The organism is Sulfidibacter corallicola, assembly GCF_017498545.1.
In the GTDB taxonomy this organism is placed as follows: domain Bacteria; phylum Acidobacteriota; class Holophagae; order Acanthopleuribacterales; family Acanthopleuribacteraceae; genus Sulfidibacter; species Sulfidibacter corallicola.
Map to the genome: position 1 here is coordinate 5,208,428 of NZ_CP071793.1, position 115,343 is coordinate 5,323,770.

General features: G+C 60.1%; 76 protein-coding genes (1 of these 76 cut by a window edge). 25 read left to right on the top strand and 51 right to left on the bottom strand.

From position 1 onward, the window contains the following. Positions 1-1,454: 1,454 nt before the first annotated feature. From J3U87_RS15615 to J3U87_RS15640, 6 genes are all read right to left on the bottom strand, one after another. Positions 1,455-2,141 (bottom strand): nucleoside monophosphate kinase, encoded by a 687-nt coding sequence (locus J3U87_RS15615; protein WP_237383983.1) that lies wholly within the window; start codon positions 2,139-2,141, stop codon positions 1,455-1,457. Positions 2,142-2,398: 257 nt separating this feature from the next. Continuing rightward, positions 2,399-3,877 carry an AAA family ATPase gene (locus J3U87_RS15620; protein ID WP_237383984.1) on the bottom strand — a complete coding sequence of 493 codons (1,479 nt, stop codon included), beginning with the start codon at positions 3,875-3,877 and terminating at the stop codon, positions 2,399-2,401. Positions 3,878-4,330: 453 nt separating this feature from the next. Further along, positions 4,331-5,704, bottom strand: coding sequence for a sigma-54-dependent transcriptional regulator (locus J3U87_RS15625; protein WP_237383985.1), 1,374 nt, complete (start codon positions 5,702-5,704; stop codon positions 4,331-4,333). A gap of 52 nt (positions 5,705-5,756) precedes the next feature. Continuing rightward, positions 5,757-7,004, bottom strand: coding sequence for a sensor histidine kinase (locus tag J3U87_RS15630; RefSeq protein WP_237383986.1), 1,248 nt, complete (start codon positions 7,002-7,004; stop codon positions 5,757-5,759). Positions 7,005-7,016: 12 nt separating this feature from the next. After that, positions 7,017-7,598: a hypothetical protein gene (locus tag J3U87_RS15635; protein ID WP_237383987.1), complete on the bottom strand. Its 582-nt coding sequence runs from the start codon at positions 7,596-7,598 to the stop codon at positions 7,017-7,019. Positions 7,599-7,732: 134 nt separating this feature from the next. Beyond that, entirely contained in the window at positions 7,733-9,166 is a 1,434-nt protein-coding gene (locus tag J3U87_RS15640) for a BamA/TamA family outer membrane protein (RefSeq protein WP_237383988.1), read from the bottom strand. Between the two features lie 563 nt (positions 9,167-9,729). Between J3U87_RS15640 and J3U87_RS15645 the strand changes: the two genes are divergently transcribed. The 4 genes from J3U87_RS15645 (at position 9,730) to J3U87_RS15660 (ending at position 13,366) form a co-directional block, all read left to right on the top strand. Beyond that, a complete protein-coding gene (locus tag J3U87_RS15645; protein ID WP_237383989.1) occupies positions 9,730-10,152 on the top strand; it encodes a hypothetical protein in 423 nt (140 codons plus the stop codon). Positions 10,153-10,495: 343 nt separating this feature from the next. Beyond that, positions 10,496-11,647 (top strand): Re/Si-specific NAD(P)(+) transhydrogenase subunit alpha, encoded by a 1,152-nt coding sequence (locus J3U87_RS15650; RefSeq protein ID WP_237383990.1) that lies wholly within the window; start codon positions 10,496-10,498, stop codon positions 11,645-11,647. Further along, positions 11,648-11,929 carry an NAD(P) transhydrogenase subunit alpha part 2 gene (locus J3U87_RS15655; protein ID WP_237383991.1) on the top strand — a complete coding sequence of 94 codons (282 nt, stop codon included), beginning with the start codon at positions 11,648-11,650 and terminating at the stop codon, positions 11,927-11,929. Between the two features lie 12 nt (positions 11,930-11,941). Further along, positions 11,942-13,366 (top strand): NAD(P)(+) transhydrogenase (Re/Si-specific) subunit beta, encoded by a 1,425-nt coding sequence (locus J3U87_RS15660; RefSeq protein ID WP_237383992.1) that lies wholly within the window; start codon positions 11,942-11,944, stop codon positions 13,364-13,366. 1,089 nt (positions 13,367-14,455) lie between these two features. Here the strand turns inward: J3U87_RS15660 and J3U87_RS15665 are convergent. From J3U87_RS15665 to J3U87_RS15695, 7 genes are all read right to left on the bottom strand, one after another. Then, positions 14,456-16,204, bottom strand: a complete 1,749-nt coding sequence (locus J3U87_RS15665; protein WP_237383993.1) for a DUF885 domain-containing protein — start codon at positions 16,202-16,204, stop codon at positions 14,456-14,458. 366 nt (positions 16,205-16,570) lie between these two features. After that, positions 16,571-17,458 (bottom strand): sulfurtransferase TusA family protein, encoded by an 888-nt coding sequence (locus J3U87_RS15670; RefSeq protein WP_237383994.1) that lies wholly within the window; start codon positions 17,456-17,458, stop codon positions 16,571-16,573. A gap of 1 nt (position 17,459) precedes the next feature. Next, entirely contained in the window at positions 17,460-18,263 is an 804-nt protein-coding gene (locus J3U87_RS15675) for a hypothetical protein (RefSeq protein ID WP_237383995.1), read from the bottom strand. Further along, on the bottom strand, positions 18,260-20,779 hold the full coding sequence (locus J3U87_RS15680) for a helicase C-terminal domain-containing protein (RefSeq protein WP_237383996.1): 2,520 nt from the start codon (positions 20,777-20,779) through the stop codon (positions 18,260-18,262). The genes J3U87_RS15675 and J3U87_RS15680 overlap by 4 nt, the downstream gene beginning before the upstream one ends. A gap of 990 nt (positions 20,780-21,769) precedes the next feature. Beyond that, positions 21,770-24,241, bottom strand: a complete 2,472-nt coding sequence (locus J3U87_RS15685; protein WP_237383997.1) for a glycogen/starch/alpha-glucan phosphorylase — start codon at positions 24,239-24,241, stop codon at positions 21,770-21,772. 798 nt (positions 24,242-25,039) lie between these two features. Then, a complete protein-coding gene (locus tag J3U87_RS15690) occupies positions 25,040-31,390 on the bottom strand; it encodes a BamA/TamA family outer membrane protein (protein WP_237383998.1) in 6,351 nt (2,116 codons plus the stop codon). 3 nt (positions 31,391-31,393) lie between these two features. Further along, entirely contained in the window at positions 31,394-32,038 is a 645-nt protein-coding gene (locus J3U87_RS15695) for a tetratricopeptide repeat protein (protein WP_237383999.1), read from the bottom strand. Between the two features lie 544 nt (positions 32,039-32,582). Here J3U87_RS15695 and J3U87_RS15700 point away from each other — a divergent pair. The 5 genes from J3U87_RS15700 to J3U87_RS15720 are packed head-to-tail and all read left to right on the top strand — an operon-like array spanning position 32,583 to position 45,672. Next, the gene (locus J3U87_RS15700) at positions 32,583-36,842 is read left to right on the top strand and encodes a hypothetical protein (protein ID WP_237384000.1); all 4,260 of its coding nucleotides are present in this window, start codon (positions 32,583-32,585) and stop codon (positions 36,840-36,842) included. A gap of 45 nt (positions 36,843-36,887) precedes the next feature. Next, the gene (locus J3U87_RS15705) at positions 36,888-39,554 is read left to right on the top strand and encodes an ATP-binding protein (protein WP_237384001.1); all 2,667 of its coding nucleotides are present in this window, start codon (positions 36,888-36,890) and stop codon (positions 39,552-39,554) included. Beyond that, entirely contained in the window at positions 39,524-39,916 is a 393-nt protein-coding gene (locus J3U87_RS15710; RefSeq protein ID WP_237384002.1) for a response regulator, read from the top strand. Before J3U87_RS15705 ends, J3U87_RS15710 begins: the two co-directional genes overlap by 31 nt. A gap of 12 nt (positions 39,917-39,928) precedes the next feature. Further along, positions 39,929-43,120, top strand: coding sequence for a poly-gamma-glutamate biosynthesis protein PgsC/CapC (locus tag J3U87_RS15715; protein ID WP_237384003.1), 3,192 nt, complete (start codon positions 39,929-39,931; stop codon positions 43,118-43,120). After that, positions 43,117-45,672 carry a hypothetical protein gene (locus J3U87_RS15720; protein ID WP_237384004.1) on the top strand — a complete coding sequence of 852 codons (2,556 nt, stop codon included), beginning with the start codon at positions 43,117-43,119 and terminating at the stop codon, positions 45,670-45,672. The genes J3U87_RS15715 and J3U87_RS15720 overlap by 4 nt, the downstream gene beginning before the upstream one ends. A 161-nt stretch (positions 45,673-45,833) precedes the next feature. Here J3U87_RS15720 and J3U87_RS15725 read toward each other — a convergent pair whose 3' ends face one another. After that, on the bottom strand, positions 45,834-48,293 hold the full coding sequence (locus tag J3U87_RS15725) for a CapA family protein (RefSeq protein WP_237384005.1): 2,460 nt from the start codon (positions 48,291-48,293) through the stop codon (positions 45,834-45,836). 337 nt (positions 48,294-48,630) lie between these two features. Here J3U87_RS15725 and J3U87_RS15730 point away from each other — a divergent pair, with 337 nt between their 5' ends. The 3 genes from J3U87_RS15730 (at position 48,631) to rimI (ending at position 56,113) form a co-directional block, all read left to right on the top strand. Then, entirely contained in the window at positions 48,631-54,030 is a 5,400-nt protein-coding gene (locus tag J3U87_RS15730) for a hypothetical protein (RefSeq protein ID WP_237384006.1), read from the top strand. Between the two features lie 383 nt (positions 54,031-54,413). Then, a complete protein-coding gene (locus tag J3U87_RS15735; RefSeq protein WP_237384007.1) occupies positions 54,414-55,700 on the top strand; it encodes a mechanosensitive ion channel family protein in 1,287 nt (428 codons plus the stop codon). After that, positions 55,697-56,113 carry a ribosomal protein S18-alanine N-acetyltransferase gene (gene rimI / locus J3U87_RS15740; protein ID WP_237384008.1) on the top strand — a complete coding sequence of 139 codons (417 nt, stop codon included), beginning with the start codon at positions 55,697-55,699 and terminating at the stop codon, positions 56,111-56,113. The genes J3U87_RS15735 and rimI overlap by 4 nt, the downstream gene beginning before the upstream one ends. Positions 56,114-56,318: 205 nt before the next feature. Here rimI and J3U87_RS15745 read toward each other — a convergent pair whose 3' ends face one another. The 4 genes from J3U87_RS15745 to J3U87_RS15760 all read right to left on the bottom strand — a co-directional run bounded on the left by J3U87_RS15745 (position 56,319) and on the right by J3U87_RS15760 (position 61,720). Further along, positions 56,319-57,719, bottom strand: a complete 1,401-nt coding sequence (locus tag J3U87_RS15745) for a hypothetical protein (RefSeq protein WP_237384009.1) — start codon at positions 57,717-57,719, stop codon at positions 56,319-56,321. A 418-nt stretch (positions 57,720-58,137) separates the two neighbouring features. Then, positions 58,138-58,596 (bottom strand): DUF4150 domain-containing protein, encoded by a 459-nt coding sequence (locus tag J3U87_RS15750; RefSeq protein ID WP_237384010.1) that lies wholly within the window; start codon positions 58,594-58,596, stop codon positions 58,138-58,140. Continuing rightward, positions 58,587-59,618, bottom strand: a complete 1,032-nt coding sequence (locus J3U87_RS15755) for a DUF2169 family type VI secretion system accessory protein (RefSeq protein ID WP_237384011.1) — start codon at positions 59,616-59,618, stop codon at positions 58,587-58,589. Before J3U87_RS15755 ends, J3U87_RS15750 begins: the two co-directional genes overlap by 10 nt. Before the next feature lie 77 nt (positions 59,619-59,695). After that, entirely contained in the window at positions 59,696-61,720 is a 2,025-nt protein-coding gene (locus J3U87_RS15760) for a type VI secretion system Vgr family protein (protein ID WP_272932495.1), read from the bottom strand. Between the two features lie 408 nt (positions 61,721-62,128). On the opposite strand from J3U87_RS15760, the gene J3U87_RS15765 reads away from it, so the two are divergent. The 3 genes from J3U87_RS15765 to J3U87_RS15775 all read left to right on the top strand — a co-directional run bounded on the left by J3U87_RS15765 (position 62,129) and on the right by J3U87_RS15775 (position 66,433). Then, positions 62,129-62,662, top strand: coding sequence for a DUF6484 domain-containing protein (locus tag J3U87_RS15765; protein WP_237384013.1), 534 nt, complete (start codon positions 62,129-62,131; stop codon positions 62,660-62,662). Positions 62,663-62,824: 162 nt separating this feature from the next. After that, positions 62,825-63,721, top strand: a complete 897-nt coding sequence (locus J3U87_RS15770; protein ID WP_237384014.1) for a hypothetical protein — start codon at positions 62,825-62,827, stop codon at positions 63,719-63,721. 411 nt (positions 63,722-64,132) lie between these two features. Continuing rightward, positions 64,133-66,433: a protein kinase domain-containing protein gene (locus J3U87_RS15775; RefSeq protein WP_237384015.1), complete on the top strand. Its 2,301-nt coding sequence runs from the start codon at positions 64,133-64,135 to the stop codon at positions 66,431-66,433. A 2-nt stretch (positions 66,434-66,435) separates the two neighbouring features. On the opposite strand, the gene J3U87_RS15780 is transcribed toward J3U87_RS15775, so the two are convergent. After that, complete coding sequence (locus J3U87_RS15780) at positions 66,436-67,689, bottom strand: hypothetical protein (protein WP_237384016.1); 1,254 nt, start codon at positions 67,687-67,689, stop codon at positions 66,436-66,438. A 5-nt stretch (positions 67,690-67,694) separates the two neighbouring features. Continuing rightward, positions 67,695-67,991 carry a hypothetical protein gene (locus tag J3U87_RS15785; protein ID WP_237384017.1) on the bottom strand — a complete coding sequence of 99 codons (297 nt, stop codon included), beginning with the start codon at positions 67,989-67,991 and terminating at the stop codon, positions 67,695-67,697. Between the two features lie 581 nt (positions 67,992-68,572). On the opposite strand from J3U87_RS15785, the gene J3U87_RS15790 reads away from it, so the two are divergent. Continuing rightward, a complete protein-coding gene (locus tag J3U87_RS15790; protein ID WP_237384018.1) occupies positions 68,573-69,832 on the top strand; it encodes an esterase/lipase family protein in 1,260 nt (419 codons plus the stop codon). 637 nt (positions 69,833-70,469) lie between these two features. On the opposite strand, the gene J3U87_RS15795 is transcribed toward J3U87_RS15790, so the two are convergent. From J3U87_RS15795 to J3U87_RS35280, 13 genes are all read right to left on the bottom strand, one after another. Continuing rightward, the gene (locus J3U87_RS15795) at positions 70,470-72,302 is read right to left on the bottom strand and encodes a motility associated factor glycosyltransferase family protein (RefSeq protein ID WP_237384019.1); all 1,833 of its coding nucleotides are present in this window, start codon (positions 72,300-72,302) and stop codon (positions 70,470-70,472) included. A 333-nt stretch (positions 72,303-72,635) separates the two neighbouring features. Beyond that, positions 72,636-72,995: a PilZ domain-containing protein gene (locus tag J3U87_RS15800; protein ID WP_237384020.1), complete on the bottom strand. Its 360-nt coding sequence runs from the start codon at positions 72,993-72,995 to the stop codon at positions 72,636-72,638. A gap of 183 nt (positions 72,996-73,178) precedes the next feature. After that, on the bottom strand, positions 73,179-73,673 hold the full coding sequence (gene rraA / locus J3U87_RS15805) for a ribonuclease E activity regulator RraA (protein ID WP_237384021.1): 495 nt from the start codon (positions 73,671-73,673) through the stop codon (positions 73,179-73,181). Positions 73,674-74,023: 350 nt separating this feature from the next. Beyond that, positions 74,024-75,985, bottom strand: coding sequence for a penicillin-binding transpeptidase domain-containing protein (locus J3U87_RS15810; RefSeq protein WP_237384022.1), 1,962 nt, complete (start codon positions 75,983-75,985; stop codon positions 74,024-74,026). 22 nt (positions 75,986-76,007) lie between these two features. After that, a complete protein-coding gene (locus J3U87_RS15815; protein ID WP_237384023.1) occupies positions 76,008-77,756 on the bottom strand; it encodes an FtsW/RodA/SpoVE family cell cycle protein in 1,749 nt (582 codons plus the stop codon). A gap of 215 nt (positions 77,757-77,971) precedes the next feature. Then, positions 77,972-79,429 (bottom strand): protein kinase domain-containing protein, encoded by a 1,458-nt coding sequence (locus J3U87_RS15820; protein WP_237384024.1) that lies wholly within the window; start codon positions 79,427-79,429, stop codon positions 77,972-77,974. A gap of 137 nt (positions 79,430-79,566) precedes the next feature. Beyond that, positions 79,567-80,235, bottom strand: coding sequence for a LysM peptidoglycan-binding domain-containing protein (locus J3U87_RS15825; RefSeq protein WP_237384025.1), 669 nt, complete (start codon positions 80,233-80,235; stop codon positions 79,567-79,569). A gap of 139 nt (positions 80,236-80,374) precedes the next feature. Then, positions 80,375-81,673, bottom strand: coding sequence for a 3-phosphoshikimate 1-carboxyvinyltransferase (aroA, locus tag J3U87_RS15830; protein ID WP_237384026.1), 1,299 nt, complete (start codon positions 81,671-81,673; stop codon positions 80,375-80,377). Positions 81,674-81,862: 189 nt separating this feature from the next. Next, positions 81,863-83,095 (bottom strand): beta-ketoacyl-ACP synthase II, encoded by a 1,233-nt coding sequence (fabF, locus tag J3U87_RS15835; protein WP_237384027.1) that lies wholly within the window; start codon positions 83,093-83,095, stop codon positions 81,863-81,865. Positions 83,096-83,404: 309 nt separating this feature from the next. Next, complete coding sequence (locus J3U87_RS15840; protein ID WP_237384028.1) at positions 83,405-83,641, bottom strand: acyl carrier protein; 237 nt, start codon at positions 83,639-83,641, stop codon at positions 83,405-83,407. A gap of 71 nt (positions 83,642-83,712) precedes the next feature. Next, a complete protein-coding gene (fabG, locus tag J3U87_RS15845; protein WP_237384029.1) occupies positions 83,713-84,447 on the bottom strand; it encodes a 3-oxoacyl-ACP reductase FabG in 735 nt (244 codons plus the stop codon). A 77-nt stretch (positions 84,448-84,524) separates the two neighbouring features. After that, the gene (rpmF, locus tag J3U87_RS35275) at positions 84,525-84,707 is read right to left on the bottom strand and encodes a 50S ribosomal protein L32 (protein ID WP_237384030.1); all 183 of its coding nucleotides are present in this window, start codon (positions 84,705-84,707) and stop codon (positions 84,525-84,527) included. Between the two features lie 170 nt (positions 84,708-84,877). Continuing rightward, the gene (locus J3U87_RS35280) at positions 84,878-85,369 is read right to left on the bottom strand and encodes a DUF177 domain-containing protein (protein WP_420038270.1); all 492 of its coding nucleotides are present in this window, start codon (positions 85,367-85,369) and stop codon (positions 84,878-84,880) included. Positions 85,370-86,391: 1,022 nt separating this feature from the next. Here J3U87_RS35280 and J3U87_RS15860 point away from each other — a divergent pair. Both J3U87_RS15860 and J3U87_RS15865 read left to right on the top strand, forming a co-directional pair. After that, positions 86,392-88,974: a BamA/TamA family outer membrane protein gene (locus tag J3U87_RS15860; protein WP_237384032.1), complete on the top strand. Its 2,583-nt coding sequence runs from the start codon at positions 86,392-86,394 to the stop codon at positions 88,972-88,974. A 271-nt stretch (positions 88,975-89,245) separates the two neighbouring features. Further along, positions 89,246-90,157: a hypothetical protein gene (locus J3U87_RS15865; protein ID WP_237384033.1), complete on the top strand. Its 912-nt coding sequence runs from the start codon at positions 89,246-89,248 to the stop codon at positions 90,155-90,157. Positions 90,158-90,419: 262 nt separating this feature from the next. On the opposite strand, the gene J3U87_RS15870 is transcribed toward J3U87_RS15865, so the two are convergent. The 3 genes from J3U87_RS15870 to vapB form a co-directional block, all read right to left on the bottom strand. Then, positions 90,420-91,205, bottom strand: a complete 786-nt coding sequence (locus J3U87_RS15870) for a cyclic nucleotide-binding domain-containing protein (RefSeq protein WP_237384034.1) — start codon at positions 91,203-91,205, stop codon at positions 90,420-90,422. Positions 91,206-91,473: 268 nt separating this feature from the next. Beyond that, positions 91,474-91,899 (bottom strand): type II toxin-antitoxin system VapC family toxin, encoded by a 426-nt coding sequence (locus J3U87_RS15875; RefSeq protein WP_237384035.1) that lies wholly within the window; start codon positions 91,897-91,899, stop codon positions 91,474-91,476. Further along, positions 91,896-92,123 carry a type II toxin-antitoxin system VapB family antitoxin gene (vapB, locus tag J3U87_RS15880; RefSeq protein ID WP_237384036.1) on the bottom strand — a complete coding sequence of 76 codons (228 nt, stop codon included), beginning with the start codon at positions 92,121-92,123 and terminating at the stop codon, positions 91,896-91,898. The genes J3U87_RS15875 and vapB overlap by 4 nt, the downstream gene beginning before the upstream one ends. 361 nt (positions 92,124-92,484) lie before the next feature. Here vapB and J3U87_RS15885 point away from each other — a divergent pair, with 361 nt between their 5' ends. Together J3U87_RS15885 and J3U87_RS15890 are read left to right on the top strand one after the other, a co-directional pair. Continuing rightward, positions 92,485-93,147 (top strand): cob(I)yrinic acid a,c-diamide adenosyltransferase, encoded by a 663-nt coding sequence (locus J3U87_RS15885; RefSeq protein ID WP_237384037.1) that lies wholly within the window; start codon positions 92,485-92,487, stop codon positions 93,145-93,147. Between the two features lie 454 nt (positions 93,148-93,601). Further along, positions 93,602-94,300: a hypothetical protein gene (locus tag J3U87_RS15890; protein ID WP_237384038.1), complete on the top strand. Its 699-nt coding sequence runs from the start codon at positions 93,602-93,604 to the stop codon at positions 94,298-94,300. A 41-nt stretch (positions 94,301-94,341) separates the two neighbouring features. On the opposite strand, the gene J3U87_RS15895 is transcribed toward J3U87_RS15890, so the two are convergent. Further along, positions 94,342-96,468 (bottom strand): PP2C family protein-serine/threonine phosphatase, encoded by a 2,127-nt coding sequence (locus tag J3U87_RS15895; protein WP_237384039.1) that lies wholly within the window; start codon positions 96,466-96,468, stop codon positions 94,342-94,344. 453 nt (positions 96,469-96,921) lie between these two features. Continuing rightward, positions 96,922-97,932 carry a serine/threonine protein kinase gene (locus J3U87_RS15900; protein WP_237384040.1) on the bottom strand — a complete coding sequence of 337 codons (1,011 nt, stop codon included), beginning with the start codon at positions 97,930-97,932 and terminating at the stop codon, positions 96,922-96,924. A gap of 520 nt (positions 97,933-98,452) precedes the next feature. On the opposite strand from J3U87_RS15900, the gene rpmB reads away from it, so the two are divergent. Further along, complete coding sequence (gene rpmB, locus J3U87_RS35285; protein ID WP_237384041.1) at positions 98,453-98,650, top strand: 50S ribosomal protein L28; 198 nt, start codon at positions 98,453-98,455, stop codon at positions 98,648-98,650. Between the two features lie 104 nt (positions 98,651-98,754). Here rpmB and J3U87_RS15910 read toward each other — a convergent pair whose 3' ends face one another. The 4 genes from J3U87_RS15910 to J3U87_RS15925 form a co-directional block, all read right to left on the bottom strand. Beyond that, positions 98,755-99,774 (bottom strand): glycosyltransferase family 9 protein, encoded by a 1,020-nt coding sequence (locus tag J3U87_RS15910; protein ID WP_237384042.1) that lies wholly within the window; start codon positions 99,772-99,774, stop codon positions 98,755-98,757. A 35-nt stretch (positions 99,775-99,809) separates the two neighbouring features. Continuing rightward, a complete protein-coding gene (gene maiA, locus J3U87_RS15915; RefSeq protein ID WP_237384043.1) occupies positions 99,810-100,472 on the bottom strand; it encodes a maleylacetoacetate isomerase in 663 nt (220 codons plus the stop codon). A gap of 105 nt (positions 100,473-100,577) precedes the next feature. Next, entirely contained in the window at positions 100,578-101,324 is a 747-nt protein-coding gene (locus J3U87_RS15920; RefSeq protein ID WP_237384044.1) for a nucleotidyltransferase domain-containing protein, read from the bottom strand. Between the two features lie 251 nt (positions 101,325-101,575). Next, the gene (locus J3U87_RS15925) at positions 101,576-102,529 is read right to left on the bottom strand and encodes a nucleotidyltransferase domain-containing protein (RefSeq protein ID WP_237384045.1); all 954 of its coding nucleotides are present in this window, start codon (positions 102,527-102,529) and stop codon (positions 101,576-101,578) included. Positions 102,530-102,804: 275 nt separating this feature from the next. On the opposite strand from J3U87_RS15925, the gene J3U87_RS15930 reads away from it, so the two are divergent. Further along, complete coding sequence (locus tag J3U87_RS15930) at positions 102,805-104,004, top strand: pyridoxal phosphate-dependent aminotransferase (RefSeq protein ID WP_237384046.1); 1,200 nt, start codon at positions 102,805-102,807, stop codon at positions 104,002-104,004. A gap of 39 nt (positions 104,005-104,043) precedes the next feature. Here the strand turns inward: J3U87_RS15930 and J3U87_RS15935 are convergent, their stop codons facing one another. The 7 genes from J3U87_RS15935 to J3U87_RS15965 form a co-directional block, all read right to left on the bottom strand. After that, positions 104,044-104,943: a flagellin N-terminal helical domain-containing protein gene (locus tag J3U87_RS15935; protein ID WP_237384047.1), complete on the bottom strand. Its 900-nt coding sequence runs from the start codon at positions 104,941-104,943 to the stop codon at positions 104,044-104,046. Between the two features lie 23 nt (positions 104,944-104,966). Further along, positions 104,967-106,466, bottom strand: a complete 1,500-nt coding sequence (gene flgK, locus J3U87_RS15940) for a flagellar hook-associated protein FlgK (RefSeq protein ID WP_237384048.1) — start codon at positions 106,464-106,466, stop codon at positions 104,967-104,969. 10 nt (positions 106,467-106,476) lie between these two features. Next, positions 106,477-106,977, bottom strand: a complete 501-nt coding sequence (gene flgN / locus J3U87_RS15945) for a flagellar export chaperone FlgN (protein WP_237384049.1) — start codon at positions 106,975-106,977, stop codon at positions 106,477-106,479. Positions 106,978-107,009: 32 nt separating this feature from the next. Further along, a complete protein-coding gene (locus tag J3U87_RS15950) occupies positions 107,010-107,333 on the bottom strand; it encodes a hypothetical protein (protein ID WP_237384050.1) in 324 nt (107 codons plus the stop codon). A gap of 29 nt (positions 107,334-107,362) precedes the next feature. Then, a complete protein-coding gene (locus J3U87_RS15955) occupies positions 107,363-107,650 on the bottom strand; it encodes a flagellar biosynthesis anti-sigma factor FlgM (RefSeq protein ID WP_237384051.1) in 288 nt (95 codons plus the stop codon). 78 nt (positions 107,651-107,728) lie between these two features. Further along, positions 107,729-108,166 (bottom strand): hypothetical protein, encoded by a 438-nt coding sequence (locus J3U87_RS15960; RefSeq protein WP_237384052.1) that lies wholly within the window; start codon positions 108,164-108,166, stop codon positions 107,729-107,731. A gap of 62 nt (positions 108,167-108,228) precedes the next feature. Further along, positions 108,229-109,422 (bottom strand): flagellar basal body P-ring protein FlgI, encoded by a 1,194-nt coding sequence (locus tag J3U87_RS15965; RefSeq protein WP_237384053.1) that lies wholly within the window; start codon positions 109,420-109,422, stop codon positions 108,229-108,231. Positions 109,423-109,694: 272 nt separating this feature from the next. Between J3U87_RS15965 and J3U87_RS15970 the strand changes: the two genes are divergently transcribed. Beyond that, positions 109,695-111,113: a hypothetical protein gene (locus tag J3U87_RS15970; RefSeq protein WP_237384054.1), complete on the top strand. Its 1,419-nt coding sequence runs from the start codon at positions 109,695-109,697 to the stop codon at positions 111,111-111,113. A gap of 2 nt (positions 111,114-111,115) precedes the next feature. On the opposite strand, the gene J3U87_RS15975 is transcribed toward J3U87_RS15970, so the two are convergent. Together J3U87_RS15975 and J3U87_RS15980 are read right to left on the bottom strand one after the other, a co-directional pair. Further along, positions 111,116-112,303 carry a peptidase U32 family protein gene (locus tag J3U87_RS15975; RefSeq protein ID WP_237384055.1) on the bottom strand — a complete coding sequence of 396 codons (1,188 nt, stop codon included), beginning with the start codon at positions 112,301-112,303 and terminating at the stop codon, positions 111,116-111,118. Beyond that, entirely contained in the window at positions 112,251-113,516 is a 1,266-nt protein-coding gene (locus tag J3U87_RS15980; protein WP_237384056.1) for a U32 family peptidase C-terminal domain-containing protein, read from the bottom strand. The genes J3U87_RS15975 and J3U87_RS15980 overlap by 53 nt, the downstream gene beginning before the upstream one ends. 327 nt (positions 113,517-113,843) lie before the next feature. Here J3U87_RS15980 and J3U87_RS15985 point away from each other — a divergent pair, with 327 nt between their 5' ends. Further along, complete coding sequence (locus tag J3U87_RS15985) at positions 113,844-114,812, top strand: NAD-dependent epimerase/dehydratase family protein (RefSeq protein ID WP_237384057.1); 969 nt, start codon at positions 113,844-113,846, stop codon at positions 114,810-114,812. Between the two features lie 139 nt (positions 114,813-114,951). Further along, positions 114,952-115,343: the 5' portion of an RrF2 family transcriptional regulator gene (locus tag J3U87_RS15990; protein WP_237384058.1), read on the top strand. Its footprint extends 61 nt past the window's final position; only the first 392 of its 453 coding nucleotides appear in the window; its start codon is at positions 114,952-114,954; its stop codon lies beyond the right edge, outside the window.

Below are 115,343 nucleotides of genomic sequence, written 5' to 3' on the forward strand. Positions count from 1 at the left end.
ATGAAATGAGAAGCCTTGAAAGGGATGGCAAGTCGGAAAACTTGTAAATCGTATAAACGACTGAATGTGCGGCGTTTAGATAGATCCGTGATAGTTGAATCCGCGTGCATGTCAATGTGGGTTCCTGGAAAAAAGCGATCGAGGGCGAAGCCTGTGAGGGGTGCATTCGCCGGGGAGAAGGCAATCCGGGGCACGGGATGGGACGGGACCGATCCGTGATTCCATATCGTGCACCATTTCAGAAAACCTCAACGCCTTGATCCGACCTGTCACAAATTCGCTATGGTTACCGATTTTTGGGAGTCAGTCAAGGCCGGAAGGAGTGGTGGTGATCCATTCCGCGATGCGGCGTGGAGCGGCGTGGCGCAACGGTTTGAATTGAATGAGGGCTCAATTTTGGGAGGGCGTCGCGTGCTCTGGTGAGCGATACCGGCGAGGTCCGAATCCGACGGACCCGATCGCGCCGAATGTTGGGACCCGTGTGAGCGGTCGTGGCGAGGTGTCAGGTGTCGTGGATGGTCGAGCGCGGTTCGGGGCCATTTGCATCAAACCCATGCTTGGATGGGGGTAGTCCCGGGCCAATCCCGGAGGGATGGCCAGATCCATGTTTGGACCACCATTGATTTAGAACGCGCGCCTCTGGCGCGCCACCAGCAGGCGTCCTGAAGGGACGACACAATACAGCGAAGGGTTAAGGAGCCGGAGGCGACGCAACCCTGGATCTCTGGAGTTCCCGCATCGAGCTCTGAAGGAGCGGGGCTATGAAGACTTCGCGGGGTTAACGTGGGATCGTATGGGCCCATCGCGTGGTTGACGTGGGATCGTATGGGCCCATCGCGGGGTTGACGTTAATTTCGGCAGGCCCTCCGCGGAGCCGCCCCTACAGGGCTGGAGTTCGGGAACCCCAAACAACCAGGGTTGCGTCGGCGCTGCCTCCTTAACCGGATCGCCGGACCGCCTTCGCTGTAATGTATCACCCCTCCGGGGTGCCCGCTGGTGGCGGGCCGTTGGCCCGCGTTTTTATCAATGGTGGTCCAAACATACGGTTGGCCATCCCTACAGGATTGGCCCGGGACCCACCCCATCCATATGGGGGTTTGATGCAGAGGCGCCATCCCTCCAGGATTGGCCGCGAACAATCACCATCCAAGCATCCGGTTGATCACGAACAACGATGATTCCATGCGGGGAAGCGAGAGTGCCCGTCGAACATCCGTCCATAGGAGCATGGGACGTCCGGTCGCACCTTCAGCGCGACCCGGGGCAGGTGCCCGTCCCATGTGGCGTCGTGTGCGGGTGTGGGTTCCGTGACGACATTCGTGCGTGTGAATCCTGTGACGTCCGGTCGCACCCTCGGTGCGATCCGGGCGGGTTCGTCCCGGCCCGGCGAAAAAAACGACGTCACCCGCGCGAGGCGGCAACACGCCCGGAAGCGGGACTTCCGGGCACGTCGGTCAGGCGTTCAATTTTGCCGCGATGGCGTCGCGGACCACGTCGATCGCGGATTCTCCGTCGACGCGAATGAATTTGGCGTTCGGGTTGGCTTCCGCCCAACGCGCCATTTCGTGGACCGATCCCAGCGTGCCGTTCTCTTCGTCGAAGTAAATGTCCAGGCGCTGGTCGATGGCCGCTTCGTCCACGTCGTCCTTGCGCACGCTCAACTTCGCACCGCATTTCCAACAGAAAAGGTCGTCACCCTCGCCTTTCGGGCGAATCGCCTCGATCGCCGTGTTGTTGGGGTGCCCCGCGGGACAGCTACGGCGGCCCATCAGGCGCTGTTTGGCGATGTCGCGCGCCAATTCGATCACCAACACCGCGTCCAGCGGCATGTCCTTCGCCTCGAGGCTCTCGGTCAAGGCCTTGGCTTGGGCCGGGTTGCGTGGAAACCCGTCCAGAATCCAACCGGACTCGCAATCGGGACGGCTCAAACGGTCCAGGATCATGGGGATCGTGATCGAATCGGGAACCAACTCGCCCCGATCGATGTATGCTTTGGCCTCTTTGCCCAGCTCCGTGCCGCCTTTGATGTTTTCGCGGAAAATACCGCCGGACTCCACGTGAGCAAGGCTGTACGTTTTGACCAGGATCGCGGATTGGGTTCCTTTTCCGCTCCCGTTGGGACCAAAGATCAAGACTCTCATTCTTCCTCCAGCATGTCACAACCTTCAAACCTTCGTGCGCACCGGCGTATCGGGGTGGGAGGCACACCGCGCCTCGACATCACCGAACCCGGTTGGCCGGGTAGGGCTCGGAGCGGTCTTGGTCTTGGTTGTCGCTCAAGCGTGCCCCATTCTATCAGGTCTGTGAGGGGGATCAATTCAAATTCGATTGGGGTGATGCAAGGCACGACACGCCAACTTGTTACGTAATTTTGACGACCCCTTGTCGCGCTCGGAGATCAGTTGGCGGGCACGGTGCGCTCCGCCGCCCAGTTGCGCAGCCAGGCGATCTTTTCGGCCATGACCACCGACAGCGGCCGCGTCTTGCGGATTTCCTCCACCAGCAACTCGGTGGTGGGGTCCACGCCGCGTGCCAGCGCCGTGTAGATCGACGCCACCACGGCCTGCTCGATTTCGGCGCCGGAGAAGCCGTCCGAATGACGGGCCAACGCCACCAGGTCGAAGTTTTGCGGGGTCATGTTGCGCCGGCTCAGTTGGATGCCAAAAATCAGGCCGCGCGTTTCCAGGTCGGGCAGGTCGACGAAGAAGATCTCGTCGAAGCGGCCCTTGCGCAACAGTTCCGGCGGGAGCTGGGTCACGTCGTTGGAGGTGGCCACCACGAAGACCGGTTTGGATTTCTCCGACATCCAGGTCAGCAGGGTACCCAGAATGCGGCGCGACACGCCGCCGTCGCCTTCGCCGCCGGCCAGGCCCTTTTCGATCTCGTCCACCCACAGGACACAGGGCGCCATGATCTCCGAGGTATCCAGCGATTCGCGCAAATTGCGTTCGGTCTCGCCGACGAACTTGTTGAAGAGCGCGCTGAAATCGAGGCGCAAGAGGGGCACGCTCCAAAGGCCGGCGATGGCCTTGGCGGCCAGGCTCTTGCCGCAGCCCTGGACGCCGAGCAGCATCACGCCCTTGGGGGCTTCCAGGCCGTAGGCCGCGCCGCCGCCGTGGAACACGGCCTTGCGGTGGGTCAGCCATTCCTTGAGGCGTTTCAGCCCGCCCACATCGCCCATACCGGCGGTATCGCATTCGAAGGAGAGCACCCCGGCCTGGCTGATCAACTGGTACTTGGCTTCCTGGACCATCTTCAGGTCCGAGGAGGTGATGGCCCCGTCGTCGTAAATGGCCTTGCGGGCCAAGCGTTCGGCATCGCTCGCCGTCAGGCCGACCAGGTTGCGGGCCAGCAGACCGATGGCCTTCTTGTCGGCGACCACTTTGCGACCGGCGTTTTGCTGCATCCATTCCATCGCCACGCGGCGAATGAGGGCCAGCAGTTTCGGCTCGTCCGGCAGGCTGAGGTTGAAGCGCGCCGTATGGCCCGCCAGATCCTGGGGGATCTCGATGCGGGGGCTGAGCAGGACCAGGTGGTTGGGCACCTTGTCGTGGGACTGGGCGATCTCGCGGATCAGGCGTACGTTGACGGGATCTTCCAGATAGGGATGAAAGTCCAGCAGCAGGAACACCGAGGGACGGTCGCTCCCGCGGATGTGGCGCAACAACTCGGCCGGCTCGGCCTTGTGGGGTTCCTCGCGCGGGGTTTGGCGGATGGTGCGCAGTCCGCCGGTGACCGACCAGAGCATCAGGGGCTGGCGCAGTTTGCGGGCCAGATCGCCGAAAAGATCGATGGCGCGCTTTTCTTCGAGGCTTTCGATGGCAATCAGCGGTGTCCGGGATTGGACCAACAACAAGAGATCGTTCAAGTCGCTCATGGCAAAGGCAAACTCCTTGGGATCCCAGGCGTGTTTCGGGTGGGCTTGGGGCATTGTAACGCAGTGCCCATCCAGAAACGAGCGCTCATCTGCGCGAGGGAGCCGTCGGCTGGATGGGCACGGTGTCAGGTGTCAGGTGTCAGGTGTCAGGCGTCAGGTGTCAGGAAAGCAGACTTTCAAAACCATACCGGAGATTCGGTGCTGGGGAGGTCCCGTAAGTCGAGAGAGTCATCGTGCCTGTAGGTGGAGCAGCTTGCTCCACCAATCGAAGCGACCCAGTATCGAAGAAAACTAACGTCAAAGGGCGAAGCCCATTGCGATGTTGAAGGGCTGCCGCTGAAATGCGCAGCTCCCCCAGTTCTCGACTATAGAATCGAGCCATGGCGTTCCCGCATCCTGGCAAGACCACCGCACCTTCCAGCCCCGACCGATCCCGCGCGACGGCGCTTCCGATCAGCTTCGGCCTTTCTTGCGCTGGATGCCCAGGCTGGTGATTTTCTGGTGCAGGTAGGAGCGGTTGATCTCCAGGTGCTGGGCCACCTTGACGTAGTTCCAATTGGTGCGAATCAACATCGTCTCCAGGAACTCCTTTTCGCACTGGTTCTTGAAGGCTTTCAACGACATTGGCTTCACCTCGGAGATGCGAATCAGGCCCGAGGCCTCCTTGTTCTCTTCGGCGAAGATGTGCGAGGGCAGGTCCTCGGTGCCGATGGGATCGCCGCCGAAAATGGTGAGTCGCTCGCACAGGTTCTTCAATTCGCGGATGTTGCCGGGCCAATTGTAGTACTGCAGGGCTTCCATGGCTTCGTCGCCCATGCGTTTGGGCCGGATCTGGTGCTCCTTGCAGAAGTGCGACACGTAGTAGGTCACCAACAGCGGGATGTCGGCCTTGCGCGACCGAAGCGGCGGCACCTCGATCGGCAGGCTCGCCAGTCGGTAATAGAGGTCCTCGCGAAACTTCTGCTCGTCGATCATCGCGCGCAGGTCCTGGTTGGTGGCCGCGATCACCCGCACGTCGACCTCGCGTTCGTGGGTGTCGCCGATGCGGCGAACCTTGCCGTCCTCCAATACCCGCAGCAGGCGGGCCTGGAGCTGGTAATCCATGTCGCCGATTTCGTCGAGGAAAAGCGTGCCCCCGTGGGATTCCTCGAACAGGCCCTTCTTGTTCTGACGCGCGTCGGTGAAGGCGCCCTTGACGTGGCCGAACAGCTCGTCCTCGATCAGGTGGACGGGAAAGGCGGCGCAGTTGATCTTGACGAAGGGTTTGCCGCGCCGTTGACTGAGGTGGTGGATGGTGGAGGCGACCAGTTCCTTGCCGGTTCCGCTTTCGCCGGTGATCAGGACCCGACCCTTGGTGGGCGCCACCTTCTGGATCTGGTGCATGACGGCGCGCATCGACGGCGATTCGCCCAACAGGGATTGGGATTGGCTGCGGTTGGCTTCCAATTGACGGATTTTTTCCTGCAGCTCGATTTTCTCGAGGCAGTTGCGCACGGAACACAGAAAGCGTTCGTCGGAGAACGGCTTCTCCACGAAGTCGTGGATGCCCATGCGCAGGGCTTCCAGCGCTTCGCTGATGGTGGCCTCGCCGGAAATGACGATGGTCGGCGGCATGGTGTGGCCCATGTCGCGAATCAGGTCCAGGCCGCTGATACCGCCCAGGCGGATGTCCAACAGGACCAGCCGGGGCGGTTCTCCGGCCAGCAGGTGGGGTCTGGCCTCTTCGGCGGAGTAGACCCCGTGCACGTCGTAGCCCTCGTCGCGCAGCAACGCGGTCATGTGGGCGTGGATCTTTTGGTTGTCTTCGACGACCAGGATTTTGGTCAAGGGATGCCTCCTCGATGTCAGGGGATGTCTTGGGGTCTTGGCGCCGGGCGCATCAATCGGTGTGGATCGCCGCGCTCTCTGGTGGGTTGGCGGGCGCCGCGGCCAGGGGGAAGGTCAGGCGGAAGGCGGTGCCCTCCGGTCCGGAACCCAACAGTTCCAGATCGCCGTCGTGGTCGAGCATGATCTTGCGCGAGATCGCGAGACCCAGGCCCATGCCTTCGCCCACGGGTTTGGTGGTGGTGTAGGGTTCGAAGAGCCGATCGCGGATGGATTCGGGAATGCCGGGTCCGTCGTCGCGGATTTCGAGAATGGCCGATTCGCGGTCGCGCCGGAGGTCGAAGGTCAGGGTTCCCGATGCGGCGTCCAACGCCTTGGCGCTGTTGTTGGCCAGGTTCACCAGGACCTGACGCGTCATGCGGCGGTCGATGTCGACGAGCAGCGTGTCGACCGCCAGGGTCGACGACAGCGTCAGGTTGGACCAGGCGGTGGCGTACAGGTCCTGGAACTCTCCCAAAAAGGCGGTCAGGTCCTCGCGTTTCCGCTTGGGGGCGCTGGTCTTGGCGAAGGATGAGAAGGCGTCGGTGAACTCGCTCAGGCGCGCCAGTTCTTCCGTGATGCTGCGCTCCTTGTGCTCGATGCGGTCGCGCATGTCGCCGTCGCTGGCGCCGTGCGCCAGCCGCACCAGTTGGCGCAGCTCCAAGCGAATCGCCGTCAAGGGCGTGCGCACCTCGTGGGCGATTCGGCGTGACGATTCGCGCCAACCCTCCAGGTTCTCCAGGTACTTGAGACGGCTGCGATCCTTGGCCATGAGCTGCGAAGCCTCTTCGATCATGCGGCCGATGCGGGTCACCAGGTCGCGTTTGGGCGCAACCGGTTCCAGATCGGTGGCGCCCACCGCCAGTTTCTCCAGGTTGTGTTGCAGGACCAGCATGCGCCGCCGAAGATTGCGTTGGCGCCACAGTTGGACGCCGGCGATCATGCACAACGAAAGGGCGAAAAGCACGAACAGCACCCGTTGATAGCGACGCGAGATGGCGCCGCGGTTGGCCAGCAGGACCTCGCGATGGGCCAGCAAACCCTGGGTTCGTTCGAATTGGGCGCGGTAGGTCGCTTCCCGCTCGGGTTCGTATTTGCTCAGCTTTTTCTGGTTCTGGATGGCGATCGAAAGGACCTCGTTGACCTCCGGATCCAGGGCGAGCTGAATCCATGGATCGGACAGGCCGCGTTGCGAGATCTGGAAAAACAAAAGGCAGGCGCCCATCATCAGGCTCAGGCTGACCAGGTGTTCTTTGAAGGCCATGCCGTCCTCCGATCAGGGTCGCTCGCGGCCGAACGTTTCCGTCCAGCGCCATTTGTAAGTGACCACCGACTGCCGTTCGATGCTGGTGGTCATCAGCACGCGGAAAATGCCGTTGCCGCCGTTTTCGGTGGACGTGGACTCGCGGTTCCGCGTCCGGCTGATCTGACCGCGTTGGGCGGCGTCGGGAACCTCGGCCAGGTTGGCGAACCAGGCTTGGGTCTGGTGCTGTTCCGCTTTGGAAAAGGGAATGACCCGGCAGGTGACCTTGACCGTGAGTACCCGGTTCAGGTGTTCGGCGGACAGCGCGTAAATGCGCAACGGCACGCGGTCGAACCACTGACGGAGCTCGTCCAGGTTGGCCAGGGAGACGTGGGACACGGTGCCGCCCGGCTCGAATTTGCGAACCAGCAGCAGCTCTTCCCACACGTCGTAACGGATTTCGATCAACGAGACGGCACTTTCCTTCGAGACACCGCGCAGTTCGGTCTCCAGCTCGATCGACGTGGTGAGGCCCGAGAAGAGTCGGCGCTTGAAATCGTCGTCGGCCAAGACCCCGGGGGGTACGTGCAACGTGATAAAGCGCTGATCTTCCATGATGAGGGCCGGTTTCTCCAAGGGCCGCCAGATCATGAGCAGAAGCAGGAACACATTCATGGTGTCGATAGATGAAATCCTCTCGCAAAGATAAATGATACAAGGTGCCGTGTCACCGCGATTCGGAGGCGGATTCAAGGTCTTTGGATGATTTTCTCCTCCGTCGCGTAGCGGGCCGAAAGGCGTACCAGTCCCCAGGCGTTGCGAAAGGCCAAAGCCAGCTCGGCGCGCGAGAAATGTTCCTCGCGCTGGATTGACGGTTCGGGATCGAATTTGCGGAGAACGTGGCCAAGGGTGCCTTCGAGGCGCAGGTCTCCGTATTTGCGGGTGTTGTTGCGTCCCCACAGATCCAATCCGGCGCCTACGTCCAGGCTGCCGGCCTTCTCGATGGGGAGGATGAACGGGGTACCGCTCTCGTCGGCGCGGTACAGGATTTCCAAGCGTTCCATGAAATTCCAGCGTTGGCGCCACAGGTGGTAGCGCGATACTTCGCTGCGCAGGAAGGTGCCGCGGGAGTCGAGGCCGCCCAGCGGATCGAAATTGGTGTCGAAGGTATTGGAGGTGCCGAACTCGTCCTCGAGGGTTCGGGAATCCGCCAACTCCTGAAAGGCGAAGTTGCTCTGGCTGCGGAGGTACTCGAGCTTGGTCTGGAAGCGGGTGCCCTGGGTCGGTAGGACCGAATCGTTGGTGGTGTCGTAGAGCCAACCGGCGGAAAGGGTGAGTCGCTTTTCTTCGATGCGGTCCGTGAAAAAGTCGGCCAGTTGGTGGAACTGGGATTCCTGGAAGCGATCGGCGTTCACCAGAATCCAGCTCTGGTTGCGCAGGGGCCAGGCCATGGCCAGGGTCACGGCTGGCTCGCGCCCGATCTCGGTGGTCAGGTTCTGGCGGGAAATGGGATCGAAATTGTGGACCTCGTGGTCCTGAACCCATTGCACGTTCAGGTTCAGGAACACGTTGCGACCGAAGAGGTTGTAGTGACTGAAGCCGAAATCAACCGGTTTGCCGGGGGCGAAATCCATGCCGTCGCCGCGGTTGGCGAGATGGAGGGTGGCGTAGACCAGGCCGAAACGGCCCACGAACCAGCGCCCACCGAAGGCCAGATCGTTGCGGTCGCGTTCGGTGCGGTCATCGACGGGAATGCTGGGGATCAGCGACGAATCGGCCGCTTCCGACGAGATGTCGTTCACCTGCTCCGGCTGATCGAACTCGAAGCGGTCGTAACTGAAAAAAACCGCCTTGCTCTCCCAGACGCGGATGACCAGGAGAAAGGTACCGTACCGGTCGCCCCGTTCCAGGGACAGTTCCACGTCGAGCACGAACGGGAGGCGCTTGATGCGCGATTCGGCGAAGCGAAGCCGGGATTCGGAATAGGCCTGAGTGGCTTGGAGCCCCGACTCCTTGATGAGCAGATCGGCGGACACCAAACGGTTGCCGCGTACCTCGATACCCGAGAGCTGAAAGCTGGGGCGCTCCTGGCGGAGCTGGGTCTCCTCCGCCCAAACGAGCGGGGCCACGCCCAGGAAAAGCAGGCTCAGCAGAAGGTGTCGAATCGATGCTCGGTGGTTCATTCGGACAAATCCTAGAGGAATCGTTTCATCATAACGCGATTGAAGGAGCAATACACGAGCCAATCGAGGCCTTGGCGACCACGCCGGTCCAAGCGTCGAATCTCGTTCGCCGGTCCGGACAACCTCAAATTTTTCAGACCTGTGCCGATTCCGATCGACGGCGGGCGTTCGATGGGTGTCGCGTCGCCCGAGTCGCGGTCCGTTCGGTTTTCCTAACGGCGCCAATGGCCCGTTTGCCAAAACCAACCAAAACCGGCCACGGGCAGGGGCGACCTTTTTGCGAAATCGCCTCCGCATCCCGCTGCAAACCTCGAATCGGGTTCGCTTCACGGAATCCTGGACCAAAAAGTCTCCCGCGCGAACGGGATCCTGTGGTGAAATGGTAGAGGTGGGTAGGTGGTCAAAAGGTGGTCGAGCGGGATGTGCGCACTCGTCCAATGGTTGGAGTGCAGGCTCCGGGACTGGAATCTGAAGTGTGCGATCGGGTTGGATGCGGGGCAATCGGCAACGCACCGCCGGGAATCGCGCCACTTTGGTGGAAAACCCCAGGGGTGAGGTGGATCATGATGCACATGCGCTTGCGGCTGCTTACGTTACTCTTTGTGGGACTGGCCGGTGTGGCGGTCGTCGCCCAGGAATCCGACGGTACCGATGGGTCGCAGGCGGTCACCCAGAGCGAAGACCTCGATGCGACCAAGAGACAAATCAAGAAGACCACGATTACCTTGCTGCGCGATCAGGTGGCCACGCGCGACAAGACGATCGGCGTCCTGGAAGATCATCTCGAATCCCACCGAGACATGATCAAGCAGCTCGAGGACGAGCTGACCCAGAAGGACAAGGAAATCGCACGCCTGGAGAAACTGCTCAAGTTTCAGAAGTCGCTGACCAAGTTCCAGGAAGGCCAGATCAACAAATTGCGCGAGATCGGCGACGAACAGCGAACCCAGATCGAACAGCTCAACGAACTGACCGGCACTCAGTGACGGAAGCCGTTGCCGCGATGCGGCTTGATCGGCGAATGTTTTTGTTTGTAATGCGTTGGGTGTTGTCTGCTATGATGTTTCCTGTTTCGTTCTTCCCTTTTCATATCGTCCCGCTCGCGTCACGCGAATGGGGGACGCCGTTCCTGTCGCTCGTCGACCGGGTCTCGCACCTTGGATTCGCGACCTAGGTCGGGTCTCCTCGCCATCGACTCCGCCGCCTCGATTCGGGCTCTTCGCGAGCCGGGGTCGCACTGCGGCATTTCGTGGTGCCGGGAGTGCCGACGCCGAGGACATGCAGACGCGACCGACGACGATCCACAAGATCTCAGGCGGAGCAACGCATATGGCGCAACTATTTTTTCCAAAAGAAATTCGCGATCTGGAGCATCGGATCGCGGCCACCCCCGAAACCGTCAAAAAACTCATTGCCGCCGGCTACCAGGTCAGCGTGGAGGCCGGCGCGGGCGAAGGCGCCTTCATCAGCGATGACAATTACACCCAGGCCGGCGCGACCGTCGGCGATGACCTGAAATCCCTCTACGAGGCGGCCGATATCGTCGTCAAAATCCAGGCACCCCAGCATCATCCGGGACTGGATGTCCACGAGGCCGAGCTGTTGCGCGAAGGCAGCACCCTGGTCGCCTCCATCGTGCCGCAAAACGCGTTGGACGCGGTTCGCATCATGATGGATCGCAAGGTCAGCGCTTTTTCGATGAACCTGATTCCCCGCATCACCATCGCCCAGAAGATGGATACGCTCAGTTCCCAGGCCAGTCTGGCAGGCTACAAGGCCGTGCTCCTGGCCGCCAACCAACTCGGCAAGTACTTTCCGCTGTTGATGACCGCTGCCGGCACCATCACGCCCTCCAAGGTCGTGATTCTCGGGGCGGGCGTGGCCGGGCTACAGGCCATCGCGACCGCACACCGGCTCGGCGCCAAGGTGGAAGCCTTCGACATTCGCGCCGTGGTCAAGGAACAGGTGGAGAGTCTCGGCGCCAAGTTCATCGACATTCCGGTCGAGGATGCCGAGGACGCCGGCGGCTACGCCAAGGAACAGAGCGAAGCGGCCCAGGAACGGCAGCGCAAGGAACTCACCAAGCGCCTCGCCAATGCCGACGTGGCCATCACGACCGCGCTGATTCCGGGACGACCGGCGCCGTTGCTGATCACTGAAGAGATGGTGGCGCAGATGCCCGCCGGCTCGGTGATCGTCGACATGGCGGTGGAACAGGGCGGCAACTGCGCCCTCAGCGAGCCTGGCAAAACCGTTGTAAAAGAGGGCGTTACCATTATCGGTGAGCTCAACATCCCCAGTTTGGTTCCAATCCACGCCAGCCAGCTCTATGCCCGCAATGTATTGAATTTTTTCACGCACCTGACTCACGAAAAAGAATTCCAAATCGATACCGAGGAGGCCATCACCGATGGGTCTTTGCTGACCCATGAGGGCGAGTGCCGCCACGAGCTGACTCGGTCGCTGCTGGAGGAGAACTAGATGTCTACCCTGCTGATCGGCATTTACGTCTTCGCGTTGGCCGTCTTCGTCGGCTTCGAAATCATCACCAAGATTCCACCCACCCTACACACGCCGCTGATGTCGGGTGCCAACGCCGTATCCGGCATCACCATCGTGGGCGCGCTTTCCTGTGCGGTCACGCTGGAAATATCCACCGCCAACCTGCTCGGGCTCGCCGCGATCGTCTTCGCGACCGTCAACGTCGTCGGCGGTTTCATGGTGACGGATCGCATGTTGAAAATGTTCAAGAGCAAGAAATAAAGGGGTTGTTCGGTGAATACGGTTGTCGCTCTCATCTATCTGCTATCTTCGATCATGTTCATCCTCGGCCTCAAGATGTTGACACGCGTGAAAACCGCGCGCCGAGGCAACATGCTGTCCTCCAGTGCCATGCTGCTCGCCGTGTTGGCGACGCTGCTCGACCTGGGCGAGGTCAACTACACCTTCATCATCGCCGGTCTGGCGATCGGTGGCGCGATCGGCGCCCTGATGGCGATTCGGGTCCAGATGACCGAAATGCCGGAGATGGTGGCGTTGTTCAACGGGTTCGGCGGCGGCGCCTCGGCCCTGGTCGCCTCGTCCTTCATGTTCGAGCGCGCCTTCGGCAAAGAGGGATCCCTGGTGGAACTGCTCGCGCTGGACACCACCATCACGTTGTTCATTTCGATCCTCATCGGGGCCGTGACCCTGTCGGGGAGTTTGGTGGCCTTCGGGAAGTTGAAGGGCCTGGTTTCGGGTCAGCCGATTCTGTTTCCGGGGAACAACCTGGTCAACCTGGTGTTGGTGGCCAGCATTCTGTTCATGGTGCTGTACCTGATTCTGTTTGCCACCAATCCCAATCAGATCCTGTTGATCAGCATGATGGTCATCGCTTTTTCGGGATTCCTGGGGGTCTTGTTGGTGACACCCATCGGCGGGGCCGACATGCCGGTCGTGATCTCGCTGTTGAACTCCTATTCGGGCCTGGCCGCGGCGGCGACCGGATTCGTGCTGGCCAACAACATGCTGATCATCTGCGGCGCCCTGGTCGGTGCTTCGGGTCTGATTTTGACCCAGATCATGTGTAAGGCCATGAACCGTTCGCTGGCCAACGTATTGTTCGGCGGCTTCGGCGTCGAAGACACCGCTTCCAGCGGTCCGGGCAAGGACGAGGCCTACCACAGCGTCAAGTCCTGCGGGGCGGAAGAGGCGGCCATGATCTTCGAATCCGCGCGCGACATCATCATCGTGCCCGGATACGGTTTGGCGGTGGCGCAAGCCCAGCACGTCACCAAGGAACTGGCCGACCTGTTGATCGCCAACGGCGGCAACGTGCGTTACGCGATCCACCCGGTGGCGGGCCGCATGCCCGGCCACATGAACGTGCTTCTGGCCGAGAGTAACGTGCCTCACGAGCAGTTGTTCGATTTGGATCACATCAACGACGATTTCCAAAATGCGGACATCGCCCTGATCCTGGGAGCCAACGACGTGGTCAACCCGGCCGCGACCAAGGACCCCAACAGCCCGATCGCCGGGATGCCGGTCCTCAAGGTCTGGGACGCCAAGACCGTGTTCGTGGTCAAGCGCAGTCTCAGCCCGGGTTTCGCCGCGATACCCAACGATTTGTTCAACTACGAGAACAACATGATGCTGTTCGGCGATGCCAAGAAGATCCTGACCGAACTGGTCCACGAGCTGAAAGAGATCACGGATTGAGATCCACGCCCCGCCCGTCCGGGTGGGGCGTGATCCTCCAAGGATCCACCACCGGTGGTGGCAAAGGTGTGATCGGACGTACGATGTCTCCCGCGAACGGATGTCGGCTGGGGACCTTCCCTGAAGCCGACGTCGCATGGGATGGATACCTGCCCTGGGCCGTGCTGGAGGTGCGACCAGACGTGCCATGTTCCTATGGACGGATATTCGACGGGCACCCTCGCTTGCCCGCATGGGTTGATCGATGTTCGTGATCAACCGGATGCTTTGATGGTGATTGTTCACGGCCAATCCTGGAGGGATGGCGCCTCTGCATCAAACCCCCATATGGAAGGGGTGGGTCCCGGGCCAATCCTGTAGGGATGGCCAACCGTTTGTTTGGACCACCATTGATAAAAACGCGGGCCAACGGCCCGCCACCAGCGGGCACCCCGGAGGGGTGATACAGTACAGCGAAGGGTTAAGGAGCCGGAGGCGACGCAACCCTGGTTGTTCGGGGTTCCCGGACCCCAGCCCTGGAGGGGCGGCTCCGGGAAGGGCCCACCGGAAGGGACGCCAATCCCGCGCTGGTTCCACCGGATGGTACGTCAATTCCGCGCTGGCTCCACCGGATGGTACGTCATTTCCCCGAAGGTCTTCGTAGCCCCGCTCCTTCAGAGCTCGATGCGGGAACTCCAAACAACCAGGGTTACGGCGCCGTTCCGGCACCTCACCCTTCGCTGTAATGTGTGACCCTTACAGGGTCCCTGCTGGTGGCGCACCGGAGGTGCGCGTTTTTATCAATGGTGGTCCAAAGATGGGGTTGGCCATCCCTTCAGGATAGGCCCGGGACGGCCCCCATCCACGCAGTCGTTCGATGGAGACCTGGCCATCCCTTCAGGATAGGCCCGGGACGGCGCCCATCCCCGCAGTCGTTCGATGGAGACCTGGCAATCCCTTCAGGATAGGCCCGGGACGGCGCCCATCCCGGCAGTCGTTTGATACAGACCAGGATAGGCCCGGGAGACCCCCATCCAAACATGGGACTGCGGCGCTTGCGGATGTCCCAAGCCTTGGTCGCGGCCCACCCTTGTGGACGGGCCGCCCACCCTACGGTGCCGTTTGGTTGGTTTTGTTGACCTCGATGAAACGATCGATTTCGCGCTCGAGGATCGGCATCGGCACGCAGCCGTTCGCCAACACCGCGTCGTGGAACTGGCGTCGATCGAAATGCACACCCAACTCGCGCTCGGCTTTCTCGCGCAGGGCCTTGATCTTCAACTCGCCGATCTTGTACGAAAGGGCTTGGCCCGGCCAGCAGATGTAGCGGTCGGTTTCGGTGGTGCACTCGTGGATCGAGAGCGCCGTGTGCTTGGCCAGGTAGTCGATCGACTGTTGACGGGTCCAACCCATGGCGTGAATGCCGGTGTCCACCACCAGGCGGCAAGCGCGCCACATCTCGTAGGTCAGCCGCCCGAAGTTGCTGTAGGGGTCCTGGTAGAACCCGGCCTCCAGGCCCAGCCACTCGCTGTACAGCGCCCAGCCCTCGCCGAACGCCGAGAGATAGAGGTTGCGGCGGAACGCCGGCAGTTCCGACAGCTCTTGGGATAGCGCCGATTGGAGGTGGTGACCCGGCACCGCTTCGTGCAGCGTCAGAGCCTCCAGCACGTACAGCGGCCGGCTCTCGAGGTTGTAGGTGTTGACCCAATAGGTACCCGGACGGGTGCTCTCGATCGAGGCGGGCACGTAGCGCCCGCCCGTATAGCCCGGCGCCAGGTAGTCGGGAACCGGCTCGACCCCGTAGGGTTGGCGCGGCAGGGTCTTGAACAGGCTGGGCAGCTTGCCGTCCATTTTCTTCGAGAGGTAGGCCGCCTCTTTCAACAGCTCCTCGGGCGTTTTGGCGTAGAAGCGGGGATCCGTGCGCAGGAAATTGAGGAACGCCGCGAAATCACCCTCGAACCCGGTTTGCTCGATGACTTTCAGCATCTCGGCTCGGATGCGCTTGACCTCGGCCAGACCCATCTCGTGCACGTCCTTGGGATCCAGGTCCAGCGTGGTGTAGCGGCGAATGACGTGGCGGTAGTAGTTCTTGCCGTCCTCCATCTGGGAGGCGCCGATGGTTTTGCGCGCGCCGGGGATGTAGGTCTCGTCCATGAATTTCAGGAAGGTGCGATAGGCCGGGATTACGTGCTTGCCAATGGCCGCCTTGCCCGCCTTGTCCAGGCGCGCGCGATCGGCTTCCGAGACCGTGGCCGGGAACGACTTGAACGGCGCGTAGAAGGCGCTCTCGGTGGGATCCTCGAGCACGTGGGCACTGATGGTTCCCGAATACTTCGACAGCGCCTCCTTGGGCAGGGTCCATCCGCGTTTCAATCCCATGCGCAGCAGGTCGATGTGCTCGCCGAAATACGCCGGCATCCGTTCAAGACGGGCCAGGTAGTTTTCGTAATCTTTGGTGTTGCGGAACGGCGCGATGTCGGGCAGGCCGACCATCTCGATGTGGAACCCGTAGTCCGACGTCAGCGTCAGGGCGTAGCCGCCCAGGTCGAAGTCGCGAATCTCGTCCTCGAGCAGGTCGCGAAAGATGTCGGCGCTGATGCGCTCCTGGTGGGTCAGTTCCGCGGCGGGAATGGCGTCGAGCCGGGTCAGGAAACCGTGTAGGTCGGCGGTGCGGCGTTTCAGGTCGGCCAGCTTCATCGAGGCCAACTTGTCGTTGTGATCGTGAATGCCCTGATGGGTGGCGAAAATCGGATACTCGCGGGCGCGCCAGTCGCGCACGTTGTCGAAAAGGCGATTGAGTTGCTCACCGGCCGGATCGGCGGCGGAAAGGACCAGGAACATGTACATCCATAGGTTCATCAGCGTAGCCTCACTTCGAATCGGTTGTTCTCGACCATCCTAACAGCCATCTGATATATCAGGGAAGCCCCAAAAGGGGCGATACCTTGATTCTCGCTAAAAAAGAATATGGCTGCTTCTTCAGCCAGCCCGTTTCTGAAGGGGCACCGGTTCGTGTCCATCCAGAAATGGACTTGTTGTGGCGCCCTAGGTGAATAGGCTGGATGGGCAGGGTATCAACTCTCAGCAAGGTACTTGGTTATAGGTGATTGGCTGATCCCTGATCCCTGATCCCTGATCCCTGATCCCTGATCCCAGTTTGGCATCGAGAACCTGCCGCTTCCGAGGAACCAATTCGAAAAACCGCGGTTTTTCGCGGGGGACACGCTAGATCCAGATGAGTTGGTAGTGGGCGGTGAGGCGCTGCAGGTCGGCGATTTGTGCCGTCTGGATGGGTGGTTTCACCTTGTCTTCGAGCTGGTAGTAGGCCAGCGAACGGCTACAGGCCCAGATGTGAAAGCGCTTTTCTTCCAGCAGTTTCAGGAAACGTCCCTGCTGGAAGGTCGGGTCGATGAGGCGGACGCCGCGGTGAACCAGGAACACCCCCTGGAAGCGGGCCAAATCCAAGGAATCGAGAAAATCGGAGAGCAGCTCGGTGCCCAGCCTGGCATCGCGATCACCGATTTGTTCGTGTTGCACCACCAGCCAGTTCAGGGTGGGCAGGTTGGGCCCGCCGTTGGATCCGGATGCGCCCGGTCGAGGGGCCTGCGGCCGTTCCGGTGTTTCCTTCCGTGCCCGTGTCGATGCGGCCGGCTCTCGGGGGGCGGTTGGCCTCTCCGTCCGGGTGCGGGTTTGGGGCGCCTCGTTGGTCGTCGGTCGGGATCCGGCGGACGTGGCCTGATCGACCGGGTCACCGGGGGCGTTGGTTCGGCGCTCGCGCCGTTCGCGGTCCCGTTGCCGGGCCGCACGTACCTCGCCGCGATCCACCGTCTTGGCGGGGAACGCGCTGATCTCGCGACGTACCCCGGAAGATGAATTGTTCGAGGGCGTCGGTTTGCGCGACTTCTTCCCCGTCTTGACGGTCACCACGAAACTGGCGCCCTTCCGTTCGAACCGGCATTGGTACCCCAGTTTGGCGATCGCGTTCGACAGGTTCAATTTGACCACTTCGCTGTCGGTGATCACCTCGAACTCGGTGTCTTCGGCGTCGTCCAGTGCCTGGCGCACGATGGCGATCGCTTGCGTGACCGTTTGTCCCCGAAGGTCTAGCTGCATCTTATTTCATCTTCTCCAAATCGTAGGGTGGGTAATAGACCTTGAATCGCTGCTGGAAACTTTCGCCCAACCGCCACTGAAGTTTGGGCGCCACCCGGTGTAGATAGTATAAAAAGTCGCGCAACTTCACCAAATCAAAACCCTTCTCGGATATTTTGTCGAGTGGGACCCGGCCTTCCAGATTGAACTCGAGGTTGGTGAAGGAAAAGTTGGTGATCGGGGTGACCAGGGTACAGGTGACCAGCTTGGGCATGTTGAAGCGCAGTTCCACCGCGTGCAGGTGTTGCCACGGCACGAAGATGGCGCGTCCGTTGGGCGCCACCAGGCTGACGCCCTCCTCGGTGAAGTCCAGGCGGCGCTTGCCGTGCCAGCGAATCATGAACAGGATGATGACCAGTAACGGGCTCAACACGGCGACACCCATCAACAGGGGCATCAAGGTGATGCGAAAGCTCTGGAAGGGATCTTGAAGGAACATCATGACCAGCAGGAAGGCGGCGCCGAAGAACAGGAGCATCATGAGCACCAGCCAGGGCAGCATGGAGAGCGTGGCGTAGTAGCGACCGTGTAAGTAGATGGAGAAGGTGTCGTAGGGAACGAACCGGGGGGAAGCGGCTTCCGCGATGAACTCCGCCGCATCGGTGTCGGATCCCGGAATCCCGCGCTCGGGATCGACAGGTCGCGGTGGTTCCGACCTGGGAGGGCCGATCGACGTCTCGTCGAGTCGCGTCAAACTGGATCCGGGCGCGCCGGACCGTGGATCGTCGGCCATGGAGTCGGGTGTCGGTCCCGGTAGACCCTTCATCCCCGACCTCTCACTTCCTGCTCACCGTGGAGCTGGGCCACCAATTGGGCCTGCGTCAGTTCCCAGCGCGGATACGCGTCGACCAGCGAAAGAAACCTCTTGCCGTAACCCTTGTTGAGAATGCGGTTGTCGGCGATGATCAGCACCCCGCGATCCTCCTTGGTGCGAATCAGCCGTCCGACGCCCTGTTTGAATTTCAGCAGCGCCAGCGGCAGGGAGTACTCACTGAAGGACGAGCGGCCGTCGGCCTCGATGGCCGTGCAGCGTGCCTCGAAGATCGGGTCGCGCATTTGCCGGAACGGCAATTTGGCGATGATGACCTTGGTCAAGGCATGGCCCGGCAGATCGATCCCTTCCCAAAACGAATCGGTTCCCAGCAACACACCGTGATTCTTTTTGATTTTTTCCACCAACACCGAGCGCTGCTCGCGACCTTGAACCAAGAGCGCGACACCCGCCTGGGCCAGAGGCTGTTCGAGGGTGCGGGCCACGATGTTCATTTGGGCGTAAGCGGTGAACAGGACCAGGGTTCCGCCCGGAAAGGGGCTCAGCGCAGTTTTCAGGATCAGCCCCGCCAGATCGTCCGCGAATGCCGGGTGGGTCGGCCCGGAGCTCATCCGGACCAGGCACAGGCCGGCCTGGCGGGCGTAGTCGAACGGTGACGCGAAGGACTGGGTGATCTGTTTCTTGTCCTCCAGCTTGGCCAGCCCGTTGCGGTTGGTGAAAAAGCGGAACTCGTCCTTGAGGTCCAAGGTGGCCGAGGTCATGACCACCGATTTGAAGGGCTGAAACAGGGCTTCGCGCAGGGTGCCGCTCACGTCGAGCGGCGAGACGCGGTATTCGAATTCCTCGAAACGCCGGGAAATTTTCAATTCCAGCCAGGGCACGTGGTTGGGATCCTGACGAATGGCGAAATACTTCAGGGTACTGAGCGTATCTTCCACCCGACTCATGCGAGCCGCCAGCTCGATGCAGATGCCCTGGTGTTGATCGAGGAAGGCCTCGGACTGGTTTTCCAGATGGGTACGGACGTTCTTGACGACCAGCATCAGGCGGTGCAGCAACTCCATGAGCCTGGCGGCTTCCGCCTTGGCTTCGTCCAGTTCGCCGCTGCCGAGGATCTCGTTGCGCAGCCACAGCAGGACGTTGCGCTTGCCCTCGGGATTGAATTGATTGTGCAAGGCGCGGCTGAGGGCGTGAATCTGTTGCACGACCTCGTCCTGAATGACGGTGTACTCGGGCAGCAATTCGTCGCCCAGCACGCGGGCAAGGTTGGCGGCGCCATCCACGGCCACGTTGAGCAGGCGGCTCAGCACGCCTTTACTGCCGCGGTTGTTGCTGAAGAATTTGGCGAGCAGGAATCGCAGGCCCAGCGACGAGACCTTGTTGCCGAAGTGATCGGTGGCGATGTCCTCCATGCTGTGGGCCTCGTCGAGGATCACGTGTCCGTAGGAGGGCATGACCGCCGCGGTCTTGTAATTGTCGGATTGTTGGCGCACGGCCAGATCGGCGAACAGCAGGGCCTGGTTGACGACCAGGATGCGCGATTGGGCGGCGCGCCGGCGCGATTCGTAGAAAGGAGCCCGCTGGAAAAAGGGACACTTGGCGCCAAGGCACATGTCCGCGTCGGATCGAATGAGGTCCCAGGATTCGCGCGAGGGCATGAACGGCAGATCGGCGAGATCGCCCTTGCCGGTTTCCTCGACCCAGGCGGCCAGGTCCTCCACTTCGCGCTGGATGTCGCGTTCCTCGTCGGTGAACAGCGCCATCTGGTGGGAGCGGACGTCGGCCATCTTGCGCAGGCAGACGTAGTTGCCGCGACCCTTGATCAGCGCGGCGCGGGGCGGATCGGGGATTACGCTCTGGGCCAGGGGGATGTCCTTGTTGACCAACTGCTCCTGGAGCGCGATGGTCTTGGTGGCGATGACGATGCGGTCGCGGTTGTGCTTGCTCCACAACATGGCGGGGATCAGATAGGCCAGGCTCTTGCCGGTTCCGGTGCCGGCCTCGACCGACAAAATGTGTTCCTCGTTGAGCGCCTTGGCCACGGACGTCGCCATGGCGACCTGGCCCTCGCGAGACTCGTAGTTCGGCAGCTTGCGGGAAAGCGCGCCTTCGGGACCCAGGATCGCGGCGACCTCGTCGGTGGCCACATCGACCTTCTTCTGGTCCGCGGCCGGTTCGGCGACCACGATGCAGTGGCTCACCTCGTTGTTGACGATCATCGAGCCGACGCCTTCCTCGCCGAAGAGGGTGGCCATCGCCATATCCGCCCGGGACGGCTGAAGCACGCCGCTGGGATGGTTGTGGACCGTCATGTCGCCGGCCTGGGTGCGGCTGATCAGGGCGGGAACCTCGGTGTGGGTGCCGCGGCACACGATGCTCACCTGGGTGAACTGTTGCTCGCCTTCGCCCCGGCGGAGCACGGCAAACAATTCGGCCCCTCGGTTCTCCTCGATTTCGCGACGAAGGGCCGCGATGACCTCCGTGGTCATGTAACGCGTGGTTTCGACCATATCCCGCTCGTTAGACATTGCGGAGACGCGGCATCCGCCGCGTCGCCATCCTGGCAGTATAGCACCCAAGCGGAGCGATTCGATCGGCAACAAGTGCGGTCTCGGATTCGGCTGGACCTTCGCCCAAAAGATCGTTTTCCATCCCACTCGGCGGTGACCGCTGATTTTCACCACGGAGCCGTTGCTCTGGCCTGGGGCCTGGGTTTCAGGTGGGTAACGAATCGAAGTGATTCGATTGGGAGTTCCCGCATTCACGAGCGGGGTGTCGCCGCTGTAGGTTGGCCCGCCGGGCCGACTCTTCGAAGTAACCAATCTCAAAGCTTCCGCATCTGGAGAGGGGTATAAGGCCTGTAGGTGGAGCAGCTTGCTCCACCAATCGAAGCGACCTAATACAGATCGAAATCGATTATCGAGAGAGCGAGAGGCCCGACTTATCTGCTTCGCTCTTTTATCGCTCTATCTGGCGAAGCCTGGGCAGCTTCGAAGTGTCGGCCGAGCCGGCTTACCGCCCCTGACCAACCTACTGCCGCGCCGACCCTCTCGGTTTGCGGGCACTCCTCGTGTGGGTCGGTTCGAAATGTCCCTCGAGCCGATGGACCTACCGGGCACGACGACCCTCTCGGGATGCGGGAACTCCTCGCATTGATTGCTTCGAAATGTCCATCGGGCCGATGGACCTACCGGGCACGACGACCCTCTCGGTTTGCGGGAACTCCTCGCATTGATTGCTTCGAAATGTCCATCGAGCCGATGGACCTACCGGGCACGACGACCCTCTCGGGATGCGGGAACTCCTCGCATTGATTGCTTCGAAATGTCCATCGGGCCGATGGACCTACCGGGCACGACGACCCTCTCGGGATGCGGGAACTCCTCGCATTGATTGCTTCGAAATGTTCATCCGGCGGGCTTACCGCCCCTGGTGCCCCTACCGGGGACGACGAATCTCTCGATGTTTGGGGACAGTGGTGCGAAACTCCTGGGCCTCGGTCAGTGGCCCTTGATGTTCCAGATTTCCTCGGCGTACTGCTTGATGGTGCGGTCGCTCGAGAACTTGCCGATCCGCGCCACGTTCAGGATCGCCTTGCGGGTCCAGAGATCCGGGCGCGCGTACTCGCGAGCCGCACGTCGATGGGCGTCGATGTAGGATTGCAGGTCGGCGAGATGGAAGTACTCGTCGCCCTGGTCGAGAATCGTCTGGAAGATCCAGCGGAACATGCCCGGTTCCTCGGCACAGAAGAGGTCGGTGTTGAAGCTCTCCATGACCCTGCGAATCCGGGTGTTGCGACGGAAGAAATCCCAGGGATCGTAACTCTGGGTGGCGCGCATGTGGTAAATCTCCTCGGCCTTGAGCCCGAAGATGATGATGTTTTCCTCGCCGACCTCCTCGCGAATCTCGATGTTGGCGCCGTCGAGGGTGCCGATGGTCAGGGCCCCGTTCATGGCGAACTTCATGTTGCCGGTCCCGGAAGCCTCTTTCCCGGCGGTGGAGATCTGTTCGCTGAGGTCGGCCGCCGGGATCATGACTTCGGCGAGGGACACGCGGTAGTTGGGCACGAAGACGACGCGAATCTGATCGCGGGTGCGCGGATCGTTGTTGATGACCTTGGCGATGTTGTTGATCAGTTTGATGTACTGCTTGGCGGCCCAGTACCCGGGCGCGGCCTTACCGGCGAAGATGTAGGTGCGCGGCACGACCAGGTCTTCGCCGTCCTCCACGATGCACAGGTACTGGTGGACGATGTGCATGATGTTGAGCAATTGGCGCTTGTACTCGTGGATGCGCTTGGCCTGAATGTCGAACAGCGATTCCGGATCGACCCGGTACCGGGTTGTGTCGTAGATGACCTGGGCCAGCTTCTCCTTGTTGCGCAGCTTGATCTTGCGGAATGCCGATTGAAAGTCCGGGTCCTCGGCGAACGGTTCCAGGTCCTTCAACTTGGTGGCGTCGACGATCCAGTCATCGCCGATCTTTTTCGTGATCAGATCGGCGAGCCCGGGATTCGCCTTCAGGAGCCAACGCCGCTGGGTGACCCCGTTCGTCTTGTTGTTGAACCGCTCGGGCCACATTTCGTGGAAGTCGGTCACCACCTTGGTTTTCAGCAATTTGGAGTGCAGCTCCGCGACGCCGTTGACCGAATGGCTGCCCACCATCGAGAGATGTGCCATGCGTACCTGTTTCTGCGGGCCCTCTTCGATGATCGACATGCGCGCCTGGCGATCGGGGTCGCCGGGCCAGATGGAAGCCACCTTTTTGAGGAAGCGGCGGTTGATCTCGAAGATGACCTGGAGATGGCGCGGCAGCACCCGTTCGAACAGGGGCACCGGCCATTTTTCCATGGCCTCGGGAAGCAGGGTGTGGTTGGTGAAGGCGAAGGTGCGTTGGGTGATGTGCCAGGCGCGTTCCCAGGTGAACTGCTTCTCGTCCACCAGAATGCGCATCAACTCGGCGATGGCCAGCGAGGGGTGGGTGTCGTTAAGTTGGATCGCGGTCTTTTCGTGGAAGTGATCGTAGGATTGGCCGCTGCGTTCGAAGGTACGCGTGATGTCGCGCAGGGCGCAAGCGGTGAAAAAGTACTCCTGGACGAGGCGCAATTCGCGGCCCGCTTCGAAGCTGTCCTTGGGGTACAGCACCTTGGAGATCGTTTCTGATTTGATCTTCTGTTCCACGGCTTTGAAGTAGTCGCCCTCGTTGAAGATCTCCATGTCGAAATCGCTGGAGGATTGGGCGGAGTAGAGGCGCAGGTAATTGACCGTCTTGGCGCCGTAGCCGACGATCGGCATGTCGTGGGGGATGCCCACCAAAATGTTCCAACCCATCCACATCGGGTTGTACTCGCCGGTGCGATCGGTGGCGTGTTCGATGTAGCCGTAGACGGGGATCAGACAGGCTTCGTCGGGGCGTTCGATCAGCCAGGGCGAACCGTCCTCCTGCCAGTGGTCCGGCTTTTCGGTTTGGTGCCCGTTGCTCATCTCCTGTTTGAACAGGCCGTATTCGTAGTTGATGCCGTACCCGTAACCCGGCATGCCCAGGGTCGCCAACGAATCCAGGAAGCAGGCCGCCAGCCGGCCCAGGCCGCCGTTGCCGAGCGCCGCGTCGACTTCGCTTTCGCGGACCTCCTCCAGGTCGGCGCCCAGGTTTTTCAGCATCTCCTGGGTCTGGTCGAAGATGCCCAGGTTGTGCAGGTTGTTCCCCAGCGAGCGCCCCATCAGGAATTCCATCGACAGGTAGCAGAGCCGTTTGGCGTTCGCATCTGCATAGCGCTTTTCGGTTTCCACCATGAGATCGATCATCCGGTCGCGGGTCATCTGCGACACGGCCAGATACTGATCGAGGGTGGTGACTTCCTGGCCGTTGAGGCCGAGCGAGTACTTGAGGTGGTGAAGAAACGATTGGGTGAGGCCCTCGATGGAGCTGTTCGAACGGAGCTTGGCCAAATCTTCGACTATGATCGTCGGCATGGGGAACTTCCGATATCAAGGGTGCGTCGCGCGAGGCACCGTAGTGAGCCGATTTCGCGGCAGGGAATGGTGGAGGAGAATGCCCCCATCATAGACCGAAATCGCGAGGGGTACCACCCCGCTTTGTCGCGGTGCGTCGACCGGGCTCCATTCAAGTGACGACGGCTTCGACCTGAATTTGTGTCGATGAGCGAAGCGCTCATCCCCGCCGTTCCCTTTCATCGCGGTACCCCCGCCCGGAGTTACCGCATCAACAGAGGTTCGGCGCGCCTGTAGATTGGCCCGCTGGGCCGACATTTCGAAGCACGTACCCCGGCAGATCCCGCATCCCAAAGTGTGGCGCAAGGCCTGTAGGTGGAGCAGCCTGCTCCACCAATCGAAGCAATTCAAGCGACGTCGGAGAATGACGCCAAAGAGCGAAGCGCGTGGTTGGCCAAGCACCCATGCCGAAGTAGGAAAGCAGGAAGTACCGAAACAGCGAGAGAGCCGTGATGCCTGTAAGTGGAGCAGGGCCGGTTAGGCAGCCTGCACTACCAAACGAAACAAGTCAAACGATATCAGCAAAATGCGCAAAAGTACGAACTGCATGCGTTTTGCCGGGTCTCCAATGGAAATACTATCGCATGCAAGATATCGTGTTTAATGGTGGGCGATCGTGCGGAGATGGTGTGCTGCGCTCTTTGACATCGTCCTTTTGGGTGGCGTGAGTCGCTTCGATTGGTGGAGCAAGCTGCTCCACCTACAGGCCTTGCGCCACTCTTGGGGATGCGGGATCTGCCGGTGTACGCACTTCGAACCTCAGAAGACTCGGCCGAACCGGAACGTGAACTCCTGTAGCGCCGTTTCTCGCGCCACCGCGCGATCCTGGTCCGAGTCCAAACCGCTCACCACGTCGTCGAGTGCGTCGTCCATGATCGGCCGCGCCCAATCGAGCCGGAAATACCCGATCGGCGAATCGATGCCCAACCCGAAACCGCCCGTCACGACCATGTCCTTGCGCAGGAAGTCCTGGTAGTCCTGCCATACCCAACCCGTATCGACGAAGCTGGAAAGCTCGATCCAGTACCAATTGGTGTGGTAGGTCAGCTCCTCGCTCATGAAGAACATCGAACGGCCACCCGCTGCGCCGTACTCCGGGGGCGAGGGCTCGCCCGTTTCTGGGTCCGTGGTCGAGCCGCCGATCACGCGCACGAAGATCGGTCCCGCGAAGTTCTGGTTGAAACCGCGCAGGTTGGTGGAACCGCCCAGGAAAAAGACGAGATCCTCGTCGTTGCCCTCCTGGCGCGCCTCCGAGGGGGTGTCTTGATACACGCCGCCCGCTTCCAGGCGATGCGTCCACTGCCATTTCTCCCAGGAACGGAACAGGCTCATCTTGCCCAGCAGGCGCGTGCCCGCCACGGCCGAATCGGTGCCGAACCCGTCGATCGAGTGGTCCACCCCGACCGAGAGCAGCATGCCGTCGCGCGGTTTGACCTTGTTGTCCAGGTCCTGGTAGACCCAGCCCACCCGGATTGGCAGCAGCTTGGTGTCGAGCGTGGACTCCTCGGTCGCCACGAGGTACTGGGGGTCGGTGCTCAGCGGCACGTCGAACGGTACCTCGTAGAGCTCGTCGACAAAGGTGAGCCGGTTCAGGCGGAACGTCAGGCCGGCGTTGAGCGACTGTGTCTCGGTGAGGCTGTAGATCGCCTCCACGCTGGCCTCGCGCGATTCCTGGAACTGGCTGTTCACCTCGGTCTGGCCGAAGGGTTCGAACTCCTGGATGACCTGTTCGCTGGGCTCGCGCTCGTTGGTCCACCCCAAGCCGAACTGGACGTCGACCGGGAGCCGGAAAATGCGGCGGAACCGCAGGCGCAGCAGCGCCTGTTCTTCGCGGTTGGTCTGTTCGGCGCGTACCGAAAGCTGGTCCAATCGCTTGAACAGCATCTTGTCGAAGGCCTGCACGGCGTACCCGAACTCGTTCTCTTCGTTGTAGGTGACTTCCATGCCCGCGCTGAAGCGGTTCCGCTCGCGAAGGTCCAGGGTCGCGGTACGGCCCAGCGTTTCCAGTCGCACCATGCGGTAGGCGCCGGTTTCGTTCAGCCGTGTCTGGGCGTCCACCAGCTTCTTGTGGGAGAAACCCGGCTCGAACCCCACGAAATCGCGCACCCGCTTCTCGCTGACACGGCCCGTCCCCTTGACCACCAATTGGTCGTACTGTGGTTCCGGTGCCTCCTTGTAAATCACGTCCAGCGTCACGTTGCCCTCTTCCGCGCGTGGGCGCAGCTTGACGGTCTTGTCGCCGAAGAAATCCTTGGCGATGCGCTCCATAAATCCGAACTCGAAGGGTTTGCCCACCAGGGGATGCTCGCGCGGTTCGCCGTTTTTGCTGACGGCCGCCAGCACACCGCGCTGACCCTGATCGACGGGAATTCGGTAGTGTTCCAAATCGACGAAATCGCCGCGGCCGATACTCGGGCGCAGGTAACCCTTGGCCGCGAGAATGGCCCGCAGCCGACTTCGCGCGGTGGATTCGGAGCTGAGCCATTCCTGGAGAAATGCCTTGGCCGCTTTTTTGTCTTTGGCAATCTCGGTGAGCAGCGGTCCGGCTTCGCCGAAGGTCAGCGTCACGTCCTCGATGCGTTGGCTGGTGAAGAGATCGATGAGGTAGAGATTGCCCTCGTGGCTGACCCGTGCCAGGGAAGAGGGGAAACCCTGAGACGCGGCCATGCGCTCCACCAACTGGGCCACGGTTCGTTGATCGGCTTCATCGCCGTGGCCCAACCGGCGCAGGACCTCTTTGCGTTCGTCGTTACCGAAGCGGAAGCCGCTGACGGCGAAGCTGTCCTCGTTCAGGCGGATCTCGGTGTGCGGGCCCTGGGTGACCTGGATTTCCAGTCTCCCGTTCTCGAACGTGTGGCTGATTTCGGGGGTCAAATAACCACGCTCGCGCAGGCGGCGCCGCAAATCGACCTCGGAATGGCGCCAGCGAGTCGCCGTGTATTCGTCCTCGACCCGCAGCGGGAAGCCCCGTCGGGCCCAGCGCGGCAGGTCCTTGGGGACGAAGCGCCGCGATCGAATGATTTCGGGACGCGTGCCGGCCTGGTACCCGAAATGGCGCTGGTGGCGCAAGCCGGTCGTCAACTCGTCTTCCTCGCTGATGAAATTGAGGTAGGAGTCGCGCATTGGCCCCAGTTGCAATTCGAACCGTTGCTCGCTGGAGGTATCGTTGAGCGGCAGGGCGTAGCGGGTCACGACCCGGCGATCGAGGGCCTTGCTGACGACCAGGGTGAAACTGCTGTCGAAAATGGTCTCGTTGAATTCGCTTTCGAGGCTGATCAGCGAAGAGATCTGGCCCACCAGGAAGTTGGAGATGATGCCGGCCAGGTCGGTGCCGTCCACCTTGGAACCCAGCTCGCTCAGGTAGCCGTTGATGGTGATCGGTTTGTGACCGGACTCGGTTTCATAGTCCAGGTAGACCTGAAGGTAGGGGTCGTTTTCGCGAGCGGCGTTGAACTGGACCTGGCTGGACTTGAACACGACGGACTCTTTGCCCAGCTCGATGACACTGCCCTCGTTGATGAATACCTGGCCGTCGAGCACGATCGGCTCGGCCAGGTTGCCGCCGACGACGACCGAGGGGATTTCCGTTTCCCAATAGCCGAGGCTGGTGTCCCAGATCAGGGGCTGGGTCGCCTGGACGACCAGCACGAGGCCGATCTCTTCCATGAAGGGATCGGGGAAGTACAGTTCCTCGCCGCCCTGCAGGGTGCCGCGCAGCAGCGAGAACAGCTCCAGGTTGGGGGAGAAGAAGCCGCGGTCGAGACGGAGACTGCCCTGTAGTTGCTTGACATCCGGGCTGTAACGCCACTCCAGGAAGGTGGTCAGGTCGATCTGGTAGTCGGCTTCCAGGAGTTGGACGCCGATGAGGTTCACCCCGAACAGGATGTCGGGTCCGCGCGGGTCCAGCGGTCGACCGTTGCCGCTTATCTCGACCTTGCCCTTGTTCACGTTGGCCGTGCCCCTGGAGATTTCGAAAGACCAGTCGTCACCGGTTTTCAGGCCCAGTTGGAGGTCGGAGAACTCGAGCCAAGGCTCGGTGTAGACCAGCTTGCCGCCCAGTTGGCGGATGTCCGCTTCGATCCGCGGACCTCGTGCCGAATTGTGAAAGTCGAGATGGGTTTGGATGTCGGCGTTGCCGGCGAAACCCGGAACGAAGAGATCGAGATCGCCCGCGGACATGATGGTCTCGACCCGAAACCCGTTGCCCCTGGGCACGATGTCGAAGGGCATACCGGCCACTTCCACCTGGCCGGGTTCCAACCGCACGGTGCCGTCGTAGGCGCCGGTGAGATCGCGAACGTGCAGGCTTTTGCCCGCATAGGAGGCGGAGAGATCGTGCACCGTGAACTGAATGTCGGGTATCGCCATGGCCGACGCACCCTCGGTTTGCCCCTCGGGCGTCTCCTCCCCGGGTGTCTCTCCCTCGGGAGCGGGCTCTTGCGGCTGCGGATCCGGTTCCTCGCTGCCGGCGGTCAGTTCGGCCAGGTCGCCGACGACCATCGCCGATAGGTTCAAACGGTCCAGTTCCAGGGCTTCGGGCCAATTGGGACCGGCCAGCCGGCGCAATTGCGCCACGTCCTTCAGCTCGACCTCGAAGGGCAGCAGCAGGGTTTCCGTGCGTTCGGCAGGCGCTTCCACCACCCGTACCTGCATGCCGGCGAAGTCCACCGTAAACGGCTCGGCGCGAAGGCTGCCGTCGTAGCGAATCGCCGCTTCGGTGATTTCGAAGGGTTCGTTTTGAAACGAGCCGTCGACCTTGCCCGCCACGAACCGAACTTCGGGGTTTTGAAAACCCAGGTCACTCTCGACCTTCATGCGCCCGGAAAGCGCGTTCATCTCCAGGTCGGCGGGCCATTGCTCCTTCAGGGCGTCGCGGAGCTGTTCGGGTCGTTCCAATTCGTAGGAAGTCGAGGCCGTGAGCCGATCGTTGGCCAAGTGAAACTGAAAGTCGCGCAGGCTCAGGCCCGAAACCGACAAATGCTGCAAACCACCCTCGGCTTGCGGCGGACTGGGCACGAGATTGATGTGGGCCGGAGTCTCCGCGGCCAGGTCGAGCTGTGTTTCCGCGACGGTCAGGGTCTGGGCGGGCAGGGCGATCGATACCACGACCAGTTGGTCGTCTCCCGCCGCGTCCAGTGTCAATCGGGGCGGCTCTACGGGCGACATCGGGGCATACCCTTCCACCGGCTCGGTGCGAACGCGAACCTCCGTCCGCCAACGCGGCATGCCTCCTCCGGAACTGGAGAAGAGCGGACGCAGGTCGACGGTGGCCGCGCCGGTCAAGATGCCGTGAGCGCTGTTGCCGTGGAGGTCTTCGATCGCCAGAGCGCGTTCGGCCAGTGCGAAGGAAAGGTCGACCGATGCCTGGGGCGAAGCCGCCTCTCCGAACAGGGTGAGTTCCGTGGCCCCGTCGAGGTCGAGATTGTCGAAGGCCCCCGAGCCGGAGGCGAACAGCTTGCCTTCCAGACGGTTCCCGTCGAGAGGGACCACCAGGTCGTCGATATCGACCATCAGTCGATGGAACCGTTGTGCGTCCAGGTCGGCCACGAAATCGAGCACCGGCCGTTCGGGACCGAGGAAGGTCGTTTGCAGGCGACCGGCGAGCCGGTTGAACGGGCCGTCGAGGGTCAGGGTCAGGTGATCGCGAAACAGGTCGCCGTAGTGGAGGTCGAGCACGTGGACCTCGGTATCGCAGAGCCGCATGGTGTTCGCGGCGTTGTCCAGGTCGGCCGAAAAGAGGATGGTGTCGGTGCAGAGTTCGGGTGGAATCGCGGCAAAGGGCGCCAGTTCCTGGATGCCGGCCAGGGAGCCGCGCGTCTTCAGCGTCAGATGCTCGTCGTGACTGCCCGAGAACGTGAATCGGCTGCGGGGAGAAAGGCGGCCGTCGCCTTCGAACGTCAGGCGTTTGTCGCGGTACTCGGCGGTGGCCTGCAGGCTCGTGCGGCCTTTGACCGCCAGTTCGGTGGTCGCCGCCAATTGCTCGGGATCCAGTTGCGGCATCGAGAAGTGACCTTTGACTTTCACTTCGCCAACGGTCGCCAATTGGGGCAGCAATCCGGAGATGCCGGTCAAGGTCAGGTGGGACTCCCCGGTGAGGGCCTCGTCGGTCAGGACCAGGTCCACCCGGGAGGCGCCGAACGCGCCCAAATCCAGCGTGACGGGGATGGTTTTGCGCGCTTCGCGGTACGGAACCTTGGCCGTGAGAGTCAAGGGCACGGTTTCCGCGGCCAGACCCGCATCGGGCACCGCTTTTTGAAGGTCCAGCGCGGTTTCCAATTTGGCCTGCAACAGGGTGCCGTCGAGCTGGCCGGTCAGCGTGACCGGGGCGAGGCCGTCCAGGGGCGAAGGAGCCGGCGCCGCGTCGGGTTGGGCGGTGAGCCGTGCGATCAGGTCCGGTTCGACCGCGAGATGATACGCCAGGTTCGGTTGAAAATCGCGTTCGACCGATCCCGTTACCTTCAGTCGAGCCTGGCCACCCTCTTCCGTCACCTGGAAATCGATGCCTTCATACGTGAAAAAATCGCTGGTTCGGGCCGCGAAGGACAAAGCGGCCCCCGGCAGGTTCCGGTCCCCGGCGGTGATGGGCGGCAGGTTGAAACCGGCCGCGAGCAAGGACCCATCGTAATCGACCGAAAGGTCCCGTGCATTCACATCCAGGGGCACGGAGGTGTCGGCATAGTGGATCTGAACGTCCTTGACCGACAACTCGGCGATGTCGATCTCGGGCAGCGGTGCGGGTTCTCCGGGTTTGGCGGGAGCGGCCTCGTCGCCGGCGAACAGGGCCGGGTCGATGCGCACCTCGCCGCCGGTCAGGGCGAAACCGTCGAGCGCGATGTGCTTGGCGGAAATGGCGCGGTTCAGGTCGACCTCGACCTCCGCCAGCGAGGCTCGCAGACCTTTGCCTTTGGCCGTAAGCCCTTCGATCCGAGCACTCAGGCGAAACAGGTCGAGGCGTAGGGAACGCGCCTCGATCTCCCAGCCGAAGGCGCGCGCCTGCTTGGCGATTTCCGACAGCAGCAGATCACCCGCGATGGGGGTATGCACGAAGCCGATGCTCGCCGCCATGAGAATCAGCAGGGCGAGCCCGATTTGGAGAAGCCGTTTTCGCAAGGGTCAATTGCCTCCGAGCTTCAAAACCGTGCTGTTCACGAAACTGTAGCGTTGCCCGGTACGGGGGATGCGCTTGAGGTATTCATTCCAGTATTTGAGGACCTTGTCCGAATCGCCCTTGGTCTTGTAGATGTCGCCGAGGATGTAATAGGGCTCGGCGAAGCCCGCTTGGAGGGCCGTGGTTTTTTGGAGGTGGACGATGGCGTCGTCGTATTTGCGCGTGCGCCATTTCAGATAGCCCAGGAGGTAGTGCGCCATGTAATTGTTGGCGTCCTGCTTGATGGCCGCCTCGAAATCGGTGGTGGCTCCGGCCAGGTCCCGCTTCCAGACCTTGTTGTATCCGGCGACGACCAGTGCGTCGGTTCCGGTGCTCTTGGATTGTTTGCTGGCGTACTCGTCGATCTTGGGAATTTGACGCATGTTGCCGAGAGCTTCCATTTTGCCGATTTGTGCCTGTAAATGATTGGGGGACTTGGCCAGAATGGTCTCGAACTTGGCCAGGGCGGCCTCGTTCTGGCTGTCGGCCAACAGCGTGTGGCCCTCGTTCAGAGATTGGGAAAAGTCCCCGGCGAAAACACCGCAGGACGGCAGGAACAAGAGTCCGAGAAAGAGGATCCGCGTGACCGGTAAAAGGGGAATGCGCTTCATGTGTGTCTCCTTGTTAGAAAAGCCTACAGGGTTCGGAACACAAAGAGTTGGAAACGAGATCGCCAAAAAGAGAGCTGAAAGCATCGAGTTCGACAAAGCGGAGAGCAAAAACCAAACCATCGCGTGCGGTCGTTCGGCTTCTCTCCAGGGACGAAGAGCGGGGGCGATCGGCGAAAATGGCCGGATCGCTCGGGTACTCGAATGAAGGGGAGAGACGCGTCGAGGGGTTCATGTTACCTCAAATCCGGTCGTCACCCCAGTCCGGGTTCGTTGCCGGAGTACTTGGGCGCCGTCGATCGGCCACGGAGGTTCTCAAGCGATGGGGGAAATATTCCGAATGCTACAAGCACAGCGTTTCGAATGTGTTCCACCGTACGATCTGGCCATTATGGAATGCACCGACCGCTTGAAGGTGATTAAATGTCGAACCGAGTGGCGTTTCATCATGATCCCGTTCATGCGGATTTTTCGGATGGGGAACATCCAAGGGACGGAACCCGCTTTGCACTCGTGAGATGCGACGTGGCCTGCGAGGAGGTTCTTCATGGCTAGACGTCGTCGGATCCAAAAATCCCCTGCCAAAAAAACCGGAAAACGCTACAGGGCCGCACGACGGGCGCCGCGACGGTTCTGGCTCGACGCCCCCCTGCTGCGACGTATCCGTGCCGTGCTCATGCAGGACATGGCACCCCATTGGGTGCGCGTCGAAGCGCGTCTCCTGGACAAACTGTCCAGGGCTTTCCTGGCGTGGGCCCGCGAAAACAAACTAATCCTGAACGATCGCGATGCCTGGGCCACCGCGCGCGATTTGAGCCTCTTTCTCACGCGGGAAATCCATGCTCGGGAGCAGCGGATCAAGCAGGCGAATCAACGGTTTCAGGTCTTTACCAACCGTCACGCGCGGGCAGCCACGGTTCGCGAAAAGCGGGATTTCATTTTGAATTTCGCGGCCGAGTTGGGTGCTTCCGGGTTGGCCCTCCAAGCCGATCGCCGGGCGGTGAAACGCTATTTGGACCACGATGCGATGGCCGATCGTCATCGCATTCTGCGTCGCGAGCAGGAACGCATCATCTGTTTCTGCCTGAAGCGATTCGGCGTGCTCTCGGCCGCGGTCCTGAACGCGAGCCCGGACAAGGCGCTCAAACTGTGGACTCAGATGGAAGTGGAACGCACCTGCCGCGAGATCTGGGACTATCGCGGCAACCCCATGATCCGGAAGGAAGCCTTCACGGCCCTGGCCCGGGCACTGCGGGCCTTGCCGCCGGAAGTGATCGATCGGGCGGTCTCGGACCAGACCATCCACGCCGTCTATCGCGCCTCGATGGAGAAACACGAACAGGTTTGGTACCACCTGGAGGCGATCGCCCTTTTGGCCGAACTGGCACCGGAATCCTTCGAAAAGGTGCTCCTGCGATGGTTTGACGAAAGCGAGGCCGGTGATGCGATTTTCTTCAGGGCCCGAACCGTGCGCATCTGGGGTGACCTCCTGCGCCGCCTTCCCCGATTGGCCGAACGCGCCGAGCTGATATGGGCCGATCCGAGTCCCTACGTACGCCAGGCTTTTGCCGCAGCGGTCACGGGAGGAGATCCCGACTTCGTCGACCTTTGGTTGGGGCGCGCGATCTCGCTGGATCCCGCCAAAGAGGTGCGGGCCGCCGCGCTGTTGCAGTTGCCGGGGGCGGCCCCGTCGCTCGGATACGACCGAACCGTCGCGCTATGGTCCTCGGCCTTGAACCCCGAAGCGCCCGACTTCGTGTTGCGCGTCGCTCTCGAGGTCGCCGTCGATTTGATGTCCGGCATGGATTCCGCCGGGCGCACCTCCTTCTATCAAACGGTCTTGGCGCTTCTGGAGGAACTCCACGGATCGGAGGTCGCGGATTCGATCAAACGCGAGGTCTCGCGAACCCTGGAGATCTTGTGGTCGATGCACGACGAACGGGCCCGGCTGGCGGTGGCCGCATTGAGGCGCCGCTTGGCGCAGACCAAGCCGGGCCGCACGATTAGGGTACCGCGGGAAGTGGCGACGCTCGAACCCGATCGATTGGGCCGCGTTTTGGCCGTACTCGCCGCCGAGGATTTCGGCTTGGACTTGGAGACGGGTATTCGGGGCATGCGTTTGCGGCGGGGTCCGGTATTCGGGTTTCGCTGGTGGCGTCTGCTCCACGAGTTGCGACATCCCGATCCGGCCAAGCGACAGGGCATATCCCACGTGATCGGCCGGCTTTCGCGCAGCCGATTCCGGGCACCCTCGGCGTTGCTGGCCGAGTTGGCGCCGGCCAAGGTGCCGGGCGAACCGCTGGTGATCGGGGCGGAAGCCGGGTGGCGTCCCTTCCTGCCGCTGGTCGAAGACGGGTTGTCCCTGCTCGATTTCCATCTCGGCAACAAACCGGTGCGCTTCTACACGAGCGAAGGGGTGACGGTCATGTATCCTCCGCGCTCGCCGCTGCGGCGCATCGCGGCCTATTGGACCTTGACCTTGCGGTTCCGCGAGTACGCCGCGCTTCGCAATTGGTCGGCCGAGTCCGGCAATGACGAAAACGCCTACATCGCGGCGCTGCGTCGATTGGGTTTCGATGTGCGCTTGGAACCGCTGGCACCCGAACGCCGGCTCGACCCCGGCGTCGCCAAATTCTTCGCGGGGCCGCTGCCCTTTCTACAGCCCGGCTTCGTGCAACGGATCCAGGAGTATCTGGCCACCGTCTACGGCAACACCCTTTCCGAATTGACCTTCTTCCTCACCGCCGCGACCGGGCTCTTCTTCGGCCGTCATGCTTACGGCAACGGACGCATTCGCCTGGCTCGCGCCAAACTCCCCCTCGTCATCGGGGGCTGGGGCACGCGCGGCAAATCCGGCACGGAGCGGCTCAAGGCCGCGCTCTTCGCGTCCTTGGGTTACAGTGTCTTCGCCAAGACGACGGGGTGCGAGGCGATGTTCGTCTTCTGCACCCCGTACGAGAAGCTGTTGGAAATGCCGATTTTCCGTCCGTTCGACAAAGCCACGATTTGGGAACAGGGCGATGTGGTTCGGCTTGCGGCGGGGTTCGGCACCGACGTCTTTCTGTGGGAGTGCATGGGTCTGCGCGCCAGTTACGTGTCGATCCTGCAACGGCAGTGGATGCGGGACGACTTTTCGACGATTACCAACACCTATCCCGATCACGAGGACATTCAAGGGCCTGCCGGGTACGACATTCCCCTGGTCATGACCGAATTCATCCCGAAACGCGCGACCCTGTTGACCACCGAGGAGTCGATGCTCCCGATTCTGCGGCATGCGGCGCGGCGGTTGGGCACGGAGCTCCACGACATGGGATGGTTGGAAGCCGGCCTGCTCACGTCCGATGTTCTCGCTCGATTCCCCTACGAAGCCCATCCCTACAACATTGCGCTCGTTCTGGGTCTGGCCGAACGTCTGGGCATCCCCCGCGATTACGCCCTGCGCGAAATGGCTGACCGGGTGGTTCCCGACCTGGGTGTGCTCCAAAGCTACCCACCGGCTCCCATTCAAGGTCGAACCCTGGTTTTTTCCAACGGCATGTCCGCCAACGAGCGCCACGGCTGCCTCGGCAACTGGACGCGGCTGGGTTTCGACAAGGTGGACCCTCGCGAAGAGCCGGCGGTGTTCCTGACCGGCGTGATCAACAACCGCGCCGACCGTGTTTCCCGCTCGCAAATCTTCGCCGACATCATGGTTCGCGACCTTTCGGTGGACTGCATGGTCCTGATCGGCTCGAATTTGCGCGGCATGATGGGCTATTTGGAAACGTCTTGGGAAGCGTTCGCCGGCGGGTACGCGATCTTCGGCACCGGCGACACCCCAGGAGGCCGGTTGCAAACCCTGGCCCGCAAGCTGCGCATCCCGTACGAGCCCGACATGGTGCGAAACCGGCTCGAGATCATGCTGGGCGCCATGAACGAGGGACCCGAGGCCGGCGACTCCGAAGCCTGGCGGCCCCTTCTCGCATTGTGGGATCGCCCGGACGCGCTGGCCGAAAGCCTGAAGGCGTGGCCCGCGGGCGGGATCGACGGCGAGGAGGTGTTGCGCTTCCACCGCACCTATCTGGAGTGGTACCTGGATTACGTGGCGTGTTCCGACCTACTGGCGAAGGACGTCGACGGGGAAGAGGCCCGGACCCGAAAGATCTTCGAAACGGCGCATCGCTGGTTCTTCGATCGTCTGGTCGTGGTGGAGGATGTTTATGCGTCCGGCGATCACATCATTCAAACGATCGTGTCCCACACGCCGCCAGGAATGACCAACCGGGCGATGGGACTGCAAAATATCAAGGGTACCGGGTTGGACTTCATCTATCGGTTTCAGGCCTGGCTCCACTGCCATCAAGCGTTGCAAAAGCTGGTGGGCGAAGACGAAGAACGATTCGCGGAAGGCCTGTCGGATTTGATGACCTTGCGCGACTACGGGCTGTTGGGGGCGGAACTCGCGGGACGAATCATCGAGCGGGCCAAACATGCGCCGATCTCGCAAACCGAGCGCTATCAGGCCCAACTGGCCGTGATCGAAACGCGCTATCGGGCCGATCTAGAGCGTCTGGAGGCGCGCCTTCACGCTCCCTCGGAAAAGCGATCGCCACTCGCCCGCGCGGTCGATGCGGTAGAACGGTTCTTCGATTTGGGCGATGCGGTTCGGCGTCGCAAAAAGGCGATGGCGATCTATCGCGACCTGGTAAAGGGTCGCATCTCGCGCGTACGCGCGGTTTCCGAGTTGGCCGCACTCAATCAACGACAAAAGGGAGGCTGGTTGTGGAAGCGTGTATCCTCGTCGGCGAAGCCGGCGAAGCGTTGAGTCCTTCTCGAACCCTGTTCCGGAGACGTCGGGAGGTCGGTGTCCATGGCCATCGATACGCACAGCAGTCGTCCTGAACCCGCCGCCGACCACGACCGCTTCTCCGGGTTGTTGGTCATCCTGGGTTCACCCTTGTTTCTGGTCGCCCTTCACTTTTTTGCCCTTCCGGCCGCGCTGGACGGCTTCCTGTTCGATCGGATTTCGAGGCTGCTGCCGAAGCCTCCGATCGCCGCTTCTCCGGTCGTCTCGATCACCGTCGATGACCACCGCATCGATCCGGCCGTCCTTCTCGCGGCGCTGCGCGATTACGATCCACGAACCATCGCGTTCCTGTTCCTGCCCGAGGGCGAGGCCTTTGCCGATGTCGCGGGGGAGGGACGCGATCTAATCCTCGGTCGGGCCCTGATGCCGCTTTCGTCGAGAGAGCTGGCCTTGCAATCGATAGACGAAGCGCTGGCCCACCTACCCTGGGCGGTGCTTGGACACGCGGAACTGCTCGGCGACTCCCCGCGCTTTCAGTGGACAGGGTACCGGTTGGACGAGCGCGTGTATCCCGGGCTCGAACACCATTTGGCCCACCCTGGGGAAGCGGTGGAGAAACCTCGACGTTTTCGCGTTCGATTTGCCGGGGATGGCCGGTCCCTTCCGAACCTGCCGGCCTCCGACATCATGGACGGGGCGGTTCCGACCGATTTTCTGAGCGATAAAATCCTGCTGGTCGCGCGCACCCCGCCACCGGAACAGCGGGCTTTCGATCGGTTGCGCATCGCGCGCGGCCATGCGGTCACCCGTGCCCGGTACCACGCCTCGGCGGTGGAGACGCTACTCCTGGATCGCGCACCGGTGGAAACCCCGGTCTTCATCGTCTGGCCGTGCCTGTTGCTCTACGCCCTGGCGCTCGGAGTCCTGTTCCAGCGTCTTCAAATCACCACCGCCTTCCGCGTGGCACTCGTCTTCCTGGCGATCCCGCTCCTGTTGGGGTGGGTAGGCCTGCTGCTGGGGTATTGGCTCTTCGTGGCCGACCTGATCCTGTTGGACCTGATCCTCTTTCTCGTGATGGTGTTTCGCAAGAATCTGGTGCTGGCCGGAACGCTCAATCGCCAAATCGTCGATACCTCGTCGTTCATGCAGAGCCGCTACATGCCCAAGAGCTTCTACGCCTCCGAGCAACACTGGTCGCAAGTGGCGAACATGGTCAAACAAATGCTCCACATTCGCCGCACCATTTTTCTCGATCGCGTCATCGGCGATCACCGCTGCCGGGAAGTCATCTCGCTGAACTGCTCGCTGGACGACATCTACGAGATGCGTCGCGACTACGAACGCACCCCCTATACCTACGCCCTCGAAGCCAACGGTCCGATCCGTCTCGAGCGATCCTACTTGCGCGATCAACCCGAAAACGAGGCGCAGTTCTTGATTCCGCTGGTCTTCGCCGGCGAGGTCAACGGTTTCTGGGCGCTCGGCATCGAAGAGGAGAACATCGGCGATCTGGCGATTTTCGAGTCGACCCTTCGCGAGACGGCGGTGGAAATCGCGGAAATGCTGTACCACCGCAGGCGCTACCTTCAATCGGTTCAGGCCAAGGGCCTGATTCCCGCCCTGCTGACGTTCAACATCGATCGCGAGATGGAGCAGTTGTTGCGCGAGTCGACGGCGCTCATGGAACGCCATCTGGTGCGCCTGGAAAGTATCCTTCAGGGCCAGAACACCGCCGTGCTGATCTACGACATGTTCGGTCAGGTCCTCATGATCAACGAAGGCATGGCCAAAGCCCTACGCGACATCGAGTTCGCCCCCTACGACAATACCCTCGCCGATCTGTTGCAACGGGTTGGCGGCTATGCCGACGTCCAGGCCAAACGATTGGTACTGGACATCTTGCGTCACGATCAAGAGTTCTCCTTCCCGCTCGACCTCGCCAACCAACGCACCGTGCTTCTCGTCCTGCGACCGTTGCGCACCGGGCGTAGCGAGTTGGAAGCGAGTCCCTTCAGCAAGCTGGGCGTCCTGTGCGAAATGGTCGATATCACCGACTTGCGGCGCCTCAGCGATATGAAGGAGAAAATCATCCGCCAGACCACCATGGTGCTTCGCAACGACATCATGGGCCTCTCCATGGCCCACGATCTGATCACCTCCGAAACGGTCCCTCGCGCCGACAAGCTGGAAATGATGGAAATCGCCAAGGAAAAAATGAGATCCCTGACCAGCCTGCTGGAAGAAGGCAAGGGCTATTTGACCTCTTCTGTCTATGACCGCGGCACGCCTTACTTTCCGGTCGAATTCGGTCCCATCCTGGAGCACGCCCTGGAAGAATCGGAGTCTCTTCGACAGGGCCGCGCATTGACGGTCGAACTGCGCAAACCCGAGCTGATGAATTTCGTGCTGGCATCACCCAACCAACTGAAAGAACTGCTGATCGCCCTTCTGGATGTGCTCATGAACGATGCCGAAAAAAATACCACCATTGGCGTCGACATCACCGAAGAAGATCGTCAATTGAACCTATACTTCAGGAATCGGGGCTACGGCATTCCGGAGAAGCAACTGGCCAAGATTCTCTCCGACGAACCCGACTTCGACCTGCCTCTTGGGTTGGCACTCAAGAAGAGACTAAAATATATCGAATCATGGGGCGGAACCGTTTCGCTCGCCTCCACGATCGGCAAAGGAACCACATGCAGCATCAAACTGAGGACCTTCGGGTGAAAAAGCATCCGGATGGGAAAATCCACCTTCTCCTGGTGGAGGACGACGATACGATTCGCCACATGCTGACGTATGGCCTGCGCGCCGCCGGATACCACGTCGAGGTCGCCGGAAACGGGGCGGAGGCCATGGACGTCCTGAAGACCTTCGAGCCGGATCTCATCATTTTGGATCTCTACATGCCCAAGATGGACGGACTGGCCTTTCTCAAGCAATACGAGAGCAAAGTACCCATCCTGGTCTGCTCCGGTTCCGACGAGGAGCAGGACATTCGCCGGACACTGGAAACCGGGGCATCGCGCTTCCTGCAGAAGCCGGTGACCCTCAACGCCCTACAGGAAGCCATTCAAACCCTTCTCTGATAAGTTGGGCCCGTGGACGTCGTCATCCATATCTTTCCCGCAGGGAGCCTGTCCGAATCGGTCATCACCACCGTCTGGTTGGGGATATGGGTGATCGTCTTTTTCAACCAATGGTTGGGCTGGTCCCTTTCGGGGTTGATCGTGCCCGGCTACCTGGTACCGCTGATCGTGTTGAAACCCCTGTCGGCCGCGGTCATCGGTATCGAGGGCCTCTTCACCTATGTCGTGGCCTGGATTCTGTTCCAAATGCTGCCGCGCTCCGGCCTGGGGTTCGGGGTATTCGGGCGCGATCGGTTTCTGGTGCTGATCCTCATCAGTGTGGCGACCCGTATCTTTTTCGATGGCTACCTGCTTCCGGAAGTCGTGTCCTTCCTGGACGAACGTTTCCGGATTCCCTTCGAATACCGCACCCAATTCCACAGCTTCGGGCTGATCATCGTCGCTTTGCTGGCCAATTACTTCTGGCGACCGGGCTTGCGAAAAGGGCTGCTGCCCATGGCGATCACCCTGCTGGTCACCTACGCCCTGGTCCGATTCGTACTCCTTCCGTATACGAACTTCACGATCAGCAACGTGGAGTACATGTACGAAGACCTGGCCGGGGACATTCTGGCCGCGCCCAAGGCCTACATCATTCTTCTGACCGCGGCCTTCATCGCGTCACGCATGAATCTTCTCTATGGTTGGGAGTTCAACGGCATTCTGGTGCCTTCCCTGATGGCCCTGCTCTGGTATCAACCCGCCAAGTTACTGATCTCGCTGTTGGAGGCGGGTGTCGTGCTCGGATTGGGGATGGCGGTGCTGTCCACGCCGCTCTTCCGCGGCATCACGATCGAGGGTGGGCGCAAGCTTCTGTTGTTTTTCAACATCAGTTTTTTCTACAAGATGGTCTTGGGTTTCGCATTGGCGGCGTGGAAACCGGAGCTCAAGACGACCGATTTCTTTGGGATCGGTTATTTGATCACGACCCTGCTCGCCGTGAAGATGCACGAAAAGGACATTCTCGTGCCCATGACCCGCGCCACGCTCCAAGTGTCGCTGGTCGCCGCCCTTTTTGCGAACGGACTGGGTTACCTGCTCACCTTTCTCCCCAAGGATCGGTTGGCGCCGGAGGGCAGGCCCGCGCGCGTGATCGAAGCGACCGGAACGCTGCGCGACCTGCCCGACCGCGCCAAACTTCTGTTGTACGCGGGAAACACCTCGGACGACATTCGCAAACCCGCCCTGACCGACATGGATCACTTCACCCGGGCGATCCAGGAGCTGACCTCCCTGTCGCCGGATCCGAAAGATCCGAAACTGCGGGCGGTTCGGCAACGCCTGGCGTTGGTGGGTTATGCGCTGGAGGTGGTGGCGCGACGCTATTTCTACCTGTACGAGGACGGCGTCGACCGCGGATGGGGCCTCTACCTCCTGGATACCCGGCCTCGCAGCGACCTGCTGATCGAGGTCCCGGCTCCCTTGGAAGAGGCCCTGACCTTCGAAAGTGGTTTGGCGTTGATGACCCGTCTGGGGGCCAGGGCCCTGGCGGTGAACAGCTTGTCGTCGAACACCGCCCAGGCGGTGGCTTTTTCCCCAACCCAGAGCTATCAATCCTTCTACACCGCCTTTTTCCGCGAAGTCGGTCGAAACCATTGCCTTCAGGTTCGCGGCCTGGGCATCGGCAATCAACGTCTTTTGGCGCTCCGCCTGGCCGACTTCGAGCCGGGTGGCGATCGAAGCTCGCTCTTTTTGAAGGTCAACCGTCCGAAGGGCGTCACCCTCGCCGATCTCGAAGGGGCCGTCGGCGAAAGCCACCTGTATTTTCACGAAAGCCCGTTCGACAACCTGCACCGAGATCTGTCCACCTCGGGTTATGGGGAACTGTTTCTGAGCAAACGCGGCATGCGGCGCCTGCTTGCGCTCGAAGCGGGGCGCGAGGGTGGACGTCGCGCGGTGGCCGTTCGCAGCGGCGAAACGGTGGCCGAGGCGATCGAGCACGAGCGCCGGGCTTTCGCCGAGGCCGGATCCGGCGCCTATCGACCCGCCAGTCGCGAGTTGCTGCTGCTCCTGGAGGACGAGGTGCTGCTACCGCTGATGACCTTGATCGGCCATGACCAGGATACCCGGGGGCAGGCGATCGCCGAGGAACTGGACTTCATCGCGGGAAGGGCTCGACCGCTGGGTTATGAACTGGCGCGGCTCGACGATCCCGAGACGGGCGAGGCCTTTGTGCTGTTGCGCGAGGCCCCCGATGCAGCCAGAACCCATCGCGGCTTCTGTTTGTTCCGGTTGGGACCGGCCCACCCCTTCGGAATCCAGGTGCCGCGTCCCGTTTTCGAGCATCAGAGCCTGGCCTTCGGGTCCTTCCTGTTTCGACGGCTCCAGGCCCGTGTGCTGATGGTTCACGGTGCCCATCACCTGGCCAACCCGGACCTGAGCGCCGATCCGCTTCAGGCGGAAAACTCGTTCACCGTTTTCAATCAGGTTCACCAATCGGTGCTGGCCTCCATGGGGTCGGCACCCTTTCTGATGCTACAAATTCGCGGTCTGGGTCATCGGGACTTCGATCCCTACACTCGTGGAGACCTGCTGCTGGCCTTCGACCGCGGAACGGTGACCGACCGAGAACAGATTCTCCCGCTGCAGATCTTTCTGGATCGGATGGAAGCGGATGGCCTGGGTGTGGGTTTCGTCGATGGCAAACCGGACACGGCCGGCTACGGTCTGGGGGCCAATCCGCAGGCGCTCTTCATGGCTCAGGCGCCGCATCAGGCCATGATCCAGGTTCGGGTGGCGGCTTCGTTGCGACGTTCCTTTCGTTCGCTGGTCGACAGTCGGCGTTTTGAGGCCCAGTTCCGTGCCTTGGACATTCCCGCGACGCCTCTCGACATCGAGGCCCAATTTGGGCAGGCCCAAACGGCGCCCTTGGATTCGGCGTCGTTGGCGGTTCTGGAACACTACTTGGCCCACTACGACATCACCGCCCTGGCACGATTGGTCGCGATGCCTGACCTGCGCGTCCAGCGTCTCGACGACACCGAAACCGGTCAGGTGTTTCTGCTTGTCGCGGGGCGCGATGGGACCCTGTACGCCCTTGCCAATCTGGGTGGCCGGGGGGCGGCGATCCCGGTTTCCGCATCACCCGACATGCCCCTTGCGGCACAGGTCGCCCACTTCGTTGCCGTGCGTGAACCGCTGCTTCTACTGGGAGGTACGCCGTGAGACCGCTCTGGCAGGGCGCCTTCCTGGTGTTGCTGGTGATCGTCGTGGCCCGCACCGGTCCGTCCCTGGTTCGCGTCTGGCATCGCATCGAGACCCGGGTCGGTGGTCCCATCGACTTCGAGGGGCGTCGCATGGGGATCGGCTACGTCGTCGGGCGCGATTCGGGAACCGAGTTCGCGATGCCCCCGGGCGGGCCTCCCCTGCGCATCTTGGTGAATCCCACCATGGAGGGTGAGGCGCCCGATCCCGAGAGCCCGATCCCATTCGGCGTGGCCTACACCTTTTTGGATGTGGATCGGAATCCCCTGTTCCGGGACGTTTACCATTTCGTGGGGAAACGATCCCTGTTCCGAACCGACGCGGGGGCACAGCCTTTCCCCGCGAGCGAATTCGAAGATCGCGGGTTACACGCCCTGGATTTGAGAGTGGCGCTGCTCGTGCCGCAGAAAGGCACGGAGCCCGCGTTCGTGCGATTCGAATTGGTTGAGCCTGCGGGCAGGCTAGCCGATCTGGTCCTGCGGGTCTACACTCCCAACAAATTGACGCCCGGCACGGAAATGGTGGCGTGGCAGAAGATGCGGGTCGTCGAGCGGCAGCGCTTGGCGCGCGCCAGTATCGAAGATTACCGGTTCCTCGAGGAAGACGAGATCATCGCCCTGGTGCGCAGCGAATGGCGTCCGATCGGGCCCACCGGCATCAAGAACCGCGATTACCAGGTCCGGCGTGTGTTCACCCTTCGCGAAAACCCGGGCCAGAACCTTGGATCTCGTGAGACCGTGGGGTTGGACGGCTTCCTGATCGGGCCCGGCCGGGTGGCGATGGTGCCGTTGCCGGAGGTGTCGGGGCGCGTCCGGCTGGCGTTCGAGCCTTGGGGTGACGCGCCTCCGGAAGCTCGAGGGGAGCTTCGGATCGAGCTCTTCCGTCGTCAGGATACACCCCACAGGTGGACTCTGCCCGTCAACCGGCCCGAGGGCACTTGGCAACACGTGTGGGCAGAAGGCGATCGCGTCCTCGACATCTCGGCGGATCGGCCGGTCACCCTGCGCGTCCTGTTCGATCCCGGATCCGGCCTGCCCGCTGGGGGCCCCGATCCCCCGACAAAGACCGGATCCCAGCGGATGGGAGGGGATGCGGGTCTCGTTCCCGACGAATCTTGGGACATCACGCCGACACCGGCAGTGTCGCCGGCCTGGGCGGCCACGCCCGATTCACCCATCCGGTTTTCCGTCATGGGCGGCGAAGCGGCGGTGCCTTTCCGCCTGGTTGCCTTTTCGGTGGCGCCCTCTATCGAGGATCCCGGTGCTTTCGATGGCCCCCTTCCCGCCAGGCAGGACGTGCAGGTGCGGGTTTCGAATGCGGCAGGCGAGTCGGTCATGGCGTATGCCTTCTCGTTTACGCCCGAACCCAACGTGCGCGATTACCTCGATCCGCACGGGTTGGGCGGGTCACTGTCCAAGCCGGAGCCCCGCCATTTTCACGTGCCCATGGGTGCCCATCACATCGACATCACGGCCGATCCGCCCGCGTTGGTGACCGGTAGTGTTCGGCCCGCCGGTCTGCCCGCGGTGCGGAAGGTGCCGCGCGATTATGCCGATTACCAGGGCGATGGGACTCCCGTTCCCGTCTGGTTCCCTTTGGATCCGGATGCGGCGGAACGCTTGCGCCAAGCCCATCGCATGGTTCCGATCCATCGTCAGGGGGAACCGCCGGAGCCCCATCCGCTTCTGGCCGCGGGTGACTATTGGGTCGAAGAATACGCGCTCGAACCGCGGAGCACGGGGCTTCATCTGTTTCTTGCGCGCGAGCTCGGTCCCTTTTTCGATGCCCGGTCCGGAGCGACCGCTTTCACGCCGATTCGCGCCGATCGCTTGGTGGAAATCGTCTTCATGGAGGATTTCGCCGGGATGGCGTCGCCGGTACTCTTGTTTCGCAAGGATGACTCGGTGGAACGCTTTCAGATCGAAGTGGACGGGGTGGCCCGACGGGATGTCACGACCTCGGCGCCCATCGGCGAAGTGGGTCTGGGCGCGGTCCGCGCGGGTCTCCATCAACTGCGCGTCCAGGGCCCATCGACCGAAACCCTGCTTGTCAGTCACGTCCGCCCGGAGCGTACCTTTTGGCGAAAGGTGTATGTTTCGACGTTGTTGGACCCCATGTGGGTCTCCGTCGAAAAGCCCGGCCCGGAGCCGATCGACCTTGCGATTCGGGTGTTCGCACCCTTCGGTGCCCAGGAACCGACCTATATCCGCACCTACCTGGAAGCACCCCACACGATCGAGGGGAGCCGCGATTACACCCTCATGCTGGGTCACTTCGAGCTGGCGCCCGCACCCGAAGCCGCCCCGGCTCATTTGGGTCCGCCGGATTTGGTTTTGGACGAAGGCACGGTTTTCTTCCTGCGATTGGGCGAGGACTTGGGGCCGGGATCCTATCGCCTCCGCATCGAAAAGGAATCGGGTCCGGGTAGCTTTATTCGCGTCACGAGAATTGCCGATCCGCGCGAACGGCCCACGCGTGTCACGCCGGTTACCGGGCTTCGCGACAGGCCTTGATCGAAGCGTCCGAGATGATCGCTAGCAGTTCAAACCTGACGGTCGAGCAAGCCGAGCCTGTGTGAAAACCCGTGAAATCGACCTACTCGGGCTGCCCACCTCCAGGCACGATGCCCTTCGGCATTGGGGAACTCCCGACAGAAGTGTTTCGAAGGTTCGCTTCACGGCGCCAACGACATCGAGGGAACGACCAGCTCGACCGTTTCGGTGCCCTGGTTGCGCACCAAACGGAAATGCCCGAATCGATCCGGCATGTGGTCCGCGCGGCGCCACGCGACAAACACCAGATCGTCCACGTCGAGCGTCGCTCGAGCGCTGGCGGGTGGCGCCATGGCCATGTAGAAGTTCAGTGCGTTGCCGCGCACCCCTTCGTTGGTCAGGATCTCTTCGTCCACACTCACGTCGAACGTGTGCCAACCCGTTTCGGGAGTCAGGGAGGCAGGAACCTCGTGCGTGCGCAGCAGGGTCGACTCGGGCTCGGCGGTCGGGTCCGTATCGATGAATTGGTAGATGTCGAACCGATTCCAGATCACGGTCTCGCCGGTCAGCCGAGCGTGGAACCGCAGGCTGTAGGTCGCCGAAGGATCCGAGGGGAGGGTCGAACCATCCGATTGGAGCTGGAAGAGGCGATTTCGGGGCAGGGGGACTCGCGCCACCGGTCGGGTCAGGATGCCCTCCGATTCGGAAGATTGGCCGATGATCCGCAAAAAGCGGCGGCCGCCATGTGCGTCGCCCTCGATCACGCCCTTGCTCTCGCGGTCGAGATTCCAGTGCGTGAACCCGCCGGCCACGGCATCGGCGGTCACGTCCTCGAAATGGCCCCAACCGAAAATATCGCGTCCAACTTGGATCTCGGGATGGCTGTCGGGAGCCAAACCCAGGCGGCCATGGTACAGGCGCCCAGGTGGTAACGTGGCCGTTTCGCCGGGGCGAACCATGATGCGCGTGCCGATCACCTCCGGTGGTTGACGGGTGATACGTCCCGTGAAGTGTTCCATGGCCAGGTGGGCCGGCACCGTATCGGGTTCGAGATCGATGGCCACCGAGCGCACCTGGCCGGTGGTGTCCCGCAGGGATTGGGCCTGGTTCAGGTTCATTTCCCAAATGTTCAAAAGCGTTCGACGGGCCGCCGATCCGGTGACCGGCACCGGCTTGTAGCCCTGGATTTCAAACGGCACCAGGCGCGCCTGAATCATGCGTTCACCCTCCCACACCGTTCGCAGGAAGGCGGAGGAGAAGGTTACCAGGAAATCCTGATCGAACACGAAGTTGCCCAAACTGTATGCGATCAGCTTGTCCTTGTACCACTCGACACCCTGCAAGACGTGGGGATGGTGGCATACCACCAGGTCCGCGCCGGCATCGATGGCGGTACGTGCGTTGCGGCGCAGGCTTTCGGAAGGCGTTTCCTGGTATTGGAATCCGGAATGGAGTTGAACGATCACCACATCGGTCCGTTCGGCGAGTTCGGCAATGGCCGCTCGTGCCGCCGAGGTGGTCCAAAAGGCGGCACCGCCATGACCTCGCCTGGCAACCCAATCCTGCATTTCCGGATAGACGGCGTCGATCGAAGACCAGGCGGTCGCGACTTCTTCCGCGGGCAAGTTGCGCTCGGCCGCCGCGAACAGCCGCCAGACTTCGCCAATGCGTCGCGCGCTGCGAGCGACCGTCCAGGTGGCGCCCTCGAAGCCCCATTCTCGCGACTCGTACTGCCACCGCTCGGTATCGGGTAAATCGGCCGGTACCGGCTCGTCGCCGTCGGGATAGTTGGCGTTGACGAAACTCCCGGTCACGGTGGTGTAGGCGAGGCTGCCGATGCGGGTTCCGGCGATCTGGTGGATCGTCGGTGCTTCGGCCTCCACCGCACTGGCACCGGCTCCTTGAAACACGATGCCCGCGGCGTGCAGAGCTTCGACCGTTTCCACCACGCCCAGGTCACCGTAATCCCGCGTATGGTTGTTGGCCAGGATCACCAGGTCGGTTTCCAGGGCTTGGATCGCCGCGAGGGTCTCGGTGGGCGAATTGAGAATGAAGCGTTTGCCGGGGTAGGCGAAGGACGGTGCGAGATCGCTGACGGTGGTCTCCAGGTTGATGGTCCGGAAATCGGCGGCGGTGAAGGCGCGGCGCATGTGGGCCACGACCGCCTCCGATCCGGTTCTGAGATTGTCGCCGGGAATCAAGGCCTCGCCGTTGGGAGGATCTTGATACCTTCGTCCGAACATGGCGTCACCGGTGGCATGCATGACCCAGCGCGTCCCGCCGCCGTCGCCGAGGAGATTGACGGCAAGGGTTCGGTCGGCATGCGACCATCCGAGCACCACGGGTTCGGCCAGGTGGCCGGGCGCGCGGATCACCACGGATTCGGGTCCCAGGAGGTCGGGCACGCGAACCTGGCCACTGGCATTGGTGGTCAGTTCGCCGAAAGCCCCGTCCAGCACGGCGTTTTCCAGAGCCTCGCCACTTTCGCCCAGCACTTGGACGGTGACGGAAAAGGTCCTGGTGTCTCCACCGGTCGGCTCGTCGTCGCGGACGACGGGATCCTCGCCCCGATAAGATCCCGAACACGCGAACGACAGGAGCAGCCACAGGGCTACCCAGCACGTGGAACAAAGGTGACGCATAGAACCTCTGAAAAAACACAAGCTCATTGGTTGCAACAAGATACTGGCTTCAAAATGTGATCGAATCGATTGCCGATGCCACGGCGATCCTTTTATTATAGGAAGAATGCACTTCTCTTGACACCTTGTCCAAGATTCCTCGCAAACTGAGCAAAACCCGTCGGGTATCCGATGGTTCCTGAAGGCGTACCCGATTCATGGGTATCCCCGGATCCGAAGGAAAATCAGAGGAGTTGTCTACGATCATGATCGCAGTCGTCCATGCCGCGTCCGTCGATGGCGATCGAGCCGTCGTGTTCGTCCCCTGTGCCGCGAATTCGATGGTTCGAGGCGTCACGTGAGGGGCCTGCTTCGCGTCATGTTGGTATGCCTGATGGGGACCCTGTCCGGCTTTTCATCGCCGCGGGAGGCCGATCCGAGCCGGTTCGTAATGCGCGCGACGCTGGAAAGCCCGCCAGTCATCCACCTGGGGCAAGAAAAGAGCGATCATCTCCTGGCACCACTATGGCGCACCCATCGCGTGCTGGCCCCCGGAGGAACATTGCTGATCGCTACCGACGGTCGCGATCCCTGCGCCCTGCTCGTGCTCGATCGGACGTCGAAGGCACCGTCGCTCGAAGAGCTTCGGTTCCAGGTTTCGCAGGATGGTCGCCTGTTTCGCGACACCATCCCTGTTTGGCACGACGATCTTTCGGGATTTCGATTGGGTGAGGACGGACCGCGGGTCTACCGGGTGACGCGCCCTGCCGACCGGAAAACACCCTTGCGTCTCGCAGCGCGACGTACCGCCGCGAACGCCATGCAGCCCCTTTTGCCACCCCGTGCCTTGCCGTCCGTGAGCGAGGCCGCCGTCGCGCGTCATCGGACTCTGTCCTTCGTCGCGGATCGTCGCCAGCGCGATTATTATTTCCTTGAAGCGGGGCAATCGCTTTCTTTCGAGGCGGGTAGCCTCGGTTCCGTGACAGTCGAAACCCGCCTTTCCTATGCCGATCAAGACCCGGCATATCGGCGGACCTACCGGCTGAAGGTGACCTCGGGTGATGTCGAGCGGCGTGTGGTACTGGAGACCACTCCTTCCCCGCATCTGGTGAACATCGCCGATGCCGCGCATCTGCTGGGACATCCAAAGTGGTTTTCGCATGCTCTGGCGGGCTCTCGGCTGACAGTCACCACGAATCAAGCGTTGTTCATGCGGGTCACTTCGGCTGAAGATCGCTTCCTGCTGGATCGATTCTCCGCCGCCGACTGGGCGCCGGTGCACCCTTTCTCCACACCCCACCTGCCGCGATTGCGGGAAACGTCGATGCCGCGCTCTAAAGGAGACGGGTCGGATCGGCACGGCTCGCAGATCTTTTCGCAGGGAGAACGGTGGACATCGGGTGCGGGCGAGACGGCACTCGCCCATCTTCAGGTTCTGCGGGCCAAAACCACCAGACATCCCCACGATCGCGAACTGCTTCTGGAAGCGGCTCGCTTCGCCGCACGCCACACCTATTTCCGCCAGGTACCGCTGGTCGAGGATGGGTCGAGAAAGTTTCGCACTCTGAATTTCACGCCTGCGACGCTCGCGACGGTGGAGGCACCGGTTCCGCGTTACACGGCGCCGCGATTTCTATCCCACACGGAGTCCCGAACGCGATCGGCCCGCTTTATCGGCGTGCATCCCGGCGAATCTCTGATGTTTCAGCTTCCGAACCTGGCGACGCCGCCGCGAATCCGGCTCATCACGGCCTTGCCTGCCGCGGGCGAAACCCCGACCCTTACCCTTTCGGTGAAGGGTATCGAACACCGGTTCACCTTTTCCGACGAGGTACCCGCAGCCTGGCTCGAAGGCAATGCGCTGACCGCCGGTGGATGGTCGCGGCTTGGTGCGATGGATCGGGTGACGGGCGTACCCTGTGGGCCTCGGGCGAAAGTGGGGCAGGCCACGTTGGATCTCCCCCTCGCCACCGCGCGACTGGCATTGAAGATCGAGCGTGAAACGGATCGAGAGAGTCAACCGCACGGTCCCTTGTGGATTCGTCTGGAAGTGATGCGTGGCAAGCCTTTTCGTCTGGAAGAAAAGGAGCATGAGGAGGCCGTGTCGCATCTCGAGAGGTCTCCCTTTCAGGCATTCCTGGCCTTGCTGCAGGGCCGGCGCCCCGAATGGCGTCCGGGTGATCCTGACATTCGCCATCGCTTGAGGTGGGCCCTCCACTACGAGCCACTGGCACGTACGATCTTGACCCTCCATCACGGGTTTTTGGCCGATCCCGATTGCGAGCCGCTGTCTCCCGTTCGGTCCGAGTCCTTGAGCGGACGGGAGCTCCAGGCCTTGCGCACGCGCGCCGAGACGGATGCCGGGAACGGTGATGTCCTTGCCGCTCTGACCCGGTACAGCGAGGCGTTTCATCGTTCGGGCGACCTGTCCGATCGCATGCGTCGCAACGAGATGTTGGTGGCTTTGGGAGAATGGCATCTGGCCAGAACCGATCTGCGCGACCTGTTGGTCAAGGCTCCGGACCGCGAGATGCGTCTCGAAGCGAGTTGGCTGTTGACGGAAATTCACCGCCTCACCGACGACCGTTCGGCGCAGATCGCCATGATCGCGACCATGGTGGTTCTCGACGGACACCAGGAGGACCTGGTCGCTTTGGTCGCGTTGTTTCACGGCGAGGGTCGGTTCCGCGAGGTATTGGATGGCGGCCTGTTGTTGGATCGACCCGACCGTCACCGACTTCGCGACGCGGCCTGGACCGAGGGGTGGTGGCGATTGGCGACGCGGATGACGATGTCGATGGCCGAACGCGAGGAGGCAGCGCTGGATCGGGGGGTTCGGGCCGCGGTCGAGGGCCGACCGCAAGAGGCGCTCGACCATTTGGCGCGAGCGGGCAAACGCGGCGCGTCCTGGAGAGCGGCACTTACGCAGGGTCTGGATCTGGGTGAACGCCTCTTGGCCCCGTTCGAAGCGCTTCGGTTCCCGGCGCTTTTGGACTTGGAACACTGGTGGCGTGCTCATCCAGGCCCACGCACCTATGCTCCGACTTTCGATTCGGTGCTGCATGCGGCGGGCGAATTCCCGGTATCTCACCGCGGTCGTGACCTGGAAATGACCTTTTTTCGAGGAACGGAGGAAACGCCGGTTGCGATGATCGTCGCCGGTCCCGCGCGGATCCGCCTGGAAATGCGACCGATCCATCAAGTTGGCGATGGCGGGCGTCCCCTGGATGGTTTTGTCACCATTGGTGTGGACGGACTGCCGCGGCGGCTCGCCTATTTGGAAAACCATCCATCTGCAACCTTGCAACTCGCCGCAAGGGTGGCGGAGATCCCTGGAAGTGCGATTTTTCACGAACTCGATCTGGGACCCGGCGCCCATCGCCTGGAAGTATGGGGGAGTCGGCCCTTGTTGGTGAGCCCGGATCGTCTGGTGGTGGCAGTTCCGATCTTGCCGCTACCGCCACTCGCCCCGGCCGCTTTCGAGGCCTGCGCGGAGAAACATACCGATCTCGAATCTCTGGAACATCGACAGCCGGAATCTCGTTTCCTGATACTCGACGACGGGTCCACGGCGCCACTGCCCGAGCCTCGACCGCGGAGCTGGGTCGATCCCGGACCGGCCGATCCTCTTTTACAGGCGCGGGCAAGCTTGCGCACGGATGAGCCGGATGTGGACTTGCTGGCGCAGTGGTTGGACGGGTTATCCGATCCGAAGGAACGAGAGGCCGCCCTTCTCGCCTTGTATTCTTCCGACCCGAGGCGGTACCGGGCTGAGCTGGTGACGCGCGTGCCTTCACTCGAACGTCCGCTGTTGCTTGGCGAAGGACGGCTGCGCGAGGCTTGCGCCGTTCCGGCGCGGAGCGACTCCGAGGCACTCCAAAAAATGGCGCTGTTGCTCGAGCGGTTCGCGGTCGCGCCCGAGGAGGGCTTGGACCTTCAGGTTCAAGCCGAGGCCCTGATCCTCGAACGCCCCGATCTTCCCACTTTGAAAAGGTTGGCCATGCCTTTTGACCGTGCCCATACCTGGCGACAGGTGCGCCATTTCGATCGCGTCGCCGGCACGCTTCGCCAAAAGGACGAGACCGTGAGCCCCCAATGGGCCGTACGGGCCGCCTTGGTGCCTCCCGATCCCGACACCCATTTACTGCTGGGAACCCAACGCATTGCGGTGAGGTTCGATCATGGGGCGCCCAAACGTCTGCGGGTGCAATTGGCGGTGGAGAGCCCTGGGTACCTGCCGCCCCTTCCCGCGACCTGCTTTCTTCGCTGGAACGTCGGTTCCGAAATCCGCAAGCGGCTCGAACCCGGTCGACACTGGCAGGAGTTTGACCTGGCGCCTCCGCCGGGGGCCCGCGACCTGGCGATCGGTGGGCTGGATCCGCGCCGCAATCAGCTCATTCGAGTACGGCTCTTCGAGGAAACCGAGGCGGGGCCAGTCGCGATTCCACCGCAGCGGACCGATCGGACCTATCGGGTGGCTTCCCCGAACGAGCCGATTCGACTGAGCCTGTTCGAGCCGGCCATGATCCGCGTGGATCGCCTGCGGGGGGATGCCGTCGAAAGCGAGCAGCTTCTGTTCCGAACCGGCCCGTCGGAATTGGTGTTGCGGGCCGATCGCGAGCCGTCCTACTACCGGGTCTTTCGGATGGGTCGCCGCGATGTAGGCGAAGGGGTGGCGGCCTTGCGCCCTCGGGTCGCTTGGGAGCCGAACGGATACGCACCCACCGCGCCACCCGAATCCCTCGTGTCGACGCCCGCGATCGGGTCGGGGCCGTGGCGAGCGGGCTACCTGGGTCGGTTCAGCCATGAATTCGGACTCTCGTTCGTGAATCGGGAATTGTCGGACGATCAGCGCATCGAGCGCGCGGACCGCGACCGTTTTCTCCAGGTAGGCTATACCGCGAGACGTCATGTTCCGCGCTGGAACCTGTACAGTCGAAGTCGTGTCCTCGTTCGGTTGCGTGAGGACGTGGGGCACTCATTCGGCCTGGAACAGCGATTCCACCTGCGGCGCGAGCGATACGAACTGGCCTTGACGATGGCGGCCTACATCCAGTTTTTAGAGGATGTGCGACTCGATTTTCCGCCGGGCTTCCGCAGGAATTTCGACGATCCCTATGCGACCACCACCCGGCTTTCCCTTCTGACGCCTTCCCACGTTCGCGGGCGCTGGCGGTTTCGCACGCGGGGCGGGGTGTTTCGGCACTATCTGGGCATGGACGTTCAGCCGCCGGGTCCCCTGGATTGGGATCTGTTCACCGACTACCGCGTGAATCACCAGTACGGCCTGAACCTGGAGCAGGAGATTCGCTTTCTGCCCTACCACGACACGAGGCTCGAACTCGATTTCGGTTTGATCGGAAACGAGAGCTGGGATGCGGACCCAGTGGACCAATACCGAATTCGGTTGTCCTGGGACCAACTTCTGGGACGCTTCGAAGCCGGCCTGAGCCTGAGGGCGCGTTTTGCCATGGCAGACAAACATCGCCGCCGCACCGATACGGAATGGACGCCAGGCATTTCTCTGGCTCGGGAAGTGGTCACGGCTGGCGGGCATCGACGGCTGGCCGGGCTACGATTTCAATTCGACCCGAGCGACAAGGCGTCCAATTTCTCCTTGTTCTGGCGAAACGGGGTGCGCATTCGGGGAAACTACGGGGACTACCTGCCCGGTGAGATCGAATTCGAGCCCATTCGATTGCGCCAAATCGCTTTGGATCCCTCTCGCGCGTCGGCGACCCCCAAAGCGGGGAAATGAACGGAGGCGTCGCGGTTCCCAGGGTCGGGGTCTTTCCGGTTTCGGTGCAGGCGTGCGAGGTGTTGATAGGGTCGAACGGGAATGTGTCACCTGACCGAGTGGTCTTCGCGTGTGGTCGACCTGGCCGGAGCATGGCGATTTCAGCCGGGAGGTGGCGACTTGCGCCGCTTCTCCCTTCCCTGTACGATGGAGCTTTGCCACCTCGATCCAGCGCTCGATCGAGGCCATCCGGAGCGTTGTAAATCCAACGAGATCAAACCTTTTGTCATTTTCAAGCGGTTCGTCGGCAGCGACCCGAGTTCGCATGTTCGCCCGAATGATTGCACCGCCGTCCGATGCCGAGTCCCCTGGGCGGCATCGCCCTTTCCTATTGGAGGCCCCGAATGAACGAGATCGTCAAAAATTGGATTCTCGAGAATATGTTGCCCGCCAACAGCATGTCCCAAGAGCTGGCGCCCTTGCTTTCCCTCTTGTTTCTCGGTCTCGTCGTCTTCGCCCTCGGGTTCATCGCGAACCTGATCGCCAAGCGCTACATCCTGACCTGGCTTTCCTATTTCATCACCCGCACCAAGAACAAATGGGACGACGTCTTCCTCGACCGCAAGGTCTTCAACCGTCTTTCCCACATGGCGCCTGCGGTCGTGATCTACCTCGCGGCCGGCGTCATTTTCCCCGAAGCCGAGGAACACCTCGTCGAATTGCTCATGAAAAAGGGCGCGTTGATCTACATGATCCTGGCGGGCCTGCTGGTCGTCAATTCGTTCTTCAGTGCCGTGTCCGAGATCTACGCCAATTTCGAGGTCTCCAAGAACCGGCCCATCAAGGGGTACATCCAGGCCATCAAGATCATCGTGTACCTGTTCGCGATCATTCTCGTGATCTCCACGCTGATCGATCGCTCGCCGCTGATCCTGCTTTCCGGTCTCGGCGCTTTGACCGCGGTCCTTTTGTTGGTGTTCAAGGACACCATTCTCGGGTTCGTCGCCGGGATCCAGCTTGCCTCCAACAACATGGTCCGTCAGGGCGATTGGATTTCGATGCCCAAGCACGGTGCCGACGGTGATGTGATCGAGGTGACGCTGACCACCATCAAGGTGCAGAATTGGGACAAGACCATCACCTACGTTCCGATCTACAGCATGATCTCCGACTCGTTCGCCAACTGGCGCGGGATGGCGGAATCCGGCGGCCGGCGCATCGTGCGCTCGATCAAGATCGATATGACCTCCATCGCCTTCGTCGACAATGCGGACCTGGCCGAGTTCCGCAAGATCCACCTGTTGAAGGACTACCTCGACGAGAAGGATCGCGAAATCCAGGAATTCAACCGCAAGACGGGCGTAGACACCAGCAATTTGGTCAACGGCCGCCGTCAGACCAACGTGGGCATCTTTCGCGCCTACGCGCTGGCCTATTTGCGCCAACACGCCATGATTCATCAGGAGATGACGTTGCTGGTGCGTCAACTGCAGCCCGAACCCAACGGCCTGCCGATTCAGCTCTATTGCTTCAGCAAGGACCAGCGCTGGGCCTTCTACGAGGACATTCAAAGCGACATCATGGACCACTTGCTGGCCATCGTGCCCCTGTTCGGGTTGCGGGTCTTCCAGCAGCCCACCGGCCAGGACGTGCGAATGCTGGGTTTGACGTCCGCCGCCGATGCGAAATGAAGCTGGTCGAAGGCATCGACGCCGCGGCCTTCGCGGGCGTGGAATCGGCCGCCTTTCGCGATCCCTGGACCTCGGCGGATTTCGGCTCCCAGCCCCACCGGCTCGGGTTGGCGCTTTTCGACGGTGACCGCTGCATCAGCTACGTCTACGGGCAATGTTTGCTGGACGAAGCGGAGATCTTTCGCATCGGCACGCACCCCGAACAGCGTCGTCGGGGTTTGGCCGCACGAATCCTGGCGGCCTTCGTGGACCGCGTCCGTTCGCAGGGCGCATCCTGTGTGTTGTTGGAGGTCTCGAGCGAGAACCGAGGGGCGGTGGCCTTTTACGAGCGCACCGGTTTTCGAGAAGTGGGCCGCCGTCGCGACTACTACGCTTCTGGAGAAGACGCGCTGTTGATGCGTCGAGACATTTGAAGCGTTCGAGTGGGCAGTCGCGGTGTTCGGAGCTTCGCCACTCGATGTTCGAACGGGTTTGTGATGCCCGCGAATTCCTGGTGATGCAAGTCGGATCTAAAAGCTGGCTTTAGGCGGCTTGACGAGATCAGTCCTTGCTCGTTTGCAACGCGGGGCTTCGGTGCGGGTGGCATTGGAAGCGGCGTCACATCGTGCCGGTGGACGATCAGCGTTTCAGGCCGCGGAGGTACCAGGCGCCGGGCTCGAACGGTTCGCCGTGTTTGCCGATCCAGAGTGCGTATTGGTTGAGCGCTTCCTTCTGCTTACGGATCGGCATGTGGATTTCGAAGGGCACATCCGCTTGGTAGCGAATGACCAGTTCGTGATAGACCCACTCGCGAACTTGGTTGGTGAAAGCTTCGCCGCACAGGTTTTCCAGCAGCACCGCCGGGCTGTAGAGTTTTCCGCTGCGGTAGCGTTTGCCGGCTTCGAATTGGCCGCGATGCTCCTTCCACCATTGGGCCCAGCGAGTTTGATCCTGGCTGATGCGTTCCAATTCGCTGCCCGCGACCTCGCCGTCAGGGCGAATGTAGACGCCTTTCTCGCGAAAGCTCTCGAGCTCGTGCTCGAACAACTCTTCCTCGTCGGTTTCCTCGGGTATGAACACCTCTTCGTAGAGCGGCGCCCCCGTGATCAGCCAAAGCGCCAGAGCGGCTTTTTCGGCGACTTCCTCCATGGCCAGATAGGCGATCAGCAGATCGACCGCGGAGATTTCTCCGAGCAAACCGAGCGCGGCGAAACCGTCGGTGCCGGGCATACCCTTGAGTTTGGCGTGTTCGATCAGTCGCTTCGCATCGGTGCGGGATCCCGCGAGGCCGAGTGGCAGCAGGACCCAGGAGGCGGCGGTCACCTTCGGGGCCATGAGGTGGTAGATCTGTTCGTCGCCCAGGCGCAGGCAGGCCAGGGCCGCGTCGTGACGCGTTCGACCGCTGATTTCCTCGTCTTCGGCGGTACACAACTTTTGGAGCCAGCCCCGGGCGCTCGGGTCGATCCCGCGCAGGTAGGACCACAGCACGTCGGCACGGTGGCCCGCTTCGGCCCGGGATGCGACGAGATAAGCGTTGGCGGCGGCCTGGCGGTGATAGCCGAAATAACGGGCCACGACCGGCAAAAATGCGGGGTTCAGGCGTTCGGCCAGTTCCAGCAATCGCTGATCCCATCCGCGTGGGGCCTCGATGGCCAGGGCATGGGCCATCGCGCCGCAAACTTCCGGATCCTCCAGGTCGAGGGGTTCGTCCTCCTCCTCGTCCTCCTCCTCGTCCTTGTCCTCGTTCTCGAACAGCGCCTCGAACAGATCCCAGCGGTTGTGGCGCACCATGATGCGTACCGCTGCGTGGAGTTCGCCGTAGTCGCCCATCAGTGCCTGTTCGGCGCATACCTTCAGGGCCAGGTCACCACCGACGTACAAGCCCTCCAACAGCGGCTCCAGCCGGTTTTCGAAGTCTTCCAATTCGAGCCAACTCAACTCCGGATCGTGCGTCATGCTCAGTCGATGTTCGTAGAGAAAGGAGGCGTCCTCGAGTAATTCCTCAAAAAGCTCGATCTTGAAGGCTTGGTAATCGGTCATGGGCACTCGCAAAAGAGGGGTTGGGTCAAATGAAGGGACGCGCCCGAATCATACCACTTGGTATCGACGAACCGGGCGAGAACCGCACCGATCCTTAGCTACCACAGCAGTTCGACGACCTTGACGGGCACCGTTTGGAAGTGTGACGGCGATGTTCTGGACGGGCGGCGATGCGATCCTGGCGCGGGTTCCGATCGCATCGGCACGGGGCGACACCGTTTTCCGACCCATTTTGGGTTCATCGAGTCCGGAGCCCGAGTGTCGTCGCGCCAGACCGCGCAGGCCGAACCAAAAACCTCGAAACAAGCCGTCGATCGAGGTCTCGGGAACCGGCCTCTCGGCGATGGCGGCCGGAAAAAGCGAGGAGATCATCCTCCATGCCGGGGCCTGGCCATCGCCAGCGGTACGGTCGCGAATGTTATAGGGTTTTGTTGCAGATCAGGCAAACCGGTCGTTCCGGCATGATGATGACGACGATGGGTTGCTGAATCAGCGGGAAAGGCGGCGTGTTCTTCTTGTTGTGGAACATGAGGTCGAAGGCACGACAGACGTTCTTGCCCTCGGCCTTGGTGTCGAACGAGTACGTGACGAAATCGGCCTGGCCCTTGATTTTACTGGAGATGATACCCTTGAGAACGCCCGGTTCATCGCCCACGCTGGTGCTGAATTTCGAAGTCTTCACGCAAATCGGCTTGCCGTCGCACTTCACTTTCTTGGTGCCCTTGGCCGTGTTGGCCGAACGGGCGATGTTGGGATAGGGAATGGGGACCGGACCACCCGGGGTCGGGGTTTTACACACATCCGGAAAACAAAAGGTGACTCCGTTGCTCTTTTTGTGAACCACGGAACGGAAATTGACGCCCACGGTTACGCCCATACGCGTTCTCCTTCGCAATAAAATAAAAGTTCGGTGATGTCCAAGTAGGGACCCACTACCGGAAAGGCCGCGAGGTAGGTCAGACTGTACCATCGAGCCTGGGTATTGACGGTCAGCCGCATCAGGTCCAGCGGGCAGAGGCTGGGATCTTCGCTGTCGCGTGCCAGCCGGCATTGCGGCTTGAATTGCGGAACCGTCAACGCCAGCGGTTCGTTGTCCGCGGTGAAGCCCGTCAGGACGACGGATTGTCCGCCTTCCATGGGAAACGGCATCAATTGGTTGGGGGCGACCGCATCGAAATGTTCGCTACTGAAATCTTCCGGCAGCAGCGGCAGCCGCTCCTTTTGCCAACGTTCGTCGTAGGTGCCGGCGTGATCGACGCGCGGTTGCCAATTGGGCGCGAGGAAGCCGAATCCGGCGGGTTCGGGACGGTCGTCGGGCGATTTCAAGAGTTGGTCGGGATATTCGAATTGGGGAAGAAGGGCCCCTTCGATCGGTTGACGGGAGTATTTGGCGCGAAATCCGGTGCCCACCGGATTGCGGTTCTCCCAATCGTGGTGTTTTTCTTCGTCGTGGCTGCGATCGGTACCGCCGAAGGCCAACTCGTAGCGCAACGGGACGGATTCGAAGGGCTCGGGATCGGTGGGTTTCCAAAACCCGAACGACTTTTTCCAGACCCGTTTACCGAACAGGTGAACGGTCTTTTCCAGATCTCCGAATTGGACGCTCAGGCGGTTTTCGCGACGCAGGCGCGGGTGTGGGTAGGCCTCGCCCACGACGGCGAATTCGGCGTGTCGCTTGTCGAACGCCCAGTCGGCGGCATATTCGACACTCGATTCGCCAGGTTCGCCGTGGTAGGTGTCGGCGAGATGAATCGGCTGTTGCTCCTCGGTCGAAAGCGGGGTCTGTTCTTCGTTCAGGGCGAAGGTCGCTTTCAGGACGAGAACCAAGAGGTCGTGCCCATCTCGATCCGTCATGGCCATGCGGTCCACCTGGAAGGGGGTGTGGTTTTTGATGTCCAAAGTACACCTGCTTCCTTGGGATGACGAAGGTGGCGAACAGGGACGGACGTGGAGTCCAGACCCTGTTCGCAACGGGATCAGTTCAAGGCTATTTTGGAGCCCTTGTTCTTGATGTTGCTGGAACACTTCAGGTTGAACTTCTTGCCGTTGATGGAGACGTCGCCGTTTTTCTTCATGATGAGCTTGGCGCGGCCCACTTTCAGCGTCAATTGGTCCTTGACGTCGATCACCATCTTCTTCTTGCCCTTGATGGTGATGTTGTCGTCACCCTGGAACACCGTGGTCTTGCCGACCATGAAGTTGGCTTTCTTGCCCACATCCAACGTGTAGTTCTTGCCGGAGCTGATGTTGATGTTGTCCGTGATGTCTTCGGTCAGGCTCTTGCGTACGTTCAAGGTGGTGTTCTTGGTGACCGTGGTGGTCATGTTCTTGTTCACCGAGATCTGGTAGTTGCCGCCGACCGATTCCTGATAGTTGGCACCCACGTTTTCCTTGAGGTTGTCGCCGACCTTGATGGTCATGTCCTTGCCGACGCTTTCCGAATGGTACTTCTCGACCGAGATCTTGCGGTCGTTACCGACGGTCAGGGTCTCGTTGTTGACCACCAGGGTTTCCATGTCCTTGTGGGCCCGGATGTGAATGAGTTCCTTGCCGTCCTCGTCGTCGAAGAGGATGTGGTTGTCCTTGATGGTCTTGATGATGTTCTGCCACTTGTTGGCCGGTTTGAGCGGACAACTGTTGAAGTCGTTGTAGACGCGACCGGTGATCAACGGGCGGTCGGGATCGCCGTTGATGAAGCTCACCAGGACCTCGTGACCGACACGCGGGATCCACTGAATGCCGTAATCCTTGCCGGCATAGCCGTTGGAGACCCGTACCCACATGGACGAACGGTCGTTCATCTGGCCGTCACGGTCCCAATGGAACTGGATTTTGGCGCGACCCATGTCGTCCAGATAGACCTTGCTGCCGCCGGGACCCGTCACCACCGCGGTCTGGACCCCGGTGACCTTGGGGCGCGGGGTCTTGCGCATCGGGCGAAAGGCGATGTCGGCGGGAATGGCGGTGAACTGGCACTGATAGAGGCCCTGTTCCATGGAGATCGCGCAGGAGGCGAGAATCCATTTGCGGTTCATGTCGCCGCGGAAGTGCTCGCTCAAGGTGAACGAATACCCCGTTTCGAACGAACGGCAGGTGGTGCGGCCACGGGCGCGTTTGGAGCGACACACCATTTCCTCTTTGCGGAGGGTACTGATTTTCTTGCCGGCACCGGCATCCGGGTAGTTCAGGGTGTGCTCGTAGATCTCGAGCTTCGGGAAACAGGGCACCCCGCCCTCGGTGTCGTCGGCCTTGATCTTGGTTTGCGCGGTCTCGTAGTTGTAGTCGTTGCTGGTGAATTTGCCCGTCCCGATGATTTCCTCGTAGGAAAATTCCTGGACGCGTTCGTCCTTGCCAAAGAACATCCAGTTCGATTTTTCTTCGGAATATTGGGCTTTGGCGTCGGGCTTACAGCCGGGGTGGCCACTGGGATCGTTGGCGAACACCACCTGCTTGGCGTCGTGGTCGAAGAAATAGGTGATCCCTTCGTCCTCCAACAGCCGGGAGACGAACTCGAAATCGGTTTCTTCGTACTGCAGGCAGTATTCCCGTTCGGGCGGCGTACCCTTGATACTCCATTTGAAACTGACACCGGCATCGCCGAGGACTTCGGAAATGATGTCCTTGGCCGTTTTTTTCTGGAAAACCTTGGACCCGTACCGCTGCGTGGTGACCCAGAGCTTGGGCCGAATTTCCACGTCGTAGGTGTAGAACTTCTTGGTGGTGCTGTCCAAATCGCCGAATCGGGTGGTTCCCTGAACGAATCGGGTCACGATGCCGGTGAACTTTCGATCGGCGTCGAGCTTTTCACCGCATTTCAGAACGATTTCGGCATCTTTATAGAGAAAATCTTGGAAGCTGAGAGAAGAGTCTTTGGTCTTGATTTGTACCTGAATTGTATAAAGCTCTGACAGCGCTTGGTTAACATTCATCGAGAGAATAGCTATATCGCTGCCCGGGCTTTTCCATAAGAGATCCGCAACATTGTTTTGAAGTGCGCTCACGAAGCTAACCTCCGGGCTTCATAGTAATAGGATGGGTTTCGGGGAGGAGCAAGGATTAAGCCAATGAGGAAGATAAACGAGTTTTCGAGGTTAAAAAGCCGTTTTTCGTGCGTCAGACGTGATGTGCGTCGCGACGAACCGGCGGAATGAATCGCAGGCCGGCGATCCTATGTTTATAGTAGAAGAACATCGTGGCGGGGAGTTGTTCCGATTCCCGAACATCGTGTTCATGGTCGGCTCGTGCTGGTTTAAACGCGCGTTTCCCAGCGAAGTACATTTGGGTGATCGGCAAGTGGTACGCGCGACACCTTCTGAATTGGCAGGCAATTCCCCTTCGATCATGTTAAAACAGGATGTCGGGAAATCGAAAGTAAATTCCCGATTCCATCGAAATCGAGGGGAGCCGATATGACCGAGACCAAGCAGGGGGAATCCGCCGTCGCACCGACCGAGGTGGCGACGACCGCCTCGGAGCCGCGTGCCGAAGACGCGGCCACCGATACCTTGCTAAATCAGGTGGATCTGAGCCCGGCGCCGCGTTTGGAGGGCATCCTCTTGGGAACGCTTTCCCGTTTCGACGCCTCCGGTGTGCCCTATGTCACCATTCCCAATCTTTCCGGCGAGATCGCGGCCCAGACGACCACCGTTCTCGACAGGGACACCGAGGGCCGCCAGGTGGCGCTCATGTTCGTTCAGGGGTCGGCGGCACAGCCGATCATTCTGGGATTGATTCAAAACCCCTCGGCGCACGTCAAACCGCGCGAAGCCCGGGTCGACGGTAAGAAGATCGTGTTGGAGGCGGCCGACGAAATCGAATTTCGTTGTGGTAAATCCTCCATCAAGATGACGCGCGATGGCAAAGTGATCGTCAAGGGGACGCATTTGGTGAGTCGCTCTTCGGGCGCGAACAAGATCAAGGGTGCCTCGGTGTTGTTGAACTGAACGGAAGGCTTCGGCGGTCCGATGGTTGCAAGATCGGGGAAATGCCTACTTTTCCACAATGTCCCCATGGTTCTGTGTCAGAATTCTCGAAGGCGTGTACGCCCTGTCCCAAGTGGTTGAGACGCGCACACCGCACACCACCCATACGGGCTCCGAAGGCTTATGAAGGTTTCTTCCCATATCAGCGATGCCGAACTGATTTCCACCCGGTCCGCGCCCGTCAATGCCGGACTGGCGCTTACTTTGCGCGTCCAGCAGGGCCGGCGCCTGTTGGATCTCCGGGGTGGGGTGCATCAGCCGATCCATTTCGGGCGCAATTTCCGCAACGAGCCCAACGGCGTCGTGTTCCGCTCCTACTTCAAGAAGGACGCCGATTACCGCTACCGCACGCGGCTCGAGCAAGGGCGAACACTTGGAGAAACCAATTTTTCGCGCGATCACTTTTCGGTGAACCTCGACCCCAGGGCGCGCACCTTCGATTACATACCGAGGGTCGAGAGCGACCGTCGCCTGATCATCGAGCGTCAGGTCTACCCGGGGCGGGTGACGTCCTCGCGCGGGTTCCAACGCGGTCAGCCGCTCTCGGGCTTGAGCGGGCTCAGTTTCGTGGTGCCCGAATTGTGCGTGGACACCCAGCAGAATCGCCTGCCCGATTTGCGCCTGGGTTTCGTGCTGGAACGCCATTGCCAGGACATTTCCGAACACCAGCGGTTGCGTCCCTTTGCGGACAGCAAACGTTGGCTGGATTGGCACAATCAAACCATGACGGTGATTTTGCGGCGCTTGCCTTCTAAGCGTAACGCCAACCGAGCCAAGCTTTCGGCATATCTTTTCACGGCTTGGCACGACTTCTTCGCGACCGATGGCCTGCCTTTTTCGGTGGTGGTCGCCAATCAGAGACTCAACCTGATCGCCTCCGACGCGGGCCTCTCGATCGTGCTCGTCCAGGGAAAAAGTCGGACCGTGCTCAAAGAAGGACAGGCGGCCCCGCTCACCCCGGATTGCACCTACCTTCTCGGCGAGTTGGTGTTGGAAGTTTTGGAAACGCCGGATCCCTGATCTCCCAGGTGCTGGCCATCCAAATACGGAAGGGTGGTGACGCCCAACATGGTTTGGCCGGATGGGCATGATATCGGGGCTCCGATATCATGCGTTGCACCTTGGTAAGGTTTTTATCGCCAGTTAATTAATTGGAGTATGGCGCCTGGCCGTCGCGGCCTTTTCCCCTGGGCCACTCGGCCGACTCCGAGGAGGCGTTTCAAAAAACGCTGTTTCCGGTTGAGCACTAGGTAAGATTCGGGGTTTCGGCTCTTCTCCATCACAGGCGACCCCCCGTTTTCACAGTGTGCGGAACGTTTCCTGCTAGGTCGGCAACATTCAAGGCCCTTCTCCTTTATGCCCTTGCCGCCGTCGTTTCTTTTTCCGGCTCGCGAGCAGCTTTGCCATTCTCGTCGTGGAGGATTGTCCCAGATGACCGACTTCCAGATTCCTCAGCTCCAGTCAGCCGATTCCCGGCATTCCGAAAAGCCAAGCCCGGACCGCTCCGTGAGCGACATCGTGGCCAACAAATACGAAATCGTCGATATCCTTTCCGAGAGTCGCAAAAGCAGCGTCTACGTAGTGCGCCGCGAAGTTCAGGGCACCGTGATTCGCGAGGTGCTCAAGGTCATCCGTTGGGGTGGCGACTCGGCCGATATCGACAAATGGAAAGCGTTGATCGAGGCCCACAAGCGGGCCAACCACTCGAACCTGGTCCCCATCCGCGATTTCGACGGGCTGCCGGGTGGTGACGAAATCTTCGTCACCATGGAGCTGATGACGGAGGGCACCTGGGCCGAGCGCCTGAAGGCCGCGCGTTCCCAGGGCAATTGGTTGGATCCGCTCGAAGTGCTGCGCCACATGCGGGGCATCGCCGATGCGCTCGAAGCCCTGCACCGCGAGAACATCATCCACCAGGACATCAAGCCGGAAAATACCTTCGTCTGCGCCAAATACGGCGCCAAATTGGGCGATTTCGACCTGGCCATCTATCGCGACGGCGATGCCGAGACCCATCACGGCCGCTTTGGCGGGACCGTGCCCTATATGTCGCCCGAACAAAAGAAAAAATGGTTTCTCGGCGAGGATGTGACCCTGACCTTTTCCACCGATGTCTATTCCTTCGCCACCATGCTCTACCACCTTCTGACCGGTTCGTTTCCCTCGCCCAAATCGCCTCCGATCGGTGAGTTCATCCGCGATCCGCTGCTGACCGAACAGCTCGAGGCCTTCCTCGGTCGCTGCTGGGAAGAGGATCCCGCCGATCGATTTGCCGATGGTGCCGATATGGCCAGCGCCTATCGCCGCCTGCTGCGGCCCTCGATGAATGGTGGCAGCGACCCGGAATCGGTGTATCGCGAGATCTTCAGGATGGCCCTGGATCGGTATGGACAGGTCGACCAGGCCAAACGCACCTATCTCCGCTCGAAACAGGTCGAGTTGGGACTGAGCGACTTTCAGGTACGGCGCATCGAGGATGCGGAGCAGATCTGCAAGAGTTCGGATGATTTCGAGGCCGACCTTTCCGAAGAAAAGCCGACCGTCAAAATGCCCGTGGCCCGATCCGGTCGTCGTCGTTGGCCCTGGCTGGTCGCGGCGGCCCTGGCGAGCACCTCCGTTTTCGGCCTCTACACGGCGCTGCCCGAGTACGGCCCGGTTTCTCGGGCGGCCCTGCGCCAACAACTGGGGTTGGAACGAGAGCGACTCGAGCTGCGCGACAGCTTCGAGACCACCTCGCACGATGGCGACGTGGCCCAAATGGAATTGGTCAAATCCGAGTACGAACAGCAGTGGCCGTCGGACGGATCCACCCTGTCGGCCATGCGCGACAAGATCATGAAGGAAAAGAAACGCCAGGACGAGATTCGCGCCGAACAGCGGCTTTTCGAACGCGCGGTCGCCGATCGCAACCCCGAGTTGGCGGAACTTTCGGTTCGTCGCTTGAAGGAACTGGGTCAGGCGGTGACCGGAAAAGAAGCCATCTTGAATCTGCTTCGCGAGAGTCTGAACGCCAAGAAGGTCACGCCCAAACCGGTGTCGACTCAAAGCAAGGCCGTCGACCGAAAGCCCGAGAAAGCTGCCACAAAACCGCCCGCGACCACCGGCGAACCCAAGCCGCGGGCCACGAAAACCAAGACCCTGGCCAGCGCCGTTCAAACGGTTTCGACGACCGCCGATGTCCAGAAAATCACCCAGTCAAAGCCGAAATCCATAAAACCGAAGGAGATCCACGAGGTAGCCGACACGGCAGCTTCGGCTGTGAACCGCGGTTCCTATCAAGGGAAGAAACCGCGTCTCAGTGCGCAGGTGATTCAGCAGCGCGAGATCGATCGGGCCCGTCGCGCCTTTTTCGTGGGGATCGAGGAAACTCGATTGAATACCGTACGCGAATACTGGGTCACGCTCAAACTCCATAACGCCCAGAGCGTTATCGAAATGCGCAAGATTTGCGAGGTGGGCGATCACCTCTACAACAGTGGTTTTTATGACCGGGCGCAGGAATGGTATGCCCTATTGTCGGAGGAACGTTACGCCCCCGCCTTCTTTCGCATGGGTCTGATCGCCTATCGTCGTGAGGACTGGCCGCTGGCGGACAATCACTTCCAACAGGCACTCACCCTGGGTCACGAAAAGGCGGCCAGCTACCTCGAATCGGTGGAACGGCACCGCCTGGGAAACCCGTGGGAAAACCCTTATGAAACCACCGCCGGGGCCCTGCCGGACGGTCTCTGACGTCAGGCCAGGCGAAAGGCGGCGAAGGCGTCTTCGAACTCGGATTGTGCCCGCGGCAGCAGCTCTCGTGCTGCCGCGATGATGTTGTGTTCGTCTTTGGCGGTCAGCAGGTGCGCCACGAATGCCGCGGCACATCGACATGCCTTTTCGTGGTTGACCGCGGTCGGCTTCGAAAGGGCTTCGTTGATGGCATCCAGGGTTTCGAATTCTCCGGGTACCGCTTTTTCGAAACTCGCTTCGGTCAGGTAGTAGGCCAGCCCCTCGTCCAGCCAACGGGGTGGCGGCTCGTGGTCCAAGGCCTTGGTCAAGGATGCGTTCAGGAAGTGGATCAATTCGTGTTTGACCGTGGCCTGCAGTTGTTCCGAGGCATCGTTGTCCTGAAAGAAATCGCGATTGATGAAGATCGTGTCGCCGTTGAAGAATCCGCGCGCGTGGGGGTGGTGGGGCGTGTTCCAGGTGTCCAGCCGAACCGGGACCGCCTCCGGGAACGGGGCGTAATCGCGCAGTTGCTGCTTGGCACGCAACAGGGCGTTCTTGCAGAGGTGAACCAGGCTGTTGGCGGTATCGGCCGGGTACGCGAGCGTGAACGGCGGAAAGGTGAGGTGGTGGATGTCGCTGGGATTCAGGGTGCTCAGCAGTGATTGCTGGTAGAGGGCGGAAAGGTGCCGATAGCGGCGCTGCCGATCGCGGTAGGTGTATTCCCATTGCTTGATGGCTGCGGATCCTGGAAACCGGGAGCGCACCAGGTGGAGCAGCCGTTCGACCCAGGCGTGCTCACCCAGTTGGGCGAACGCCGATAGCGCGGCCAGGAAATGGGTGGGATTGGTGTCCGGCGCGTGAATCGCCTTCTCGAAATAGATGCCGGCTTGGAGGGGCTTGTTCTGGATTTGGTAGTAAAAGGCCAGCAGCCTCGCTCGATCCGCGCACACCGGCAGGTAGCGATCGCAAAACTCCAGTTCCTCCGCGTAGGCGGGGCTCAAGTCGTGTGGATCTCGCTGGAAACGGCGCACGCTTTCGCTGGTTTCGTAGCGCAACCCCATGCCCAGAATCACGGCCTTGGATCCGGGCTTCAAAAAGACGATCTGTTCCTGATTGCCGGTGCCCCGGGCGGTCAGGTTGCCGCGTTTGCCGTTCCAACTGAAGCGAAGCGGCACGCCGGGAAACAATTCCTCATGCACCAGATCCCGCCGCAACATGGCCGCCAAAAGGGGCCCGCTTTGGCGTTGCAGGGTCAGAAATCCTTCCGTTCGTGTCATGTCCGCTAAAACCCGCCAGTCACATAAGTCTTCTTTTGATCCGTTTCCAGGAGCCGTAGTTCGGGACGATAGGGGCCGTCTTTGTGCGGGATCTTCTCGGCAAGTTCGCGACCCAGTTGCTCGAGCAGTTGTTCCTTGAACGGCGACCAGTGTGCGAAATCGCGCGCAACCAGGTGGATCTCCACGTAGCGGAAATAGACCTGACGGTGCATCAATACCTGGGCGTTCTTCTTGACCTGTCGAATAACCAACTCTCCGAGTTCCGCCACGCTGATCGGTTTCTTGGAAAATCGGCCGAACATGAGCCCTCCGCTCACTTCCATCGAGTACCTGAGGCTGTGGTCTCCATCCTACCGCAAATCAAAGAGCCTGTCAGCAGTCCCCCGAGTGCCAACCCCTTGAAACAAGGGTTGATGAGCTGGAATCGAAAGGTTGTGACAGCCAGCTCGCGCCGATGCCGATCGTTCCCCGAACGGCGTCGCTTCTCTGGAGATGGCGAAAGCGGCGGGGTGGGAGAACATTGGCGAGAGCGTCCGTTTCGGGTCGTGTTCCCGATGATCCGTGGCATCGAAGCCGCGTTCCAATCGAAGCGAGACGAGAACTGTCGATTTTTTTACCTGATCTTTTCCTGTAGTTCAACCCTCTGGAAACAAAGCTTCTGGAAGCTGTTTGCGGGGCGTCCGGCGTCCTGGGTGTAAAGGTCGGGTCAATAAAAAATGAACTTTTATTCAGGAAAAGCTTGAAACTCCTTCCTCTTTGCGTTAATTTGCTGCGCTAAGACATAACTTTCTTAATCTTTAATATTTTTCAGATCGATATCGCTCTGTTTGCAAATGATATCGAAATGACGTTCTGCGGCATTGTTGAGGAGATTATGATGCGAATGAACATTTTTATAGCGTTTTTCTGCGCTGCGGCATTTGTGGTGCCTTCATCCTCGAGCGCCATGGACGCCGGGGTTTCCGTTTCCACCAAAACCGGCAACGATCACCCCATCGTGCTCGTCCACGGGTTCATCGGCTGGGGGCGCGATGAATTGCTCGGCTTCAAGTACTGGGGCGGTTTCCACGATTGGCAGGAGGAACTCGAGGACCGCGGCCACCAGGTGCACACGGTCGCCGTGGGTCCGGTTTCCTCCAACTGGGATCGCGCCTGTGAGATGTACGCCCAACTGGTCGGAGGTCGTGTGGATTACGGCGCCCATCATGCCTGGGTCCACGGTCACGATCGTTTTGGAAGGGACTATGGCCGGGGCCTATTCGAGGATTGGGGCGATCTCGACCAGGCGGGGCATCCCCGCAAGATCCATATTCTGGCCCACAGCCAGGGCGGCCAGACCGCGCGTATCCTGATTCACCTGCTCAAGTATGGTGCGGGTGAAGAGATCGACGAGGAAACGGCGAACAACTCGCTGTTTCACGGTGGCAGGGACAATTGGGTCGACAGCCTGACTACCTTGTCGGCACCCCATGACGGCACTTCCCTGGCCACCGGCGTGAACACCTTCCTGCCCTTCGCCAAGAATTTGATCGCGGTGATCGCCGCCATGAGCGGCCTGGCCAACGACGCCCTGCTCTACGATTTCAAGCTGGACCAGTGGGGGTTGCGTCGTGAAGACGGGGAACCCTTCAAGGATTACTGCGATCGGGTCTGGGCCAGTTCGGTGTGGGATCCGGACGTCAAGGACATCAGTGCCTGGGACCTGAGTCCCGATGGCGCCAAGGAGATCAACGAGCGGTACGAGACGGTCGACGAGGTGTATTACTTTTCCTATGCCACGGAGGCGACCTTCCGCGGATTTTTCACCGGCCATCACTACCCCGAACTGACGATGTTCCTGCCGTTTCACGCGTTCGGCCTGTTCATGGGGGCCTATCGACGCGGTGGTAACGCCTACGAAGTGGAGATAACCAGTGCCTGGTTCCGCAACGACGGTATCGTCAACACCATTTCCATGGACGGCCCGACCCTGGGCCACGATGCGGTGATTCGCGGTTGGGACGGAACGCCCCGTCGCGGCCAATGGACCTACCTCGGGTTGCTGGAGTCATGGGACCACTTCGACGTGATCGGTACCGGTGAACGCCCGGCTCGCGGCTTCGTGCGCGACCTGGCCGGCTTTCTGAACGCGTTGCCGCAATAACGGTCAGCCGACGGGCTGACCGTTATTTCCGAACTCGGCTGGTAGCACGACTCTTTTGGGATGTGGGTTTTGCACCGAGGGCCCGAAAGCTGTCGATGCGAACGGATTTGAAGTACCCGTGCGTGCACAAGTGGCGTAAGGCCTGTAGGTTGAGCAGCCTGCTCAACCAATCGAAGTGATTGGGTTTTGACTTGTCGCAGTGCTCGAGAGGGTCGTGTTCTCTGCTTTTCCCGACTCGAACAATCGATTGCTTCGCTCTTGGGCACAAAGATCAACGGAAGCAGACGTCGCTTCGATTGGTGGAACAAGCTGTTCCACCTACAGGCACGACGACTCTCTTGGTATGGGGGAACTCCGAGGCTGGATAGCTTCGAAAAGTCGGGCCAGCGGCCCAACCTACTGCGACGACGACTCTCTTGGTATGGGGGAACTCCGAGGCTGGATAGCTTCGAAAAGTCGGGCCAGCGGCCCAACCTACTGCGACGACGACTCTCTTGGTATGAGGGAACTCCGAGCTTGGATAGCTTCGAAAAGTCGGGCCAGCGACCTTTCCGGCGCCTCACGCTGTTTCTCAATGTCCTATGTGGATTCTTCGCCGATCGGCTTCGGATAGGGCTGGTCAGGCCCGGCTCGCTTGTCAGACAGGGGCGTCGGCGAAGACTTCGGTTCTCAGCTTTTCGATCTTGGCTTTCAGCATGTCGTAAAACTTCTGGAATTCGTCCAGATCCGCCTGGAGCTGCCTCTGCCACGAGCCGAAGTCGTGGTTCTGAGCGCCCCGCGTCTGCATGGCCTTGTGAATCTGCTTCAGGTAGTCCAACTCCGACTGGAAAAAGAACTCGAGCCCTTGGTGGTTCGCGTGGGCCTCCTGGAGCGCCTGGTTCAATTGATCCAGCTTGGGCAATTTGCGTTGCAGTGCGGCCACGTCCTTCGGTTTCTTGATGCGGCGAAGCCGCTTGTTGAAATCCGTGCGAAGGCTTTGGAAGCGTCCCTTCAGTGCTTCGAGGTTGGACAACACCGCCAGGAGCTGTCCGATTTCGGTTCGGATCGATTCGGAGAGCTCAGGGCCCGCGTCTCGCTCCGCCACGGCCCGAACCCGTTCCGCCACGTCGAGGGGCCGGGTGAAAAAGCGGTGGCAGGCCTCGCGAAATCGAATCGGCTGGAAATAGGGCAGCGCCAGCCCGGTGCCGGTCGCATTGTACAGTTCGAGATCGGGAAACTGTTTCTGGAGTTGGGGAACCGCATCCTGGAACCAGTAGGCGGTGAGCAGGTAATGATCCAGGGTCTGAACCCTTCCGCCGAAAAAACCGGGAGCGTAACGGACTTTGTTCCCGCTGAAGCGATAGGCCGCGTTGTGGTGCCCGTCCGCGTAGATGTGTTCTCCCTTCAAGGCCAGGTCCTGGCCCAGAAGTACGATGGGGCTGCACCCGGCCAGAGCCGCCATGAAAAACCCAATCGACGAAACCGAACCACTGGTTGCGGCGATCTGTTTGCGCAGCGCTGGGAGACGCAGGTTCAGCCAGCGCGTCACCGGATTGAATCTGCTCTGGAAGACGAAGGTTTGACGATGAGGAAATTGGAAATAACCCTTTTCGGTCTGTTCGGCCAAGAGGAAATCGGTCTCGTCGAGGTTGGTACAGTCGTCGATGAAATCGATGAAATCCTGAGCCTCGATATGGACCAGGAAGTGAGGCCGGATGCCGTTGCGCTCCAGGAGGTGGGCGGTACGCGCGATGGCGAAGATGACGACACGGTCCTGATGGAGGCGCAAGGTATCCAAGTGCTTTTCCAGCGATGGACCCGCCGAAATGACTACGGCCGGCATGCCCTTCAGGGTGTTCAGAAGCCGTTCCGCATCGGTGGCCCTGGAACTGAAGGGCAGTGATTGCACGGTGCTGCGCCAGGTACCCGCGACGGCCTCGTCGAACAGGCCCTTGTGGAAACGGCGTTTTTCGTGGGCCTTGTTGTAAGCCGCCGCAAAGGCTTGGAAGTGTTGGGGAAAAAAGGCTTGATGCTGTGGCGCCGCGAACGCAGAAACGGTGACGCCCGGCTGGAGGTAGCGGCCCATGGCCGAATCGAAGCGATGAATGTCGCTGAATAGGAGGGTACCGCGGCTGGGGAGCAGGGTGTCGAGTCGCCGGGTCTCGAAGGCGCAACGGAGCACGCCGGGATCGGGTTCGAAGACCAGGGTGGTGCCACCCTGGCCCGGCTGATCGGCCTCCAGGAAGTAACCCAGGCCGAATCCGAAGTGCAGGTGGAGTTCTCGCGGTTGCAGGTCGAGGAGCCGCTTCGCTTCCGCCGCGGGATCGCGCGGATCGTGAAGGAATTGTTTGCCTCGTTGCAGGGTGGGATGGCCCGAAGGGGTGTCGGCCCGTGTGAAGTGGGCGGAAGGGGCGGCGTCGATTTCGGCGAGGAGTTGGGGATCGTAGGATGCTAGAAAGGCCCTGTTGATGGAGGCGATATCCGTGGTCATGCGGCTCCTTCGTCGAGCCAAGTCGCTGCTGGGGCACGGCACGATTTGGCTCCAACGCGGGTTGGAAAAGGGAATGGAGCCATTCTATCACCGAAAGCGATAGGGCCGGTCAGGTAGGAGCGGTAAGGTAGGACCGGTGAGGTAGGTCCGCAGGGACAGGGACACCCTGGCGGGATCGGGCAGGTCGATCCCAACCGATCGGACGACGCAATCCGATCCCTCCCTCGTCGACGCTTCGCGGGAGTTCAGCTCGGCACGGAACGGGTGATCACCGTTCCGCCGGTCGATGGTCGACCGGCCAGGATGGTGCGATGTGGAGATCTAAGTGGAATCTCAGTATTTGGAATGATCGAAACCCAATTCGTCGATCACGTGACGAATGGCGCTCAACTGGTCCTTCGAAGTACCGATCAACTTGAAACCGGTGTCGAATATTTCTTCATTGGGACCCTGGCGGCTCCAAATACTTTGCGCTTGAAATGAAAAGTTCTCACCATACTCGCCGGAACCGGGCAACGTGACCTGAAGCTGGAATACTTCGCCGACCTCGATCGGCTGATTGCTCATGAGCATGATCCCGCCCTCTGAGATGTCGACGATATAACCCAGCAGTTGATTGCTGTCCAAGTCGACGACCGTCAAATAGAAAATCAAATGTCGTCGCTCGACGATACGCCGGTTGCTCGTGATCATTGGTCACTCCTTCTTCCCTTCCAAACAAGGTGTTCTCGGTTCAATCGGTTCCACTGAAAACGCGAAGGCTTCAATCTAAGGCAAAATGGCACGTGTGAAGCGTTCTTCTACGATGGGCGGATACGGTGATAACGGACAACATAGTGCATGCCGAGGACCACTGCCACTCATGGGGTGCATTCCTCAAGAATCTCTCGGCAAGGAAAGAGCTCGGGGCGCGACCACGATACCGTTCGAGTCGGCATACAGAAAAGCGCCGGGTTGAAATCGAACACCGCCGAACGTGACGGGCACGTTCAGCTCACCGATTCCCTTTTTTTCGGTTTTGCGGGGATGCGCGGCAAGAGCCTGAACACCCAGATGAATGCTGGCGACTTCGGCCACATCGCGAATGCAGCCGAACACCACGACACCCTCCCATCGATTGTCGGCGGCCATGGCTGCCAAGCGGTCGCCCAACAGGGCACACCGTTGCGAGCCACCGCCATCGACGACCAGGACCTTACCCTGACCCACGTCGGCCAACGCCGTTCGAACGAGCGAATTGTCCTCGTGGCATTTGACCGTGACAATTTGGCCGCCGAAAGAGGTTCGGCCGCCAAAGCTGCGGAAGATCGGATCTACCACGTCGGTGGTGTCTGGATAAGAATCACATAGATCGGGTGTGACGATGTCCAATAGGAGCCTCCGGGAAGGCTGGGAAGTGAAAGGTTCTCCTATTATGCGCTTCTGAGCGGCAATCGCCAACCGTGAATGTTCAAAATGTGTAGGGGGACACCAACCATGCGATGTGATGTATTTACGCCGTAAGATCTATTTGCTGGATTTACCTGGATCTCGCCCGTTCTGGCGGACCAAGGGAAAAAGGCCGATGGGCCCCAAGGGATCGGCCAAAAACGTGTATTTGGCTTCGAACGAGAATCGGTTCCGGTACTCCCGTCACGCTTGGTGACGATTTTGTTCAAAATCCAGAATTGTGACAAGTGAAGGCCTTCCGGGCCTTCGACCGTCGGCCGCGAGGCCTCCCTTCAAAAGTCCGCCTGCTCGGGTGGGGTCTCCAGCGATTGCAGGGCGCCGGCCATGGCCTTCATGGCGATCGGCATGGCGTAGGTGCTACCGTAACCGGCGTACTCGACGACCACCGCGACCGCGACCTTGGGGTTGTCGGCCGGTGCGTAGCCGATGTACCAGGAATGCGCGGGCTTCTTTTTTTGGCCGTGCTCGGCGGTACCGGTCTTGCCCGCACTGGGGACTAATTGTTCGCGCGGTAACTGGTTGCGTCTGGCGATGACGTAGACGATCCCGGCCTCCGTTTCCTCGCGGTAGATCTGCTCACCGGCGTATCCGGTTCCTCCGGATCGGTTCATGGTGGCCCAGGCCGCTTGGCGCAGTTTGGTCGCGTCGTCCGTCGCGATGATGCGGCGCGTCTTTCCCGTCGGCAAGGATTCGAACGGTCGCGTGTTCTCTTCTTCTCTGGCAAGTGCTCCTTCGCGTCGTCCCTGAATCATCGTGGGATTGATCCAGACCCCGTCTTGGGCGATGGTGGCCATCACGCCGGCCATGTGCAGCGCGTGACTCTTGATCTGGTTCTGGCCGATCGAGAATTGAGCCACCAGCCGCTGGTCACCGCGTTTCCGGAAGCGGAATCTCTGGCCACCGCGATAGGCGACCGGTGCGACCGCGGTCCAGGGTTTGGCATCTTCGACGTTGGCGAGCAGTTCGATCGGTCGATTGAAGCCGAAGCGCTCGGCCGTTTCCTTGGTGCGCTGGCCCAAAAGCACACCCTTCTCCGCAAAGTAGGTGTTCGACGAATAGGCATAGGCGCTGATCAGGTCGATGGGGTGTTTGCGGACCTTGTTGCGGTTGTTGCGAATCTTGAGGAACTCCGCTTTTTCCCGCACGCGAAAGGGGCCCACCATCTCTTTGTGTTCCAGCATCGAGGCCGCCACCACGGTTTTGTAGGTGGAGCCGGGAAAATAGAGTTCGTCCCAGCACCGATTCAGCAGGGGGCGGTCGGGATCGCGCATCAGCTCGTCCATCTTGGCGCGCCATTCGGCCGGGTTGGGGGCGTTGCTGCTCACCGCGGCCAAAATGCGGCCCGTGCCCACTTCGAGCACCACCGCCGCGCCGGCCTTGCGACCCTTGGGAAAGTCGAAGGCGTTGTACAGCGTCTCCGACAGGGGCCCGTCGATGCTGAGTTGGAGATCGTCTCCGCGGCGATCGCGACCGTAGAGGCCGAGCATGTCGTGCAACCCGCGATCGGGTTTGGGCGAGAGGGCTTCGTCCATGCGGGCCTCCAAGCCGAATCGATTGGGCAGGCCGACGATGTGGAAGACGCCCGGACTGGCGTTTTGGTAATCGCGGCGGCCTCGGGACCATCCGACGATTTCGCGGTCGTGGCGGTCGTAGATCGAGCCGCGCGGCAGGACTCGGGTGACCGAGAATACGTTGGTTTCGCGGAAGTAGAAGTCGTCGGCCCGTACCTGGCCGTCCTCACCGAGGCGGAAGCGGTGAACGTTGTGGGCGGCGGTGAGGAAATGTCGCCCGAAGGTGGTTTTGAGCGCACGCTTGTGGAAGGCCTCGCCGTCGATGTAGGCCTTTCCGCGATCGTCGATGTGGACCACGCCCATGGCGCGCAGCCGATTCCACTGGCCTTTGAAGGGGCTCGATTCGTCCGCGGGCGATTCTCCGGTCGCGAGCCGTCGCTCGGCTTCGGCCACCATGCGGCCCAGGTTGTAGTTCGTTTTGACGTAGGCGTAGAACCGCTCCCAATCGGCGCGCACCCCGCCGGCACCGTCGTCCGTCAGCAGGCTTTCTTCGCAGAAAATCTTGAAGTTCTGTTGGTGTTCGAAATCCTCGATGTAACTCTTGGCGTAGGGGTCGGACACACTGTTGCGAAAGGCCCCGCCCATCAGGACGACCGTGACTCCGACGACCGCCGCCACCGGGATCATCCAGTAGTAACCACTGAGGTCTACCGACTTCTTCATGATCTTCTCTCCTTTTTCCGGCTCAGGGCATGCGCGTCGGCGAGGTGGGGATCCAGGTTTCGCGTTTCAGGTGCGGATCCGCGGTGGCGCTCGTGAATGACATGGATTTCAGCGCGGGCGACTCGGTCGGGATTTCGCTGGGGAACAAGGGGATCGGGCTGCTGGTCGCCTGAGCGGGTTGCGAGGTGGCGACCCCATGGCGTTCCTCGACCGTGGCTTTGCGGGTGTGGCGTGCGACCAACCCCATGACCAGGCCCAGCACGCCTAGATTGACCACCAGGCTCGAACCGCCGGCGGAGACGAACGGCAGCGTCAGGCCGGAAAGCGGAAACAGGTTGAGGTTGCCGGCCACGATCACCGCCTGCTGGACGAACAGCACCATGACCAGGCCCATGAGATAGGTGGCGTCGCGCCGGCTCGCCACCGAGAGGAAGCGTGCCAACTGGAAGCCCCGCAGTGTCAGCGCCAGGAAAGCGAGCAACAGGACCGAAGCGCCGATCCAGCCCTTTTCTGCCAGAATCGCGGTGAAGATGTAGTCCGACTCGATGACCGGCACCTTGAAGGCTTTACTGAGTCCGGGTGCGGTGCCCCACAAATCGCCGGACGCCTGGGTCCAAAGGGCGTAGGTCATTTGGCTGGAGTAGCTGAGCGGATCGACGAAATCCATGATGCGGTGGTAGACCATCGAGGGCCAGCGGGTCAGGAAGGCGAGTGTCACGATGCCGCCGATGCCCAGGCCCGCGCCCATGAGAATGTCCAGCCGGCCGCTGACGGTGACGAACATCCACATGCACACCATGACCAGGACCATGATGGGTCCCAAGTCTTTTTGCAGCAGTAGAATCACGAAGAGGCTCAGACACAGGGCGCCGAGCGAGACGAGGGACGAGATGCGGTTGCTCTTTTGAAACAGGTGGGCTTTCTTTTCCAGAAAGGTCGCGACCACGAACACGAACAGGATCTTGGAAATCTCGATCGGCTGGAGGGTCACCGGTCCCAAGCGATACCAGAGCTTGCGGCCCCCGGAGAGGGCGGTGCCGAACAGGAAGGTCCCGGCAATCAGGGCGAGGGTGACCATCAGGATGATGTAGGGATAGCGTTCGGCGAAGCTCATCAGGCGTTCGCGGAAGGGGGGACAGATCAAGACCGCGAACACCAGGCTGCCGATGACGAAGAACAGCGTCTGGTTCCAGCCCAGGGCCGCGGTTTTCATGCGGTCGGGCCCCAATCGCACCAGCATCACCAAACCCGTGAAAACCAAGTGGCATACCAGCGGTAACATGATTTCGTCCACGTCCGCCCAACGCTTCTTGAAACTGTAGAGCAGGGCCGCCCCCAGCCCGCCGGTCAACCACACCACGACCAGGAACCAGCGAAACTGGCCCACGTGGCTGAAGGTCCCGTGGAATGACTGGAGATTGGGTTGCCCGTACAGGTAGGGGTCGCGGATGGCGAAGCCCATGGGCACCATGACGATCAGCCAGACGCCGAACAGCGCCCAGACGGCGAGCAGGTAGCGACGCTCGAACGTATCGGCCGAGGTTTTGCCCGGTCGAAAGGCGCGGTGAAGCAGGGCCAGAATCAACAGCAGCTCGCAGGTCTGAACCACGGTTCTCAAAAGGAACGGTTGATTTTCTGGTGCAAGCATCAACAAGACGAACCGAAGGACTTCCCAAAGAACATAAAGGGTGATTCCCAAAAAAACGGCGCGGCCCCAGCGCCCGCCTCTCTCCGTGATCTGATGGGCAAGAAAATCCCTGAAGGCACTCATCTTCGCTCCCCTCGAATTGGCACGCTGTGAATGTATGAATGGCGTGGATGCAACTAGGAGAGACACAAAGTGCCGCTACCTTTCAAGCGGGTGGCATATCCGTGATCGGTGCCGCGGAAAATGCGGTGGCCCTGGCTTTTGGGCGCACGCGCGGCTTCGGTGACGGGCTCGTTGGTGGAGGCCCGTTCGCTGGAGGATAGGGTTTCGATGCGATGTCAGATCGATTCCACCAGGCAACAGACGCGGTAGGGATTGGTGCTGCCGCGAAACTCGATCTTTTCCCGCACGACCGCGTTGTTTTCGATCAGGGTGAAGCGCTGTCCTTCGCCGTCGCAGTCCTCGCTGGTCCAAATCTGAGTGAGCGCGGTGCCGGGCAGCGGAATGTGGCGCGCCTGGTGAAGGCTGGGCAGCTTCAGGTCGAAATGACGGGCGAGGTAGAAGGCCTGGTCCCAGGTGATGGTGCCAGCGATGCGGATGTCGCCGGGAAAGGGTGACGGGTTCACCAGCGGTGCTTCAGGCCAGGCCGGATCGTGGTTGATCAGGGATTGCAGGACCTCGTTGGTCACGAAGCCGTAGCGAATCTTCAGGCCGTCGTGGGCCTCCCAACTCAGGACCGGCGAACCGGAAATGACCGCGTCCGAATCGACCCCGTCCGAGAAGCCCGAGTTCCGCCAATGTTGCAACTGGTGTTGCATGGAACTGAACGTCTCTTCGATCGGGCTGATGCGCGAGGGGGTGGATTTGACCGGTGCGGTGTTTTGCACGCCCGACTTGGCCTTGGCCACCTTGGTCAACACCCCGAAGAGTTCCTGGAAGGAGCCGATGCCGGTGGCGAAATCGGGATAGTGGCCCGAAGGGAACAAAAACGGGTCCAGTGCGTGGCTGAGCTCGGGGTAGCCTTCCCGGAGCCAGTTACGCGATTTCTGGGTATTGGGATCCAGGCCCTTGACCCAACTCATCAGGCAAATGCAGATGGCGTAGACATCCTGCAGGTCGTTGCGGAGCCTGCCGAAGGCGTCCGGCTGCTTGCGGAAGGCCTTGATGTCGGGGTGGAAATATCCGGGCTTGCCGCAACCCACCAAGGGCACGATGGGCGCATCGATATTGTGCAGCAAGCCGAAGTCGCCCAGCTTCAAATCCTGGTTTTCGGTGAGGAACAGGTTGTCCAGGGCCAGATCGCGATGGTAGATGCCCTCGTTCTGCATGGCCGAGAGCAACTCCACCACCGGCAGCAGGCGACGTACCTTTTCGCGCCAATCGAGGCCATTGTCCAGGTTGCCGAGCAGGTTGCCGGCCGGTACGAACTCCATGACGAAGCCCACGAAGCTGCTGTGCAACTCGAGTGGCGTGACCGCTGCTTCGAACTCGCGGAAGGCCCACAGCACGGTGGCTTCCTGTTCCAGCAGGCGTTGCCATTGGGCGTGCTTGAGGTTGTTGAAGGTCGCCTCTGGGTTCTGGCGCCGGGCGGCGCTCGCGGCCGAGAGCAGGTACTTGAGAACGGCCGGCTTGCGCGAGAGGGTCCACAGGATTTTCAGCGTGCGCCCACAACCGCCTTCGCCCAGCTTGCCGAGGATCTTGTGGTGGAACCCGGGCCAGATCTGTTGAACCTCGCGCGTGAGCTCCTCGATGTGGTCGGCGTTGTGGTCGTTTTGAATGTCGGTGACTTGGGACATGGGCTGGTCCTGACTGAAACGGCGGCCGCGGCCCGTCCCCGCGCAATGGGATGGACGGGGAGGCCGGTTCGAAGGGATCCCTTCATCATACCCAAATCCGGAGAGAAAGCGGCTCTAAAAGGGGGCTCGCTTCGGACTTACCGGACCCGCAGCGGCTGTCCGACCTTCAAGTTGCTGGTGGTCAACCCGTTCAAGTCTCGCAGCGACTGGATGTCCGTGTCGTATCGGGCCGCGATGGCGAACAGGGTGTCGCCCGGCTTGACCCGGTGACTGGGGTACTCGAACTTGGGCACCTTGATGGTTTGACCCACCCGGGGAACGAAGCGCCCGCCGTTTTTGAGATACAGGTCCTTCGCGTCCACGCCGTATTTGGCGGAGAGATTGCGAATGGTTTCACCTGGCTGGACGCGATGATCGATCCAGGCCTGACCACCCGGTACCCTGGTGGGATCGGGAATGTTGCGATAAGTGCCGGCGGGAGGGGCCTGAGCGGGGGGATCGGCGGCGGGCGTCTCGGGCGCCGAGACGGGATCTTCTTGAATCGCCACGGCCTCGATGGGCTCGTCGCCCGGCGGAGGCGTGGCCCCCGCCAACCGCGGTGTCGGTGCGGGCCAAAGGAGAAAACAGACGATGCCGGTGCAGACGGCGCCGAGGGCGAAGGAAACCAAATGGGAAAGAATGGGAAGCCCACCCTTTTCGGTGTCGTGGGCTTCGCTTTCCGTCGGTGTGGGGCCCACCTGGATGTCGTGCTGAATGGGCTTGTCTTCGTAGGAAAAGGGTTCCGTTGGAAACTGTGTGCCGGACATGGAATGACCTCCTCCCCGGTGAGGCGAACCGAGATGTCCGGATCTTACGCCGATCTTGGGAATTAGGGTGCGGAGGAGCGCGCGCCATCCGGGCATGGGTTCCGACCCGATGGCGCACAGACGTTTGGCGTGGCGAGCCTCAGTCGCGCCGGGCCAGAACCCGACCGAAATCCCGATAGAAATTCGGATAGGTCTTGGCCACGCATTCGGGAGTGGTGATGGAGACTCCGCCGTCCGCCAGCCCCAGCAGCGCGAAGACCATCGCCATGCGGTGGTCGTCCTCGGGGTCGACCGTGCCCGGGCGCGACACCCTTCCCGGATACACCTTGATCCAATCACGTCCGCTTTCCATGGTGAGGCCCAGGCTGTCGAAAGCTCTTTGCAAGGTGTCGATGCGGTCGCATTCCTTGATGCGCATGTTGTAGATGTTGCGAATGGTGGTGGGGCTCTTGGCGCGAGTCGCGACGACGGCCAACGTGGGGGCCACATCGCTTTGGGTGTTCATGTCCACGTCCACGCCCCGTAGTTCGGCGGCCTCGATTCGGATCGCGCCTTCGTTGCGTTCGACCCTGGCGCCCATCTTCTCCAGGATCTCGATCAATCCGAAATCGCCCTGGTGGCTTTTTTCCGGAATCTCCGGAATCGTGACCCCGCCGCCCACCATCAGCGGCAGTGCAAGCCAGTAACTGGCCGTGGATGCGTCCGGCTCGATGGCGATGGCGCGGGCCTGGTAACGCTGGTTGCCCGGAATCGAAAAATGGGTGTAATCGGCGGTGGGGTCGACCTTGACACCCAGGGCGGCCATGCAGTCGAGGGTCATGTCGACGTAGGTTCGGCTGACCAGCGAACCTTCGATGTGGATGTCGGAATGGCCCTGCGCCAACGGCAAGGCCATCAGCAGGCCGGAAAGGTACTGGCTGGAGGCGTCGCCGCGAATCGCCGCACGGCCGCTGGTCAGCGGGCCGCGAACGCGTAGTGGCGGATAACCCGCTTGGCCCGTGTACGTCACGGTGACGCCGAGCTGGCGGAGACCGTCGACCAGGTCGCCGATCGGGCGGACGAGCATGCGCTCGTTGCCGGTAATGGCGGCCTGTTCGGAACAGGCCGCGAGGGCCGGTGTGAGAAAGCGCATGGCCGTGCCGGCGTTGCCGATGAACAGGGTCTCGGATGGAGACTGCCAGCGGCCGCGACCCGTGACCCGCCATCCCTGGGTTTCTTCCTGCACCGCGACTCCCAATTGGGCGAGCGCTTCTCGCATGTAGCGCGTGTCGTCGCTGGAGAGTGGATTGCTCAGAAGAGAGCTGCCCTCGGCCATGGCGGCCAGCAGCAGGAAGCGGTTGGTCAGGCTCTTGGAGCCGGGCACCGTGGCCTTTGCTTCCACGGGCCCAGCGGCGTGGACCCGCACGAGATCGGTCGATTCTTGGAAGGGAGATGCCATGACCGCGAACCTCTCGAAATGAAAATCAGTAGGGATGGAGGAAAAGGGATGCCGGTTGCGAGCGCGCTTCCCAAATACGAAGAAGGCCCTTCATCCTAGCAGATGAAGAGCCTCGTCGTTTGTTTGAAATACGTTGACTCGATCGAGGACACGGCGGGTGCGTGCTTTGGTCGATCGGTCGCGGCCGCTTCAGATCTTTTTGAAGACCAAGCTGCCGTTGGTGCCGCCGAATCCGAACGAATTCGAAAGCCCGATGGAGATGTCTTTTTCGCGGGCATCGCCTTGCAAGGGATCGAAGGCGACCGAAGAATCGACGTTGTCGAGGTTGGCCGTGGGATGGATCTTGCCTGTCTGCAGCGACTTGGCGAGGATGACCGCCTCCATGCCGCCGGCCGCGCCGAGCAGGTGACCGATCATGGATTTGGTGGAGTGAACCATCAGTTCTTTGGTGTTGTCGCCGAATACGTTGGCGATCGCACGGGCTTCGATCGCGTCGCCGGCGGGCGTCGAGGTACCGTGGGCGTTGACCAGGTCGATCTCTTCGGGATTCACTTCGGCATCGGCGAGGGCCGCCTGCATGGCGCGAATCGGACCGTCGCCGTCTTCCGAGGGCGAGGTGATGTGGAAGGCGTCGCTGGACATCCCGTAGCCGGTGATTTCCGCGTAGATCTTGGCGCCGCGGGCGCGGGCGTGTTCGTACTCTTCCATGACCAGCAGGCCGCAACCTTCGCCCAGGACGAATCCGTCGCGATCGCGGTCGAATGGGCGGCTCGCCTTGTCCGGCTCGTCGTTGCGGGTGGACAGGGCCTTCATGGAGCCGAACCCGGCCATGGCCAAGCCGGTGACCACCGCTTCGGTTCCGCCGGCGATCATCAGGTCGGCGTGTTTGTGTTGGATCATGCGAAAGGCGTCGCCGATGGCGTGGGTGCCGGTGGCACAGGCCGTGGCGGGCGCGGAACTGGGACCCTTGAGTCCGTATTTGATCGAGACATGGCCGCTCGCGAGGTTGATGATGAGCGAGGGAATGAAGAAGGGGGTGATCCGGCGGGGGCCTTTCTCCAGCAGGATTTTGTGCTGGCGTTCGATCATGGGCAGGCCGCCGATGCCGGAGCCGATGAGGGTGCCGAATCGGTTCAGGTCGACCTTTTCCAGATCGATCCCGCAGTCGTCAAACGCTTCGGCCGCGGCGACCAGGGCGTACTGAATGAATTGATCGACCTTTTTGGCTTCTTTCGGGGTCAGGTAGGGCGATATGTCGAGATCGCGCACTTCGCCGGCGATGCGGCTGGGATAATTGGTTGTATCGAATTTAGAAACGGAAACAATACCCGACTTACCTTGGAGAAGATTTTCAAAAGTGGTTTCAACATCGTGTCCCAAAGGACTGACGGCACCTAGGCCGGTGATGACAACTCTTCTCAAGTGATCCTCCTCGTGGTGGAAACAGGACACCGTCGAACGCCGACGTCCCTTGACATCGTTTCCTTCGAAAAACGGCCGAATGGCCGGCTAAAGGACGGTGCATTGAACAACATGCGATGGGCGCCCGGGCGACCGAGAGAGACAACCGCCGGCTGAACTTCCCGAGAGTGCCGCGATTGGGCTCATTATTCCCAATACGTTCGGGAGGAGGCAAGCGCTTCTCGATACGAGATGCCCATACAAGAACACCTGCCTGAAGTGAAGCGTTCACTCGAGGCAGGTGTTCCGGAGCAGGCCGAAAAATGGGCCTTAATTCATTTTTGCTTCGATAAACTTGACCGCGTCGCCTACGGTTTGGATTTTTTCGGCGTCCTCGTCGGGGATTTCGATTTCGAACTTTTCCTCGAGGCGCATGATGAGCTCGACTACGTCCAAAGAATCGGCACCCAAATCGTCGACGATTTGAGATTCCATGCTAACTTGAGACTCTTCCACTTCCAGCTCTTCGGCAATCACGCTTTTGACTTGTTCGAAGATATCTGACATCGCTTCCTCCCTCGGAATTCAACAATGATAAAGATGTTTTCGGGGCTGGTCCACTCGCGCGGATCTAGCCGTCACATATAAAGGCCGCCGTCAACCGTGAGGACCTGACCGGTTACGTAACCGGCACCCTCACTGGCCAAAAAAGAGACAGCGTGGGCCACGTCCTCGGGATTCCCCATGCGTCCCAAGGGGACCTGGGTCAAAAAGGACGCTTTGACCTCATCGCTGAGGTCATGGGTCATTTCGGTATCGACGTAACCCGGTGCGACGGCATTGACAGTAATGCCGCGCGAGCCGACTTCGCGAGCCAGGGACTTGGTCATGCCGACCAGTCCTGCCTTGGAAGCGGCGTAATTGGTTTGGCCGGCGTTGCCCATCAACCCTACGACCGAGGTGATGTTGATGATACGCCCCCATTTCTGTTTCATCATCGGTTTCAGGACAGCCTGACTGAGGAAAAAGGCACCGCGAAGATTCGTTTGAATGACGGAGTCGAACGCGTCCGGCTTGATGCGGAGCATCAAATTGTCGGCGGTGATGCCGGCGTTGTTGACCAGAACGTGCAATCCGCCGAATTCGGCGCATATCTTTTGAACCGTTTCCTTGAAGCCGTCAATGGCTTGGACGTCCAAAACCAGCGGTTCGGCCTCGAAGCCCTCCGCCTTCAGATTGTCCGCAACGGCCTCGATCTTTTGAGCACTGCGACTGGCCACCAGGACCTTGAACCCCGCTTGGGCCAAGTGACGGCAGATCGCCGACCCGATGCCTTGGGAGCCGCCCGTCACAAGCGCAACTTTTGAGCTCATGTTTCCTGCCCTTTGACTGATTGGATTCGATCACTCCGCGATTTCGGAGGGCTGCACCGCCGCTCCGGATTCGCGCCTTATTCTTCCTCTACAGCAGCGACCTGTTTGCCTCCGTACCAGCCGCAGGAGGAACAAACGCGGTGCGGACGCGCGATTGCGCCGCAGTTGGAACAGGTAGTAGTCGCGGACGCCGTCAAGGCGTGGTGAGAACGCCGCTTGCCTTGGCGGCTGTGGGACGTTCTGCGCTTGGGATTGGCCATTTCACTAGCTCCTTATGATCTTCTTTCAGTGTCTCACTGAAATACCCTGATGGGTGTTAAAAAGAAATCAATCTTAGTCGATTCTCGTCAATTTTTGGGGGTTCAATTGCTCACCGACCCCATCAAACCGCAAAACGACACGGTTTGTTCGGGTTCGTGGCGAGGGCGGATCACCGGTCCAAGAACTTTTCTAGAACGGAAAAAGGTGATGCTGCCGGGGGTTCTTCTGGTTCCTCTCTCGGTTGGATCTCGCAGGAGGGATCGTCCTCCGCGTGGCGCGGATAGGCGGGGATTTCCAGTTCAATGATTTCACCAACAAAATTGTCCACGTCAAACTCGAGATCGGTAATGAATCGGATGTTCATTTCGTCGCCGCCAAGGACGACATGTGCATCCGCCGGCTGCTTGGTTCGCAGCGACACCCAGTCGGAAACTTCGACGGGAAGGCGGAGCGGGCCGCCGCAACGATTGCAGGAAAGGGTGACGTTGGCTTTGACTTGAAAGTACAAAACGTAACCCAATGGATCCGTTCGAAACCGAAAAGACGCGGTTACGTCTTCGAAGCCGGCTTTTCCGGAAGAGGTTTGCCACTCGAGATGCGGCCATTGATGCTCACGGAAGAGCGGCTTGTCAGATTGTAGAATGCCTAAGTTAACCAACATGTTTCCCGACCCCCGCGGCGAAACAACTTATTATAGGAAATCGAACACTTCTGTCAATTGGTCGCCGCGTTTTTTGCCTAGATTCCCCGCGAAGGGGCTCGATTCAGGAGTGTTCCCCTTCATTTTACCCTGTGTTTCCCCGGTTGGCGGCCCAGGAATGGCGACCGGTCGAAGCCACGCTCGCAAACGGCGCGACCTCCGTTGGCCGCCCATCTTACGAAAACCTCTCCCGATAGGCTCGTGCCCGGCCAGGAAAGGGAAAGGTCAAAACGGTCGAGTGGGATCGCCTGGCTGGACAGGGAGCCGGATTTTCGATGCCGGGCTTCCCCAAAGCTATTGGTCGCAGGAGATTATGGACATTGCAATTTCGTGGCGACCCGTTTCGAAGGATTCGGAGCCCATAACCCCTCCTACCTGGGGAGGGCGTCGTCGGCGCTTCGGGCTCGAATCCAGGGCACCGTACTTCGGCGCACCGAAGCCAGGCGTATAGAAATCGGTCATCGACTTCTGGAGAACGGATGCCGGGTTTCTTGCTGCTGACTACGTATAAACGGGTTGCCCTCGCATATCGTTCGCCTCTCGAGATTCGGGCCGCGCGCGGCCGACTCGGGCTTGGAAATTCTCCCGCCCTATCACCCACCCTGGGCTAGACTTAGCAACCTCGAAAGAATCCTTTCGCGGTGGGCTTCCCGGGTGTGGAAGGATTTCAAGGAGATCGATCGTTCTATACGGCAAGCTTCTTGCCCCAAAGCCCCTTGAAGAAGAGGTCCGGTATCCCCAACGCCTCCCGGCCGGTGTCGCTCCTGACGGCTCCCACCTTTGGAAAGAGATACCGACATTCAGACCTCTCGGTCTTTTTACCCCAACGAGAAGAGGAATTATCCATGAACAGGGCGTCTGTTTTTTCTTACACATTCTCGGAAGAGCCGAACGGCAAATCCAAGGGTTCGCCCCGCCGATCGTTTCAAACGATCTGGTGTGGGCTATTTTTTTTGGCGCTTACCCAGGTGGCGGGTCCCCTGATGGCCCAGCAGGCTCGCGAAACCCTGCCGCGCTGGATCGACCTGGACCAACCGGGTAGTCGAAGCCTTCGCCTGGCGATCCCCGCCGACTTGGATCGGGCCCTGCCCGATCGGGACATCGATTATCTGCTCATCGAGGTCGATTCCGGCTGGGCACCGGCCTGGAAGGATGCGGCCTTCAAGTTGAAGAGCCTCATCGTGACGCTCAAGACTCGCGGCGCCGAGGTGGCAGTGGGCATGGAAGCCGCGCCGCAACAGATCGATGCCCTGCTGGAGCACGAGTTGGCGGCCTATATCGACGGTTACGTTTTTACCGACGATCCCTACATTCCCGAAGCCGATGAGACCGGCAAGCTGTGGCAGCGGGTCGAGGTGCCCAAGGCTCGCGTACTTCAAACCCTGGTCGAGGCATCATCCCTGGGGATCAGTCACGTGTTGTTCGAAAACATAGATATCGATGACACCCACGATGCGTTTCTAAAGACGATCAGCGCCACCCGCACCGGCAGTCTCGACGTGCAGCCCGAGCTGGCCAACATGCCCTCGGAGGAGGCCGTGTTCTTTTTCGATCCGGACAGCGGGAACTACCACCTCGGCGTCTACGGCGATGCCGAGCGCGATCGCCTCTTCTCGTTCCGGTTGGCCGAGGGCCTGAAACCGACCTTGCTCCATCCCGAAAAGGCCGACTTTCGCCACAAGCAGTACGGGCGCCTCAGCGAGTTCCGCCTGTCTGCCGGCGAACCCTACTATTTCTTTGTCTTGGAGCCGTCCGAGCGTTCCGGAACCATGGAGTCCATCGAAATCGTCGAACAAAAGAGCATCGATCCCTACGAGCTGGTGGTCAAGAACCAGGTGTTCAAGGATCGCGAGCGTCAGAAGTTCGAATCGCTGGTGGTTTTGGAGAAACAAAACTACCGTTACCAGGCCGCATCCGGTGCGACCATCGACGTCACCTTTTACGACACCCTGGTTTTGCGCAAGGATCGACCGGCGGAGCGTATCCGCAAGGAACTCTACTTCGGCGGGGTCAAGTGGCCCTATTCCAAACTGCCCGAGTTGCCCTTGATCCAGCCGGAAAAATTGCAGAGCGCGCCGATGGATATCGATTTGGACAAGTCCTACGCGTACAGCTATGCCGGCGAGGACACCATCGATGGGTTCAAGACCTGGAAAGTCAGGTTCCAACCCAAGAGTGAGGGTGATTTCCTGTCGGGCACGGTCTGGTTCGACCAGGAGACCGGTGCCCATCGACGCATCCGTGCCATCCAAAACGGACTCGAACCACCGGTCATCGGTAACGAGATGATCGCCGATTTCGATTGGGTCGAAGACGATGGCGAGCGGTTTTGGGTCCAAGTCGGCGAACGGAACCTCCAAATCATCAACGTCGTCGGTGAAACGATTCCGCTGCAGATCGACACCAAACGCAGTGAATACCAGTTCAACGCTTCGGACGTCGACCACATGCTGGCGGATGCCTACCAGGGCGACTACCAAATTCTGCGCGATACGGTAGGCGGTTTCCGCTACCTCAAGCTGAAAGACGGGAAGCGGGTCCTGCAGGACGACACGGTACCGCCGCAAAAATTTCTGCTCGGCGGTGTGTTCATGGAGCCGAGCCTGGATTTCCCGTTGCCGCTCGGCGGGTTCAACTACACCGATCTCGACTTTATGGATCGCGGATGGCAGGCCAACTTCTTCGTGGCCGGCCTGATCAACGACCTGATCGTTTCCAATCCCGACTTCCTCGGTATGGGTTGGGATCTGACCGCCGAAGTGTTCGCGAGTGCGGTGCGGTTCGGCGACGAATTCTACGTGAACAACGAGGAAGACGAGACCCAGGAAGTGGAGAATCTGCGCGAATCCTTCAATTTGACCCTTGGAATTCCGCTCAACAGCTTTTTCAAGTTCTCCGCGAACTACAGCCTCGCCTACAACGACTATTCCGATGCCGACGACACCTCGGAGGACTTCGTCCTGCCCTCCAGTCATTTCGAGAACATCGGGCGAGTGGGCCTCAAGTTCAATCGCGGTCGTTTCGTTTCGGAGCTGCAGTACGAGTTCGTCAAGCGTTCGGAGTGGGAGGCCTGGGGCCTGCCCGACAACACCGAACCGTTGGAAGACAGTTATCGCACGCTCCAGTTCGACGCCAGCCTGTCGCGCCGTCTGAAGGGTTTTCAATCGATCCAAGCCGATGTGCGCTATCTGAAGGGTTGGGATCAGGATCGTTTCTCGCGCTTCGAGTTCGGCTTCTTCGAGAACCGGGTATCGGGGTTCGGCTCGGCGGGAATCGAGGCCGACGAGGCGGTGCGCCTTCGTTTCGAGTACGATGTGGGCATCAAGGACATCCTGCAGTTCTCGGTGTCCCTGGACGGTGCCCGAACCTGGCGCGATCTCCCCGACGAGTCCGGTGTCCTGCGTCGCGCCGATCCCGTCGATTTATACGGCATCGGGCTGGCGGCCAATTTCATCGGGCCGTTTCGCACGATCATGCGGTTCGATGTGGGATACGGGATCGATTCCGATTTGGAAGACGAAGCGGGTAAGTTCACCGGTCAGATCGTATTCCTGCGAATTTTCTGATCGAATCCGGGAACGGTCCGCCTCTGGGGGAAGCCGCGTGGACGCGCGGCTTCCGTGCTATACTCGTGAAGTTTTTGATCAGAGTCGTTTATGTGGTTTCGCGTCGGGCGACGAATTTCTCGTGGTGAGAGGTTCGTTGGGTTCGCCGCTTCGGTTTCCCGGCGATGATTGCTTCCGGCCATCTCGTGGGCTTTTGCGCCCGGGGAACGATGGAAGGCCGGCGGTGCCGCGACGCTCTGATCGACATTTCACATGCAAGGATGTCGATAGTATGGGCTTATTGAACGGGGCCGTCGCCTGCACCCGCTTCACCATTCTCAACATGCCCGAGGAAATTCCCTTCGACCAATTGCCCTTTCGCGCCATCACGCCAGGCTCCGCCATTCGCGAGCGTTCCGGCGTGGTGCCTTATAAACCGGAAGAGCCGTTCCTGATCGGCGCCGGTCGTTGGGCCTTCCGCGTGCGCATCGACAAGGTGTTGCTCGACAGCACCCTGATCAACGAGCGCCTGATGGAGTTGATCAAGGTCGAGGAGGAGAACGTCGGTCCGCCTTCGCCGCAGACCCGCCGCCAATTGCGCAAGCTGGCCGAAGACGAATTGATGGAGCATCCTTCACCCAAATCGAAAATTATCGAATGTTACATCGAGAACCTGATTCTCTACGTGGGTTCCACATCCAAGGGGCACATCGGTGCCGTGCTCGAACTGCTGCAGCGGGTCGGCATCGAAGTGGAATACAAGACGCCCTGGATCGATCGCGGTTTGGACGAGCCGCCCAACGAGATCGTGGATATGAAGGAGCCGGGCCAGTCGATTTGGGGGTGCCGATTCCTGCAGAAGTTGATGGGAGATCCGGAAACGATCGTGGAGCCGGAGAAGGGCAGCGTCAAACTGGTGACCGGAGATGGCACCAAGGTTACCCTGGCCGGCCCGGTCACCCGGGAACTGGACCGTTTACTGGATTCGGGCAGCGAAATGCTGAGCGCCAAGGTGTTGGTCAAGGAAGTCAGTTTCAGTCTGGACGGCCTGACCTTCCGCATCAGCGGCTTCAAGCTGGACAACTTCAAGACCACTCATTGGATCGAGCAGCTCGAAGAGCGCATGGAGCACGTCAAGGGCCTGTGGGGCCTACTGGATCACAAGTTCGAGATGCTCATGGCCGACGAACTGCCCCAGGCGTGAGGCTGGGTCCCGACCGATGAAGGTTCGTCGGCGAAGGGTTTTCATGCGAAGTACGGTAAGGTTCGAACGCATACACCGAACCGGCCCCGTGCGAACGCACAGGTGCCCGTCGTCAAAATCCGAGCTTCAGCGAAGCTCACGACGATCGTGGTGCCGCGATCTGCGCTGGCGGTTCGATCGCGCACCCAATCCTCTCATTCTCGTGTGAATGGGTCGTGTTTCCGATTGTGAAGGAGCCCGAAGGTCGAACTCTGCCGAAGCCTCACTGGGGCAGAGAGTCTTCGTCGACTACGTAGAACTTGAAGGCCAGCATGCCGAAGTTGACCATGTCCTGGTCCTTCACCGGGTGTTCCCCGCCGTTGGTGGCCTTGGTTCCGTTGACGTAGGTGCCGTTCAGGACACCGATCTCTTCCTGCACGAAGAACTGGTTGTTGCGGCGGAAAATGATGGCGTGACGCCGCGAGACCGATCGATTGTCGTCCTCGTAGGTGAGGTCCACTTCGGGCTTGATACCGGTGACGGGATCGTAGCGACCTACCAGGTTGCGATCGGAATTCAGGATGAACACCCGGTTGGAAGAGAGCGATATCAGCTTTCCGGCCACCTTTTTTTCCTTGTTGACCCGAATGTTGGGTTGGGTCAACAGGGCTTCGCTCTGCATGCGCGAGACGCGAATGAACAGTTCGTCGACTTTTTCTTCGGACAGCCTTAGCTTGGTCGACAGCTTCTGCAGCATGCGAATCGCGATTTCCATGTTGGCCTTGAGCATCTTGACAAAGGTGCCGCGGTGAATGACGACCACCGAGACCTTGTCCTTGGCCTTGGCCGTTTCCATACGCGGGCTGTGCTCCAAGATGCTGAGCTCACCAAAAAAATCGCCCTTGCTCAGCTCGGAAATCGTTTCGCTGGTGTCGTTGGCGTTCTTGGAAAGATCCACCGTGCCCGACTTAATGACGAACATGCAGTTGCCAGGCTCGTCCTCCTTGTAGATGACCTCGCCAGGATCGTACTCCACGGTGTATTGCGCAAAAAAGTTACCACTGCTCATTCCCACTCTCCCAGAGCCTTTTCGGTTCTCAACCGGCAAAAAGTGGATGGTCTCCGAGCGATGTTTTCGATCATCCTCACGAGTACCAGGTGCTTCATGAATCCATTCTAGCCCTTTGAGTTCATGTTTTTTACTTTTAATATTAGTGAAAACCCTGGAGAATGCCAACCCTTTTGTTTAAAAGACTTACCGCTTCGGCCTCGATTGGGGGGTTGGCGGGCCTTCCACGGGCCTGGCGGCCTTTTCGCGTAGGGCTCGCGACTTTCGTTCATTGGGAGCCGGTCTTCCAGTTCTCCAGTTCCAAATCGGGAACTCGGCCGAACTCCGCCAGGTTGTCGGTCACCAGCACCGCATCGATCGCGAGGGCGTGACCGGCGATGAGGGTGTCGTTGGGGCAAATCGGCGTTCCTCGATCCGAAAGGTGTTTTTTCAAGCGGGCCGTGGATTCCACGGCTTCTCTATCGAAGCCGACGACCTCGTCGATTCGATCGACGAACTCGGTTACAAGCAAGTTGTGTTTCGGACTCGCCTTTTTGCCGATGGCGCCATATCTCAGTTCCAAGTACGTGATTGCCGAAATGACGAGGAGGTTTCCTTCGAGGACGTATCGAGTCATGGTTTCGAGAATGGTGGGCGGTCGCTTCCGCATGATGAAGCTGCAGGTGTTGGTGTCCAGCATGATTAGCCGCGTCAAAACTGGATTCGATCCTCTTCGAGAATGGATGGCCGATCCGCCAGGAAATCGTCGTCGGCAGCGGGGAGTTCGCCAAAACTCATCCAATCCTTTTTCACCGGGGTGAGGACCAGGGAGCGCCCTTCGCGGCGGATTTCAACCTCTCGAACACCCTTGAACTCCATTTCTCTGGGTAATCGGACCGCTTGATTCTGACCGTTCTTGAAAAGTCGCGCGGTTTTCATGACCACCTCCTGACACGGGGAAGCATATCTCCAACCTATCGTTTGCTTTGGCATATGTCAAACCTATGTTTTGTCGCCTTGTGTGCGCTTCCTTCAGCCTGGCCTGACTGTGTGATCCTTTCGTTCCAAGTGCCGATCGGCCAAATCCCGCAGCCTGGCACATCGTTTCTCTCCTGGAGCTATCGGAAGAGGTCGGCTTTTTCGGCTGGGGTCGAGCTAGAATAGGCGCGACGGAACTCGAGGGCCACCGCCGCGAGCGGTCGCCCTCGGCAGGCAGTCTTACCCCTTATCCCTCCCGATGACCCGCATCGTCGGGAGCTGCTGCTAGCTGAAACAAACATCGACATGAAAGGAACACGTTTTGGTCAAAGAAAACGAGAGCGGTCAAGCCGTATCTGAAGACAAGAGTTTCAACGATCCTAAACTGGCGATCACCAAGGTGTACACCAAAACCGGCGACAAGGGGACGACCAGTCTGGTAGGGGGCCAACGCGTCCCGAAAAACCATCTGCGCATCGAGGCCTACGGCACGGTGGACGAGCTGAACGCCTTCGTCGGCAGTTTGGCCCAGTCGGTCTCCGAGGATGCCCACCAAAGCACCGAGGTCAACTGGTTCTGGGGTGTGCTGGTGCGAATTCAGCACGAACTGTTCAATCTGGGATCGATCTTGGCGACACTGCCGAGCGACGTGCACCCCAAACAACCCCGCATTCGCGAAGCTGACATTCGCCAATTGGAGGCCGACATCGACCACTGCAACAAGGGATGTCCGCCTCTGCGCTCTTTCGTGTTGCCAGGCGGGAGCCGACAAAATACCGATCTCCACATCTGTCGGACCGTGTGTCGCCGGGCCGAGCGTCAATTGATCGCGCTGGGTACCCAGGACGAAGTGGATCCGCTGTGTATTCAGTATCTCAATCGCCTCAGCGATGCGTTTTTCGTGTGGAGCCGCTGGATCAATCGTTTGATGGACAAGGAAGAGGTGCTCTGGGAGCCGAACAAGGCCGCTTCTTCCTCGGAGTGACGGACGGGACTTGGTTCCGTGCATGACAGCCCGGTTTTTCCCGAGGGAAATGCCGGGTTTTTTCTCGAATGGCCCGGCCCGAGTTCGAAAACGACGCAATCGATGGCGCCGAAGATTTTCCATGTAATTTCATCCAGATGCGTCTCCAGGACGGGTTTCCGTTCTGATGTAGGGGTGGCGATCTCCGCAAATTCACAACGATAAGCCCTGGTTAACTACCTGGAAAGGTTGGTATCTGGCGCAAATTAATGAGATACTCGGCCGGGGTCGATAACCAATTTGCGGATTGGTTGGTCTTGAACGATTTGAAACCCGAGTCGATCTCGGTTTCTGTTATGTGTGCCCTCTATCGGGTCTATCACTCGCCCCAACCACGGATCGCCCTCGTTTGGGTCCCAACATCTCGGTGATGCCGGGTTCGGTGTGCCGGCGATCTTTTTCGAGGTAATCTCGCATGGCCTTGTACAAGCGAGTCATAGGTCTCCTGATTCGACTCGTCTGGTTTTTCGTTTTTGCGGTCTGCCTTTGGTTCAGCGCGCGTGAGATTCGGACCTGGCACCAAAACCGAGAACCGCTTTCCTTGACCCTGGATACCTATGTTCAGAAGCGGCCCGATGTGGCCTGGCTTTCTCTTTCGCATTGCCGCATCAATTACACCGAAACCACCTTGGTCTACAAGAGCGGTGACCCCAATTCGGTCGAGGGCTACTACGTTCCCGTGCGCACCAATTTTTATGACGACTCGCCGGTGTTCGTCGTCAAGAAAATCGCCTCCAGGGAACAAATCGATTTGTTGGAGAAGCTTCTCTCACGGGACATCAGCGAGGCCGAGTCCAAGAAGATCGCTCTGGCGCATCACGACGCGTTTTTTCGCGAGGAGTTGATCTCCGGGCTCGTGATCGCGGGGCCCGGTCACGATACACCGCTGCGTCGAAAACTGGCCGAGACCCGGTTGGAACTGGATCCGGATTTCATCGTGATCGACGCCGGTCGCAAACCCACGCTGAAGGCGGGTCTGCTGTTTTTGTCCTGCGGTTTGATCGCGTTGATCATCGGGATTTCCAGCTTTCAGCCTGGTAAAGAGGTGGAAAGTAACCGTGGCGGCGAACCTGAGCCGGATCGCGAAGAAGCGACCCCGGATGAAGAGCCTTGAAATCGCGCGGGTTGCGCTGAGCTGTCGCCTCGAAAGCCGCGTCAGGATGCCAATTCCTTGCGCATTCTCGCCGGTTGGGGAATGCGCTTGGGCAGGCCGGAGACGACCAGCGTCAGATCGTCGTTCTGTTCACCGGAAGACAGGAACCCCAATACGTCGTTGAGGATTTTGTCCTTCAATTCGAAGACCTCCATATGGGCGTTCTCCGATAAAACCGATTTGAGTCGCCCGATGCCGTACATCTCGTTGTGGAAGGTCATCTCGTCGAGGCCGTCGGTGTAGAGAATCAATTTGTCGTCCGGTTCCAACTCGAACTCGGCCACTTTCATGATCTTACCGAATACATTGTTCTTGGCGATGCCGATGGCCATGCCAGGGGGAGAGAGTTCGTGGATCGAGCCGTCGTTGCGGACGTGGAAGGCCGGGCAGTGGCCGGCTCTCGCCAATTTGCCGCGCTGGGTTTCGGGGTTGATCAGCAGGTAGGCGCCCGAAATGAAGACGTTGGATTGAAGTGCCGCATGCAGGATCTCGTTCATGCGCATCAGCAGAGCTTTGGGGTCGTTCCACAGGTGTCTCAAGGCGATCAGCACGCCCTTCAGCTCGGCCATGTAGAACGCTGCCGATGTCCCCTTGCCGGAGACATCCGCGATGAATATGCCCACTTCACCGCCGTCGGCGTTGAGGATCTCGTAGTAGTCACCGCCCACTTCGCGTGCCGGTATACAGGTAGCGGCGATGTTCTCCACCCATTTCAGCGAGGCCACGTCGGTCAACAGGCTCATTTGGATGTCGCGCGCGATCCTCAGTTCTTCCTTGTACTTTTGCTGTTCCATGACCTGCTGCAGCAGCGACTCGATATTGCTCACCATGCTGTTGAACGAGCGGCCCATGGCGCCGATCTGATCTTTACCCAAATAGGGCAGGCGGTAGCTCAGTTGGCCCTGCGCCACCTTCTCGTGGCCCAGGGCGATGATGTTGAGGGAGCGGGTGATGTAGGAAACCAGGTAAATCCCGAAAATGATGGCGATCAACTCGCACAGGAACAGCGCCACGGCCGCTCCGGCGATGATCTGGAGCACGTGCTCCTTCTCTTCCTCGTGAAAAATGTTCAGGGAGCCGACGCGTTCGATGGTGCCCAGGATCAACGACGGTTGGATATCGAACTTGATTTCGCCGAAATAGCGGTAGTAGCCCGTTTGCCAATCCAGGACCTGCATGTCCCAGGAGCTGGAGAACAGGCGCAGTAGCAGCCGGATATACCACTTTCCCTCGGATAGATCCGAACTGATGCTGCCGTTTTCGCTGTGAAGGGTAATGCGTGCCTTCTGGGCCTCGCTCAGTTTGTTCAGGAAGGTCTTGCTGGTGGGCAGAGAGGCGATGACCAGGTAGCTGCCGGCCTTGCCGTGGGTTTCCTTGCTGATGTGATAGAGGTAGATCTGGTTTTTCTTGAAGATGATGTCGGTGAACTGATCGCGCATCCAACTGGGGTAGACCCACTCGTAGGCCTCGGTGTATTCCCTGGTGAAGGGTTCGTCGAAGGGGTCTTCGCTCTCACGGTAGATGGTCGCCATGGTCAGCGGCTGTTTGGGGATTTTGGGACTCAGGTAATAAACGTCCACCAGGCAGTCCCCCGACTTGCTGAAATGGGGCATTTCCTTCTTGCGAAGTTCGTTGATGAATTCCGCCAACTCCCGCTCGTTCATCTGGGTATTGCGCAGTTCGGTCTGGATTTGACCTACGAACCCGCTGAGATCGAGCGTGAACTGGTTCAGGTTCCGTTCGACCGCCTGAACGCTGTACAGGCCGAATCCGGTTCGAATCATTTCGGTGAAAAACAGGAACGTGGTCAGGATGGGGATAATGGCGAACACCAGGTAGGAAAGAAACAATTTTCGGTTCAGGTAATAGCGGGCCCACAGCCTCAGCGATTGAAAGAAGAAGATGTTGAACAACAGTCCCGATACGGCCAGCAGGTAGAGCCGCGGCAGCGCGTGATAGGTGACTTCGGGTGCCTGGCCCTGGGTTCTCGTATCCTGGGAAACCAGCTCGTAGAGAGGCTCGCTGGAGAAGAAGTAGTGCAAACTCAGGTAGAGAAACAAAACGGTGAGAAGCGGGTTCACCCAATTTTGCCAATGCTGGTTTTTTAGGATGTTGGTGAGGATGTTCATGCCAAAAAGATTCAAACCCTTGGTTACTTCACGGGCGGATGGGTAGAAGACTGAAGACAAGCGCGCTGATTGGGGAAAGGGGTGTGCTCTAAATCTACCCTTTCGAGGAAAGAATGGAAAGCGGTCGGCGACGTTTGGGCCGGTGTGGCGACGATGGTGTGGGATTGCGGTAACCCGTTCCCACAGAGCAGGAACCGAGCCAAGATCTCACCGAGACCCTCGGATTCTGCCCATTCGGAGGACTTTGTTTCCGATTCCTTCTCCAAAAGAATGATCCTCCACCTCTATGACGCGTCAACGTGGGAAAAATTAGCAAAAAATCTGAACAACTTGATAAAAAACCAGCACCTTCGTGGGTCGCGAACGACGACATCTTGTCATGTTCGAACGCTGAAGAGGATTGTCGGCTCCCGCCAACCTTTGAGGAGTTACGCAAGAACTTGCCGGAATGCGCTAACGGAGATCTACGCCGCAGTGCGGGCAGTGGTTCGATCGCTTTTGGACCGGTCGGCTACAGTTCCAGCAAAACAGGTCCGAAAGCTCTCGCGAGGTGACTTCCCGGAAGCGGGTGGACGATTTCGCCTCGGCGACCGCGGATTCCTCTTCGATCAGTTGAGACAGATGCTGACTTCGTTCGGGCTCTTGGAGGGTGGTTGAAAGTGCTGGTTGGAGATGCACCTTGGACAGTGCTTCTTTCAGTGCCGTGGCATCGGGGAATCGGGAGCCGAAGGAGCGGTGCATGGATTTGCAGATGATCTGGCTCAGTTCGAGGGGGACCTCTCCATTCCAGCGATGGGGCGGGACCATCGCGCCTTCGCGGGCGATCTTGGCGAGGCGAAGCGGGTCCTTGTCGAAGTAGGGGAGTCTGCCCGTGAGGCACTCGTACATCAGGACGCCGAAGGAATAAATGTCGGACTGGAAGGTGGCCTTGCCCTGGAAGTGTTCGGGCGCCATGTACGGCGGTGAGCCGATCCGCGTGGAGGCAAAGTGCTGATCGACCAGAAAACGGCTGGTCCCCAGGTCGGCCAGCTTCACCTGACCGTCGGTGCTGATCAGCACGTTGGCGGGGCGAATGTCGCGATGGAGAATGTTTTTTCGATGCGCGTAGCAAATGGCATCGATGATTTTCGAGAACCAGTCGAGCGCCTGTTCGAGTTCCAGCCGCTTGTGTTTGCGCAAATGTTGTTCGAGGGAGGTGCCTTCCACGTACTCCATCACGATGAAAAAGACATCGTTGATTTGTTCCGCCGTGATCACCGAAACGATGTTGGGGTGGTTCAGCTCCGCCAACATCCGCGGCTCCTGCAGCAGTTTGTCCATGTTTTCGCCCTGCTTGTGGGGGACCTTGATGGCGACTTTCTTGCCGATCCACGAATCCTGGGCAAGGTAAACGCTGCCAAACCCACCCGAGCCGATGGTGTCCAGAATCTGGTATTTCCCGATGCGCTGGTTCTTGAAAAACATAATTTGCGGGTTTCCTGGCCGTGATTCCTGGCACACAATATACCAGAGGCCGGCTTGAAACGCTCGCTTCTTATCTCCCGGCGCCGGTGCGGGCCAACGAAAGACCCCCCTGGGTTCGCGGTCATGTCCTCGCTTTTCGGGATGCGCTTTGGGCTTGGCGCCCCACCGGGCATCGTCGGATGGGCGTTTCCGTTTCGGAGAACCGGCACGCATCGCTCGAGAATCGCATTCACCTCCCTTCGCATCGAATCCGTCGGCCTTTATCGCCTCATCCCGCGTGATCGAGGCTGTTATGGCGCTCTCGATCTCGCATCATGACCGGGTTCTCGGTGTCCGTTCTGGCTTTTCGGCGATATGTTTTGGAACGGGACTTGTTCCTCTGGGCTTTATTTGGTAGAATCGCCGGTCTGCGCCGTTTCCGGCCGTTTACGATGCCACCCGGTGATCTCATCAGCCCGTTTGTTGAGACCTGAATCCATCTGGTGAGATATCGGAAAAAGGAACATTTGGAGCTAGTATCATGGCTAAGAGTTGTGAAGTTTGCGGCAAGGGATATCAGAAAGGGCACAAAGTTTCCCACGCCCACAACGTGTCGCTGAAGCGTAGCTATCCGAACCTTCAGCGTGTTCGCGTTGTCATGCCCAATGGCGGAACGAAGCGCCAGTGGGTTTGCGCCAGCTGCATTCAGAAAGGCAAGGTTACCAAGCGCGTTGCCTGATTCCTTGCAATTATCGAAATCAACGAACTAAAAAGCGGCCGTTTGTCAGGCCGCTTTTTTATTGCCCGAATCCAGGTTCGCACGCGCCGATAGATGGCTCTCGATCAGGCTTTCGCCTTTTTGTGTTTCTCCCATTGTTCGATTCGAGCCGCCACACGAGCCACCTCGATGGCTTCGATACAGGCACAGGTCGCCTGTTTGCGACAGTCCGAGCAGGTTTTGTCTTCCACCAGGACTTCGGCGGCCAGGCCGATCGGGGCCCATCGGCCCGGGTGCATGGGACGAATGGGCGCGAACAGACCCAACGCATGGGTGCCGACCGCGGCCGCCATGTGGAGGGGTCCGGTACTCGCCGCCACGATGCCGTCACATGCGGCGAGAAAGGACAGCAGCTCGTCGAGGGTCATTTTTCCGGTCATGTCGATCAGGTCCGGGCAGGCCTCGAGCAGCTCTTCGCGCACCTGTGCGCCCTCGTCCGCCGTTCCGGTGACGAAAATCCTGAATCGCTCGGATGGTAGGCGCCGGGCGAGTTCGGCGAATCGGCTCAATCCCCACTCGCGTGCACTGCCCTTGCTCTTGGGGTGGAACACCAGGTTCAGCTTGTGGGGATCGATGAGATCGGCCACCTGGGCCGACAGGGGCTTGTGGCGGGTAAGCCGGTAGAAGTCGGGAATCTGTCGAAGCGAAAATGGACCCTCGATTCCGAAAGGGCGCAACAGTTTCAAGTTCAGTTGGGATTCGTGGAGCTCCGAACGTTTTCTGGAAAAGTGGAGCAACCGGTTGCAGGTCCACCAGTGCCAGAGCCGATGGCTGGTACCGATGCGCTGTCTGACGGCCGCGCGTTTTGCCAATTTGGCGACTCGCTTGTCGGGAAACACGTGAACGATGGCATCGGCACCCAGGTCGGCGAGGTAGCGAATCTGCTCGGGTTCGGCGAGTGCGGCCAATTCGTCCCAATTGATGAAATGATCGATGGCCTCACACGCCGAAATGAGCGGCTTGGTATAGGTTTTTCCCAAAAAAAACAGTTCCCAATCGGGGTGAACCGCCTTGAGGGCACCGGCCATGGGGAGCGTGAGGACCACATCCCCCAAGTTGTCGGTACGGCTCAGAATCACTTTCATCGTTTGGGAACCATCCTTTCTTCGAATGCCAGGGATCAGGCGCCGTAGTTCGCGGGGGTGTCCGGTTGGTTGGCGGGTTCGGCTTTTTGGAAGGCCTCGAGCGCGAGACAGTGCTCGTTGATGCGGGCAATCGTGGGGAAGGCTGTCATGTCGACCTTGAACCGGTCGGCGTTGTAAACCTGTGGGACCAGGAACAGATCCGCGGCGGTGACTTCGTCGCCGAAGGAGCAGAGACCGGCGGTGGTGGTCAGCGCGTGTTCGAGTGCCTCGAATCCCATTTCGATCCATGCCTTGGCCCAGGCGACCTTGTTCGCGCCGGAAGCGCCGTAGTCGCGTTCGATGCGCTGGAGGACCTTGAGGTTCTGAATGGGTTGAATGCCGGTATTGACGTGTTCGCACAATTCGCGAACCTGGGCGGCTTGCCAGGGGTCCTCGGGAAAGAGGCGGGGGGTCGGCGCCACTCGATCGAGGTATTCGATGATCGCCATGGATTGGGCGAGGGCCTTTCCATCGTGGATCAAACAGGGAACCTGGCCCATGGGGTTCAGCTTCAGGTAATCCGGCTGGCGTTGTTCGCCGCCCTCGCGAACCAGGTGAACGGCCTGATAAACAAAGGGAAGCCGCTTTAGTTGAAGTGCGATACGCACGCGATAGGAACAGGAGCTGCGGTAGTAGCTATACAACTGAAATTCAGCCATGAGGCGCCTCCTCGGAATCGAGTGTCGCCTCATTCTAGCCGATTCGGACGCGCCGAACCACGAACCTGGCGGCGCAACTCCGATTTATCACAAGTGCCTCGAATATCAAGAGGCTAGGCGTAGCTCGATCAACAACTCGTTCAGGCCTTTCTTGCCTCGTGGCATTTCGGGTAGGTCACTCTCCTCGTAGGCCGACTCCAGCATGTTCGTGTAATGTGCGTAGGCATCGGCGTACAGGGTGATTTCGGAATCCTGGAGTTCCACCTGTTCGTCCGTTTCGCATTTCTGTGCGATCAGATCGGGGAGAAAATCTATTTTGAACTGTTCGTTCAAGTGGATCAGATTGGCTTCGATTTCACCTGTTCGCATCAAATGAATGCCGGTCAGCAGAACCCGGAACACGTAGAGCAGGGGCTTCAGGCGTTTGGGGTGCTCCCGTTCGAACATTTGCCACTGGTTTTTGGAAAATCCCAGGTAATGGCGCGCATGGTGACGCGTGAGGCATTGCTTGCCGATCTCCTTGAGTCGTTCGTGGCCCTCGCTCGTGCGCAGGATCAAGGGCGAATAGAGTTGTTCCATGACGTAACCGTTGCGACCCAGCATCATCGTGAAGAATTTGCGCGCGTCGTGGGTGACCAGGTCGATCTCCAGTCCCTCGCGCTCGTGAATGGCGTTCAGGGTTTCCTTGGCGGTAAAGAGACCCAGGACCTCCTCCGTGGGCAGCAGGTGGGCGCCGCGCAGATCGTAATCGGAATCGGGTGAAGGAAAGCCGTACAGGTGGGCACCGCTAATGGTGACAAACAAAAAGGGAAAAGGCTCTTGCTTGAGGGCCTCGTCAAGTCGTGGATCCATGCGACACGTTCTCCTGAAAGAATGGAAGCCCAAGGCCGGACTTCTGGATTTAGATTGGGAAACCTGTGTGTCGAGGGGTGGAGAAAAAACCATTCAAAGATTAGCGGCATTGTATAGGGTTCATGGCGGGCCAGCAATGGATAATTGTGTTGGCGGAAAAAGAAGACCGAACAGAAAAAAATCACAACGCGGTCGAAGGGTCTCTCCGGACCTCGGTACTTATTCGACGACCAGTGTTCAAGATTGCGCACTTAGCTGGAATGTAACGTTTTGGTGGCCGACCGTCGAGCTTCGATCAAAAACTGGTTGACGGTATCGTAATCGGGTCTGTCCGGAAGGGTGCAGTTGAGGAACGCTTCCTCGAATTCCGCGTGAAGCTTGGTTCTCAACGTGTCGACGGCCTCCCAACTCAGCTCGCCGTGGCGAATGGAAGACAATAGTGGCCGTTTCTCTTCTCCAACCCGCACCATGACGCGCCGATCTCGCAGAATCCCGATGCCAGCGTACAACAGCCGGATCAGGTGCATGGCGTGTTTCCAGTTCACGTGCTCTTCGCCGCGTGCCAGCCGTTGCGTCATTTTCTTGAATTGCGAAAGGACGTACCCGTTGTACGTCTGGTAGGCCAGTTTCGAGAGGAATGCCTCGCGTATGGCCAGCAGTGCCTCCGTGACGGGTGTCTTGAAGGTGATCAGCGGCGTGTACAGGCACTCCAGGATGTTCGGGTTCGCCTTGAGTGCCAAATTGAGGAATTTTTGCAATTCCCAAAAACACAGCTCGTTTGTTTTGTCCTCGAGTTGCTCGGGCAAGGCGAAGAGAGACCAGTGCAGTTCGGCCGGGGGCAGATAGATGCCTCGGATATCGGTGTCGGAGGCGTCGTGATCCAATCCGTAGGCGCGCGAGCCCACGATGCAGCGGTAGATGACGCAGTCCCACAGGCGCTCTTCGGACAAGCCCTCGTCGATCCCCCGCGCTTGGAATCGGGACAGCGTCGTGACTTGATCGCGCCGAAACATGCCTTCCTGCCCGTCCACGAGCTTGACCCGGTAGGCGGCCGTCTGATCGTCGGGCTGGGCGGCGATCATGCCGACGGCACCTTTCGGGAAGGCCGGATGGGAGTTGGTCGCCTCGACATCGGTGGTCGTGACCACCTTGGTACCTACCGGGATGAGGTGTTCTTTCGTGAATCGCTCTTCCTTTTTGGTCATGCTGTCGATCCTCCCGGTCGGCGGTGATCTCGGTGTTACTCGGTGGGCCGAAAGTGCTTGCTCCTCCGGCGGCACTCGCGCAGAATGTGAAGCGTCCCAAGATCCTCACAGGCGATCATCTTACCAGGCTGTCGCCGGTTTTGCCGTCGGGGGAACGAGTTCAACACTACGGGAGTTTTCGATTGAAGAACCGCAAAAACGCGTCTCCAGAGCCCTCTTCTGCTCCGAGTTTTCCCGGATTTCGCGAAGTGCCTAGAACCGGAGTGATTTACGTCATGGCTGAAGCCCGCAAACACGGCTTCCACTACGGCCATTCCGAATGGGCCAACCTGGGTCAGGGGGCGCCGGAAACGGGCGAGATTCCCGGTTCGCCGGCGCGTCTGACGCAGATTCCCTTGGCGGATGATACCTACGAATACGGTCCGGTGGTGGGCATCAACGAGCTGCGTTCCGCGGTCGCGGATCTCTACAACCAGCGTTATCGACGCGGCATGTCTTCGCGATACAGCATGGAAAACGTGGCGATTTCCTCCGGTGGACGCGCTGGCCTGACGCGGGTCGCCGCCGCGCTCGGCAATATCCATTTGGGCCACTTTCTACCGGACTATACGGCCTATGAAGAGCTGCTCGAATTGTTCAAGGCGTTCGTGCCGATGCCGATCCTGCTCGAGTCGGGCAAAGGCTTCGGTTTCGACGTGAAACGGCTGTTCCGGGAAGTGATGGGGCAGGGATTGGGTGCGGTACTTATGTCCAACCCCTGTAATCCCACGGGGCAAGTGATGTTCGGTGAAGATTTGGCCGAGTGGATCGACATCGGTCGCACCCTTCAATGCGCCCAGATTTTCGATGAGTTCTACAGTCATTACCTCTACGACGAGGCCGCGAAGGCGTCGACTTCGCTCAGTGCCTGTGCCTACGTGGAGGACGTGGAGCGGGATGGTGTGGTCATTCTGGACGGTCTCACCAAAAATTGGCGCTACCCCGGCCTGCGGCTCTCCTGGACCGTCGGCCCCAAGGAAATCATCCGCCGCATCGGTTCGGCGGGCAGCTTCTTGGATGGGGGCCCACCCCACCCCGTGCAACGGGCCGTTTTGCCGTTGCTCGATTCCGCGGTGGCCGATGCCGAGGCTCGGGCCATTCAGCGACACTTTTCCGTGAAGCGGGCCAGGGTGCTCGAGCGCTTGACCGAGCTGGGTTTCTCGATCAAGGGCATTCCCCAGGGCGCCTTTTACTTTTTTGTCGGTTTGGAAGGGCTTCCCGAACCGTTGCGCGATGGCATGGCCTTCTTTCAGGCGGCGCTCGAACGCCAGGTTATTTGTGTTCCCGGCGAGTTCTTCGACGTCAATCCGGGCAAGCGTCGCAGCCATATCCCTTCGCGTTTGCGTGGGTTCGTTCGCATCAGTTTCGGCCCTGCGATTCGGGATTTGGAAATGGGCTTGGATCGCCTTGGCCAGATGATGGCCGATTACCGCTGAACCCGGGGCAGGGCGGGTTTCCTTCTACCGCCAACGATCTCAACCCAGGAAATTCAATAGGCTCTGTTGGTTGATGGTGCCCTGCGAGCGCAACTGGGCTTGCAGGGTGTTTTGGACCTGTTCCAAATCGACGATTTCCTCGGCGAGATCGGCTGCTTCCAGTTGCGCCAGCACCGTGGTCAGGTTCTCTTCGAAAACCGCGTAGCGGTCGTTCTCCGCGGTCAAACGAACGTTGCGGGTGCCCACTTCGGCGATCGCTTCGTTCAGGCGCTCGGTCACATCTCGCATGCGCGGCAATTCGGCGTTGATGGCCACCTCGTCGTTGGCCCGGAACGCAGTTTCCAAGTTGGTCAGGATTTCGATGATGTCCGTCGGATCACCCGGACCCGTTGGGCCGTAGGCGAGGTCGGAACCGATGAAGTTGGTCTGAATCGTGTCGGTATCGTTGATGCGGGCATTGACGATCGTCGTGTTGCCGGAATATACACCTGCCGCATCGAACGGCTGCGTGGTGGTAAGGGTGCCGGAGAAGAGGTATTCGTCCTCGTGACGGGTGTTCAGGCGATTGATGATCGACTCGCGATGTTGCTGGATCTGGTCCGCGATGGTTTCGCGCTCCAGATCGTCGTGCAGATGGGAGGTCCCCTGCACGGCCAGCTCACGTGCCGCCTCGAAGCTCTCGAGAATGCTGTTCAGGGACGATTCGATGACACCGTTTTTTTGCAGCAGGGTTTCGATGTTCTTTTCGAAGGCCGCATTCTGCTCGAGCTGGTCCCGCGTGCTTTCGATGCGGCTGAAGTTGACCGGATCGTCCGAGCCGCGATTGACCTTTTTGAGCGTGGAAATGTGTTCCAGAATTTGGCTTTGCTCGAAATTGCTGCGCTGGTTGTAGAGCAGAAACTGGCGGTCGTTGGCGAATTCGCCCAGGCGGAATACCACGACACCCTCCTGTTAAATACCTTTTATCCCAATCGGTTCAAAATGTCCGCGGTCAACTGGTTGATGACCCCGATGAACCGAGAGGATGCCTGAAAGGCCTGTTGGAATTGCGTGAGTTGAATGGCTTCCTCGTCGAGGTTGACCCCCGACACCTCGTCGCGTCGGGCTTGGGCCTGGTTCAACAGGAGTTGGTGGGACTCGAGGTTGTCGCGCGCGTTTCGTGTCGTGCGGCCCAGATCGGAAAGCGTGTCTCCGTAATAGGATTCGAAGGTGCCGGTATTGGCGGTGCCGTCTCCGTTGCCGTCGATGACGGTCGAGCTGTCGCGTAACCCGGCCAGCGCCAGGGCGATGACGTTGTTGCCCGTCTCTCCGGCAGTGTCGCTGAGGGACACTTTGTCGGGATCGAATCCGAGAGAAGGATCCAGGGGGTCCACCAGCAGGTCGGTGGATAGGGAGATGGCGCTCGCTGCACCTTGATAGCGGTCGGGATCGACCGTCGGCGGCGCCGGTGCGCCGGGGTTGGTGGGATCCAGAGGGTCGAAAAAGCGCAGTCCGGTGTCGTTCGGTGGAGCCGCGAGGCTGAAGCCCGTCGTATGGAGTGCGTTGAATTGGTTGATGAGACCGGCAGCCAGGTTGTCCAGTCGCCGGCGCAAATCACCGATTTCGTTGTCGCGGAGATCGAGCTTGGCGCCCAGCGTGCCGCCGTTGATTTGCGCGGTGATGTCGGTCGGTCCACTGCCGTTGTCGATATTCACGTCGAAGAAGTTGTTGTTGGCGGCATTTTGGGAAACGCTGAGCAGGTATTGCTTTTCACCCACGAGAACCAGGTTGCTGTCCTTGATGTTTACCTGGATCCGGTTGTTACCCATGTCGAACACGTCGACTTCGACCAGTTCGGCCAATTCGTTGATCTTGCGATAGCGCTCGTCGATGATGTCCTGGGGCGGCGTTCCCTGGTTGTAGATCTGGCCGCTCAATGCTTCGATTTCCGCCGTGATCTGGTTGATTCGGGCCACCGTCGATTCCACATCCACATTGGTGCGGGTTTGAACTTGGAACAGGTCCGCATCGCGATTGCGGATTTCGGTGGCGAGGCGGTCGCCCATCGCCAACAATTCGTTGCGCGCGGCCGTCGAGGACGGTCGCAGGGATACCTCTTCGATCGCTCCGAAAAAGTCGCTCATGCGCTGGCCGATGCCGGAGAATTCGGTTTCCGCCATCAAGCCTTCCACTTCGGCGAGCCCCTGGGCGAAGGTGTCGTGGTACCCGAACCGACCCTGCTCACGGGTGAGCATCTGGTCCGCGATGGTATCGCGCAAACCCAGGATGCTGCTGACCTCGGAACCGGAGCCGACGATGTTTCGTCCGCCCGAACCCAGTCCGGTAACTTTGGTCTCGGCCATTTGCCGACTGTAAAACGGGGTGTTGACGTTGGCGATGTTGTTGCCGATGACGTTCAGGCCCACCTGTGCGGTGCGCACCCCGGCCAAGCCGGTATAGAGACTGGCATTCAATCCGACCATGACCCGCTCCTCAGACTTCTTGGACCAGGCTGTTGCCCATGTCGATGGATTGATGGGCGAAGCCGCGGGCGTTGTAGGCGTTGGGCGCTTGCAGTCGACCCGGCTGTCCGGCGTTCAACCACTTCTGGATGAACTGCCATTGCGCCTGTTGCATCATCTGGCTCTGGCGCGAGTATTTGCGCAACTCCTGAGTGGCGGCCTGAATCTTGTTCCGATGCTCGAGCAACGTTGCCCGCCAATCGCCGCCCAACGATTCCGCCAGGGCACCCAGGGTTTTGAACCGGGGGACGCCGCGGCGTTTCGCCATTTCGGAGAGAAGGGCGTCCTGGGCTGCCATCACCTGTTGGAGATTGGTCAACAGCGCTTCCTGCGGGCGGGTCATTTCAAAATAGCGAGACCAATCCGGTTTGACCAAAAAGGCCCGCAGGTCGCGTTGTTTTTCTATCAGTTCAATAAGCACCTGGTGTTTGTGCTGTAACAAAGACACCAGCTTCAAATATAAAGCTTGCATGGCGACCCCCAACGATGACGAGCAATGCTCGACTAGATGGTGACATCGATGGAGTGGTAAGCGTCGCTAGCGATGATTTCCTTTTCTTCCGCTTCATCGGAGGCCGGTGAACCTTGATCGTCCTGGGCCTCGCTCTCCTGATGAGTCTGCCGCTCCTTTTGGTGTTCTTCGCGAACCCCAATTTCTGCGGAATCCTCCAGAGCCTTGACCTTTGTCGCTTCTTGGCGCAACGTCTCGTGTAAAGCGTGGTTGGCTCGCTCTTTGGCCGCCTGTTGGCCTTGGATCTGTGCGGAGTTGATCTGCTCGGCATACACCGTGTTGGAGATCAGGCTCCGCAGGAAAATGGGGTCGGACATCGGTTTTCCTCAGGAGGGGTCGCGGAAGGCTAGAAAGAGTTCAAGCTTTCGTCGATGACTTTCTTGGCAACTTCCCGTTCGTCACGGTGATAGGTGCCCTCCGCGAATTCGCGTTGGATACCCGAAATTGCTTCGGACCGAATGTCAGGGGCTTGACGAAGACTGTCGACAGCGCGTTGGAACAGACTTCCGGAGACGGAGACCTCTACCGAGTCGCTGGGTGCCTCAACAGCTTCGGCTCGTTTCGAGCCTTTGCCGTAACTGCTGGCAGCAGATGCGTAAGATGCTGAGGACACGGAACTTTTTTCTACTTTCATTGGACCCTCCGGTCTTCTTTGCCGACTACCCACCAAGCCTATCGGTAGGTGCCCAAATGAGCTTAACCGGAAAGCATGCTATGGCGCTAACTCCTTGGCTCCATAAACGTTCTTTAAGGATTTGGTGAATCCTAATCCCTGGCTTTCAACGATTTTTTCCGCGGTGTTGCGAAAAAACTCGTCTCGAAAATACCCCAATCCTTGGCTCGATTCGCCCATCAAGCCACCTCCTGGTGAGGACGCATCCATGGTCTTCAACATAAAGGTAACGAGCTGGACTTCCAACTGTTTGGCTGCTTCATCGAGGTCGGCCTTCTGGTCTCCCGGGCGCCGCAAGGCGTCCTGGAGGCGGGCCGGTTCGGATCCGTTAGATTGGGTTGCGCGTTCCAGCAGTTCGGCGAATTCCGACGCGGATTCCCCTTCGCCTTCCCTGGCGATCGAGGACCATCGGCGTTCTGCCGTCTGCACGAGGTCGGTGTTGAGAATGGGGATGGATGATTGAGAATAGCCGTCCATGGGATGGTCTCTCCTGGATCATGTCTTGAGTTGCGGTTGAACTGGGACGCTTCCCAGGGGGATTACATGAGCTTCAATTCGGCGTGTAGCGCGCCCGCTTCCTTCATGGCCTGAAGAATGGCGATGATGTCGCGGGGCGACACTTTGAGCGCGTTCAGCGTTTCGGCGATCTGGCCGAGCGACACGCCCTCCTTGGCCACGTAGATTCGGGCCGGTTCTTCGCTCACCTCGGTGGTGACATTGCGTTGATTGACGGTTGGCGGTGCGTTGACCTGTCCCCCTCCGGGAACGGCCACGTTCTCTTCCTGGATTTGAATGGTCAGATCGCCGTGCGATATCGCCACCGATTCGACCTTGACCTGGGTGCCGATGATGATGGTTCCCGTGCGTTCGTTGATCACCACCTTGGCTGCCGTGTCCGGTCGCAGCGTCAGGTTTTCCAGGCGCGATACGAAGGCGATCATCTGATTTCCTCGGAATTCGGGGGGCACCATCACTTCCAGCGTGCGGCTGTTGAGCGGCCGTGCGAACTCGCTTCCCAGCAATTCGTTCACGGCCGAGACCGCCCGATCCATGGTCGTGAAATCTTCCTGGAAAAAGATGAATCGCAGACTGTCGCCGGCCAGGAAATCGAAGGGCACTTCTCGTTCCACGATGGCGCCGTTCGTGACCATACCGACCGTGGGATGGTTCTTGACGACGGAAGAGCCGCCGCTGCCCGCGGCGAATCCGCCGATGGAGATGGACCCCTGGGCGAGCGCGTAGGTCTTGCCGTCGACCGCTTTGAGTTCGGTGATCAACAGGGTGCCGCCCTGAAGGCTCGTGGCATCCCCGATGCTGGAAACCTGCACGTCCAATCGATGGCCGTTGCGGGCGAACGGGGGCAATTCCGCTTGAACCAGCGCCATGGCCACATTCTTGACCTTGATGGTGGTGGGATCCAATTTGATGCCCGATTTGGAAAGGGCGTTCGCAAGGGTTTGGGTGGTAAAGCGGGTTTGGTCCTTGTCACCGGTGCCGGCCAGGCCTACGACGATACCGTAGCCCGTGAGCATGTTCTCGCGAACGCCTTCGATGGCGGCGATGTCCTTGATGCGAACGATTTGGGCTTGAAGAGGAGAGAAAAGGAGGGACATGGCGGTGAAGAGAGCCAGTATTTTTGGAACCGAAGGCGATCTTCGGGTGAGTGTGGAAACGGCGTGGGGAAACGGGTTGCTTCCCATTCGGTCGCGTGATGTTTCGAGTGCTGGTCTCATGATCATTCCTCCACCGGTAAGCCGCTGGCGGAGCAAGACGAATACCATGCTTGATGATATGGGTAAGCTTAATAAAATGAGCGTATTATGGTCTGGGCTGGCAGGCTGGTTCGCTTCGGGGGGCGAAATTGCCCGGTGATTTTTGCCGCCCGGCTCTTTGCGGGGGTCACCGAAGTCCGGAGCCGCATCGGGAATGACCCGCAAAAAGGCTTCGGCGGTATGAATACTCCTGGACGTATATAATGAGTACACACCGACAAGGGGAGCGATTCATGGACCATGTTGCCGCCCTTCGAGCCTATCGTCGACAAATGGCGCGAAGCCTATGGCTCTACTTTTTTCTTAGTGACGGCTTTCTTTGGCTCCTGACGGCCGGTTCCGTGTGCTTGGCGCTGCGCATGGCTGGGATGTCGCCCAGCTTTTTGGTTTGGTCCGGAATTTTGATCCCCGTCATTCTGGGGGTGGCCCTCGCACGGGTTATTCGGGAGCTTCCTTCGCCATCGACGTTGCGTTCTTTTCTCGACGCCCACAATCGCCAAGGTGGCCTGCTCATGGCTTCCGAGGAAATCGACGTCGGTGCCTGGGATGTGCGGCTGGTGAGTTTGTCCTTGCCTGAAGTGAAGTGGCCGATGGCTCGATCGATCTCGGGGTTCCTTTTTTCCGCATCCTTTTGGGTCTTGGTTTGGCTCGCACCGACCCACTGGTTTCATGTTCCCGAACCCCCGAAAATGGATCTCTTTCACCAATTGGCGGAAGCCGAACAAAAAATTGCGGTCCTTGAAGCCGAGGAGATACTCGACCAGAACCAATCGGAAAAACTACGCCGGACTTTGGCCGAATTGGAAAGTGAATCCGGTGCGGCAAACCCCTCGCATTCCTGGGAGGCGCTGGACCAAGTGAACCGAAAGTTGATGGAAGAGGCGGAGCGGCATTTGGACGAACGGGAGGGGGCCGCGCTCCAACAGCAGGCCCTCGGCGACATGATGGCTGCGCTGACTCAAAGCGCATCACGGGTGGATAACCAAACCTGGCAGGATGCCATGCAGGAAATGGCTGAATTGAGTCAACAGGTTCGCGCGGAGAACCTGCAATTTGCCAAGGGGCTGGACGACGAAACACTCGAAGCCCTGGCGAACGCGGATCTCTCGGTGGCCGAATTGGAGGCCTTGGCGGCACAACTGTCGAGCACGCCCGAAGAGTTGGCGGAATTGCGGGAAAAGCTGAAAAACGCCGGCTTGATCAAAGGCAAAATCGTCAAGGCAAACAAGGGTGCGGATCTCGAGAAAGCGGAAGCCGCGTTGTTGAACCTGGTTGGTACGTGCAAAAACGGAAGCTGCGATGCCTTGAAGGTATGTTTGGCTCAAACCTCCGGAGGATCGATCAGTCGCGGACCCGGTAGCGCCGAATTGAACTGGTCTCACGAAACCAACGAGCAACAGGCCGCCTTTGAAAGCAAAGTCCTGAACGACCCCACGCTGCCCTCTCTCGAGCAAAGCTATCGAATGGCGGTGACGACGGCCGCTCCGGAGCAAGGTTCGAATCGGCGGGTTGCCGCCGTGTCCGGCAACAGAGCGGCTCAGGGGAGTGGCGCATCCTTCTCCCATCAGATTCTTCCCAAGCACCGCGCCGTGGTCGGCAAGTACTTTGAAAAGAAAGCCGAAGAACCGGAACCCGAGCACCGGCCCGACTGAAGTCAGCTTTCGCGCAACCGGTACACTCTGCTGCCCGCGCTGACCTTGCCCACGTGGTTCACCATCCACAGCCCGGTGGACTCGGCGCGGTCGTGCTCGTTGCCGGTAACGTCGCGAATCCATTCGACCCGAGCCTTGGCCACGTGGCCTTCCGGCGCGATGAACTCCAGGAGATCGTTCTGGCCGAACGGCAACTCGGTCATCAGGGCCAGGTACTTCTTTTTCCGCGTTTCCACGACGGTTCCGACGAGTTGGGCCTGTTCGGGCACCACGAGATGTTGGTTCTTGAGTTTCACGAACTGCTTGTCGGTACGATTCGACTTGAAGAAACCGCGCGTCAGGCGCGGGGCGAGGTGAGATTTGAGCCGGCCCAGGTGCTCGGCGGACGGCTCTCGAAGGTAGGACTCGAGTGCCGGAATCAGCTCGTCCGCCTCGAAGTGCTTGAGATCGAAACGGGCGACGTCGATTCCGGCCGCGGCGATTTCCTCCAGATAGGGCACGAGAAACAGGTCCTTCTCGTAGAACATGAAGGTCCCTTGGGTGTTTTCGACGAGGGGGAAGTGTTTTCCTTCGTCGACGGAAGTTGCGAAGCGCTCGATGAAGGCCCATTCGTCCGTTTCGGGTTCGACGGGAGAGATCAGTTTTCGCGGCGTGTAGAAAATGAGCAGACGACCCAGTGCCAGGTATTCCAGAGTCACCGTGTGGTCGTTCGCGTCCAGTGCTTCGCGAATGCTGCGGATCAAGGGCATCGGTAATTCGTTGGACAACACGATACGTTTGGGTTCGAACGCCTCGATCCAGCGACGAATCCCCACCAAATTGTGGTTGCCGGTTTCCAACACCAGTTGGCGTTCCATCATGGGAAAGGCATCGCGGACATAGGTGGCGACGCCCGGGTCCTGGACGCGAATCGCGTCGAAATGCGACAGATCGAGGGAACGAATCAAGGCTCCGCCGTCGGCGATTTCGCGATCGGAGAGGAGAAGGTCCCAGACCAGAACGGTTTTCAGGCCACGATTCCTGGCTTCTGCGGCACTTTGCCGGACCTGGTTGGTATCCAGATTTCCGATGCGCGCCAGATCGGTGTGCTCCAGCAGGACTTCGGTGACTCCGTCGAGCTCCCAGCCTTGTCGTAGATCAGCCTGCGTGCGCCCGGTGATGCTGAATGAGGGCCGCGTCGTCCGTGTCATGGGAAATGTCGTCCTTTTGTGCGTCGATCTTGGATTTGGGTTTGCGCAGGAGGAAGCCGGCACGGGCGATCGAGTCCGCGGGAAGCAGCACCACCCGGTTGGAGGAAACGCGTTGCACCCGCTGACCGGTGAGGTCCTTCAATGTGTCGGTCGCCAATACGCGAATGTCTTGTCCGGGCACCAACATTTCCAATCGATCACCGGTTTCGAGGGGGTTGCGGAGATGAATCGCCAGGTGATTTTCGGTGGCCTCGAGAATGTGTCCTATCACGTCGTGACTGTTGGGTTCGTGGCGCTCGTCGTGTAGGTAGATCGAATCCGATCGCGCTTTATCCACGAGGTTCCCGGATGTGTAATCCCGATGGCTCATGGTATTGAGTTCCCGGAACAGGTCTTCCACCCCGAAGTCGGCTTGACGTTGCCATGCCGCATCCCTGGCTCGGGCGTACGCGCGCACCGTCGTGGCCACGTAAAGCGGGCTTTTCATCCTGCCTTCGATCTTGAGGCTGTCGATGCCGGCCTCTACGAACGACGGCACCTGAGCGATACCCTGAAGATCTTTGCTGCTGAGGTAATGATCTTGCGGACCGGCGCCGCCCCTTTCGTCACTGAGCCGGTACTTGAATCGACAAGATTGGATACAGCCACCGCGGTTGCTGTCGCGGCCCGCGGTGTAATTGGAGATGGTGCAGTTACCGGAAAAGGCCATGCACATGGCGCCGTGGCCGAACAGCTCCACCTCGACCCCAGCCTCTCGTTTGATGATGGCCGCTTCGGCGATGGACACTTCCCTGCCGAGCACCAGGCGGGTGACCCCCATGTCACGCCAGAAGCGGGCCGCATGGCTGTTCAGGGCGGAAGCCTGGGTCGACAGGTGAACGCGGAGATTCGAGTGCCGGCGTACGGTGGTGAGGACCCCCAAATCCGATACGATGACCGCATCGACACCGGCCGATTCCAATTCCGCCAGGAATGGGGGCAGATCTTCCAGTTCCTCGTCGAACAGGAAACCATTGAGGACCACGTACACGCGGGTCCCGTTTTCATGGGCGAAGGCCACGGCCTGGTGAATCTGTTCGATGGTAAAATTGTCTGCGGCTTGGCGTAGGCCAAAGCGACGCCCAGCAAGGTAGACGGCGTCGGCGCCGTAACGAACCGCCGTTTGAAGCTTGAACATGTTGCCGGCGGGTGCCAGAATCTCGGGTTTGGTCATCCTGTACTCCACGAGTCGGTCGCGCTGCGAGACCGAATACGGACCAAGCGGCCAACCGACCATTATAACCTCAAAAATATGTGAAAGGCGATCTTCTGACGCTTCACGTCCGTATATGGCAGGGATTTCATGGTCTAAGTGACCTTTGGACGCAGGTTTTGCCCTCGTGGTAGGGGTCGATTTTTTGGGGAAGCCAGCAAAACAGATCGCCATCGGCGCGCGATTGCGTTAGGCTTCCAATGTCCTCCCTATCTTTCATTTTTTTCCGGCACACACCCTGGGCCAGGAATGCAACGGATCCACGTCGTGCCTCCGGAGAATAGCTTCATGAACATCATGGTGACTGGAATTGCAGGTTTTATCGGGTTTCACTGTGCCCAGCGGCTTTTGAACGAAGGGCATCGCGTTCTCGGGATCGACAATCTCAACGACTATTACGCACCGGCCCTGAAAGAAGCGCGGCTTCAACGCCTTCAACGGTTCGAGAAGCTATCTTTCGAGAAGCTGGATCTCTGCAATGGCGAGGCCCTGTCCGATCGGTTCGCCAAGTTTCGACCCGATCGGGTTCTGCACCTGGCCGGCCAGGTGGGGGTACGCTATTCGTTGGAGCACCCTCACGCCTATGCCCAGTCCAACGTAGTGGGGACACTCAATCTGTTGGAGTGCTGCCGGCATCACGGCCGACCACGCCTGGTCTATGCGTCCAGCAGCAGTGTCTATGGGGGCAATACCAAGTTGCCCTTCTCGGAGAGCGATTCCGTCGATCATCCCATCTCGTTGTATGCCGCCACCAAGAAATCGACCGAACTGATGGCCCATGCCTATACCCATCTCTATGGATTTTCCACGGTCGGGCTTCGCTTTTTCACCGTCTACGGACCCTGGGGCCGTCCGGACATGGCCGTGTGGCTGTTTACCAAAGCCATTCTTCAGGGCGCTCCCATCAAAGTGTTCAACCAGGGAAAGATGTCCCGTGATTTCACTTATATCGACGACATCATCGCGGGCGTACACGCCGCATTGTTCAGCGAAGACCTCGAACCATACGAGATTTTCAATCTCGGCAATCATCAAAGCCAGTCATTGGACGATCTGATCGAGTGCATCGAGTCGGCCTGTGGACGCGAGGCCAAGCGTGAGTTTCAACCGCTCCAGGATGGCGACATGGTGGATACATTCGCCGATATCGAGCGAGCGCGCGCCAAGCTGAAATTCGAACCGAGCGTGCCGTTGAAAGTCGGTGTTCCCCGATTCGTGTCCTGGTTGTTGGCGAACCCCGAGTTCCAGACGCTATAGGCCCGAATGGTCGTGAATCGTGGGTTTCCCGTGAGCCGTAGCCGGCTTCCACGAGTTAGCCATTGATTTGATAGGCCCTTCCCTCTTAATATGATTAAAGTGGACTTGGTTGGTCCTATTTGTCGAGGAGAAGTTCCGCATGCTGCGTCTACCCAAATCGGTCGATTATGGAATTTTGATTTTGTTGACGCTCTACGAGGCCGACCAGGCGGAAACGCTCAGTGCGTTACAGGTGGCCCGGGCTTGTGGGCTGCCCCATCAGCAGGTGGCCAAACTGCTCAAGTTGCTGCAGCGGCGCGATGCGGTGGAATCGATTCGCGGGCCACGCGGCGGCTATCGGCTCAAGGCCGATGGCGCGGTTTTGAGCCTCCAACAAATCTACGACATGATCGAGGGCCCCCTGGCGCTTACCGAGTGCATGTCGGATGAACCCTGCCATTGTCGCGTCATGGAAAATTGCCGTCTACAACCCTACATGGTGGCCGTCAACCAAACCATCGAGCATGCTTTTTCCGGGATCACCCTACGTCA

Bases quoted from the DNA above. Each gene is read 5' to 3' on its own strand.
- J3U87_RS15955 (WP_237384051.1), bottom strand. From the start codon at position 107,650: ATGAAAGTAGAAAAAAGTTCCGTGTCCTCAGCATCTTACGCATCTGCT.
- J3U87_RS15745 (WP_237384009.1), bottom strand. From the start codon at position 57,719: ATGACCGATTACCAAGCCTTCAAGATCGAGCTTTTTGAGGAATTACTC.
- J3U87_RS15615 (WP_237383983.1), bottom strand. From the start codon at position 2,141: ATGAGAGTCTTGATCTTTGGTCCCAACGGGAGCGGAAAAGGAACCCAA.
- J3U87_RS15780 (WP_237384016.1), bottom strand. From the start codon at position 67,689: ATGACACGAACGGAAGGATTTCTGACCCTGCAACGCCAAAGCGGGCCC.
- J3U87_RS15890 (WP_237384038.1), top strand. From the start codon at position 93,602: ATGGCCTTGTACAAGCGAGTCATAGGTCTCCTGATTCGACTCGTCTGG.
- J3U87_RS15695 (WP_237383999.1), bottom strand. From the start codon at position 32,038: ATGAAGCGCATTCCCCTTTTACCGGTCACGCGGATCCTCTTTCTCGGA.
- J3U87_RS15970 (WP_237384054.1), top strand. From the start codon at position 109,695: ATGGACCATGTTGCCGCCCTTCGAGCCTATCGTCGACAAATGGCGCGA.
- J3U87_RS15810 (WP_237384022.1), bottom strand. From the start codon at position 75,985: ATGAAGAAGTCGGTAGACCTCAGTGGTTACTACTGGATGATCCCGGTG.
- J3U87_RS15795 (WP_237384019.1), bottom strand. From the start codon at position 72,302: ATGACCACGGATATCGCCTCCATCAACAGGGCCTTTCTAGCATCCTAC.
- J3U87_RS15930 (WP_237384046.1), top strand. From the start codon at position 102,805: ATGGCTGAAGCCCGCAAACACGGCTTCCACTACGGCCATTCCGAATGG.
- J3U87_RS15655 (WP_237383991.1), top strand. From the start codon at position 11,648: ATGTCTACCCTGCTGATCGGCATTTACGTCTTCGCGTTGGCCGTCTTC.
- J3U87_RS15895 (WP_237384039.1), bottom strand. From the start codon at position 96,468: ATGAACATCCTCACCAACATCCTAAAAAACCAGCATTGGCAAAATTGG.
- J3U87_RS15980 (WP_237384056.1), bottom strand. From the start codon at position 113,516: ATGACCAAACCCGAGATTCTGGCACCCGCCGGCAACATGTTCAAGCTT.
- J3U87_RS15790 (WP_237384018.1), top strand. From the start codon at position 68,573: ATGAACATTTTTATAGCGTTTTTCTGCGCTGCGGCATTTGTGGTGCCT.
- rpmF (WP_237384030.1), bottom strand. From the start codon at position 84,707: ATGGCCAATCCCAAGCGCAGAACGTCCCACAGCCGCCAAGGCAAGCGG.
- J3U87_RS15785 (WP_237384017.1), bottom strand. From the start codon at position 67,991: ATGTTCGGCCGATTTTCCAAGAAACCGATCAGCGTGGCGGAACTCGGA.
- J3U87_RS15900 (WP_237384040.1), bottom strand. From the start codon at position 97,932: ATGTTTTTCAAGAACCAGCGCATCGGGAAATACCAGATTCTGGACACC.
- J3U87_RS15635 (WP_237383987.1), bottom strand. From the start codon at position 7,598: ATGGAAGATCAGCGCTTTATCACGTTGCACGTACCCCCCGGGGTCTTG.
- rimI (WP_237384008.1), top strand. From the start codon at position 55,697: ATGAAGCTGGTCGAAGGCATCGACGCCGCGGCCTTCGCGGGCGTGGAA.
- J3U87_RS15870 (WP_237384034.1), bottom strand. From the start codon at position 91,205: ATGAGCAGTGGTAACTTTTTTGCGCAATACACCGTGGAGTACGATCCT.
- aroA (WP_237384026.1), bottom strand. From the start codon at position 81,673: ATGGCATCTCCCTTCCAAGAATCGACCGATCTCGTGCGGGTCCACGCC.
- J3U87_RS15675 (WP_237383995.1), bottom strand. From the start codon at position 18,263: ATGAAGGGTCTACCGGGACCGACACCCGACTCCATGGCCGACGATCCA.
- J3U87_RS15800 (WP_237384020.1), bottom strand. From the start codon at position 72,995: ATGATCACGAGCAACCGGCGTATCGTCGAGCGACGACATTTGATTTTC.
- fabG (WP_237384029.1), bottom strand. From the start codon at position 84,447: ATGAGCTCAAAAGTTGCGCTTGTGACGGGCGGCTCCCAAGGCATCGGG.
- flgN (WP_237384049.1), bottom strand. From the start codon at position 106,977: ATGCAAGCTTTATATTTGAAGCTGGTGTCTTTGTTACAGCACAAACAC.
- J3U87_RS15710 (WP_237384002.1), top strand. From the start codon at position 39,524: ATGCAGCATCAAACTGAGGACCTTCGGGTGAAAAAGCATCCGGATGGG.
- J3U87_RS15620 (WP_237383984.1), bottom strand. From the start codon at position 3,877: ATGAGCGACTTGAACGATCTCTTGTTGTTGGTCCAATCCCGGACACCG.
- J3U87_RS15770 (WP_237384014.1), top strand. From the start codon at position 62,825: ATGAAGGTTTCTTCCCATATCAGCGATGCCGAACTGATTTCCACCCGG.
- J3U87_RS15735 (WP_237384007.1), top strand. From the start codon at position 54,414: ATGAACGAGATCGTCAAAAATTGGATTCTCGAGAATATGTTGCCCGCC.
- vapB (WP_237384036.1), bottom strand. From the start codon at position 92,123: ATGAAAACCGCGCGACTTTTCAAGAACGGTCAGAATCAAGCGGTCCGA.
- J3U87_RS15960 (WP_237384052.1), bottom strand. From the start codon at position 108,166: ATGGACGGCTATTCTCAATCATCCATCCCCATTCTCAACACCGACCTC.
- J3U87_RS15865 (WP_237384033.1), top strand. From the start codon at position 89,246: ATGGGCTTATTGAACGGGGCCGTCGCCTGCACCCGCTTCACCATTCTC.
- J3U87_RS15630 (WP_237383986.1), bottom strand. From the start codon at position 7,004: ATGGCCTTCAAAGAACACCTGGTCAGCCTGAGCCTGATGATGGGCGCC.
- J3U87_RS15685 (WP_237383997.1), bottom strand. From the start codon at position 24,241: ATGCCGACGATCATAGTCGAAGATTTGGCCAAGCTCCGTTCGAACAGC.
- J3U87_RS15840 (WP_237384028.1), bottom strand. From the start codon at position 83,641: ATGTCAGATATCTTCGAACAAGTCAAAAGCGTGATTGCCGAAGAGCTG.
- J3U87_RS15725 (WP_237384005.1), bottom strand. From the start codon at position 48,293: ATGCGTCACCTTTGTTCCACGTGCTGGGTAGCCCTGTGGCTGCTCCTG.
- J3U87_RS15910 (WP_237384042.1), bottom strand. From the start codon at position 99,774: ATGAAAGTGATTCTGAGCCGTACCGACAACTTGGGGGATGTGGTCCTC.
- J3U87_RS15925 (WP_237384045.1), bottom strand. From the start codon at position 102,529: ATGACCAAAAAGGAAGAGCGATTCACGAAAGAACACCTCATCCCGGTA.
- flgK (WP_237384048.1), bottom strand. From the start codon at position 106,466: ATGGTCGGATTGAATGCCAGTCTCTATACCGGCTTGGCCGGGGTGCGC.
- J3U87_RS15815 (WP_237384023.1), bottom strand. From the start codon at position 77,756: ATGAGTGCCTTCAGGGATTTTCTTGCCCATCAGATCACGGAGAGAGGC.
- J3U87_RS15975 (WP_237384055.1), bottom strand. From the start codon at position 112,303: ATGACACGGACGACGCGGCCCTCATTCAGCATCACCGGGCGCACGCAG.
- J3U87_RS15700 (WP_237384000.1), top strand. From the start codon at position 32,583: ATGGCTAGACGTCGTCGGATCCAAAAATCCCCTGCCAAAAAAACCGGA.
- J3U87_RS15650 (WP_237383990.1), top strand. From the start codon at position 10,496: ATGGCGCAACTATTTTTTCCAAAAGAAATTCGCGATCTGGAGCATCGG.
- maiA (WP_237384043.1), bottom strand. From the start codon at position 100,472: ATGGCTGAATTTCAGTTGTATAGCTACTACCGCAGCTCCTGTTCCTAT.
- J3U87_RS15665 (WP_237383993.1), bottom strand. From the start codon at position 16,204: ATGAACCTATGGATGTACATGTTCCTGGTCCTTTCCGCCGCCGATCCG.
- J3U87_RS35280 (WP_420038270.1), bottom strand. From the start codon at position 85,369: ATGTTGGTTAACTTAGGCATTCTACAATCTGACAAGCCGCTCTTCCGT.
- J3U87_RS15705 (WP_237384001.1), top strand. From the start codon at position 36,888: ATGGCCATCGATACGCACAGCAGTCGTCCTGAACCCGCCGCCGACCAC.
- J3U87_RS15680 (WP_237383996.1), bottom strand. From the start codon at position 20,779: ATGGTCGAAACCACGCGTTACATGACCACGGAGGTCATCGCGGCCCTT.
- J3U87_RS15775 (WP_237384015.1), top strand. From the start codon at position 64,133: ATGACCGACTTCCAGATTCCTCAGCTCCAGTCAGCCGATTCCCGGCAT.
- J3U87_RS15950 (WP_237384050.1), bottom strand. From the start codon at position 107,333: ATGTCCGACCCCATTTTCCTGCGGAGCCTGATCTCCAACACGGTGTAT.
- J3U87_RS15640 (WP_237383988.1), bottom strand. From the start codon at position 9,166: ATGAACCACCGAGCATCGATTCGACACCTTCTGCTGAGCCTGCTTTTC.
- J3U87_RS15645 (WP_237383989.1), top strand. From the start codon at position 9,730: ATGATGCACATGCGCTTGCGGCTGCTTACGTTACTCTTTGTGGGACTG.
- J3U87_RS15750 (WP_237384010.1), bottom strand. From the start codon at position 58,596: ATGGGCGTAACCGTGGGCGTCAATTTCCGTTCCGTGGTTCACAAAAAG.
- J3U87_RS15965 (WP_237384053.1), bottom strand. From the start codon at position 109,422: ATGAGACCAGCACTCGAAACATCACGCGACCGAATGGGAAGCAACCCG.
- J3U87_RS15765 (WP_237384013.1), top strand. From the start codon at position 62,129: ATGACCGAGACCAAGCAGGGGGAATCCGCCGTCGCACCGACCGAGGTG.
- J3U87_RS15670 (WP_237383994.1), bottom strand. From the start codon at position 17,458: ATGCAGCTAGACCTTCGGGGACAAACGGTCACGCAAGCGATCGCCATC.
- J3U87_RS15985 (WP_237384057.1), top strand. From the start codon at position 113,844: ATGAACATCATGGTGACTGGAATTGCAGGTTTTATCGGGTTTCACTGT.
- J3U87_RS15820 (WP_237384024.1), bottom strand. From the start codon at position 79,429: ATGTCCCAAGTCACCGACATTCAAAACGACCACAACGCCGACCACATC.
- J3U87_RS15825 (WP_237384025.1), bottom strand. From the start codon at position 80,235: ATGTCCGGCACACAGTTTCCAACGGAACCCTTTTCCTACGAAGACAAG.
- J3U87_RS15860 (WP_237384032.1), top strand. From the start codon at position 86,392: ATGGCCCAGCAGGCTCGCGAAACCCTGCCGCGCTGGATCGACCTGGAC.
- J3U87_RS15920 (WP_237384044.1), bottom strand. From the start codon at position 101,324: ATGGATCCACGACTTGACGAGGCCCTCAAGCAAGAGCCTTTTCCCTTT.
- rpmB (WP_237384041.1), top strand. From the start codon at position 98,453: ATGGCTAAGAGTTGTGAAGTTTGCGGCAAGGGATATCAGAAAGGGCAC.